This is a genomic window from Halobacterium rubrum, assembly GCF_021729015.1.
Classification (GTDB): domain Archaea; phylum Halobacteriota; class Halobacteria; order Halobacteriales; family Halobacteriaceae; genus Halobacterium; species Halobacterium rubrum.
This window is the reverse complement of record NZ_JAJQQZ010000002.1, coordinates 556558-665779: the sequence shown is the minus strand read 5'-3', so window position 1 is coordinate 665779 and position 109222 is coordinate 556558. Positions and strand designations below refer to the sequence as shown.

Below are 109222 nucleotides of genomic sequence, written 5' to 3'. Positions count from 1 at the left end.
TCCTCGAGGCCGTCCCGGGCGTGCTTGGTGAGGTCCCGGAAGCAGGGCTTGCAGAGGTACTCGAAGTCCTTGCCGTCCCGCGTCCAGCGGTCGCCGTGTTTGTCGTACTCGCGGGCGTCGCTGCGGGGGACCTCCTCGCCGCAGGCGATACAGGAGACGGGGCCGTCGTTCTCACCCCACATCACTCGATAGTTCTGCGCGCCGCCACTTAGCGGTTGGGCCGACAGCGGTCGTTTTATGCCCGGAGCCGTCCCGAAGACACGTATGGACGTCTCCTCGCGTCACCACCTGCGAAGCGACGAAATCGACGAGATCGCCGACGCCCTCCGTGAGGGGCTGGGCGTCGAGCTGGACGGCGACTCCTACGAGCTCGTGGAGTTCGCCGACGAGGACTTCGAGGTCGTGCTCGTGGACGGCGACCCGCTGGTGTGGTATCCGGGCGGCGAGCCGTTCGTCACGGTCGCCGGGGCGAACCGCACCGACCCCTCGACCGGCGTCGTCACCGTCGACGCGGGCGCCGTCTCCTTCGTGAGCGACGGCGCGGACGTGATGCGGCCGGGCATCACCGAGGCCTCCGAGGGCATCTCCGAGGGCGACCTCGTCGTGATTCAGGAAGAAGCACACGGGAAGGCGCTGGCCGTCGGGCGCGCGCTCGTCGACGGCGACGACATGGCCGGCGACTCCGGGAAGGTCGTGGAGTCCCTGCACCACGTCGGCGACGAGCTGTTCGAGTTCTCGGTCTGAGCGTCAGGCGTCCCCGGTCCCGTCGGTCGCTCCCTGCTCAGGCTCGCGCTCTCCGTCGTCGCTGTCACCGTCCTCGCTGTCCGCCTCGGCTTCCGCGTCCTCGTCGTCGGGGTCGCCGTACAGGTCGAGGGCGTCCTCGTAGCCCGCCTTCGCCAGCCGGTAGGTCTCCCGGAGGTCGACGACCGGGTCCTCGCTGGCGTCGACCCGGAGGTCGTTCCAGTACGGCGCCTCCTCGGCGCCGGTATCGGTGACCTTGACGGCCGCGCTCTGGACGGTGAGCTCCTCTCGCTTGTCGCCGCCGGCGGCCTGTCCGGCGCCGAGCGCGTCGACGAGGCGCTTCGCCAGCGGGTCGGCGTCCTCGTCGGTTCCGGCGCCGTCGACCCGCAGGTCCTCGTACTTCTCGGCGGTGCGGTCGACGACGGCCTCGCCGGTGAGGAGGTTGCCGGCGACGGTGTAGTTCTCGCCCTCGCGTTCGCCGTACCAGCCGTTGCAGCCGTCGCCGGAGAAGGCGAACGACCCCTCGCGGCCGACGCCGTGGAGCTGTCGGTCCTCGCTGCCGTCGTCGGCGTTCAAAAGCGCCTGCAGGGCGTCCTCGACGTCGAGCCCGTCGGCGAGGTACTCGACGCCCTTCGACCCCAGCCGGGGGTTCGTCAGGCTCTGGGTGGCCACTGCGCCGTGTTCGTTGACGTGCGGGCAGGGGACGCCGACGCCCGGCAGCCGGGTCGTCACCGCTACCCCAAACCGGTACTGCTGGTCGCCGTCGTCGTCCTCGTAGGACTCGCGGACGCAGATGCTGAAGGTCACGCTCGATGCGAGCGGTCGGAGCGGCATAGGCGTGGCCGAACCGGCAGCCCGCGAGAACGCGACCGTGGGTTTTTGCTCCCGCGAGAGAATCCGGATGTATGACACGACGGGTCGCCGCTCTGGCCTGCGCCCTCCTGCTGGTGACCGCCGGCTGCGCGGGAATCGGCGGCTCGGACGACCAGCCGACGACTGCACCGACGCAGACGACAGCCGAGACGACAGAGGCGACGACAACCGAGACGGCCGAACAGCTCGCGCCCGGCGTGACAGCCGACGGCGTCGAGGACCCGCGAGCGCTCGCCGACGCGCACCGCGACGCACTCGAAGGAGACGCGTTCGTCCGACGCGCCGGGACCCGGCTGACGAACGAGTCGACGACGAGGACGCGGAACACGACCCAGCAGTTTACGACTGACTCACTGTGGCGGTCGACAGTGAGCGGTGAGGGGGTCCCGGTCGCCTTCAGCGTCACGAACGGCAGCTACGACCTGTACGCCGACGGCGAGCGAGTGCTCTGGCAGCGCGAGAACGACACCGCCGGGAACACGTCCTACGGCGTGATTTCGGTCACGATACGTGGCGACGAACAACCGGTCCCGCCGAATCAGGTGTTCGAGAACAACAACTTCCAGCGGTTCTACGGCCACAGCCTCGTCTACTCACTGGTGGCGAACGCCGACAGCGTCGAGGCAGTCGACGACAAAGCAGCCGCCGTCGGACTCTCTGGCACTGCCTCCGAGCTACCGACGCTGTTCGACCGGACCGGTGACGTGGAGTTCACGATGACCGTGACAGCCGAGGGCCGTGCGACGGCCATCGACCTGCTGTATCGGTCAGGAGACGCCACCGTCGAGCGCACCATCACCTTCGATACCGACGTCGTCAACCCCGTCGAGGAGCCGGACTGGTACGAGACGGCGCTGAACGAGACGGTGGCGAACGAGTCGGCCGAGTAGGGCAGCCGGCCGCCTCGCCGCGTCTGACGCAAGAACTATGCACGCGGCGGGCCGGTGTCTTGGGTATGGGCTTCATGGACAAGATCCTCGGCGGGAGCGGGAGTTCCACCGAGGACTACGTGGAACTGGACGTCGAGGACTTCGACACGGACGCCGGCGAGGCGAACGTCAACGTCCACATCGCCGAAATCGACGGACAGGAAGACGTCATCGCCATCAAGGACGCCGTCTACGACGGCGACCTCGTCGTCGCGGACATCACCCGGCTCCGCACCGAGGACAGCACGGTCGAACACGTCATCGACGAGCTCCGGCAGGTCGCCACCGAGGTCGGCGGCGACATCGTCCAGAAGGGCGACGACCAGCTCATCGTGACGCCGAACGGCATCGCCGTCAGCCGGTCGAAACTCAACCGTCCCTGACCGGCCACCTCAGGGCAGGTAGGTCGCGAGGAAGTTCACCAGCCGGTCGAGCCGCTCGTTCTTCTGGACATCGTCTTCGTCTTCCCTGCCGTCGGGTTCTCGAGGCGGCACGCTCGGGCCTGCGGTCCCAGCACACTTGACTCTGGGTGCAAGCCGGGCCGAGCAGGAGCAAGCGGTCAACGACGACGACGACGACGCCGGTAGCACCGACAATCCAGCGTCGGCTATCGCAGGCGACGAACAGCGACAGCAAAGCGGCTGCAGAACAGACTGGGTCTCGGTGGCGTGCTTACGAGACGTTGTCGGGCTTGTCGGCGTCGTCCTCGACGGCGCGCTTCATGGAGTCGCGGCGGGATTTCGCGTCGCGGCCCGTCGCCTCCAGCAGGAAGTCGTTTTTCGCGTCGACGGCGTCGGCGGCCGCGTCGGCGTTCCCCTCGGCGATGACCTCCTCGGCGGGTCGCTCCTCGAACTCGACGCCGAGCTTGTCCTTCTTCCCGGAGTACGAGACGGTGCCGGCGACGATGCGCTCGAAGACGGGGTTCTTGGGGTCTTCGACGACGAACAGGTCGCTCCCCTTGAACTCCTCGGTGCCCGTGATCTCACCGAAGTATTCCTCGACGGTGTCTGCCATCTCTGGCACTCGCTCTTCGAGGTACTCCCCTCTCCGCATCTTGTACTCCTTCATGACCGCGAGAACGGCAGCGAGGGTTTTAGTCCCTTCGTGTGGCGTCAGCGGTCCTCGCCGAGGTAGCCGCGCTTGCACTCCGGACAGATGTCACCGGCGCGCAGACTCGACCCGGCGGCGTACCGCTCGAACCCGCACTCGGGACAGAACAGGGTGAAGTCGAGGTCGTCGGAGCCGGCCTGGTCGACGGGACCCGCACTCGTGAACCCGGTCTCTTCGGCGGGGTCTGGCTCCGAGGACTCCCCGAACTCGAAGGTGCCCGTGTCGTCGTCGGCGCCAGCACCACCGCTTGCGGCGTCAGCCGCGGCGACGTCGGCGTCGCCGGCGGGGTCGTCGCCGCCGGGCGTGGCGTCGAAGCCCTCGTCTTCGCCCTCGGGCTCCGGCCACTCGCCGCGACCGCGGTCGTCCGGCTCGGCGTCGAACGCCCCGCTACCGGCGTCTGGTTCGGTCGACGCGTCGCCGGCAGCCGGCTCCACCGGGTCGCCCCCAGTCGGGTCGGCGGCGTCCGGCCCGGACTCGACGAACTCGACGTCCTCCTCGTCGGGGTCCGGCGTCGGCGTCCCCGGGTCGTCCGGGTCGACCTCGGGGTCGGCCGGCTCGTCCCACTGGTCGCTGCCGGGCGTCTCGTCGTCCGCGTCGTCGTCGATGATGACCGCGTCGTCGCCGCCCGCGTCCGGTTCGGCGCCTGCTCCGGCGCCGTCCGAGTCACTCGCACCGGCGGCGTCAGTCGAACCGGTCTCGGCCTGCTCGATGACCTCGGTCGCGGACGTGAACGCACCGCTGGCGTCACTGCCGTCGTCCGTCGACGGCGTTCCCTGGTCGGCCGCCGGCGCGTCGGCCGCGTCGGCGTCGACGCTCGCCTCGACGTCCGGCTCGGGCTCGGGCTCGGGCTCGGGCTCGATCGGGCGGACTTCGGTGTTCTCACTGGTGACGTGCTCGGCGCCACACCGGTCACACTCCCGCAGTTCGCGCTCGGTCACGACCACCTCGTTCCCGCGTTCTTCGCGGTCCCGCTCGACGAACGACTCGCCGTAGTCGTGCCCGAGCAGGGAACACCTGATAGCCATTGGCAGGGTCGTATCCGGCCCACGGGCAAAAGACTACCGTTCAGGGACACGGCTAAGACGCCGGCGCGCGTCGGTTCACGTATGCCAGCGAAGCGCGAGTTTCGAGACCGCCCCGGGACCGAGGTGGCGGTCCTCGACGCGCTCGTCGAACGCTCGAACGGCGGCATGACCGTCTTCGAGCTGCGGGCGAGCGTGGACGCCGACATCGACGCCATCGAGGACGCGCTCGAGTCGCTGACGACGGCGGACCTCGTCCACGCCGAGGAGGAAGACGGCCGGACGAAGTTCACCGTCGACGAACGCGTCGTCCCCAGCCCCGAGGACGACGTGCCCGAGGACTCGCTGCTCGACGCCATCCGGCGCCGTATCGGCCTGTGACCCGGCGGCGACCCCGCCCGCCGCGACCGCCGATGCGGTGGGTTTACGCCTCGCGGGCGGCGACAGTCCGGACATGACTGTCGTCAGGGAAGCCCACGAGGCCCACGGCGCGACGTTCCGCGAGGTGGCGGATCGGTCGTTCCCCGCCGAGTACGGCCGACCGGAGCGCACGCACGGCGCCGTCCGGAACGGCGTCGGCGTGACCGAGCACGCCTTCGACGTGGTCGTGGCGACCGGCGGCGACCGCCACGGGTTCGTCGACGACGCCGCCACCGGCAGCGTGCCGACCGAGGACGGCGAGGCGAGCTACGCCGTCGTCCTCGACGGCGACGGTGCCGTGCGCGCCGACTGCTACGTGTTCGCGACCGGCGACCGCCTCCTCGTGTTCCTGCCGGCCGGCGAGGGCGACGCCGTCGCCAGCGAGTGGCGCGAGGCCGCCGGCGACCGGGACGCCGAGTTCGCCGTGGCGACCGACGACTTCGGGACGTTCGGCGTCCACGGCCCGAACGCCACCGAGAAGATCGCCAGCGTCCTCCACCACGCCAGCCCGCCCGAGGAGCGCCTGCGGTTCGTGCGCGGCGAGATGGAGGGCGGTGTCACCGTCGTCCGCGACGACGACCTCGCGGGCGATGAGGGCTACCTCGTCGTCTGCGCCGCCGAGGACGCCGACGAGGTCTTCCAGACGCTGCTCGTGCGCGGGCTGAACGCCGTGCCGTTCGGCCGCGAGACGTGGGAGACGCTCACGCTGGAGGCCGGCACGCCGCTGTTCGAGGCCGAACTCCGCGGGCGGACGGTCGCCGACGCCGGCCTCTCCGGGCTCCTCGCGGACGGCGGCGACGCGCAGGCAGCCGGCGAGGGGGCACGGCTCGTCGGCCTCGAACCCGAGGAACTCCCGGAGCAGGGTGCAGCCGTCACGGTCGACGGCGAAGACGTCGGCGCCGTGACGCGCGCTGCCGTCAGCCCGACCCGGGACGTGCCGCTGGCGTTCGCCGCTGTCTCGGGCGTCGAACCGGACACGGAGCGCGTCACCGTCGGCGACGGCGTGGCTGCCGACGTGGTCGACCTGCCGTTCGTCGACACGGGGCAGCGCTCGCGGCGCATCCCCGAGTACTGATTCGGCTCCTCGGTCGGGTCGCTACCGGAGCAGCGCCCGCACCTGGTCCAGCGAGAACAGACTCGTCGGCTGGTCCATGTGGACCGCGATTTCGCCGGAGAACAGCTTCATCCCCGCCTTCTGGACGGGTTCGGGCATCGAGTAGCCCTTGCGGACGAGGTGGCCCAGCGCGATGTCGCGGCCGAGTTCGTCGCGCCACGCGCGCTCGTAGCCCGCCAGCGTCCCGGGCCGGTCGGGGTCGAGTTCGCGAGCGGCGGCGTCGGCGGCGGTCATCCCGTAGCGGATGCCGCCCCCCGTGAACGGCTTCGTCTGGCCGGCGGCGTCGCCGAGCAGGAACCCCCGGTGGCTGGTGACGGTGTCCGGTGGCCCGATGGGGATGACGCCAGAGCACCGGTGTTCGACGTCGACGCCGTAGTCAGCGACGAGGTCGTCGAAGCGGCCGGGAACGTCTTCGCCCGGCGCGGCCGCCAGTCCGTACTCGACGCCGCCCTCGCCGCGGGGGATGCGCCACGCGAAGAACTCGGGGACGGTGAGGTGGACGTCGACGAAGTCCTCGTGGTCGGGCTCGGGGTCGAACGCGAGCGCGCCGTGCAGGAACTCGTCGGGTTCGGGCAGCCCCAGTGCCTCCCGGACCCGGGACTGCGGGCCGTCGCTGCCGGCGACCAGCTTCGCCGACACGTCGAACGTCTCCTCGGGCCCCCTGACCGTGAGGTCCACACGGTCCCGGTGCTCGGTGACCTCGGTGACCGTGTGTTGCTCGCGGACGTCGGCGCCGGCGTCGCGGGCGGCGTCGGCAAGCACTCTGTCCAGTTGCACGCGGTCGACGGCGTTCGAGATGGCGTCGTGCTTGTAGAACGGGTGTGCCGGCGAGTCCGCCCCGCCGAGGTGGAAGCGCGCGCCGCGGATCTCGTTCTGGAACAGCGCCTCGCGGTGCTCGTCGGGGACGAACTCCCAGACGTCGAGGCTGACGTGCCCCGAGCACGCAAGTGGCTTCCCGAGCTCCCCGGACTCGAAGGCGACCACGTCGTAGCCCTGCTCGGCGGCGCGGCGGGCGAACCGCGCGCCGGCCGGTCCCACGCCGACGACCGCAAAGTCGTACATCGACGCCTCCTACGACGCGCGGAAGAAAGAGCCTTCGCCTAGTAGCCGAACGTCTCCTCGACGAGCACGATCGTCGTGCGCCCCTCGGTGCCCTCCTGGCGGTAGATGAGTTCCTTCGCCGCCGCGCTCTCGACGCCGTAGGCCTCCTGTGCGCGCTCGTTCTCGAACGCCCACGCGTACTCGTGGAGGCGCTCGCGGGCCGTCTCGACGTCCTCGACGACCTTGTTCACGCCGGCGACGAGCAGGAGGTTCCCTGCGGCGAACGGGTACGCGCCGACGCGGCTCCCCGAGAGGTCCGCAGCGACGAGCGTCCCCTCCTCGCGGGCGATGCCGTTCACGCTCCCGAGGAAGTAGTCTGCCGTCTGGGACGCGCGGCGCGCAGCGTCGCGCTCCTCGTCGTCGTCGATGCTCCAGATGTCGGCCGCGAGGTTCTCCCAGTCGTGGTCGCCCTCGTCGAGGTGCTCCGCGAACCCGATCTCTTCGAGAGTCGTGGAGTGACCGTTCATCACGGACGCCCCGGCGGGAATCGCGTCGGTGACGTACTCCAGGGCGGCGTCCGCGTCCGCGACGACCTCGACGTCGAACCCGCTCGCTTCGAGGCTCTCGACGGTCGCCTCGAGTTCCTCGTCGCTCGGGTGCTCGTCCCAGTTGTCGTCTACGTCCACGTCGTCTGCGTAGTCCGCCTTCGTCTGCTGGCTCATACTCCCGTCCAGTCGCTGCCCGGGAAAGAACGTGTGTTCACCGGCGAGTCGCGCCCGAACGAGTAACCCCCGCGTCACCGGGTTGACCCCGGGCCACTCCGGGGTGTCGGCGTCACCACCAGTCGAGTGACTGGTTGCGTTCGTCGAGGTAGGCGGGGTCGAGGGCGCCGTTCGGGACGGCGACGCGCTCGCCGGCCCGCTCGACGAGCGTCCGCCGGAGCAGGTCGCTGTCGGTCTCGAAGTCGGGGGAGACGTGGAGCCGGAAGTCGGCGTCGAGCGTGTAGAGCCCGGCGTCGAAGGCGGCGTGGTGGGTCCTGTCCAGCGCGACGACGTTCCCCGGGGCCGTCCGGAGGGACTCGTGGTCACTCCACGACAGCACGTGTGCGACGTCGAGCAGCCGGGGGTGGTCGACGCCGGAGACCGGGCACTCGGTGTCGTAGCGCGCCAGCACTGCGTCCCGGAACGCCGCTGGGAGCGAGCGAGCGCCGACTGTCATCTCGTACTCGCTGGCCTCGTACTGCCAGTCACCGTCGTCGTCCCCAGCGGTCCCGCCGCCCCCGCGCGGTCCGGCCGTCTCGCCCAGTTCACCGACGCGGTAGGTGCCGTCGCCGTCGACGAACGCGAGTTCGTCGCGTTCCGCGAGCTGCTGGAGAATCTGGCGGAGCTTCGCCTCCCGGTTGTTGTTCTCGGGGAACTCCTCGCGGAGCACCGGCCCCAGCTGGTCGTACAGCTCCTGTAACTCGACGACCCGCCACCCGGTGTCCTCGCGGTACCGGGCGAGCTCCCTGCGGACGACGCGACGCCAGCGAGACATGTCGCCGGCTTCGAATCGCCCGATCTAAAACCTTCGGCGACGCGTGGCGGGGCAGCCGGTAGGCTGCGGCGTCAGTCGTCGTCGTCGGCCGTCGGCGCCGCCGTCTCCTCCGCTCTGGCGGGCTTCTCGCGGTCGCTGCGTGGGCCTTCGAGGTCGACGGCGGGGAGCTTGTCCCGGAGGTAGCGACCCGTGTGGCTGTCGTCGTTGCGCGCGACCGCCTCGGGGGTGCCGGTGGCGACGACGTCGCCGCCGGCCTCGCCGCCCTCGGGCCCGAGGTCGACGATGTGGTCGGCGTTCTTCACGAGGTCGAGTTCGTGCTCGATGACGACGACGGTGTTGCCGCGGTCGGTGAGCCGCTGGAGCACCTCGATGAGCTTGCGCTCGTCGTGGCTGTGGAGGCCCGTCGTCGGCTCGTCCAGCAGGTAGAGGGTGTCGCCGGAGTCCTTCTTCCCGAGTTCCTCGGCGAGTTTGACGCGCTGGGCCTCGCCGCCGCTGAGCGTGGTGGAGGGCTGCCCGAGGCGCATGTAGTCGAGGCCGACGTCCTCCAGCAGCTGGAGGCGGCGGCCGAGCCGGCTGTCCGCCTCGAAGAAGTCGTAGGCCTCCTCGACGCTCATCTGGAGGACGTCCGCGATGGTCTTGCCCTTGAACTCGACCTGCAGCGTCTCGTCGTTGTAGCGGTCGCCGCCGCACTCCTCGCAGGGGACGTGGACGTCCGACAGGAAGTTCATCTCGATCTTCTGGGTGCCCTGCCCGCCGCAGGCCTCACACCGCCCGCCCTTGACGTTGAACGAGAACCGGCCCTTCTCGTAGCCGCGCTGCTTGGAGAGTTTCGTCTGCGCGAACTTCTCCCGGATGTAGTCGAAGATGCCCGTGTACGTCGCCGGATTACTGCGGGGCGTGCGGCCGATGGGGCTCTGGTCGATGAGCCGCACCGTCTCGACGTGTTCGACGCCCTCGATGGCGTCGTGTTCGCCGGGGTCGACGCTCGTGTTGTCGTTCATCTCGCGGGCGAGGCCCTTGTAGAGGATGTCGTGCATCAGCGTCGACTTCCCCGAGCCCGAGACACCCGTAATGGCCGTGAACGCGCCGATTGGGAGGTCGACGTCGACGTCCCGGAGGTTGTGCTGGCGGGCGCCCTCGATGGTGAGCGTCTCGTCGTGGTCTCGTCGCTGTTCGGGGACGGGAATCTGCTCGCGGCCCGCGAGGTAGTCGCCGGTAACGGAGTCCTCGGCAGCCATCAGGTCTTCGACGCTGCCGTTGGCGACGACCTCGCCGCCGTGGCGGCCCGGCCCCGGCCCCATGTCGACGACGTTGTCGGCCCGGCGCATCGTCTCCTCGTCGTGCTCGACGACGACCAGCGTGTTCCCGAGGTCCCGGAGCTCCTCGAGGGTGTTCAGCAGCCGGTCGTTGTCGCGCTGGTGGAGGCCGATGGAGGGCTCGTCGAGGACGTACAGCACGCCCACCAGCCCGGAGCCGATCTGGGTGGCGAGGCGGATGCGCTGGGACTCGCCGCCGGAGAGCGTCGACGCCTCGCGGTCCAGCGTGAGGTACTCCAGCCCCACCTCCTCCATGAAGCCCAGCCGGGCGCGGATCTCCTTGAGAATCTCCTCGGCGATTTTGGTGTCGCGGGCGTCCATCCCGGCCTCCATGCCCTCGAAGTGCTCGAGGGCGTCGCCGATACTCATCCGGTTGACCTCGGTGATGGGGGTGTCGTCGACGAGCACGGCCCGCGAGGACGGCTTCAGGCGCGTGCCGTCGCAGGCCGGGCACGTCGTCACGGACATGTACTTCTCGATGTGGTCCCGGGTGCTCTCGGAGTCCGTCTCGACGTACCGGCGCTCGAGGTTCGGGATGACGCCCTCGAAGCGCTTCTCTTTCCGGCGGGTGCCGTTCTTCGTGGAGCGCTCGAAGACGACCTCCCCGCTGGTGCCGTAGAGGAACGCCTGCTGGACGTCCTCGTCGAGGTCGTCGAACGGCGTGTCGACGCTCACGCCGAAGTGCGCGGCGACGGCGTCCAGCCGGGTGCGGTAGTACGACCGGTTGTAGCTCCAGGCCTCGAAGACGTCCTTGATGGGCTTCGAGGTGTCGACGACGACGAGGTCCTCGCTGACCTCCTTCGTGTTCCCGATGCCCTCGCACTCGGGACAGGCGCCGTGCGGGCTGTTGAACGAGAAGCTCCGGGTCTCGATCTCGCTGATGTCGATGCCGCAGTGCGTGCACGCGAGGTCCTCGCTGAACTCCACGACGAAGCGGTCGTCGCTGTCCGCCTCAGCCAGGTCGCCGGTCGAGCGCGCCGTCGCGCCGCCGAGTTCGAGGTCGTCGTCGGCGTCAGGGACGACGACCTTCAGCACGCCGTCGGCCTCCTCGAGGGCGGTCTCGACGCTGTCGGTGATTCGCGAGCGGGCGTCCTCCGTGACGGTCACCCGGTCGACCACGACGTCGACGGTGTGGTCGTAGTTCTCGTCGAGGTCCGGGTCGTCGTACGCGAGGTCGTAGGCCTCGCCGTCGACTTCCACCCGCGAGTACCCCTCGCTGACGAGGTCTTCGAACAGCTCCTCGAACGCGCCCTTCTGGTCGCGCACCACGGGCGCCGCAATCTTCGCCTTCGTCCCCTCCGGCAGTTCGAGGATGCGTCGCACCATCTGCTGGGCGGACTGCTCGCCGACCTCGCGGCCGCACTCCGGACAGTGCGGCGTGCCGACGCGAGCGTACAGCAGCCGCAGGTAGTCGTGGAGCTCGGTGACGGTGCCGACCGTCGACCGGGGGTTGTTGGCGGCGTTCTTCTGGTCGATGCTGATGGCCGGACTCAGCCCCTCCACGGACTCCACCTGGGGTTTGTCCATCTGCCCGAGGAAGTTCCGCGCGTACGCCGAGAGGCTCTCGATGTAGCGGCGCTGGCCCTCGGCGTAGATGGTCTCGAAGGCCAGCGACGACTTCCCGGAGCCCGACAGCCCCGTGACGACGTTCAGCGACTCGCGGGGAAGCTCCACGTCGAGGTCCTTGAGGTTGTGCTCCTCCGCCCCGCGGACCTCGATGTACTCCTCACTCATTGGACGGTTGCAGGGGACGAATCAGTGAAGGTCTATCGGTCCCGGAAACTGCAGAGAAGGCTTTTCAGACAGGACGAGACAGGTCCCACCATGGCCGACTACGACTTCGCTGCCCTCGACCTCGACGGCGACACCTACGAGGTCAAGCAAGCCCTCGTCCGGAACAAGTACGCCGTCCGCGACTCCACCGGGGAGGTGGTCCTGCGCGCGAAGCAGAAGCTGTTCAAGATGAAAGAGCAGTTCCCGTTCGTCACCGGCGACGACGAACCGGCGTTCACCGTGAAGGCCGGCGGCATCCTCGATGTGGGCGGCAACTACGCGCTCGTCGACGACGTGACCGGCGAAGAGGTCGTCGTGCTCGACGAGGACTACTCGCTGTTCGTGGAGAACTGGACCGTCCGCGACCCGGAGACCGGCGAGGCGCTGGCCACCATCGAGTCTCGGAGCAAGGTGCTGTCGGCGCTCCGCCACCTCGTGAGTGCCGCGAACCTCTTCCCGAACAAGTACGACATCTACGACCCCGACGGGCGCGAGGTCGGCAGCATCGAGGGCCAGTTCTCGCTGAAGGACACGTACACGGTCAGCATCGACGACGCGGGCACCGTCCCGAAAGAAGCCGTCGTCGCCGCCGCGTGCGTCATCGACGCACTGGAAAACGAGTGATGGTCAGCTGAGCGCCGCCTCGAGGGTGGACGCGACGTCGGCGACGGCGTCGTGGGCGCGCGCCAGTTCGGGCGACCCGAGCATCGTCGCGAACCCGTGGATGACGTCCTCGTACTCGACGTACTCGACGTCGACGCCGTCGGCGGCGAGCCGGTCGGCGTACCGCCGGCCGCCGTCCCGCAGCGGGTCGAACCCCGCCGTGAGCACGGTCGCAGGCGCCACCCCGGAGAGGTCGCGGGCGTTCGTCGGGTCCGCGCAGGGGTTGTGTTCGTCGATGGGGCTCTCGTAGTAGCACTCCCGGAACCACTCGAGGTCCGCCTCCGAGAGCACGTTCCCGGCGTGCTCGCGGACCGACTCCTGACCTTCCTCGACGCCCACGCCCGGGTACAGCAGGTACTGGTAGTCGAGGTCGGGGCCGTCGCATTCGGCCGCCAGCAGCGCGACGACGGCCGCGAGCGCGCCACCCGCCGAGTCGCCGACGACGGCGAGGTCTCCGGTACCGCGCAGCGTCTCCGTGTTGTCGGCGGCCCACCGGAGCGCCGCGTCGGCGTCCTCGACGGCCGCCGGAAACGGGTGCTCGGGCGCCAGCCGGTAGTCCACGGCGAACACGACACACCCGCTCTCACGGACCAGGTGCCGGCAGAACAGGTCGTGGCTGTCCAGTCCGCCGAAGACGAACCCGCCCCCGTGGTAGAAGACGACCGTCGGGTACGGGCCGTCGGCATCGGGCCGGTACGCCCGCACCGGGATGCGGCCCGCTGGCCCGGGAATCGTCCCGTCGGTCACGCCGCCGACCGCCGGCGGGTCGCGAGTCTCCCACCACGCCACCGCCCGCATCAGCAGCCGCAGCCGCCGTCGGCCGATCGACTCCAGCGAGCCGTCCAGTCCGAGGTGTTCGCGCTGCCGGAGCGCCGCCGCCGCTTCGGGGTGCAGTTCGGCATTGTCGCCGCCTCCGCCGTCGCCGTCCATAGCGGCTCGTGGGCCGCCGGCAGCAAAAAGCCGCCCGCCGGCTCGCCGGCCTACTCCGCGACGGCTGCCGGCTCCGCGCCCGAAATCTCGCGCAGTCGCTCGGGGTCGATGGGCCAGACGGCCGTCGGCGTGCCGGCCGCCGCCCACACCTCGTCGTGGTCGAGCAGGGTCTCGTCCATCAACACGGGGACGTCGGTGGTGTGGCAGAACGGCGGCACGCCGCCGATGCTCCACCCGGTCGCCTCCGTGACCTCGTCGGCCTCGGCCATCCGGGCGTCGACGCCGTCCCGGTAGACCGCGACCGCGTCGAGGTCCACGCGGTTCGCGCCGCTGGTCACCACGACCACGGGGTCGTCGCCGTCCACCACCACGACGATGCTGGACGCGATCTGGGCGACGTCGCAGCCGATGGCGTCGGCCGCGTCCTGCGCGGTCTTCGTGCCCTCGTCGAACTCGTGGACGTCCACGTCCACGCCGTACTCCTCGCTGGCTCGCCGGGCGAACTCCGCCGCTCGCTCGTGCATGCGCCACAGTGACACGGCCGGGGGAGATAGGCGTGTCGCTCGGCGCAACCACGCGGGCGCGCCGGAGGCGTAGATTCTTCCGTCCGAGCGCGGTAGTCGACACGTGTCTCCGGAGCCGTCACCGTCGCTGATCGCGCGCTCGCTGCCCGTCGTCGGCGTGGCGTACCTCGGCTACCTCGCCACGCAGCCGCCGCCCGCGCGCTGGGTCGGCCTCGGCTGTCTGGCCGTCGTCGCGCCGTTCGCCGCCGGCTGGGTAGCTGGCACCGTCTTCGGCGTCGGCCCGTGGAGCGAGAGCGAGGCGTAGCTGCTCGTCCCGCCGGCCACATGCTTATGCCGTTCGCGAGCCACGGCGAGGACATGACACTCGACCGGGTGCTGGTCGCCGTCGGGCCGACCGACGACGACCGCGTGGAGCCGCTGGCGGAGACGACGACGGACATCGCGGGTGCGGTGGGAGCGTCGGTGACGCTGGCGCACGTCTTCACCGAGGGCGAGTACGAGACGGCGCGCGACCGGCTCGGCGGCGAGCCCGGCGACGAGGTGACGGCGGACTCGGTGGCGCGCCGGCACGCGACGATCCGCGCGCTCGGCGACGCGCTCGACGACGCCGGTGTCGACTACGAGGTGGCGGGACGGGTCGGCGAACACGGCGAGAGTATCGTCGCGCTGGCCGACGAGGTGGACGCGGACCTCGCCGTCGTCGGCGGCCGCCAGCGCTCGCCGACCGGGAAGGCCGTCTTCGGAAGCACCGCACAGACGGTGTTGCTGTCGGCGCCCTGCCCGGTGACGTTCGTCCGGAGCGACCACTGACATGGACGCGACCGTCGAGGACGGGCTCGCCGGCGTGCTCGCCGTCGAGCTCGACGCTGGGGAGTCAGTACTGGCAGCGTCTGGCGCGATCGTCGACCACACGGGCGGCGTGCGCGTCGAACGGGCCCGCGAGGGGGCGCTGCGGTCGGTCGCGAACGCCGCCCGGCAGCGCGAGGTGACGCCGGTGAAGGTGACCGCGACCGAGGCGGCGACCGCCCGGTTCGCGCCTCGGCACCACGGCGAGGTCGCGGCCTGCGGGCTCGACGAGGGAACGGTGTCGGTCGCCCGGGACGCGTTCCTCGCGGCGCCGGCCGGCGTCCGCGTTGGCGCCGGGAGCATCGGCAACGCGCCGACGCGCGGCATGGGGCTGTTCCTGACGCAGCTCACCGGCGACGGTGGGGCGGCCTACGTCGCCGGGCGCGGCCGGGTCGAACGCGTCGCTCTCGCCGAGGGCGAGAGCCGAGTGGTCGCAGCTGCGAACGTCGTGGCGTTCGAGGACCGCGTCGGCGTCACCGTCGAGCGCGTCTCGGCGATGGAGGACGCGGCGTCGGTCGGTCGGTTCCACGGCCCCGGCGCGGTGTGGCTGTCCACCCGGCGCCGCGAGTAAGCGACTAACACGGCTGCGAGTGAAAACTGTGTAGTTAAGTGCTCGGGGGCACCCCCTACGGGTGAATGCACTACGCGGGCGTCGACCTCGGGGCGACGAACGTGCGGGCCGCGGTCGCCGACGAATCCGGCACTATCGTCGGCATCGACCGCCGAGAGACCCCCCGCGGCCCGACGGGCATCGACGTCACCGAGGCCGTCCTCGAGACGCTCCGGGCGGCCTGTGCCGACGCCGGCGTCGCCCCGGGCGACGTGCGGGCCGCCGGCATCGCCAGCATCGGCCCCCTCGACCTCGCCGACGGCACTGTCGAGGGTCCGGCGAACTTCCCGGACTCCGTCAACACGATTCCGCTCGTCGGCCCCGTCTCGAACCTCCTGGACTCCGAGTCGGTGTACCTCCACAACGACACCGTCGCGGGCGTCATCGGGGAGCGGTTCCACGCCGACAGCACGCCCGACGACATGGCGTACGTCACCATCTCCTCGGGCATCGGCGCGGGCGTCGCCGTCGACGGCGAAGTGCTGGAGGGCTGGGACGGCAACGCCGGCGAGCTCGGGCACATGGTCGTCGACCCGCAGGGCCGGCGGACGTGTGGCTGCGGCCGCGACGGCCACTGGGAGGCGTACTGCTCGGGCAACAACATCCCCGAGTACGCCCGGATGCTCGCCGACGACGACCCCGGCGTCGACACCGCACTGCCGCTGTCCGAGGCCGATTTCACCGCGAAGGACGTGTTCGCGTGCGCCGAGAACGGCGACGAGTTCGCGTCCTACGTCGTCGACCAGGTCGGCTTCTGGAACGCCGTCGGGATGACGAACCTCGTGCAGGCGTACGCGCCGCTGGTCGTGTACGTCGGCGGCGCGGTCGCGCTGAACAACCCCGAGCAGGTCCTCGAACCCATCCGCGAGCACCTCGAGGAGGGCGTGTTCAACAACGTCCCACAGGTGCGACTGACGACACTCGGAGACGACGTGGTCCTGAAAGGCGCCATCGCGTCGGCACTCACGGGTGGAACCGGCGACCGTTCTCGCGGCCCGTAGTCGGACGCAGCACTTTTGCGCGGTGACTCCCGAGTACGTCGCATGCGACGACGTGACGTGCTGCGCGGCGCCGCCGCCGGCGCAGTCGCCCTCCCACTCTCGAGTCGAGTCGCCGCAGCGACGACCACCGCCACTCACGAGCCCTACGCGCCGCTGGGGAACGTCGAACTGCAGGGCGCGAAGGAGGCGGTCGTCGGCGACGGCGGCGAGACCGCCTACGTCGCCACGACCGACGGCTTCGCGGCCGTCGACGTCAGCGACACGACCGCCCCGTCCGTGCTCGCCGAGCGTTCGGACCTGCTCGCTGACACCGAGACCGGGCCGATGGGGCAGATCTTCGACGTGAAAGTCGACGGCGACACGCTGGTGGCCGTCGGGCCGGCCAACCCCACGCAGACCGAGGTCTTCGAGGGCGTCGCCGTCTTCGACGTCTCCGACCCGAGCGACCCCCAGCTGGAGGGGAGCCACGAGACCGGCCACCCCATCCACAACGCCTACCTCGACGGCGACACGCTCTATCTCACCGCCACCGGCGTGGAGCACAGCCCCGTGGTCGTCGTCGACCTCGCCGGTGACGAGCCCACGGAGATCGGCCGCTGGTCGCGGGTCGACTACGACGAGGGGTGGGCGGACGTCCGGAACTCCAACCACGACCTCTACGTCCACGACGACACGCTCTACATCGCACACTGGGACGCGGGCACGTGGCTGCTGGACGTCTCCGACCCCGCGAACCCCGAGTACGTGAACCACTTCGGGCACTACAGCCTCGAGGAGCTCCGGGAGCTCGACGACCGGAGCGCCGGCTTCGAGCTCCCGGGGAACGCCCACTACGTCGCCGTGAACGACGATGCCTCCCTGCTCGCGTGCGGCGCGGAGGCGTGGGACGTAACCCCCGACGACGACAGCCGGGGCGGCCCCGGCGGCGTCGCGCTCTGGGACGTCTCCGACCCGAAGAACGCCGAGAAGCTGACGACCATCGAGGCGCCGGCGACGCCGAATGCCGGCTACGACGGGACGTGGACGACCAGCCACAACTTCGACTTCCGCGGCGACCGGCTGTACACCTCGTGGTACCAGGGCGGCGTGAAGATTCACGACGTCTCCGACCCACAGAATCCGGAGGAGGTGGCGTGGTGGCGCCACCCCGAGTCGACGATGTTCTGGACGGCCCAGTCGCTGGGCGACGGGAAGGCGTTCGTCGCCTCCAGCATGCAGGGCGGCGACGAGTACGGCCCGGGCCTGTTCACCTTCCCGGACCGCCACGGCGAGCAGGTCGACGCCCCGGCGATCGTCCCCGACGAGAACGAGACGGCGACGACGACGGCGACGACTGCGACGACCACGACGACTGAGGCCACGACCGCTGCCCCGACGACCACCGACGAACCGGCGACGACGACCGAGGACGGGGCTGACACGACTGCCGGCGACGACGATGGCGACGCCTCGGGCGGCAGCGCCCCCGGGTTCGGCGTGCTCGCCGCGCTCTCGGGCGCGTCGGCGGCGGCGCTCGCGGCGTGGCGGCGCCACGGCGGCGGCCGCGACTAACCGAAGGTATACCACGGCTCGGACGCGTACCCCTCGGGTATGAGCGAGACCGCGGCTGCGGGGGACCTCCACGAGCGCGTCGAGACGTGGCTCGTCGCCCAGATGCCCATCATCAGGAGCCACGGCGGCACGAGCGCCGTCCGGAAGGCCGACCCCGACGACGGCGAGGTCGTCGTCGAACTGGGCGGCGCGTGCTCGGGGTGTGGCATCAGCCCCCGGACCGCCCAGCGAATCAAGACGGACCTCGCAACGGAGTTCGACGAGGTCGACGACGTCGTCGTGCGGTTCACGGACGGCGACGGCGGCGGCTGGGGCGGCGACCAGGCGGAGAGCTTCATGGGCGTCGACCGAAACGAGGGCGGCCGTGGCGGCCGCGGGGAGGGCAGCCCGAACTCGGACGCGCACTTCTGACGCGGAGGAGAAGTCAGTTCTCGACAGCGGACTGCACGCGGTGGGCGACCGACAGCGCCTGCTCCGCGAGCGGTTCTGAGACCAGGCCCTCGTCGACGCAGTCCTGCAGTTCGTCCTCGTCGACGACGTCGACGGTGCCGTTCGCGTGTTTGATGACGTCGACGTGGAGGTCGACGTACCGGACGGCGTCGGGGAACACCTCGACGGGCGTGCAGACGTTCAGGTAGGTGCCCTTGCGCTCGCCGTCCTCGCTGCGGTAGACGGTCGGGTACCACCAGTTCCCCTCGGTGAATCGGGTGGTGGCAGTGTCGCCGGCCTCGCGGTCGACGCCGAGGGCGTCGTAGGTGCCGCCGCCGGTCATCTCGCGCTCGACGCTCAGCCGGCCCTTCTCGACGTTCCGGTCAGTGACCTCGCCTCGGCCGAGCGTGATGAGCGAGCCGTCGGGCTTCCCGTGGCGGAGGACGACGGAGTCGCCCGCCGTGGGGCCGAACTGGTCCGTGACGGCCTCGAAGGGGAACTCGTCGACGCTGGCGCCCAGCGACTCGGCGAAGTCGACCGCGCCGCTGGCGGTCTCGCTGCCGGCCTTCGTACGGTGGTGGCCGGGCATCGTCGCGGTGACGTCCCGGCGGTGCTCGTCGAGTGCAGTCCGGCTCTCGCGGCCGAACCACGCCCAGAGCGTCGACTCGGGGGACGCGACCAGACCGGGGTCGTCGTCGTCGCCGTCGGCCTCCCCGAGCTCGTCCTCGACTCGGTGGGCGCGGTCGGCGAGCGCGTCGAGGGCGTCCCCCAGCGCGTCCATGTCCGCGTCCGTCGCTTCGTACTGCCAGTAGACGCCCCAGTTGTCGGGGACGTCCGGGTCGAGCAGTTCGGTGGTGCGCGCCAGCTCCTCGCGGTCTGCGGCCGCCCCCTTCACGAGCGCGTCGACGCCCCGGTCGAGGCTGGCGAGCGCGCCCGAGACGGTCACGTCGTCGGCGGCGACGGCCCTGTCGTCGCTCCACGGCGCCGCCGGCTCGCGGATGCCGACCCGGAGGCGGTCGCCAACTTCGACGTGCTCGTCGGCGTTCCCGAACGGGAGGTAGGCCTCGTGGCCGTCGGCGTCGAGGGCGAGAACCGCGCCGCCGCCGACGGTCCGGTCGACGACGGCGTCGAAGACGGCGCCCCGCGGCACGGGGTCGTCCCAGACGAAGGCGTCGCGGCCGAGGCCGGCGAGCACGTCCCGGACCGCCGCGGCGTGGCTGTCGTCGCGGGCGGCGACGCCGACGCCCTGTCGGTCCTCGGTCATCCAGACGTCGACGTCGGGTTCGGCGGCGGCGAGGTCGGCGTCCGTGAAGCGCTCCCGGATGGGCGGCGACGCGGCGACGACGTCGAGGCCGGCCTGCCGGAACGCCCGCGTGAGCGCCGTGGCGTAGATGCCGCGGACGCGGACGCTCGTCGTCGACTCGCTCATTCGAGGTGCGCCCGCTCCCGGGCGAACCGCACGCGGTCGTTCACGGTCGGCCCGAGGGTGAGCTCGACCAGTTCGTCGGAGAGGACGCGGGCGTCCTCGACGTACGCCCCCCAGGTGTCGAAGCGCACGAACCCGCGGACGTCGTCGCTGTGCGTGAAGAGGTCGACGTAGTCGAGGTCGTGTTCGGGGTAGTCCGCGCTGGCGTGTGTCTGGTCCATGTCCGAGAAGACGGTGTCGACACCGTCGAAGAAGGCCTCGACGTCGGCGGCGGTATCGCTGGCGGCGTCCGCCAGGTCCTGTTCGGCGCGCTGGATGGCGTCCGGCGAGACGCCGGCGTCCCGGAGCGCCTGCCGGGCGCGCTGGTCGAATCGCATACCCCCGCTTGGCCCCGTGGGGGTATCAGCGTTTCAGTCGTCGGCGGGCGCCGCGTCGGCGTCTCCTCGGTCTCCGTCCCCGTTCAGTGAACTGTACATGAGTCCTCGGCTGGCACTGTATGGCATACCACACTCGTCGCCGGTACCGAGTGATAAGTTCCCCCCTTTAGGCCCTTAATGGCATATGAGGGCAGCGGGCGGGAACGGTCAAGGACGTGCAGACTGAACCCGACGACCATGACAGCCGACAGGGACCCAGTGCAGCGGGCCACAGGGGACGACGACAGGGACCTCTACGACGTCGCCACCTGGGAACCACGCAGCCGCCTCGACCGCGCGTCGGCGTGGCTGTACGGCGCGCTCGGCACCGGTGCCCGGGCTGGCGTCGTCGCGCTCGCGACGCTCATCGTCGTCGCCCAGTTCGCGGCGGCGACCGGACTCGTCCTCGTCGACCGCCCCGTCGTCGGGATTTACGTCCTGCTGTCGGTCGTTCCCGCGCTCGCCGTGGCGGGCTACATCTGGCGGGCCGACGCCTCGCCACAGGAGCCACTGGAGTTGCTGGTGGCGACGTTCGCGCTCGGCTTCCTGTTCGCAGGGTTCGCCGCCGTCCTGAACTCGGTGTTCTCCGGGGCGTTCTTCGGCGTCGCCGAGGCCAGCACCGGCTGGGTCGCCGTCGTCGTGCCCGCGCTGTTCTACTTCCTCGTCGTCGGGCCCGTCGAGGAGACGGTGAAGTGGCTCGCGGTGCGGCTGTACGCCTTCCGGGACGACCGCTTCGGCGCGGTCGTCGACGGCGCCGTCTACGGCGCGATGGCCGGCCTCGGGTTCGCCACCATCGAGAACGCCGTCTACGTGCTCCGGGAGGTCGTGTCGGTCACGCAGACGGCGGGCGGCCAGCCGGCCGCCGAAGTGGCGTTCCAGGTGGCCGCCGTCCGGACGTTCGCCGGTCCCGGCCACGTCATCTACTCGGCGTTCGCGGGGTACTACCTCGGGCTCGCGAAGTTCAACCCCGACGACGCCGGCCCCATCGTCGTGAAGGGGCTGGTGGTCGCGTCGCTCATCCACGCGACGTACAACACGGCGGTGACGAGTCTCGGCCCGGTCGCGGAATTCGTCGGGCTCGCGCAGGGCGTCGTGTTCCTCGCGTTCGTCGTGGTCTACGACGGCGTCTTCCTCTACGTCCTCTACCGGAAACTGACTGCCTACCGGGAGGCGTACGTCGCCTCCGGCGCCAGCGAGTTCGACGGCGACGACGACGGCGGCCGCTACGGCGACGACGACGACGACACCGCTGGCCGCCACGACGACACCGAACGTCTGGAGCCGGCGGTCCGACGCGTCGAGCCGGAGCGCGCCGGCTACTCGGCGGACTCGGAGGCGAGCGCGTCGACGGAGACCTCGGAGGAGTCGTAGGTCGCCATCCGCTCGACGTACTTCGCGAGCACGTCGACCTCGACGTTGACGCGGTCGCCGGGCTGGCGCTCCGACAGCGACGTCAGGTCGTACGTCGTCGGGATGACGGCGACGGAGAAGGTGCCGGCGTGCTGGTCAGACGAGCCCCGACTGCCTCCGGACTCGTCGTCCGGAGTGTCGTCGACTTCGGCGACGGTGAGGCTGATGCCGTCGAGGGCGATCGAGCCCTTCGGAGCGACGTACTGGCCGTGGTCGGCAGGGAGCGCGAACGTGAACGTCCAGTCCTCGCCGACCCGTTCGACGTCGACGACCTCGGTGGTGGTGTCGACGTGGCCCTGCACGACGTGGCCGTCCAGCCGGCCGTCGGCCGGGAGCGCGCGCTCGAGGTTCACGAGGTCGCCCTCGGAGACGGCGCTCAGCGTCGTCTTCGCCAGCGTCTCCTCGGCGGTGAACACGGAGAACCACTGGTCGCCCCAGTCTTCGACGGTGAGACAGACGCCGCCGACGCTGATGCTCTCGCCGTGGCTGAACTCGCCGAAGTCCTCGACTGCGATGCGGAGGCGGCGGCCGCCGTCGTCGTCGACGACGCGCTCGACGGTGCCCGTCTCCTCGATGATGCCGGTGAACACGCTTCCAGATTCGGGACGCGTCACGAAAACGTACCGGTTCGCGGCCGAAAGCACTTGCTCCCCCAGCGAGACCGGGCGGTATGGACCCCGCCCCTCTCACCGCTGCCGACGAACGCCTCGTCGAGCGGGCCGTCGACGCCGCCGAAGCCGCATTCTCGCCCGGCGGCGAGGGCAGATTCGACGGCGCGGCCCACATCGTGTCGGCTGCCGTCGAGGCGAGCGACGGCGACGTCTACACCGCCGCCAGCCTCCCCGCGAGCGTCGGCCGCGCCTCCACCTGCGCCGAACCCGGCGCGCTCGGCGCCGCCGTCGCCGACGGCGCCAGCGACTTCGAGCGAATCGTCGCCGTCGAACACCCCGGCGAGGACGGCGACTCGTTCGCCGTGATTCCGCCCTGTGGCGTCTGCCGGGAGCTGCTGGCGGACTACGGCGACGACGTCCGCGTCGTCGTCCGGACCGCGAACGACGAAGTCGGGGTCGTCACGACCGCCGACCTCCTGCCGGCCCGGACCTGGTAGCGGGACTTTTCCGTCCCGAGCGCCCACCCTCTGGCGTGAAACTCCTCGACGCGATCAGTCTCGGCGTGGCGGTGGCGTTCGCGGCGCCAGCCGCGCTGCTCGGCGTCGAGACGCTGCTGGCCGGCGACCGCACCGGCTGGGTGTTCCTCGGGTTCGCCGCCGGCATCCTCGCCTTCGAGCGCTACGTGGTCACGCCCGACGACCTGCCCGCGATGCTCGCGCAGAAGACCGTCGGCGCGGTCGTCGAAGACCCCGACGAGAGCCGCAGTGACGACGACTCGAGCACTCAGTAGTCCGCCTTCGGCACGACCGACCGCGGGAAGGAGCCGACGCGCTCGGCGCCGTTCTCGCCGACGACCGCGACGTCCGAGACACCTACGGACCCCGGGTCGTCGGCCGCCTCCTCGCCACCGCCGTTCGCCTCGTCGGGCCTGGCCGTCGCCGTCACGGAGACGACTGCGCCCGCCACGAGCGCGTCCTCACCGGTCGGCGCCTCCCGTCGCTGTAGCCCGACACCGTGGACGTCCACGTCGGTCGTCTCCGGCGGGAAGCCGAGCGAGGCGAGTTCGGCGGTCGCCTCCTCGCCGGCGCGCTCCGCCGTCGTCTCGCCCGGCTCGACGATTTCGAGCGCGGCCTCGACGCCGTACTCGCAGCCGAGGGTCGCGCGGCGGTCCCAGCCGCCGTCGCTGTCCGGCACGAACGTCCGGAAGACGGGGGCGCGGTAGCCGTCGACGGCCCCCGCGACAGTGACGCGCAGCGGCTCCCCCGGGTCGACGACGCCGGCCGGCTGGACGGCCGTCTCCGGCGTCGCGCCCGCCTCTGCGACCGCGCCGTTCGCCGCGCGGCGCACGCGCTCGGCGGTCACGTCCTCGCCGTCGGCACCGAGCCGGTTCGCGTCGGCGTCCGAGTCGGCGAGCAGGCCGGCGGCCGCTTCGAGTCCGACTTCGGCGGCCTCGGTGGCGTCCCGCAGCGCCTCGAGTTCGCCGTCCGTCTTCCGGCGGCGGGCGCGCTCGTGGGCGGCCGTCGACGAGATGTCGACGCCGTCCCCCTCGAGGTAGAGCGCGGCGTCGTGAGGGATGGCTCTCGGTGCGACGACCTCGTCCGCGACGAGGCCCGGAAGCCGCTCGGCGGGCACCGGATGCGGGTCGAGCACGGTCACGTCCTCGCGGACGGCGACGTGCTCGGGGAGGGGGCGGCCAGGCACGACGGCGACCCGGCCGCCGTAGACGACGGCCGCCCGGCACGGCAGCTGGGCGCCCGTCAAGTAGGAGACCACGGGGTCGCCGGGCGGCCCGGCGTGGACGAACGCGTCGGCGCCCGCGTCGGCGAGCGCGCTATCGAAGACGCCCGGCCGCATTCACGGGAGCTGGATCGGCGTGTCGGCGTCCAGCGCGTCCTCCAGCGTCTGGCCGGTCTGCTCGCCGTACAGCAACACGTCGATGGGTAGCGTCGGCGCGCCGCCGACGAGGTTCTGGAGCATCACCAGGCGCTCGCGGGCACGACTCATACCGACGTAGAACACGCGGCGCTCGTTGTCCGTCAGAATCGGGACCGGACTGGTCTTGCTCGTGAACTCGATGTCGTCCGGGACGTCCTCGGGGTCGGCGGTCGCCGCCATCTGCTCGACGACCTTCTCGGTGAGGTCCGTCGCGAGGAACACGTGGTCGGCCTCGCGGCCCTTCGCCGAGTGGATGGTGCCGACGCGGACCCGGTCGGGGTCCATGCCGCGGTAGTCGCCCTGGAAGTACGCGTCGATACTGCGGCGCTGGTAGCGCGTGACCTTCCGCAGCATGTCGGCGGCCGCCGACGGCCCGGGCACGAACGGCACGTAGTCGCGGATGAAGTCCGCGGCGAACGTGAGTTCGGTGAGGTCGGTGTCTTCGCCCTGCGCCTCGTCGATGGCCTCCCGGAGGTCGTTGCGCTCGCGGGTGCCGAACGCCGAGTCCTGGAGCATGTCCATCAGCCGGCGGGCTTCGAGACCGTTCACGTCGTCGTCGTTCTCCAGCGCCTCGACGGCGTTGATGTACTGCTGGAGTCGGTCCGTCCACATCCGCTGGTCGGTGAGCGCGCGGAACGGGATGCCCTCGCCGATGAACTCGTCGACGAAGTCGAACAGCTGGTAGCGCGCCCGGAACAGGATCATCACCGTGTCGTCCTCGGTGGACTCGACGGTCCGCCGGACGTTCCGCACGAGGTCCAGCATCGACGGGCTGTCGATTGCCTCGACGCTACCGCCCTCCTTGCGGGGCTTCAGGTCTTTCTCCTGGCGGGTGTCGATGTGGCTGATCTCCTGTTGAACGATCTCCAGCACTTGGGAGGGCAGCCGGTAGGAGTTCGGCAGCACCTGGTCGTCGGTGACCTTCGTGTCCAGCAGCAGCCGCGGGTCGGCGCCCTGCCAAGCGTACACGACCTGGTCGTCGTCGCCCGCGATGAGCACGCGCTCCATGTGCGGCCGCCACTCCTCGTAGACGTCGTACTGCAGACTCGTGATGTCCTGGAACTCGTCGATGACGAGGTAGTCGACGTTCGGGAGCAGCGACCGCTGCTGGACGCGCTCGAGCATGTCCGCGAAGCCGACGAGGTCGTTCTCGCCCTTGTACGTCCGCCACGCCCGGATGGCTTCCGGGATGTCGTAGCGTTCGTCGCTGGACGGCCACGTCGGCGTGTACTTGTTCCCGACCTGCGCGTTCTCGTCGATCTCCGGCGGCAGGCGTACCTCTTCGTCGTTCCAGCGGAACGGCACGTCGTACCAGTCGGCGACGTCGCGTCGCGTTCGCTGGAGCCACTGGCTGGTCGCGATGACCTTGTTCCCCAGCGTCGTCGAGCGTGCCGTCCGGCGCGAGCCGGAGGCGTACTCGTCTTCGAAGGGAATCCCGTACTCCTCGGCGAAGTCCTCCTTGTCGTCCTCGCCCACGACGTCTCCGCGGGAGAGCCCGAGGAGTTCGTAGGCTTTCGCGTGCATCGTGGCGACGTTCCCCCGCAGCGACCGGGGGTTCATGTCGAGCCGCTCGGCGAGCCGTTCCCGGACCTCGGCGGCTGCTGCGCGCGTGTACGACACGACGAGGATGTCCCGAACGGAGACGTCGTCGTCCTCTTCGAGGATTTCCTCGACGTGGTCGAGGAGCGCGGTCGTCTTCCCGCTCCCCGGACCACCGAACAGCCGCGTGACTTCCGGCTCCGAGTCCGTCATTGGAGAACTAGAGGAGCCGATAGTGTATAAACCGCTTGAAATTCTGCCACTCCAGTTGGACCGTCAGTTCCCCCTGGTCGAGCGGGCCTCGCGGACGTCCGCCCCGTCCCGGATCTTGTCCTCGCAGTTCGGGCAGACGCGGGGCTGGCTGTGTTCGTTCGGTGTGAACACCCGGACGTAGTCCTCGGTCACGAACGACCCGCAGTTCTGGCACTCCGGCATCGTGTCAACGGACGGCGTACACCGTCTTAGGCGTGCTGGCCACACACCCAGGTATCCGGTACTCGCAGGGGCCGTGGCGGCGGGTAGTGGCTACCCGGGGAGGCGGGGGACAGCGTGGACGGTGGCGTGGCGTCGGCTGGCGGGTCGCAGCGACGCCACAGAAGAGTGGTCGTGGTTCGGTACGCCGTGACGCGGCGGGGCCGTCAGTTCGGTCCCCAGCCGCAGACCTCGCAGGTTCGTGCGTCTACGTCGTGGAGCCCACCGCACTCCGGACACTGCTTCTTGTTATAGCTCTCCTCCCACGTCTGGGTCTCGTGGCCGCGGTCTTCGAGGAACTCGTCCAGCAGGGAGTCGTCCGGAGTCTGTGCGCTCGACATACACGTTATGGTATACCACACCACTACTTCAAACTACCGGGGTTGTCAAAGATTGTCACACCAGCGGCCGGGAGCGGTCGAGAACCGCGAAAACGCTCGAATCCGACGGCTTACAGCCCGTAGAGTTCGCCGAACTTCTCCTCGGCGTACGCCACGAAGTAGTCCGCCGTCAGCGGCTCGCCGGTCGCCTCCTCGACCAGCTCGTCGGTCGTGTAGCGCTGGCCGTGGCTGTGCACGTGCTCCGTGAGCCACTCGCGGATGGGGCCGAACTCGCCCTCGCGCACGAGGCCGTCGACGTCGAGGTCGTCGCGCATCGTCGCGTCCAGCTGCGCCGCGAGCACGCTCCCCACCGTGTAGTTCTGGAAGGACGCGAAGCCGCCCGTCCAGTGGATGTCCTGCAGGCAGCCCTCGGCGTCGTTCTCCGGCCGCACGCCCAGGTACTCCTCCATCAGGTCGTTCCAGCGCCCCGGAATCTCGTCGACGTCGATGTCGCCGCCGACGAACGCCTGCTCGACGTCCGACCGGAGGATGATGTGCATGTGGTACGTGAGCTCGTCGGCCTCCACGCGAATCTTGTTCTCGGGGTAGATGCGGTTGACCGCCTCGTACACCTCCCGCGGGTCGGCGTCGCCGTCGAGGTGCTCGTTCACGATGGGGGTCGCGTACTCCCAGAACGCCTCCGTGCGGCCGACGTGGTTCTCCCAGAACCGCGACTGTGACTCGTGGACGCCAGAGGACCGGGACTGCCCGAGCGGGTGGCCGTACTGGTCGTCCCGCAGTCCGTGCTGGTACGAGGCGTGCCCGAACTCGTGGACGGTGCTCATCACGGCGCCGAGCGGGTCGTCGGCCGCGAAGCGGGTCGTGATGCGGGCGTCGAACTGCGGCCCCACCATGAACGGGTGGGGCGCGGTGTCGAGGCGCCCGCGGTCCCAGTCGTAGCCGAGGTGGTCGACGACCTCACGGCAGAGCGCCATCTGCGTGTCGTCGTCGTACTCGCCGTCGTACGGCGACGTGAACTCCGTGTCGCTGGCCTTGAGGTCCGCGATGAGCGGCACGAGGTGCTCGCGCAGCGTGTCGAAGATCTCCTCGACGCGCTCCAGCGGGAGGTAGGGTTCGCCGTCCTCGAACATCACCTCGTAGGGGTCGGCGGTGTCGTCGATGTGGCCGGCGCGCTCCAGGTGGAGGTCCCGGAGGTCGTCGAGCACGGGCGCGAACGAGTCGAAGTCGCTGTCGGCTTTCGCGTTCTCCCAGACCTGCTGGGCGTCGCTCTGCGTCTCGGTGAGCTCCCCGACGAGGTCGGCGGGCACGCGGTCGGCGCGGTCGTACTGCCGGCGGAGCTCGCGGTACAGCACCTGCTGGTCGTCCTCGAGGTCGCGGTCCGCGAGCTCGTCGAGCCACGTTCCCACTTCCTCGTCGGTGAGCAGGTCGTGGGTCACCGTGGAGAGCGCCGATAGCTGCTTGCCGCGGGCGGGCGCGCCGCCCTCCGGCATCATCACTCGCTGGTCCCACGCGAGCGTGCCGCTGGCGTCACTGAGGTACGCCAGCTGCTCGGCTCGGTCTTCGAGGGCGTCGACTGCGTCGGTCTCGGGAGGTTCTGTCGCCATGCGTTCACGTGCGAGCGAGCCCACATCAAGGCTCGCCCGCCGGCAGTCCGGCACAGTCCGGTCGACCCAGCCGGCACAGCTCGGCCGGCCGTCCCCGTCTCGGCCCTCGTCTCAGACCTTCACCATGACCTTGATTGCCTCCCGGTCGTCCATGGCCGCGTAGCCCTCCGGCACCCCCTCCATGTCGACGGTCTTCGTGAAGATGGGCGACGGGTCCAGCGTGCCCTGCAGGACGTCGTCCATCAGCTCCTCGGCGTACTTCCGGACGGGCGCGACGCCGCCCCGGACGGTGATGTTGTCGGAGAACATCGTGAACACGTCCAGCCCCTCCTCGTCGACGCCGTACGGCACGCCGACGTAGCCGACGGTGCCGCCGGGCCGCGCGATGGCGATGGCGGTGTCCATCGCGGACGCCGCGCCGACGCACTCCATGACGTGGTTCGCGCCGCCGTGCGTGAGCTCTCGCGCTCGCTCGATTGCTTCCTCCCCCCGCGCGGAGATGGTCTCGGTGGCGCCGAACTCCTCGGCGAGTTCGAGGCGGTCCTCGTGGTGACCCATCGCGACGATGCGTTCGGCGCCGAGGCGCTGGGCGGCCAGCACGCCACACAGCCCGACGGCGCCGTCGCCGACGACCACGACCGTATCGCCCTCGCCGACGCCCGCGCTCACGGCGGCGTGGTGGCCGGTCCCCATCACGTCGGTCAGCGGCAGCAGCGCTTCGAGCGTCTCCTCGTCGTCGGCGTAACGGTCCGGCACCCGGACCAGCGTGCCGTCAGCGAACGGGCACTTGACGTACTCGCCCTGCCCGCCGCCGTTGGCCTCGCTGCCCCAGGACTCGTCCTCCACGCAGGACGTGTACAGGCCCTTCCGGCAGAACTCGCACTCCCCACAGGAGATGGCGAACGGCGCGATGACCCGGTCACCCGGCTCGACCGACGTCACGTCGTCGCCGACCTCCTCGACGATGCCCATCGGCTCGTGGCCGACCCGCGACCCCTCCTCGCGGTCGCTGTCCCCGCGGTAGAACCAGAGGTCGGAGCCACAGACCGCCGTGTGCGTCACGCGAATCACGGCGTCGTCGGGCGACTCGATTTCGGGCTTCGGTACGTCCTCGACGGCAATCTCGCCGGGTCCCCGGTAGACGGCTGCGCGCATACTCGTGGCGTCGGCGGGCAGCCGCATAAGCGACCCGGCACCCCCGGCTGGTCGCCGGAACTCGCCGGCCTATCGGCCGTCCCACTCCTCGCGCAGCAGCCCGTACGTGACCATGTCGTAGTAGTCGCCCCGGTAGTAGGCGGCGTCGCGGCGCGCGCCCTCCCGCTGGAAGCCGAGCGATTCCAGCAAGCCCTGCGAGGCGTCGTTGAAGGCGCCGGCCTCCGCCTCGATGCGGTTGAGGTTCAGGTCCGCGAAGCCGTACTCGACGACCAGTTCGGCGGCCTCGGAGCCGTAGCCCTCGCCGTGAAAGTCGGGGTCGAGGTGGTACGCGAGCTCCATGCTGCGCGCGCGGTCGGTCGCCGTCGGCCCGTACTGGCTGGCCGTCAGCGACACCAGCCCGATTGGTTCGTCGGCGTCGTCGACACAGACAACGAGTTTCACGTCGTCCTCGGTGGTGAGCGTCGTCTCGAAGAACTCCTCGGCGAGGTCGCCGTTCATCGGGAACGCGTCGAGTGCGGGTCGCCAGAGTTGTGGGTCGTTCATCCAGCGCTGGATGGCGTCGAGGTCCTCGCGTTCGGGCGGTCGGAGAGTGAGGCTGTCGCCGGGGAGGAAGACGGGACCGGGCATGGAGGAGTCTGGTCGTGGGCTCGGGCATAAGTTTTCGGTGAGGCAACGGGTTTTCACGCGCTGCAGCCGTGGTCACGGTATGGCACCGGACCGGACCGCGTGGGAGTACGAGACCCTGAAGCCGCCGAGAGGGGTGGCCAAGAAGGAGGCGTCCGACCCGAAAGGCAGGTTGAACGAACTCGGCGCGGACGGCTGGGAGCTCGTGGACACCGTTGAGTACGCCGGGGGCGGCACGAAGTTCCTCGTTCTGAAGCGGCCCGCCGACCGCGGGAACGACACGAGTGACGACACCCCGAGCGACGACACGGGGACCGACAGCGGGGAACGGGCCGACGGGAGCGGCGAGCGCGACGGGACGAGCGACACGACCACTGCGGGGGAATCGAGATGAGCGCCGAACCGGGTGCGGACGTGGACTCCGACGTCGACAGCGACATCGAGACCGGCGACGGCCCCGACATCAGCACCGCGAACACCATGCGAGAGCGAGCCGACGAGAGCCGGCTCAAGCTCTGGGTGGTGTTGCGCGCGAACCGTCTGGTTGTCACCGGAGTGCTCGCACTCGCCGTCTTCGGGTCGTTCGTCGCGCTCGGCGCGTTCATCGTCCCGGACTTCGCCGGGACCCTCGAATCCGGAGACACGAAAACGAGCATGTTCGCGACGCTACTGGGCGCCATCGTCACTGGTACCACGCTCGTGGTCACCATCAGCCAGCTCGTCATCTCGCAGGAGAACGGTCCACTCGGCGACCAGCACGAGCGCATGTCCAACACGATGGACTTTCGGGCGTTTGTCGGCGACCACTACGACGAACCGGCGCCCGTCGACCCGTCGGCGTTCCTGCGGAAACTCGTGACCGAGACCGAGGACCGCGCGAAGGCACTCAGGGACGCCGTCTCGGACAACGACGACGACGAACTCCGCGAGGAGGTCGCCGAGTTCACGGACAGCGTCACCGGGAACGCCGACGAGGTCGGCGACCAGCTAACGGGCGCGACGTTCGGCACGTTCGACGTGGTGTTCGCGGCGTTGAACTTCAACTACGGCTGGAAGATCTTCCAGGTGGAGCGGCTGGCCCACGAGCACGCCGACAGCATCGACGACGAGACCGACGCGGTGCTCTCCGAGCTCCGTTCGACGCTCACCATGTTCGGGCCGGCTCGCGAACACATCAAGACGCTGTACTTCCAGTGGGCGCTCATCGACCTCTCGCAGCTCATCCTCTACGCGGCGCTGCCGGCGCTCGTGGTCGCTGGCGGGATGCTCGCGTTCTTCGGGACCGGCCCGATTCCCGGAACGACACTGGGCGTGGAGAACGTCCTCTGGGTGGTCAGTGCGGCGTTCACGGTCTCCCTCCTGCCGTTCCTGCTGGTGGTGGCGTACATCCTGCGCATCGCCACCGTCGCCAAGCGCACGCTCGCCATCGGCCCCATCATCCTGCGGAGGTCACAGCGGTAGACGGCTGGCGGCGGGCTCGCGGCCCTACAGGTCGTACAGCTCGCCGTACTTCTCGTGGGCGTAGTCGAGGAAGTAGTCGGCGGTGAACTCCTCGCCCGTGGCTTCACGCACCAGTTCGGGCGTGGTGTAGCGGGCGCCGTGCTGGTGGACGTTCGACTCGAGCCAGTCGGCGACGACGTCGAAGTCGCCCTCGCGGACCTTCTCGTCGACGGGGCCGACGTCGTCCTCGAGCGCGTCGTGGATCTGGGCGGCGAGCACGCTGCCCAGCGAGTACGTCGGGAAGTAGCCGAAGGAGCCGTGGCTCCAGTGGATGTCCTGCAGACAGCCCTCGGCGTCGGTCTCGGGGCGGATGCCGAGGTACTCCTCGTACTTGTCGTTCCAGGCCTCGGGGACGTCCTCGACGTCGAGGTCGCCCTCGATGAGCTCGCGCTCGATCTCGAAGCGCACCACGATGTGCATGTGGTACGTGAGTTCGTCCGCTTCGACCCGGATGAGGTTGTCCTCGAAGATCTCGTTGGCGGCCTCGAAGGCCTCCTCGGGGGTGACGTCCTCGACCTGCGGGAAGCGCTCTTTGACCTCGGGGAGGAACGTCTCCCAGAAGGCGCGGGAGCGGCCGACGTGGTTCTCCCAGAGCCGGCTCTGGGACTCGTGGACCGTCAGGTCGCGTGACTCGCCGAGGGGGTTGCCGTACTCTTCCCGGGGCAGGCCGAGGGTGTAGCGGGCGTGCCCGAACTCGTGGATGGTGGACATGAACGCGTCCACGGGCTTCTCGGGGTCGAAGCGGGTGGTGACGCGGGCGTCGAACTGGGTGCCCGACGAGAACGGGTGCGGGGCCGTGTCGACGCGGCCGTGTTCCCAGTCGTAGCCGAGGGTGTCGAGGACGTCGCGGGCGAGGTCCTCCTGGGTGTCGACGTCGAACTCGTCGTCGAAGGGGTCCGCGAGCTCGACGTCGCTGTCGCGGATGTCCTCGACCAGCGGGACGAGTTCGTCGCGGAGGCGTTCGAGCACGCGCTCGGCGACGTCGAGGTCGAGGTAGGGCTCGTAGTCCGCGAACAGGACCTCGTAGGCGTCGGCGTCGGGGTCGATGTGCTCGGCGTACTCCTTCTTCAGCTCGATGAGGTCCTCGAGGACCGGCGCGAAGATTGAGAAGTCGTTCTCCTCGCGGGCCTGCTTCCACTTCGGGTGGGCCTCGGAGGTCTTCTCCGAGATCTCGGCGACGAGGTCGCTGGGCACGCGAGCGGCGCGCTCGTGCTCGCGTCGAATCTCGCGGACGACCGACTCCTGTTCGTCCGTGAGGTCGGCGTCGTCGAGTTCGTCCAGCCAGTCCGCGACTTTCTCGTCCGTGAGGAGGTCGTGGCGGACGGTCGACACCGCCGACTTCTGCTTCGAGCGGGCGGGCGTGCCGCCTTCGGGCATCATCACTTCCTGGTCCCAGTTGAGCACGCCGGCAGCGTCGCCGAGGCCGGAGATGGTCTCGTAGTGCTCGAGGAGGGCCTCGTACGCGTCGGGGGCCTGTTTGGCCTCTGCCATGGGCGTCACTCGATGCCGGGGCACTATGAGAGTTGTTGTCTCGGCGCGGGTCACGCCGCGAGCCGGCGATAGACGTCCCGGCAGCGCGCCAGCACCGACAGGGACACGCTCTCCGTCTCCGTGTGGGCTTCGCCGGGTTCGGCGGGCCCGCAGACGACGCAGGCGACGCCGGCGTCCGCGAGCCAGCCGGCGTCGGTCGCGTGCGGTTTCACGACGTGCTCGCCGTCGCCGTCCTGGACCGTCCGGACGCCCGACAGCGCGCGGTCGGCGAGCGCGTCGCTGCTGCACGCCATCGGCGGGAGGTCCTGGTCGACGGTCCACGAGACGCGCGACACGTCCGCGGCCCGGGCGAGGTCGGCGCGCTCGCCGGGCACGGTGCGCTCGTCGACCGTGATTGTGCACTCGTCGGGAATCACGTTCCACGCCGTCCCGCCGTCGATTTCGGTGACGGCGACGCTCCCGGCGAGCCGTTCGCCCCGTACCTCGGCGGTCGGCGCGTCGAGGTCGCGGACGACGTCCACGGCGTCGGCCGCGCGGTAGACGGCGTTCTCGCCGGCGTCGGGTTCGCTGGCGTGCGCGCTCGCGCCGCTGGCGGTGAGCGTACTCGCGCGCCGGCCCTTGTGCGCCACGGCGACGTCGAGGACGCCGTCGGCGGAGTACCCCGTCGACCCCTCGCCGACGACCGCCCAGTCGGGGTCGAAGCCGTCCTCGATGGCGTGGCGGGCGCCCCGGCCGCCGGTCTCCTCGCCGACGAACGACGCGAAGCCGAGCGGGCGACCGGGGTCGGCGTCCCGGAACGCGAGCAGCATCGCCGCGACGGCGCCCTTCATGTCGGCGGCGCCGCGGCCGTAGAGCCGGCCGTCGCGCCGTTCGACGACGAACTGGCCGGCTTCCTCGACCTGCGATTCGTCCGGGGGGACGACGTCGTGGTGGCCGACGAACGCCAGCGACTCGCCGGACTCGTCGCGGGCGCGCCACGCCCGGACGTTCCCGGCGTCGTCCCGCCGGACGGCGGCGTCGGTGTGGTCGCGCAGCCAGTCCTCGATGGCGTCGCCGGCGGCGGTCTCGTCGTCGTGGCTCGGAATCGAGACGAGGCGTTCGGTGAGGTCGCCTAGTTCGGACACGGGCGTGGTGTCGGGCCGCCGGACCTTAGCCGTTGGCGGGGGCGTGTCCGAGCGCCGACTAAAATATAATTTAGATTATGCTTTTCCGTCCGGGTGCCCTCGCTCCAGTCGTGACCCCGACACAGCAGACGGATGCGAGCACAGCAGGCTCCGACCGCCACGGCCGCCGGCCGCTCCACGAGCGCGACCCCGACCTCGTCGACGACACCGGGGACGCCGGGAACGCCGCGGAGACCGGGACGACCGTGGTCGGCGTCACCACCGAGGACGCCGCCGTGCTCGCCGCCGACCAGCGCGCCAGCGTCGGCGGCGGCCGGTTCGTCACGAACAAGGACACCCGCAAGGTCGAACAGATTCACCCGACGGCCGCCGCCGCACTCTCGGGGACCGTCGGCCACCTCCAGCAGTTCGTGCGCGTGCTGCGCTCGGAGAGCCGGCTGTACGCGGACAGACGGGGCGATCCGCCGAGTCTCACCGCACTGTCCACGCTCGCCGGCAGCATCCTGCGGTCGTCGCCGCTGGCCGTCTCCCCGCTGCTCGGCGGCGTGGACGACGAGCAGGGGCCGGCCGTGTTCACGCTCGATGGCGGTGGTGGCGTGTTAGTCGACGACTACGCCGCCGGCGGCAGCGGGATGCAGCTCGCGTACGGCGTCCTCGAACAGGACTACGAGCCAGGGCTGTCGCCGGTCGACGCGCGCCGGATCGCCGCCCGGGCCGTCGAGAGCGCAAGCGAGCGCGACACCGCCAGCGGGAACGGCGTCACCGTCGCCACCGTCACGCGAGAGGGCGTCGACACCGCCGAGTACGACGCCGCCGGGGAGGTGGCCTGACGATGCAGGGTTCCTCGGACCAGCAGGCCTACGACCGCGGGACGACCATCTTCTCGCCGGACGGCCGGCTCTACCAGGTGGAGTACGCTCGCGAAGCCGTCGGGCAGGGCGCGCCGGTCGTCGGCGTGCGCGGCGAGGACAGCGTCGTACTGGCGGCGCACGCACCGGAGCGGTCGCCGCTCGCGGCCGACGGCGACACCGAGAAGGTCTCGGCCGTCGACGACCACGTCGCCGTCGCGGGCGCCGGGCACGCGGCCGACACCCGCCAGCTCGTGGACCTCGCGCGGCGCCGCGCCCAGCGGGAGCGCGTCCGGTACGGCGAACGCGCCCCGGTCGACGAGCTCGCGACGGTCGTCGCCGACCACCTCCAGGAGTACACCCAGACTGGGGGTGCACGACCCTACGGGACCGCGCTGCTCGTCGCCGGCCACGACGACGACCCCGGGCTGGTCGAAATCGACCCGTCGGGCGCGACGCGGTCGTGGCGCGCAGACGCCGTCGGCCGGGGAGCGAGCGACGCCGTCGAGACGTTCGAGGCCGGCTACGGGCCGGCGCTGGGCGCCGACGACGCGCTGGCGCTGGCGGTCGACGGGCTCTCGGCCGCCGTCGACGAGGTGACCGTCGGCGCGATCGACGCGACACTGGTGACTGCCGACGGGACACAGCGGGTCGGCGAGGACCGGCTGCGGGCCGCCGGCGCCGGCGCGAGCTGAACGCGATAGCTACCCCGAAAAGTACGCCTTGGTACACCATACCAATCTGCTTTCAGGTAGGCTGTGGTACACTATGATGGCTTCCGGGAACCAACGTACTCCCTGGCACCCACCTGGAAGCCGTCGCGTGGCAGCCCATCGCAGTGGAACTCGCTCCCTTCCACTTTTTGGCGCGAGGCACGTCCCACCCTGCTCGACGCAAGCCGGGCGGTCAGCTCGCCCGGCGGCTGTCCGTGTTCGTGAACGTTCCGGCGAGCACCGCCTCCGCGGCCCGCCGGCCGGCCTGCGTCAGCTCGTAGCCGGAGTCGGTCTTCCGGACGAAGCGGCCGTCGAGCTGCCGGAGGTGGTACGCGAACCCCGCCGAGCTGTCGCTGCCCGCGGCCGACTGGAGGGCGGAGAACGACGGTCGACGGCCCTCGCGGTCGGCCCGCAGGAGGTGGACGAGCACCGCCAGCCGGACGTCGCTGGCGAGCGCCTGGAAGGCGTCCTCGCTGGCCGCGAGCCGGTCGCCGACCGCCGCGCCGTCGTCGCCGCCAGCGGCGGACTGTTCGTCGGTCAGCCAGCTGCCGGCGTCGACCGACCCGACGGCCGTGGCGTCGAGCGTGCCGTCGCCCCCGACGCCGGAGTGATTCGACTCAGTCATCGACTCGTGGCTCGGGCGTCGAACCGATAAGCCGCCGGGTCGCGGCAAGCAGTCACACGCCGGCGGCTGGTCGGGCCGAACCGGGGACACACGCCTTATCAACCCGGCGGAGCCTACGTCCAGCCAACAATGAACGTCGTTCCGGACACGAGCGTCGTCGTCGACGGCCGCATCTCGCGGGGCGTCGATGACGGCACCTACGAGGGCGCGACCGTCTACGTGCCCGAGGCTGTCGTGGGCGAGGTAGAGGCGCAGGCAAACGGCGGCCGACAGACCGGCTGGGACGCCCTCGAGGAGCTCCAGCGGCTCGTCGAGCTCGCCGACGAGGGAGAGATCACCGTCGAGTACGTCGGCGAGCGCGCCGACGAGGACGACATCAAGCGCGCGTCGGCGGGCGCCATCGACGCCATCATCCGTGACGTGGCGGCCGCCCACGACGCGACGTTCGTCACCAGCGACATCGTGCAGGCCGAGGTGGCGAAGGGGAAGGGCATCGACGTGGAGTTCCTCGAACCGCTGGAGCCGGACTTCGAGGCGCTGGCCATCGAGGACTACCTCGACGAGGGGACGATGAGCCTCCACCTGAAGGCGGGGATGGTGCCGAAGGCCAAGCGCGGCGACGTCGGCGAGATCGAGTACCAGGCAATCGGCGACGAGCTCCTCGACGAGGAGACCGTCCGCGAGTACGCGACCGAGATCATCTCGACGGCGAAGCGCGCCGACGACGCGTTCGTGGAGCTCTCGGAGGACGGCATGACCATCGCGCAGGTGCGGGACCTCCGCATCGCCATCTCGGAGCCGCCGTTCAGCGAGCGCGTCGAGATCACAGCCGTGCGGCCCATCGTGAAGACGACGATGGACGACTACTCGCAGGCCGACGACCTCCGCGAGCGCCTGCTGGAGCGCGACCGCGGCGTGCTCATCGCCGGCGCGCCGGGCGCCGGGAAGTCGACGTTCGCGCAGGCCGTCGCCGAGTTCCTCTCGGACGCCGGCAACGTCGTGAAGACGATGGAGAAGCCCCGGGACCTCCAGCTCGACGAGGACGTCACGCAGTACACCGAGCTCGGCGGGTCGATGGAGAAGACCGCCGACTCTCTGCTGATGGTGCGGCCGGACTACACCATCTACGACGAGGTGCGGAAGACCGACGACTTCGAGGTGTTCGCCGACATGCGGCTGGCGGGCGTCGGGATGGTCGGCGTGGTGCACGCCACTCGCCCCATCGACGCGCTCCAGCGGCTCGTCGGCCGCGTCGAACTCGGCATGATTCCCCAGATCGTGGACACCGTCGTCTACATCGAGGAGGGCAACGTCGAGACCGTCTACGACGTGACGACCGAGGTGAAGGTGCCCGAGGGCCTGATGGAGGAGGACCTCGCGCGGCCCGTCATTCAGGTGCGGGACTTCGAGACGAGCGTCCCCGCCTACGAGATCTACACCTTCAACCGCCAGGTCGTCACCGTCCCGCTTGACGGTGACGAGGGCAGCGGCGGCGAGTCTGGCGTGGACAAGCTCGCGAAACAGGAGGTCGAACGGGAGATTCAGGCCGCGACGCGGGACCGGGTGGAGGTCGACATCCGGGGACCGAACGACGCCGTCGTTTACGTCTCCGACGACGACATCAGCCACGTCATCGGGAAGGGCGGCGGCCGCATCGCGGACATCGAGAACCGCCTCGGCATCGACATCGACGTGCGCACGCTCGACGAGCGCCCGAGCGAGACAGCCGGCGGAAGCGCCGGGAGCGACGAGGGGAACGGCAGCGACCCGTCCGGCGACATCGTGACGCCCGAGATCACGAGCCGGCACATCATCGTGCCGCTGGACGGCGACCGCGCGGGCGAGACCGTCGAGGTGCAGGCCGACGGCGAGTACCTGTTCACCGCGACGGTCGGCCGCGGCGGCGACATCAAGGTCTCCCGCGGGTCGGCCATCGCGGAGGAGCTGGAGCGCGCCATCGACGCCGAGCGCATGGTCACCGTCGTCCCCAACGAGTAACACTACCGGCAGTTTTCACCGCCGACGTTCCGGCAGGCAGATATTTAGGGTGCGAGCGGAGAGTCGCCGGGTATGAGCGACGCTGCCACGGAGCAGTCGTCGGCGACCGATCGCCTGCTCCCGGAGGAGCTGACTGGACCGACCGACGACCGGGAGACACTGCGGGCCCAGCGCGACTACTACCGGGCGCTGTTCGAGTCGGTCGTCGAGTCGTTCCCTCACCCGGTCGGCGTCGTCGACGACGGCGGCGTGGTGACACACTGGAACGGCGAGCTCGGCGACCTCGTGGGCGTCGGCGCCGGTGCGGCGGTCGGCGAGCAGGCGTACGACGTCGTCGGCACCGAGGGCGAGGACGAAGTGCTCTCCGAGCAGGTCGCCCGCACGGGCGAGTCGGTCGTCGAGGACGACATCCGGTCCGGCGAGTCTGCCGACGGCGACGCCTGGCACGTCCGGGGCGCGGCGTTCCCACTTCGCGGCCCGGACGGCGGGGTTGCAGGTGCGTTCCAGGTGAACACTGACGTGACCGAGGTCGTGGAGAAGAACCGGGCGCTGTCTCGGCTCCAGGACCGCGTCACCGACGAGGTGGCGACCGCGACCGAGGCGCTCCGGGAGGCCCTGTCGGAGACCGCCGACAACGCCGCCGCCATCGAGGCGACCGCCGACGAGCAGGCCGCCGAGGTGGCGGCGCTCCGCGAGGAGTTCGGGGACGTCTGCGAGCGCAGCGAGCGCGCCGCCGAGCAGGCGCGGGACGCCGACGAGCACGCCGACGCCGTCGAGTCCGCCGTCGGGGACGCCGAAGAGTCGGTGGGAACGGTCGTCGACACCGTCGAATCGGCGGCTGGGCTTGCGGGCGACGTCGAGACCCGCGCGGCGGAACTGGAGGAGCGCGCCGCCGCCATCACGCAGGTCACGGAGACCATCGAGGAGGTGGCGACCCAGACGAACATGCTGGCGCTGAACGCGAACATCGAGGCGGCGCGCGCGAGCGGCGGCGGCGACGACGGCTTCGAGGTGGTCGCCGACGAGGTGAAGGAGCTCGCCGAGCGCTCCCGGTCGGAGGCCGAGAAGGTCGCCGAGGAGGTCGCCGCCACCCGGGACACCATCGACGAGACGGTGGCGGACGTCGACGAACTCGGCGCCGAACTGGACGCCGCCGTCGACGAGGCCCGCGAGCTGGCGGCCGCCCACGACGCCATCGCCGGCGACGTCCGCGCGATGACCGAGGACGTGACGACGGTCCGCGAGGCGGTCACCGAGCAGGCCGTCCGCGCCGGCGAGATGGAGAGCGACGTCGAGGAGGTCGCCGACCGGACGACGGCCGTCGCCGACCGCGTCGGCGACATCGCTGCGGCGACGACCGACCAGACGGAGACGGTCGCGGACCTCGACGAGACCGTACAGGCGGTCGCCAGCGAGTTCCAGCGCTACGAGCTCGGCGCGGAGTAGCGCTGCAGAGAACAGACTGGATAGGGCCGCTGGCGGGACGCTGTGGCGGAGACGGGTCGTTCGCGGTCAGTCGGCGGCTTCGGCGTCGGCCTCGGTGTTGCTGCCGCCGTCTTCGGGCTCACAGGTGAGCTTGTAGAGACTCTGGCGGGCGTCGGCGAAGTAGATGTCCTCGTCGACGACGCCGCGGTCCTCGAGGCGTTCGAGCGCGTACCGGACGGTGCGCGCCGACAGCATGGTCTCCTCGACGATTCGTTTCTGGGTGAGTGGGCCGTCGTACTCGAGTACCTTGAAGACGAGCTTGGCGCTCGGCGGGAGGTCCTCCAGCACACTGTCGTCTGCAGCCATCATTACGAATCGAAACACTCCACGCGCTTAAAACTGCGGGAGAGGCTCACACGGTGAGACCCCGCGCGGGGAACCAGGTAACGGACGCGTCCCCCGACGTCACACAAGCGAACGCCTTTTGAGCGCGGCCGCCGGACACCTCCGTATGGCAGAGAATCTGGACCCGACGGCCGCCCACAGGCGGAGCCTGAAGGTCACGACCATCGCCACCCTCGGCGGGGTGGCGGCGGCGTTCGCGTCGGAGGCCACGATCTCCGACCCGGCGAGCCGCATGGGGCTGCTCGTGATGTTCGGGCTGGTCGCAGTCGAGCTCGGACTGATGCGACTGCTCGGCGTCGACGTCGAGAACTTCTCCGCGAAAGACCACTTCTACGTCGCGTTCATGACCTTCGCGCTCTGGTTCGTCACCTGGGGCGTGCTGTTGACCGCTGGCGTCAGCCTGTAACGATGGCGGACGACAGTATCGCAGTCGTCGACCTCGAGCGGTGCCAACCCGACCGGTGCAACTACGAGTGTTCGAACTACTGTCCACCCAACCGCACCGGCAAGGAGTGCATCACGCTCCGCGGTGAGGACGCCGAGGACGGCGACCCCGATCAGGTACGCATCAGCGAGGAGATCTGCCTCGGGGAGACCTGTGGCATCTGCGTCGAGAAGTGCCCCTTCGACGCCATCGAGATCATCAACCTCCCGCAGGAGCTGGACGACGAGCCGACCCACCGCTACGGCGAGAACTCGTTCTCGCTGTACGGCCTGCCGGTCCCCGAGTCCGGGAAGGTCACGGGCCTGCTGGGGCCCAACGGCATCGGGAAGTCGACGGCCGTCGACCTGCTCGCGGGCGAGATGACGCCGAACCTCGGCCGGCACGACGACCCGCCGGACTGGGACGAGGTCGTCGAGGAGTACCGCGGCACCGAACTCCAGGACTACCTCGAGGCCGTGCAGGCCGGCGACGTCGACGTCGCGAAGAAGCCCCAGTACGTCGACGAGATTCCCGCGCAGTTCGACGGGAAGACCCGCCAGCTGCTGGAGGCGACCGACGAGCGCGGCGTGCTCGACGAGCTCGTCGACCGGCTCTCGATCCGCCCGGTGATGGACCAGGACATCGACTCGCTGTCCGGCGGCGAGCTCCAGCGAGTCGCGCTCGCCGCGACGCTCGCGCGGGACGCGGACTTCTACTTCGTGGACGAGCTGACGCCGTACCTCGACATCGGCCAGCGCGTCACCGCAGCGCGCATCGTCCGCGAACTCGCCGAGGAGGAGGACAAGGCCGTCCTCGTCGTCGAGCACGACCTCGCGGTCCTCGACATGCTCGCGGACTCCATCCACGTCGCGTACGGTGAACCGTCGGTGTACGGCGTCGTGACGGCGCCCAAGAGCGTCCGGAACGGCATCAACGAGTACCTCCGGGGGTACCTCGAGAACGAGAACATGCGCGTGCGCCCCGAAGCCATCCAGTTCGAGGAGCACGCGCCCCGGCCCGCCAGCCGCGAGGAGACGCTGGTCTCCTACCCGGACGTGACGAAGTCCTACGGCGAGGGCGAGTTCTCGCTGACCGTCGACGGGGGCGACATCAACCGCAACGAAGTGCTGGGCGTCGTCGGCCCGAACGGCATCGGGAAGTCGACGTTCGCGCAGCTGCTGGCCGGCGGCCTCGAGCCCACGAGCGTCGACGGCGAGGCGGGCGCCGACCTCGACGTCGGCCTCGACATCGCGTACAAGCCCCAGTACGTCGAGGCAGACCAGCACATGCGCGTCGACGCGTTCCTCTCCTCCATCACGGACGACGTCGGCACGAGCTACTGGCAGACCGAAATCGGGGACCCGCTCCAGCTCGACCCCATCATGGAGCAGAACCTCCCCGACCTCTCCGGCGGGGAGCGCCAGCGCGTCGCCATCGCCGCGACGCTGTCGCGGGACGCCGACCTCTACCTGCTGGACGAGCCGAGCGCGCACCTCGACGTCGAGCAGCGCGTGCTCGCGACCCGCGCCATCCGGCGGTACGCCGAGAACAACGAGAGCACCGTGATGGTCATCGACCACGACATCTACATGATCGACCTCGTGAGCGACCGCCTGATGGTGTTCGACGGCGAGCCCGCCGACCACGGCCATGCGTCGACTCCCCAGGAGATGCGGTCGGGGATGAACGAGTTCCTCGCGAACCTCGACGTGACGTTCCGGCGCGACGAGCGGCTCGGCCGGCCGCGCATCAACAAGCCGGACAGCCAGCTCGACAAACAGCAGAAGCGCGACGGCGAGTACTACTACACGACCTGACTGTTCTCGCGGTACCACAGGAACTCCCGGACGGCGCGGGTCGCCGGTCGCGTTTAATCGGCGTTAATCCGGGCGAATCCGCGCGCACGGTCGTTCCGGTTTAAGTGAACAGAGTGGGTAGGCCCAGACAGGATGAGACACATCGTACTGCTGGTCGCGGCCCTCGTGGTCGTCGGCGCCGGCGCCCCGACCGTCGTGGCGTCGCCGGCGGCGCCTGCCGACGCGGTCGGCGGGAGCGACGACACCGGGCAGGTCGCCCAGACGGCCGACGACGACGACGGGAACGAGACCGCGAACGGCACGGCACCCGGCGCTCGGCTCGCCGGCGTCGTGAACGTGCAGGGCGCCGAGGTCGAGGGCGAAGTCGCCGAGCGGTCGTTCGGCCTCCAGCTCGCTGCGGCGACGTCCAACGCCTCGAAGGCGTCGGTGCTGGCGAACCAGACCGGCGACCTCTCCGAGCGCGTCGCCGAGCTCCGGGACCGCAAGCAGGCGCTGCGGGACGCCCGGGCCAACGGCACCATCTCGGAGGGGCGGTATCGCGCCGAGATGGCGCGGGTCGCGGCCGAGCTGTCGACCGCGAACCGGCTGCTGAACCGGACGTCGAGTGAGGCGACGAAGCTGCCGGCGGCAGCGCTACAGAACGCCGGGGTGAACGCGACCGACCTCCAGCGGCTCCGTGAGGCCGCCGGGAACGTCTCCGGCCCCGAGATGGCGGCGATCGCCCGCGACATCGGTGGACCGCCGGTGAACCGCTCTGTGGGGCCGCCGGGGAACCGGACCACTGGCGCGCCGGGAAACTCGAATATCGGTCCGCCCGGTAACGACACGCAGGGCCCACCGGCGAACCGGACACAGGGACCGTCCCAGAACGAGACGCGGGGGCCGCCCGGGAACAGCACGCAGGGCCCGCCCGGAAACACTACGCAGGGACCGCCCGCGGACGGCACGGACGGACCGACCCAGAACGGGACGGAAGGGCCGCCCAGCGACACGCCGGGAACCCCGGGGTCGCCGAACGGGACCGGCGCGAACGTGACGACCAGCCTGCTCGACTCGCTGTTCTTTCTAGTCACTTCCTAGCACACCACCAGTAGCGTTTTGTCGTTCGCAGCCGCCGTTGTTCTCGATGACCGTTCTCGACCTGTAACCGGGCGTCCGCCGACCCGGTTCGCCGCCGCCAACGACTGCCGGCTGGCGGCGGCTGCCGCGTGCGGGCGTCACGACGGGCACCGGTTTCTGACCCAGCGAGACACCCACGCGAACATGACAGGACGACGCGGTTCGACAGCAGTCGTAGCGAAACGGCAAACAGACACACCCATCGAGACCGACGAGATTCGCGGCCTCTGCGAGGCGGCGGGCGTCGAGGTGGTCGGCGAGCGCACGCAGGCCCGGCCTCGCGACCCGACGTACGACCTCGGTGACGGCGCCGTCGCGGACGTCGCGGAACTGGTCGAGCGCCGGGACGCCGACCTGGTGGTCGTCGACGACCACCTCGACCCCGGGCGGGCGTACAACCTCGAGGCGGCGGTCGGCGCCGAGGTGGTCGACCGCGCGCGCCTCGTGCTGGACATCTTCGGGGAGCGCGCGGAGACCCGCCGCGCCCGCCTCGAAGTCGAGCTCGCCGAACTCCGGTACGAGCTCCCGCGGGCGCAGGCTCGCGTCGAGCGCGGCGAGAGCCAGGGCCGGCAGGGGTTCAGGAGCGGCGGCGAGCGGCCGGCCGCCCAGCTGAAGGCGGACTACCGCCAGCGAATCAAGGACCTCGAAGCCGAACTCGATGGCCTCGACGACGCCGACGACGGGCTCCGGGCGGCGCGCCGGGAGTCCGGGTTCGACCTGGTGGCGCTGGCGGGCTACACGAACGCGGGGAAGTCGACGCTGCTGCGGCGGCTCGCAGACGACCTCGCCGTCGACGAGAACGAGGGCCACGGCGACCGCACCGAGACTGCGGCGTCCCGCGACCGGCTGTTCGAGACGCTGAACACGACGACGCGCCGGGCGACGGTCGGCGAGCGCCGCGTGCTCCTCACCGACACCGTGGGGTTCGTCAGCGACCTCCCGGACTGGCTCGTGTCCTCGTTCCGGACGACGCTTGCGGCCGCCCGGGAGGCCGACGCCGTCCTCCTCGTCGTCGACGCGACGGACAGCGAGGACGAGATTCGTGAGAAGGTCGAGACGAGCCTCGACGAGCTAGCGGACGCCGAGGGAACGCTCGTCCCCGTGCTGAACAAGCAGGACGCCGCCGGCGACGACCTCGACGCGAAGCGTCGGCTGCTCGCAGACCGCACCGAGGACTCGCCCGTGGTCACGAGCGCGACCGAGAACGACGGCCTCGACGACCTCCGGGACCGACTCACCGAGGCGCTGCCGGACCGCGAGCGCGTCTCGCTGTCGGTGCCGAACACCGACGACGGCAACGGCTTCCTGTCGTGGTGCCACGACCACGGCACGGTCCACGACCCGAGCTACGGCGAGCGCATCGCGTTCGACTTCGAAGCACGCCCGGAGGTTGCTGCGAAAGCCGAGGGGCGAGCCGACCAGTTAGGCGGCGACTGACAAACAGACCTCAGTCGTCGCCGGGACCGACCAGCTGACGACGAGCATCCGCAAGCGAGCGGCTTGAAAAGCCCGAGCGACGCGGTTCACTGCGCGAGTGAGCGACGCGAACGAGTGCAGGCCGACAAGCGACTAAGCGCCGAAGGCGCGCTGGAGCGAGGAGTGCTTTTAGCGTAGCTTTTGCCAGCCGAGCGGGACCAGAGGTCCCGCTGGCCGTGCGAACGGGCGCTATGCACCCGTGAGCAGACGAAGGAGCGAAGCGACCGAGCGCAGCAAAAGGTACCTCAGAAGACGCTACGCTGGCAGCTGCCACACAGATTCTCTTCTTTGCGGTCGACCTCCCGCACAGTGGGGGAGAAGTTCATGGCACAGCGGTTGTTGTCGCAGTGTTCGAGGCCGAGGGTGTGCCCGAGTTCGTGGACGACTTCCTTCCGCACTCTGTCGTCGAAGACGTCGCTTGCGGGGCGGTCGGAGAAGCCGCCGTCGCTTGAGGTCTGGAGTCGGTAGGTGGAGACGACGCAGCCGCGGCCGTCGAGGTAGGCGAGGCCGAAGACGTAGTTGCGGCGGCGGTAGAAGAGGTCGTGGGGAGTGATGGCGATGGTCTTGTCGCCGCTGGTGGCGCGGGTGGCGGTGTCGATGAACTCGGCGGCGCGGTACTGGCTCCGGGCGTCGTCGTACGCCTCCGTCGGCACGTCCTGTTCGGCGGCGACGACCACCTCGCAGTCGTAGACGGACCGCAGGCTCGAGGAGGCCTCGCGTTTGACGTGCGCGGGCACGTCACCGACGGGGACGATGTCTACCCGCATGAACCATCATTAAACGTGGGACGGCATAAACATCCCGCCGTGGTGAATCCGCCCGATGTCGTGGAGGTGTTGGCGGGCGAACAGCAGGAGCAACACCGGCGGCGGCTGGTGGAGGTAGGCGTGGGCCGCCGGACGGACGTGGCGGCGGCGCTCGCCGAGCGGGGCTGCGTCGTGACGGCGACCGACGTCGTGGAGCGCGAGGTACCCGGGGGAGTCGAATTCGTGGTGGACGACGTGACCGACCCCGACCGGTCGGTGTACGAGGGCGCGGACGCGGTGTACGCACTGCGGTGTCCGCCGGAGCTCCAGCGCCCCCTCCTGGAGGTCGCCGAGGCGGTCGACGCAGCGTGTTTCTTCACGACACTGGGAGGGGACCCGACGGCGGTGCCGGTGGCGGAGCGCCGGACGGTGGCGTCGGGGACGCTGTTCGTGGCGCGGGACGCGTAACGCACTTCTCGGGGGCGCCCGACAGCCGACGTATGGACGTTGACGCGGTCGTGCTGGACGTGGACGGCGTGCTCGTGGACGTGGCCGACTCCTACCGGCGGGCCATCGTGGAGGCCGTCGAGCACGTGTACGGGAACACCATCGTGAAGGCCGACGTCCAGCAGTTCAAGGACGCCGGCGGGTTCAACAACGACTGGACGCTGACGGACGCCGCGGCACTGTGGGTGCTGGCGTCCCGGGAGAACGGGACGGTCGGGAGCGTCGCGGCGTTCACGGATGCGATCGCCGAGCACGGCGGCGGGCTGGCGGGCGCCGAAGCGGTCGTGGACGCGAGCCTCGACCCAGAGGCCGTCCAGCGGGTGCGGGAGGACTGGCAGCCAGAGCGGCTGCGGGACGTGTTCCAGCAGCTGTACCTCGGCACCGAGTACTACGAGCGCTTCGAGGGCGGCGAGCCGGAGCTCGACGTCGAGGGGTTCATCCACGACGAGGACCGCCTGATTGCGCCCGAGACGGTCGAGGCGCTGACCGCCGACTGGCCGGTGTGCGTGCTGACGGGCCGGCCGAGCGACGAGGCCGACGTGGCGCTGGACCGCGTCGGGCTCGACGTGCCCGGGGAGCGCCGGTTCACGATGGACGACTGGGCGGAGGGGAAGCCGAACCCGCGGGCGCTGGTCGCGCTCGCCGAGCGCACCGGCGCCGACTCGGTGGTGTTCGTCGGTGACACGCTAGACGACGTCGAGACGGCGCTGAACGCCCGCGAGGCCGACTCCGACCGGGAGTACCACGCGGTGGGTGTGCTGACCGGCGGGCTGACCGGCGAGGCCGGCCGCCAGAAGTACCACGAGGCCGGCGCCGACCACGTGCTGGACTCGGTGAACGACCTCCCCGCCCTCCTCGAGGGCTGACCGTGGCCCGGAGCGAGCAGCGGGCCGCCGGTCGCAGCGCGGTCGTGGCCGGGTCGCTCGTTCTGGCGGTCGTCGGCGCCGGCGGAGCGGCACCGCCGGACGTGTTCGCGCTGGTGCTGTCGCTGCCAGTGCTCGCGGTGCTGGCGCTGCCCGCGAGCCGGCACGCCGCGGCCGCCGGCTCTCGGCCGTTCCTCGTTTACCTCGTGCTCGCTGCGGTGCTCGGCCTCACCAGCGCGTCGGTCGCCACCGCGCTCTCGCTGGGCGGGCTCGTGCCGGCGGTGGGCTTCCTCGTCGGCGTCTACGCGGCGGCGTCGGCGACCCGGAAGTGGGCCGTCGGCCAGCGGACGGCGGTGCCCTGAGCCGGGCGGCGGCTGCGGCGAGTGCTGGCGGCCACGCAATTCTTATTCGGGTGCCGGCCGTCCGTCGGCGTATGCGAATCGCGTTACTCGGCGGGACCGGCGACATCGGCGCGGGGCTGGCGCTGCGGTGGGCGTACGACAGCAACCACGAACTCGTGTTGGGCTCCCGGGACCCCGAGAAGGCGCGGGCGAAGGCCGAAGAGTACGAGACCGAACTGGACAGCCGCGGCGTCGACCGCAAGATCACGGGGTTCGCCAACGAGATGGCGGCCGACCGCGCAGACGTCGTGGTGCTGGCGGTGCCGCCGTACCACGTCGCGGACGTCGTCGCGGATGTCGCCGAGAAGCTCGACGAGAACGCCCTCGTCATCTCGCCGGCGGTCGGCATCTCGAGCGACGAGGACGGCATGCACTACAATCCGCCGTCGGCGGGCAGCGTCACCGAGCTCGTCGCCGACGCGGCGCCCGACCACGCGCGGGTCGTCGGGGCGTTCCACAACCTCGCGGCCGACCGGCTGGCGAACCTCGACGTCGACCTGGACCTCGACACGCTCGTGGTCGGCGACGACCCGGACGCCCGGGAGCTCGCCTCGGACCTCGCCGGCGACATCGAGGGGCTGCGCGCGCTGGACGCCGGGCCGGTCGGGAACGCGGCGGAGGTGGAGTCGCTGACGCCGCTGCTCATCAACCTCGCGCGGTACAACGACGGCCTACACGACGTCGGCGTCACGTTCGAGTGACGCCGCGGTGCGGAGCTTCTCGGTGAGCGCGTCCGCGTCGGCAGCGAGCACGCGCACCATCGCTTCTTTGCCGACGGCACCGGGGTCGAGGACGGCGTCCGGTGCGCTGTCCCGGCCTGCCATCGCCCGTGCTGCGGTCCAGTCCATCGTGCCGTCTGCTTCGGCGGGCTCGTTCGTTCGGTCGACGGTCACGGCGTCCCAGCGGTCGGCGAGGGCGTCCGCTCGGTCCTCGGCCCAGCGGACGTTAGCGGCGGCTGCGACCGCGGGGTCGTGGGCGCGCACGCCGAGGAGGAACCGGGCGACGTGGCTGGACGCGCCGGGTTCGGCGCCGCCGGCGGCGCGCACGCCCCGGGTCGTTGCGTGCAGGCGGCCGTCGACGGCGACGACGTCAGCGGGGTCGGTGGCGTCAGCGGGGGCGACGGCGACGTTCGTGCCGACCTCGGGGACGAGCGTGGGCGGCCACTCGGTCTCGAGGGTGGCGACGACGTCGCGGACGGCGGCGACGGCGTCACCGGTGTCGGCGTAGGTGGCGTCGGGGCCCCGGGCGACGCCGGCGACCCGGCGGTGGTCGACGGGGCCGGCACCCGCACCGAGTGAGAGGTCCGAGTCGATGGCGGCGGCGACCGCGTCGACCCCGCGCTCGACGGCGGCCGCGAGGTCGTCACCGTGGGCGAGCCGGGCGGCGATAGCGGCCGAGAGCGTGCAGCCGGAGCCGTGCGTGTCGGCGGTGTCGACGCGCTCGTGGGTGAACGCGCCCGTGGTCTCGCCGGCGAACACGTCCACGGGGTCGCCGTCGAGGTGGCCGCCGGTGAGGAGGACGGCGTCGGGGCCGAGGTCGCGGACGGCTTCGGCGGCCGTCCGGAGGTCGGCCTCGGTCTCGACGTCGACGCCGGCGAGCAGTTCGGCTTCGGGGACGTTCGGCGTCGCGAGCGTGGCCTCCGGGAGGAGGTCGTCGCGGACGGCGTCGAGGCCGTCGGCCGTGAGCAGGCGGTCGCCGGACTCCGCGACGACCACGGGGTCGACGACCACCGGGAAGGCGGCGTCGGCGAGGGCGTCGGCGACGGCGTCGACGACGGCCGCGTCGCCGAGCATCCCGGTCTTGGCGGCGGCGACGTCGAAGTCACCGGTGACGGCGTCGACCTGCGCGCACACTGTTTGCGGGTCGAGGACGTCGCTGGCCGTGACGCCGCGCGTGTTCTGGGCGGTGACGGCCGTGACCGCCGACGTGCCGAACGCACCGCAGGCCTCGAAGGTCTTGAGGTCGGCCTGCACGCCGGCGCCGCCACCGCTGTCCGAACCCGCGACCGTGAGCGCGACGGGACGCATCAGTCGTCGTCGGCGGCGGGCGCGGCCTGGCCGGGGAGGTCGACGCGCGGCTCGTCGACGCCGAGCTCGTCCATGACGGCGTTGGCAGCGGCTTTCCCGGAGAGCAGCATCGCCCCGAACGTCGGCCCCATCCGGGTGAGGCCGTGGACGGTCGCCGTGGAGAGGCCGGCGGTCACGAGGCCGTCGTGGACTTTGCCGGTCTGTTCGACGACCTTGTCCTCGCTGTCGGCGACCCACATGGAGTCGTGGCCGGGGGAGTCGTGGCCGGGCGCGCCGTACTCGCCGTCGGCGGTCTGGTCCATGCCGGTGGCGTGCTCTTCGACGTGCTCGATGCCGTCGGCCTCGAGGACGCCGCGCTCGTGGAGCTTGGAGACGACGACGGCCTCGTGGCCGGTGGCGTCGACGACCACGTCGGCCTCGATGGCGATGGGGTCGACGCAGGTGAGTTCGCGGGGCAGCGAGTGGACGGGCGTCCAGTTGACGACGGCGCCGGCGACCTCGTGGTCGTCGCGCACGACGATGTCGGTGAACTCGGTCATGTTCTGGACGCGGGCGCCGGCGTCGCAGGCGGCCGCGATCATCGACGAGCAGGCGTGGGGAGCGTCGGCGACGGCGAGGCCGTCGTTCTCTTCGTCGTACTCGTAGGGGACGCCGAGGTCGTCGAGGACGTCTTCGGCGGGCGAGCGGACGGTGAGCTTGTTCATGAGGAAGCCGCCGAGCCAGAAGCCGCCGCCGAGATAGTTGTTCTTCTCGATGATGGTGACGTCCACGTCCCGGTCGGCCAGTTCCTTCGCGGCCATCAACCCGGAGGGACCGCCACCGACGATGATGACCTCGGTCTCGGTGTCGTCGAGGAACTCGTCGGTCCACTGGCGGGTGATTGCACGCGTTACTTCGGCTTCGCTTGCGTCGGCGAACGAGTCGAACGACATACCACTAGGTGATACAACTGACTAATTAAGCGTTGGGTTCCGGGAACGACCCCAAAACGCTAAGCACGGGCGGGCCGCCACTCCGAGCATGGAACCGGTGTGGGACGACGACGGCATCTCGGCTGCGTTCGCGTCCGCGTTCGAGGACTGGGCCACCGGGGCGGGCGGCGAGGTCGTCGAGGACAGCGACGGCCGCCTCCGGGCGGAGTTCGGCGCGAGAGACGAACAGATGATGACCGGCGTCGGCGTCTACGAGGCCAACGGCCGCCACATGCTGCGCTTCGAGACCGTCCGCGAGGAGCTCGAGCTGAAGATGCTCACGCGCTTCGAGGTCGCGGACGACCAGCTCATCGTGCAGTCGGACAAGGGCTCGCGGACGTTCAGCTTCGACGTCGGTGACGGCGAGTGGCGCGTCGAAAAGTACCCGCCCTAGACGCCCCAGAAGACGGCGATGCCGCCGACCGTCACCACCGACAGCAGTAACTGCAGCGGCAGCCCGACGCGGAAGAAGTCCCCGAACGTGTAGCCGCCCGGCCCGTACACGAAGAGGTTCGTCTGGTAGCCGACCGGCGTCATGAACGCCGTCGACGCCGCGAACGTCACCGCGAGCACGAACGCGAACGGGTTCGCGCCGACCTCGACGGCGGCCTCGACGGCGACCGGAATCAGCAACACGACGCTTGCGTTGTTCGAGATGACGCTCGTGATGACGCCCGTGAACAGGTAGAACACCCACAGCACGCCCAGCGCCGGGAGCACCGTCGCCGTGGCGGCCATCGCCTCGCCCAGCAGCTGGGCGGCCCCGGTCTGTTCGAGCGCGATGCCCAGCGGGATGACGCCCGCCAGCAGGAAGATGACGTCCCAGTCGACGGACTCGTACACCTCCGAGGGGTGGAGGACGCCCGTACCCACCATCGCCACGACGCCGCCGAGCGCGGTCGTGACGATGTGCAGCGGCGTCACCGTCGCCGCCAGCACGACCCCGAGCACGATGCCGACCGCGTGGGGAATCTTCTCCGTTCGGTAGTCGGGCTCGTCGGGCTCGTGGGCGACGATGAAATCCGAGTTCGCCGACAGTCGGTCGATGCCCGCCCGCGGCGCCTGCACCAGCAGCGTGTCGCCGACGCGGAGCCGCCGGTGGTCCATGCGCTCCTGGACCGTCTCCCCCCGGGACCGGAACGCCAGCACGCTCGCGTCGTAGCGGTCCCGGAACGACGACGACGCCAGCGTCTGGCCGGCGAGCGACGACCCCGAGTGGATGACGACCTCCACGAGCGCCTGCTCGTCCTGGGTCGTCGGCTCGAGCTCCTGGTCGTCGTCGGGCGCCCCCGACAGCGAGAGGTCGTCGACGGTCGCGATATCGGCCAGCGTCCCCCGGTCGGTGCGGATAGTGAGCGTGTCACCTGCCTGCACGACTTTCTGGTCGAGCGACGCGATGAACCGCTCGCCGTCCCGGACGAGCCCCACCACGTCCGCGTCGAACCGGTCGAAGTCGATGGCCTCCTGGACGGTCTTCCCGACGATGGGCGAGGACTCGCGGACGACGACCTCCGAGAGGTAGTCGCCGAGGTCGTACTCCGTGAGGTAGCCGTCATCGACGGGCACGCGGTCGGAGAGCAGCCGGGGCGCCACGACGAACAGGTACAGCGACCCGACGGCGAGCACGACGACGCCGAGGTGCGTGAACTCGAACATCGAGAACGCGTGCAGGCTCTCGACGCCCTGCTCGTCGCCGAGCCGGGCGGCAGTCTCGCTCGCCAGGAGGTTCGTCGACGTCCCGATGAGGGTCAGCATGCCGCCGAGCATCGACGCGAACGACAGCGGCATCAGCAGCTTCGACGGACTGGTCTTGCCCTTGTGCGCGAGATCCGAGATGACCGGGACGAGAATCGCGACCACGGGCGTGTTGTTCACGAACCCCGAGACCGGGCCGCCTGCGGCGATTGTGGCCCCGAGCTGCCGGGACTGGCTCTCCCCCGCGAACGCCGACAGCTTCCGACCGACAATCTGGACGAGGCCGGTCTGGCTGACGCCCGTCGACAGAATGAGCATCGCGAGCACGGCGATGGTCGCCTTGTTCGAGAACCCCGAGAGGCTCTCGGCCGTCGACACCTGCGTCCACGGCTCCAGCACCACCAGCACCACCATGATGAGGATGGCGGTGACGTCGATGGGCAGCCACTCCGTCACGAACAACACGAGCGCGCCCAGCACCACCCCGAAGACGACGAGGACGTCCGTGGAGACGCCTGCGGCGAGCGCTGCGGGCGCGAATCCGGCAGCCGACGACACCGCTGACATGGCTCGACGGACAGACGGGACCAACGAAAACCTGCCGGAAGGGACGCAGGCCGCTCACTACCGAACGCGCCACCGAACGGAGCAGCCGCTACCCGAACAGAGCCTGCGGAAGAACGACGCTCCCTCGCAGCCGTCGTCGCTAGGCGCCCGCGGACTCGAGGGCGTCCTCGAGCTGTTCTCGCTGCGTCACGCCGACGAATCGCTCGACGACGCCGTCGTCGTTCTCCACGACGATGGTCGGAATCGAACGTACCTGGTACTCGTTGGCGACGTCCTCGGCCTCGTCGACATCGATCTTCTCGAACGTGACGGCGTCCCCGTAGTCCTCCTCGAGCTCCTCGAGAATCGGGTCCTGCGTCTTGCACGGGCCACACCAGTCCGCGTAGAAGTCTTTGAGGGTGACAGTCATCTGTATACTCGGCGTTGACGACCGCACTGGTTAAGAGTTTCTCACGGCACGGCGATTGCCGGAGTCACGGCGACTCGAAAGGTTTAGGCGGCCGCGTGGACAGTACTCGGGTATGAGCAGTGGTCAGAACTCCGGCGGACTGATGTCCAGCGCGGGCCTCGTCCGCTACTTCGACTCCGAGGACTCCAACGCGCTCCAGATCGACCCGCGGTCCGTCGTCGCCATCGGCGCGTTCTTCGGTCTCGTCGTCCTGCTGGCGCAGTTCTTCGCGTAGCGAGAGGCTTTTTCCCGGCAGTCGCCTACCGAGGGGTATGACAGTGACAGCCGGCGTCGTCGCCGTCCAGGGCGACGTCTCCGAGCACGCCGACGCCGTCCGCCGGGCGGCCGAGGCCCACGGCGAGACCGCCGACGTGCGAGAGATCCGGACGTCGGGCGTCGTCCCCGACTGCGACGTCCTCCTGTTGCCGGGCGGCGAGTCGACGGCCATCTCGCGGCTGCTGGCCCGCGAGGGCATCGACGACGAGATCCGCAGCCACGTCGCCGACGGGGAGCCGCTTCTGGCGACGTGTGCGGGCCTCATCGTGTCGTCGACGGACGCCAACGACGAGCGCGTCGACACGCTGGACGTGCTGGACGTGACTGTCGACCGGAACGCGTTCGGCCGGCAGGTCGACTCCTTCGAGGCGCCGCTGGACGTCGGCGGGTTCGACGAGCCGTTCCCGGCGGTGTTCATCCGGGCGCCAGTCATCGACGAGGTGGGCGACGACGTCGACGTGCTCGCGTCGTGGGACGGCCGGCCCGTTGCGGTCCGGGACGGCCCGGTGGTCGGCACGTCGTTCCACCCCGAGCTCACCGACGACTTCCGCGTCCACGACCTGGCGTTCTTCGACGCGCCGGAGGCGCTGCGGTGACGACAGCGACCGGAGACGGAGGCAGTCTTTTGTCCGCGCAGCCGGAGGTAGTGGTATGAAGGCGCACATCGACGCCGTCCGGGTGGCCGACACGCCCGACGGCACGGTCGCGGTGGTCGTCCTCGGCGCCGACGACCGCGAGAACGTCCTCCCCATCTTCGTCGGGTTCGAGGAGGCCGCGAGCATCGCGCGCGGTCTGGACGCGACGGACATCGGCCGGCCGCTCACCCACGACCTCACGCTGGACGTGATGGAGGAGCTGGGCGGTCGCGTCGACCGCGTCGTCGTCTCGGACGTCGAGGAGGGCACGTACATCGCGGACCTCCACGTCGAGACGCCGCGCGGGAGCACCGTCCTCGACGCCCGGCCGAGCGACTCGCTGGCGCTCGCGGCGCGCACGAACGCCCCCGTGGAAGTCGACGAGGACGTCTTCGAGGAGGGCGCTCGTGCCCCGAGCGGGTTCGACGACCTCCGGGACGTCCGCGAGGTGATGGGCGTATGAACGATGGCAGCGACGCCGTCCTCCGGGAGCTGTTCGACGTCATCGAGGACCGCAAGGAACGGATGCCCGAGGACTCGTACACGGCGCAGCTGCTGGTCGAGGACGACGAGAAGGGGGAGAACGAAGCGCTCGAGAAGCTCGGCGAGGAGGCCACGGAGTTCCTGCTCGCCGCGAAGGACGGCGACACCGACGAGCTCGCACACGAGGGCGCGGACATCGTCTACCACATGCTCGTCGTGCTCGCCCAGCACGACATGGACGTCGACGACCTGCTGGACGAACTCGACGCCCGGCGGTAGGCGTCGGGTCAGTCCGCGAGCAGGCCGCCGACGGCGCCGGCGACGGCGCTGTCGACGGCGAGCGCGAAGAACACGACCAGCGAGAGCGCCGCGACGCCGAACCCGAGCGCGCCGGCCGGCGCGAACGCGAGCCCCGCCACGAGGCTCGCCAGCACGAGCACCGATACAACGACGACGCCGCCGAGCGCGCCCGCGAGCAGGCCGTGGACGGCGCCGCTCCAGACGCCCTCGGCGGCCATCCAGCCGGCGACGAACCCGCCGACGAGCCCCGCCGCCGCGTGCCCGATGCCGGGGAGCGCGAACGCGAACAGTCCCAGTACCAGTTCCACGCCGAACCCGACGAGGACCGCACGCCAGTTGACCATACGTCCCTCAGGTCGCGGCGGCTGAAAAGCCTCGCGCGGGGATACGTGGCCTTTTACGTCTCGGTCGCGAATCCTGTGCTATGATTTTCGAGAGCCTGCCGACGACGCCCACGTCGGAGGAACTCCTCGACAAGGCGTTCTCGCGGGCGGCCCGGGCCGGGCGCGCGAAGCAGGGCGTGGAAGCACAGCAGTCGATGCTCCAGACGGCGTCGAACATCCTCGGCGACAACCTCCACAACGTCGTCACGGAGTGGCCGGACTTCGACCACGTGGACCCGTTCTACGGCGAGCTCGCGGACGCCATCCTCCGCGAGGAGTTCGCCAGCGAGGACGGCGTCGACGAGCTCCGCCAGCACCTCTCGGAGCTGTCGTGGGCGTCCTCGAAGACCCACGACCTCGGCCGCGAGTACATCGGCCGGCTCCCGAACGACGCCGAGGAAGCCCGCAAGCTCCGCAAGCAGGGGTTCGCGCGCATGGGGTCGGTGATGAACCAGGTCGAAGACGACCTCGCGGCCGTCGGCGCGGCCCGTGACGCCCTCAAGACCATCCCGGACATCCGGCCGGACGTGCCGACCGTCGTGGTCGCGGGCTACCCGAACGTCGGGAAGTCGTCGTTCGTGAACGCCGTGACGAACGCGAACATCGAGACCGCCGAGTACCCGTTCACGACGAAGTCCGTCGACATCGGGCACTTCGAGCACGAGCGCGTCACCTGGCAGCTCGTCGACACGCCGGGGCTGCTCGACCGGCCCGCGGACGAACGCAACGAGATCGAGGACCAGGCGGTGTCGGCGCTCTCCCACGTCGGAGACGTCATCCTGTTCTTCGTCGACGCCAGCGCCACCTGCGGCTACCCCCTCGACGACCAGCGCGCGCTCCGCGCGGAGGTCGCCGACCGGTTCGACGACGCGCCGCTGGTCACGGTCTGCAGCAAGTCCGACCTCTCGACGGACGTGGAGGCGGACTGTTACATGAGCGTCGAGGACGACGAGGGCGTCGAGGAGACGCTCGCGGCCGCCGTCGAGGCTGCCGGCCACGAGCCGGAACTGCCGTTCGAGGAGTAGCGAGGTTCGGAACGACCGCAGGGAGTGAGAACCTCGAAACGCGAGCGCGGAGCGTAGCGATGCGCGAGCAGTAGTAGCGTGGGTCGGAGGGAGTGCGCGGTTCGGAACGACCGCAGGGAGTGCGCGGTTCGGAACGACCGCAGGGAGTGCGCGGTTCGGAACGACCGCAGGGAGTGCGCGGTTCGGAACGACCGCAGGGAGTGCGCGGTTCGGAACGACCGCAGGGAGTGCGCGGTTCGGAACGACCGCAGGGAGTGCGCGGTTCGGAACGACCGCAGGGAGTGCGCGGTTCGGAACGACCGCAGGGAGTGAGAACCGCAGTGTGTGAACGGCGAGCGCGCTAGAACGGTGCTTTGGGGCCGGTTTCGTCCGTGCTATGGTCCGTGGACCCACAGCCACAGCCCGATTCGGTCGTGATGCCGGTGACGACGTCGAGTTCCGTGACGAGCGTGTTCTCGATTGCGCGCTCGGTGTCCGCCGAGACGCCGTCCGAGCACCCGCAGCTGAACGACAACGTGACGACGCCGGTGTCCGCGTTCACGCGTCGAACCACTCGCTTCCCGCCGCCGAGGTCGGGGAACTCGCTGTCGAGTGTGGCCGCGACTCGGCTCCGGAGCGCCGCGGCCGTCGGTTCCCGAGAGTCGCTGGCGTCCGTGCTCATGGGTCGCGGTACTCGTTCTCGCCACTTACCCGTTGGGACGGGACGCCGCCAAGTCGGAGGTGTCGGAGAACGCCGCCACTGGACCGTCTGAGAGGGGAATTCGCAGCGGGTGGCGTCGTGCCGGATTGCGCGAGCGTCGACGTCACCGAGTCCGAACTGGGTCGTTTCGACGAGCGGCGGGCGGAGACGGCGCTGCGGCGCTGCCGTCCGGTGTGGCTACGCGGCTCGTTCGACCTGCACGTACCGGACTTCGACGGTGAGGTCCTGACCGGTGCGGACTTCGATTCGGGTGGCGAGTTTCCCGGCGAGGTCGGGGTACTCGTCGCCGGGTGGGACGCCGAGCGTGACGACGACGGACTGTGGCTGGCGGGAGACGAGGCCGCGCTCGTACTGGAACTGGACGTCGATGAGCGAGACTCTGGCGTACTCGGCTTGCGCGGTCACGTCGTCGATGGCGCGGTCGACGGCCTGTTCGGTTTCGGCGGCCTCGAAGGAGGCGAAGGTGACGCCGCCGAGGAACGCCGAGAGGACGGCGATGGCGACGGCGAGCGTGGCGACGCGCTTGACGAGCGCGGCGCGGGCCTCGCCGACGTCGAAGAACTTCTGCGGGCGGTAGCCGGAGTACCAGAGCACGACGAGTGCGGCGAGGTTGATGGAGAGGACGTTCACGGCGACGAGAATCCCGGACCCGACCGCGAGCGTCGGCACGCCCCACGCGAGTCCGATGCCGACGGTGGCGGCCGGCGGGATGAGCGCCACGGCGATGGCGACGCCGACGAGCGCCGACGAGACGCCGGTCATCAGGCTGTAGACGCCGGCGACGCCCGCACCGAGCGCGACGACCAGCGAGAGGAAGTCCGGACGGAGGCGCTCGCGGACTTCCGACAGCGACAGCACGTCGAGGCCGGGCGGGACGACGTGTGTGTACTTGACGAGGAACGCGAACGCGGCGGCGCCGACGACGGCGAGGGCGATGCCGACGAACTGGAGCTGGACACCGCGCAGAAATAGGTCGTCGTCGTCGACGACGGTGCCGACGCTCGCCGACATCGCCGGCCCCAGCAGGGGCGCGATGACCATCGACCCGACGACGGTCGCCGGCGAGTCCAGCAGGAGGCCGGCGGTCGCGATGACCGTGCTGACGACCGTCAGGACGGCGTACGTCCCGCGGCTCGGCGCGAGGTCTTCGGCGCGCGCCACCAGCTCCTCGCGGGCGATGCGGTCGCCGTCGGAGTCCTCGTCGCGTGCGTACCGCTCTTCGAGTTCGTCGAACTGCCGGGAGACGACCGTTTCGGCGTTCAGGACGACCGTGTAGGCGTCCTCTGAGAGGCCGACCGACCGCAGGGAGTCGAGGACGTCACCGACCGCCTCCGTCGGCAGCGGGAAGTGCACGACGGCGGTGTACTCGCGGCTGCCGGTCTCGTCGGTCACGACGTAGTCGATGCCCTCGTCCTCGAGCGCGGCGAGCACCGCGTCGCGTTTTCCGGCGGGGACGGTCACCTGGACGAGTCGCACGACTCCCGCTTGCAGAGGGGCGAAGAAAAGCGTTCGGCGGTGGGAGGACGAGGTCGCGGCGGCCGCAGGCGTGACCCGATTACGCCGAGGTGGCGTTGTAGGTGACGCGTACGTCGGCCGTGACCGTCACGGGCCCAGACTGGACGGCGGTACCGCCGGCGGCGTCACCGGCAGCGGAGACGTAGGCTGTCTCCATGCGGTACGGCCGGTAGCCGGTGTCGGCAGAGTGGATGGAGTGGACTCCGGTCACCGCGAGGTCCCCCGAGGACGCGAGCGTGTCGGCGCGCGTCTCGGCGTTGCCCATTGCGGCCTCGAGCGCATCGTTGTGGAGCTGTTCGCGCTTCTCCTCGGAGAGCGTGAACGACACGCCGTCGATCTGGTCGGCGCCGTTGTCGACCGCGAGGTCGATCAGTTCGCCGGCCGCTTCGGTGTCGTCGGTGGTGATTTCGAGCGCGTGGACGCCGCGGTAGTCGCCGTACTCGGTGCCGCTGCGGGTGCGTTCGCGCTCCTGGCGGATGTCGAAGTACGCGGTGCGAATCCCGTCGCTGGGGACGCCGTACTCCTCGAGAGCGTCACGGACCGACTGGACGTCCGTGGCGAGCTCCTCGCGGACCGTGGTGGAGTCGTTGCCCGTCGCCGTCACGGCCACGCGGACGACCGCCTGGTCGGGCGTGGCCTCGACGTCGCCGGACGCGGAGACGGTGATGGACTTCGACGAGTCGGCTGGCTGGTTCGCGGAGGCCGGCCCCGCGCCGAGCGTCACCGCGCCGGCGACGCCGGCAGCGACGAGCAGCCCGGCCACGAGGACCGCACTCAGGGCAGTCTTGGATTCCATTGCGTGCTGGTCTACGACACGATGGGGCTTGAAGCTCCCTCGGGCTCAAACGGCGGTTTGACCGTCGTCCCGGGACGCACGACTTAACCGGGTTCGCGGGCTACCGTGGGTATGTTCGAGAATCGGCCCGACCGGACCGACGAGGTGGTGCTCGTCGGCCGGTCGAACGTCGGGAAGTCGACGCTGATGCGGGAGCTCACCGGCCACCAGGTGCCGACCGGCCAGAAGCCCGGCGTCACCCGGCAGCCGAACCACTTCGACTGGGCGAGCGAGGACTTCATGCTCACCGACCTGCCCGGGTTCGGGTACATGCAGGGCGTCGAGGACGGCCACGAGGAGGCGATCAAGACGGAGGTCGTCCAGTACGTCGAAGAGTACGCCGACAACGTCATGGTCGGCATCCTCGTCCTCGACGGGAAGGCCGCCGTCGACATCATCGACCGCCACAGTGGCGAGGACGAGATTCCGCACGTCGTGGAGCTGTACTACCTCCTCGAGGACCTCGGCATCCAGCCGGTGGTCGCCGTCAACAAGATGGACAAGGTCGACGACCGCGACGAGCGCCTGAACGACATCGCGGACCGCCTGGGCCTGTACCCGCCGTGGGAGCAGTGGCAGGACGTCATCGCGCCCATCACGGCCAAGAAGGGGAAGATCACCGCGCTGGAGGACGCGGTCAACAGCCACTTCGAGACCGCGAAGCGCGACGACCTCAAGCAGTTCTTCAGCTAGCCGGCGTTCCCGCCGTCCACACGACACGACGGTTCAAGTACGAGAGCGGGACCAGCCCGTGGCGTGCACTGAGTCCCGCGGCGGGGTGCCTGGGCGGGAGCGCGGCGACCACTCCGTCGACGACGAAGCCGAGCCGCCTGTTCGCTACGGTCGACGGCGGGGCCTCACGCACGGCCACAGCTCCGGCTCGCCGCAGCCGCCGCTCGCGAGTTCCGAGAGCGGGCGACTCGGGAGAGAGGCCTCGTCACAAGGGGCTCGGAGGGGGTAACTCCTCGTCACCGTCGCCCACGGCCACCTTCGGCAGCCCCGGACAAGACCCTTTCACTCCCAGTCGGCCCACGTCCGTCGCTCGTCGGCAGCCGTCGCCACGTCGTCCCCAGAAAGCGGGCCGTCCTCGGTGACGACGGCATCGAGGAGGCGGCCGGGCACGGCCTCGAAAATCGGGTTCTCGACTGCGAGGTCGGCGTCACCGTCGTAGAGTGCCAGCGGGTCGCCGTCCGCCTCGACCGCCCGTTCCTCGGACGCGATCTTGTCGGCGGCACACGCCACAAACACCGGAACGCCGGCGTCTCGCCCGGCCAGCGCCGCTGCCCGCGTCCCGACCTTGTTGACGACGGTGCCGTCCGGGAGCACCGCGTCAGCACCGACGAGGACGGCGTCGCAGTCGGCGACGACGGCCGGGACGTTCGCGTCGCTCGTCAGCGTCACGTCGATGCCGGTCGTCGCGAACGACTCGGCGACGGCGACACCCTCGCCGCCGGGGCGTGACGCCGCGACGACCACCCGGTCCGGGTCAACCGTGCGCAGCGCTGCGTCGACGGTCCCCGACCGGGAGAGCGTGAACACCGCCGACGCGCCGGCCAGCTCGTCGGCGGCTCGTTCCGCAGCGTGCTCGTCGGCGTCGACCGCATCCCGGGCGACGGCGTGAGCGCTGGCTTCGACGGCGGCCGGCGTCCGGTCGGCTTCGTGCATCGCCCGGTTCACGCGGTTCCGGACCACCGCCATCCCCGGCTTCGCGTCGCACAGCTCGCGGGCGACTGCTGCGACGGCCGTATACTCGTCCGCCAGCGCGGCCTCGTCGCGGAGCACGTCGAGTGCGCGCAGCGAGACGTACGCCGACCCGTGCTCGTCGTCGGCAGCGACCGTTTCGACCGTCGGCCGGACGGCGTCGTAGGACTGCCAGAGCTCGGGGACGGTGTCGCGGCGCCGGATCTCGGTCGGTACCACCCACTCGTGGCTGGCGGTCTCCCAGTTCGTCGCGACGTCGCGGTCGGCGGCGTCGAAGAGGAACGGGTGGACGCGCCACGTGTCGTGTTCGGGGTCGTCGACCTCGAAGGGGTCGCCGCGGCGGACGAGCGCAGCGTCGTCGACGCCGGCTTCCTCGCAGAGTTCGCGGCGTGCCGCAGCCGCCGGGTCGCCTTCGGCGTGGCCGGCGACGGCGCCCCACTGGCCGGGGTAGGAGCCGACATCGGCGCTGCGTTCCAGCAGCAGGACATCCGGGCCGTGTCGGAGGAACACGGTCACGACGTTCGTTGCCATGGTGGAACCGTCGGCGCGCGGTTGCTTGAACGGTTCCCCGGCGGGAGCGACCGGGGTGGCTGGCGTCGCCGGTACCGCCGGGGCTTTTGTCCGGCGACCCCGAACGAGTGGTATGCACGCGTTCGCGGTCGGTGGGCTGCCGGAGGTCGAGCCCGGCGCCGACCTCGCCGCCCTCGTCTCGGAGCGCGCGGACCTCGTCGACGGCGACGTGGTCTGCGTGGCGAGCACAGTCGTCTCGAAGGCCGAGGGTCGAACGGCGTCCCTCGAGGACTTCCCCGCTGGTCCTCGCGCGCGAGAGATCGCCAGTCGGCTCGAGGACGCGACCGGCGACGAGAAGGACCCCCGGTTCGCGCAGGCGGTCCTCGAGGAGTCCACCGAGGTCGTGATGGAGGCGCCGTTCCTGTTGACGGAGGCGACCTGTGGGCACGTCGGCGTCAACGCCGGCATCGACCGGTCGAACACGGGCGGCGCGGACCTCCTGTTGCTGCCGGAGCACCCCAGCGAGAGTGCCGAGCGAATCCGGTCACGGCTGGACGCCGACGTCGGGGTCGTGGTGACGGACACGTCCGGGCGGCCGTTCCGGCACGGGCAGCGCGGCGTGGCGCTGGGCTGGGCGGGGCTGCCGGCGTCCCGTGACTGGCGGGGGGAGACCGACCGCGACGGCCACGAGCTCGAGGTGACCGTGGAGGCCGTCGTGGACGAGCTGGCGGCGGCGGCGAACCTCGTCTCCGGGGAGGGCGACGGCGGGACCCCGGTGGTGGTCGTCCGGGAGTTCGAGTTCGGTGACCACGACGGCAGCGAGGCCCTCTTCCGGGACGTCTCGGGGGACTTCGTGCGGCAGTCGCTACGGGGGTGGGAGTTCGATGCGGGGCGTTGAGCTGACGCCGGAGCTCCCCGTCCGCGAGGTCGCGGCGCTCGGCGAGCGGGCGGAGGCGGCGGGCTTCGACGCGGTGTTCGCGTCGTGTCACTACAACAACCGCGACCCGTTCCAGGCGCTGGACCGCATCGCGGCGGCGACCGAGGACGTGCTCGTCGGGCCGGGCGTCGCGAACCCCTACGACACGCATCCGGTGAAGCTGGCGTCGCAGGTTGCGACGCTGGACGAGGTCAGCGACGGCCGGGCGGTGTTCGGCGTCGGGCCGGGGGACGCGTCGACGGTCGCGAACCTCGGTGCGGACCGCGACCGGCCGCTGCGCCGGGTGCTGGAGACGTTCAAGGTCGCCCAGGACCTCTGGGGCGGCGAGCGCGTCGACCACGACGGGACGTTCGTCGCGCAGGACGCCGGCCTGAACTACGAGCCGCCGTCGGGGGCGGATGTTCCCGTCTACGTCGGCGCGCAGGGCCCACACATGCTGCGGATGGCGGGGAAGCACGCCGACGGCGTGCTGGTGAACGCGAGCCACCCCCGGGACCTGTCGTGGTCGGCGGACCGAATCGCGGAGGGCGCGGAGGACCGAGTCGTGGACGGTGACGTCGACGTGGGGGCGTACGCGTCAGTGTCTGTGGCCGAGGACGAAGCAGCGGCGCTCTCGGCGGCGCGGCCGCCGGTTGCGTTCATCGCTGCGGGGGCGGCGCCGCCGGTGCTGGAGCGGCACGGACTCGACGAGGAACGAGCGAGCGACATCGGGGAGGCCATCGAGGCCGGCGACTTCGAGGCGGCGTTCGGACTGGTGAGCGACGCGATGCTGGAGGCGTTCTGTCTGGCGGGCACGCCCGGGCAGGTCGCCGACCAGCTGTCGGCGGTCGGCGGGCACGTCGACAGCGTGGTCGCGGGGTCGCCGCTGGGTCCCGACCGGGCGGCGGCCGTCGACCTGCTCGCCGACGCGTTCGCGGACGCCGACGTCTAGGGGCGCTGGCGGCGTTCTCGGGTGACGGCGCTGTCGGGGAGCAGCGGCTTGACGAGGCCGCCGACAGCCATGCCGCCGAACGCGGCCGACGCCGCGCCGACGAACAGCGCGCCGAAGAGCACGCCGAGCGCCGACAGCGGGTCGGTTGTGGCGGCCGTCGTGAAGTGTTCGACCATCGTGACGACGTCGTCGATGACCCAGACCATACCCGAGCGTGGGTGGGCCGGCGTCTTGAGTGCTCCGGGAGCGTTATGCCGGGGGCGGCCCAACCACGGGGTGTGTCAGACGAACCCACGCTCGAGGCGTTCGCGGGCGACGGCGACGACGAGAAGAGCGGGGAGGGTGCGAGCGACGACAGCGGCACGGGCGGCGACCGTGCAGACGTCGCGGAGGCAGCGGAGACCGGTGCGAGAAGCGCGCTTGCGGTGACGAGCGCGTATCAGCCCGACGGCGAGTGTGCGTCCTGTGGCGCGTCGTCGACCCGGCTGTGGGCCGACGGCGACGGCGGGCGCGTGTGTTCGAACTGTACCGTCTGGACGACTACCGGCGGGCGTGCAGCGGACCAGTAGACATACAAGCGTCTCAAACCCTACAGGACCGTATCCACCCGCCCCGCTACCACTACCCATGACAGACGCACCCGATACACACGCCGTGGCGGACCCACGAACCCACACCGACGCGCCGGCGCCGATGCCCGTCTCGGAGGCCAGCGAGCTGGCTGCCGACGTCGTCGAGAACATCGAGACCGTCATCGTGGACAAACACGACGCCATCGAGCACGTCCTGACGGCCGTGCTCGGCGGCGGCCACGTCCTGCTGGAGGACGTGCCGGGCGTCGGGAAGACGATGCTCGCGCGGTCGGTCGCGCGGTCGTTCGACGGCGACTTCCGCCGCGTCCAGTTCACGCCCGACCTGCTGCCGACCGACGTGACGGGCGTGAACGTCTTCAACGAGAAGGCCCGCGAGTTCGAGTTCCAGGCGGGGCCGGTGTTCGCGAACGTCCTGCTCGCCGACGAGATCAACCGCGCGCCGCCGAAGACCCAGTCCGCGCTGCTGGAGGCGATGGAGGAAGACCAGGTGACGGCGGACGGCGAGACCCGCCAGCTCCCGGACCCCTTCCTCGTCATCGCGACCCAGAACTCCGTGGAGCGCGACCGGACCTACGAGCTGCCGGTCGCGGAGCTCGACCGCTTCATGAAGAAGCTCCAGCTGGGGTATCCGGGCCGCGAGGAGGAGGTCGACGTGCTGGACCGCGTCGTCGGCGGCCACCCCATCGACGACATCGCCGCGGTGGCGAGCGTCGAGGACCTGCGGCGGGCGCGCTCAGCGACCGCGGCCGTCGAGGTCGCCCGCCCCGTGAAGGCGTACGTCACCGAGCTCGCGCGGTACACCCGGGACCACGCCGCGCTCGGCGTCAGCCCGCGTGGCTCCATCTCCCTGCTGCAGGCCGCGCAGGGCCGCGCGGTCCTCGACGGCCGCGACTACGTCGTGCCGGACGACGTGCAGGTGGAGGCGCCGGCCGTGCTCGCCCACCGCATCCGGCCGGATGCGGGCGGGACACTCGGCGGCGAGGCCGCTCGCACGCTCGTCGGGCGCGCGCTGAACACCGTGAACCCGGAGTGAGTCGATGCCGGCCAGCCTCACCCGCCGCGGGCGCGTGGTCGCGGGCGTCGCCGTCCTCGGCGTGCTGCTCGGGTACGGGTTCGGCGGCCGCAGCCTGAACGCCGTCGTGGTGCCGGCGGCGGTGCTGTTCGCGGCGACCCGGCTGTACGTCGCGTACGCCCCGGAGCCGTACGTCGAACGCATCACGCCCCGGGAGGGCCACCAGGGCGAACATCGCACCGTCGAACTGGTGGTGGACGCCGACCGGTCGTACCCGGTGACGCTGCGCGAGCAGCTCGGCGACGGGCTGCGCGGCGACACCGTCCACCACGTCGAGACGGACGGCCGCACGGTGTCCTACGACGTCGAACTGGCACACCGTGGCGTGCACGCCATCGGGCCGTGTCGCGCCACGGCGACCGACCCGTTCGGGCTGTGGACGGCGTCGTTCCTCGTCGCGGACCCGAAGTCGGTCCGGGTGTTCCCGCGCGTGCACTCGCTGGGTGACACTGCGGCGCTCCTCCGGGGGTACGTCGGCATCACCGACGAGCGCGAGCAGTTCGCGGGCGTCCGCGAGTACGAGCGCGGCGATCCGGTCCGGGACGTCAACTGGAAGGCGTCCGCGAAGCGGCCGAGCGGCGACCTCGCCGTCACCGAGTTCGTCGGCGAGGGCGCCTCCAACCGCGTCACCATCGCCGCCGAGGCCCGCGGCCCGCGCGCCGACTCCGTCGCCGAGGCGGCCGCGAGCGTCGCCACACACCTCCTCGACGCCGGCATCGCCGTCGGGATGGCGACAGCGGACGGCCGCCTCGACCCGGCGCACGGCGACCCCCACCGCCGGCGCATCCTCGGGCTGCTGGCCGGCTTCGAGCAGGGCCACCTCCGGCGGCGCTACCGCGACGAGGCCGACATCTACGTGCACGCTCCCGAGAGCGGCGAGCACGTCTCGGTGACCGTCGACGGCGAGGACCACCGCTACGAGGAGTTCGTCGGCGGCAGGACCGGTGCCGGAGGCCGCACGGAGGAGGTGGCGGCGTGAGCGCTGCGACCCTGAGAGCGCGACTCGCTGGCGCGTGGACGGACTCTCCGCGGGACGCCGTCGCCACGGCGTGCGTCGCCGTGGTGGTCGCGGCGTACCTCTCCGTGCTGTACGACGTGACGAGCGTCGTCGGGGAGAGCGCGACGCTCGTCGGCGTGGTCACGGGAGCGCTCGCGCTCGCTGCCGTGCTGCGCGCGCTCCCGTCGAAGTACGCCTTCGGGCTCGCCGTCGCGCTGCTGGCCGGCGGGCTGGTGGCGTACCTGCTGTCGGTGCCCCGGGCGTACTACGCCGCGCTGTCGCCGGGGCGCGTCCTCAAAGACACCGTGGCGCTGCTCACGGGCTACTCGGTGCTGCGGATGCCGGCGGCCGGCACGTGGGCGGTGGCGGTCGCGCCGGCGCCGACGTTCCTCGCGGCGTACTTCACCGCCCGGCGTGAGTACGCGCGGGCCGCCGGGCTGGCGGGCGCGACGCTGGCGTTCTTCGTGCTCACCGGCGACGCGTCGACGACGGTGACGCTGGTCGGCGTGCTCGCGGCCGCCGGTGCCGTGGCGTTCGGGACGCTGGCCGTCCACGACGCCGGCAGCCGGCAGGTACAGGTGGTCGCCGCCGTGCTCGCGGTGATGGTGGTGGCGTCGGCGACGGTCACTGCGGTGCCGGGCGGCCGGTCGCCGCTCGTCCCGGCCGAGGCGACGACGACTGCCAGCAGCCTCGTGAACGCCGACAGCTACGTCGGCGTCGGCGGCGAACTCCGGCTGGACCCCCAGGTGCACTTCGTCGCGGAGTCCGAGCAGCCGACGTACTACCGGGGCGCGGTCTACGACCGGTTCACGGGCAACGGCTGGACGCAGACCGCCGACGTCGGCACCGAGCAGGGGACGCCACCCCCGACGGGCGACCGCATCCGGCAGACCATCACCGTCGAGCGCCGCCTCGGCCTCGCGCCCGCAGCGCCCGTCCCGCAGACCATCAGCGGGCTCGACGCCGAACTCACCGAGGGCGGGCTGCTCCGGCAGACGCCGACGCTGTACCCCGGCGACAGCTACGAGGTCGTCAGCCGCGCGCCGCCCGACGACCCCGAGACCCTCGCGGGCGAGACCGGCGACGTCCCCGCAGAGATCCGCGACCGGTACCTCCAGACGCCCGAGAGCACCAGCGAGGACGTCGTCGCGCTGGCCGACGAGATCACGCGGGACGCCGACTCGCCGTACCGGCAGGCCGAAGCCATCGAGACGTGGCTGGAGGCGAACAAGGAGTACTCGCTGAACGCGCCGAACACCGACGGCGACCTCGTCAACGAGTTCGTGCTGCGCGGACAGGTCGGCTACTGCACGTACTACGCGTCGGCGATGGCCGTGATGCTGCGCTCGCAGGGCGTGCCCGCGCGGTTCGTCGTCGGCTTCACCGAAGGGCAGCGCGTCAGCGAGGACGAGTACGTCGTCCGCGGCGTCGACTCCCACGCGTGGGTGGAAGTGTACATCCCGGACCGCGGCTGGGTGACGTTCGACCCGACGCCCAGCGGCGAGCGCACGAGCGCCGAGCAGAGCCGCGTCGAGGAAGCCCGCAGCGAGGGCGTCGACGGCGTCGACGCGGCCGGCAGCGAGGACGGCACGTGGACGCCGCCGACGAACACCACGTCGACCAGCGACGGCGGCGACGAGGACGGCGTGAACGGCACCGTGAACCCGAACCGGACGGCGCCACAGGACCGCGAGGACTACCTCGGGACGCCACAGGGAGGCGACTCACCGGCGAACGTCACCGTCCCGTCGAACCTCGAGGGCGCCGGCGGCGACGCCGGCGCGGCCGGCGGCGACGGGCCCGACCTGCCGCCGCTGTCGACGCTCGCCGTCTGGGGCGTGCTCGTCGCCGGCGCGGCCGCCGCGCTCCGGTACACCGGCATCGCGGACCGCGCGTACCGCGCGCTCTGGCTGCGGTGGCTGCCGGACGCAGACGACCCCCGGGAGGAGGTCGAGGCGGCCTACGAGCGCGTCGAGTACGTGCTCGGGCAGCGCTACCGCAGCCGGCACAGCGGCGAGACCGTCCGGGAGTACGTCGCGGACGTCAGCCCGGGCGACGCCGCCGAACGCGTCGCCAGCCTCAGAGAGCGCGCGAGGTACGCAGGCACGGCCTCCGAGGCGGAAGCCAGCGAAGCCAAACGCCTCGCGCGGTCGCTGGCAGGCGAATACAGCCGCCTGCCGTCGCTTCGGCGATAGTGTTTAATACGCGGATTTCGTACGCATTCGTGTAATGTCGGAAGTCTGCTCGACGTGCGGGTTGCCCGAGGAACTCTGCGTCTGCGAGGACGTCGCCAAAGAGTCCCAGCAAATCGAAATCCGCATCGACGAGCGCCGCTACGGGAAAGAGGTTACCGTCATCGAAGGATTCGATCCGAAGGACGTCGACCTCGACAGCCTCTCCTCGGACCTCAAATCGAAGTTCGCGTGTGGAGGCACCGTCGAGGACGGCGAGATCGAACTCCAGGGCAACCACTCTGGCCGCGTGGAGGAGTTCCTCCGCGACAAGGGCTTCAACGTCGCCTGAGACCCCACGTCGAGGACCAACACCCTGTTTCTCCCGTCGCTGTGAACACCACGACAGCGACCGGGCCGTCCGGCCGTCGGCAGTCGTTTCCTCAGAAGGGCGCGTCCGTCTCGGGACCTTCGTCGCGGCCGTCGTCGTCGTCGGGTGACTGTTCGAGGTCGCCCGGCCACCCCTCGATGCCGCAGGCGAGGCTCTCGACGCGCGCGTCCTCGTCGATGCCCTCGTAGGACTGCACGAGCCGGGCGGCCTGCTGGCTGGCCTGACCGTGCGGGCAGACGGTGACGACGCGGTCGGCGCCGTCGAGGACCTCGACCTTCTGGGGGAGCTGCTGGAAGGGGATGTTCTCGCTGCCCGGGATGTGCCCGCGGTCGAACGCCGACGGGTTCCGGATGTCGACGATTCGGAGGCCGTCGTCGCCGAGGAGTGCTTCGAGTTCGTCCGCGGAGAGCTCGCCGTCCATGCCCGCAGGGTGGTCGCTGCGCGGAGGTATGGCTTCCGGTCGCTGCAGGGAGGGCTCCCATTTCCCGGCGGTGAGTCGGCGGCCGCGTGGCTGCGGGAGGGACGGCTCGCAGGAAAGAACTGGTGGCTCGGGAGCGCTCAGACCTGGGGCGTGTAGCCCGCGTCCTCGACGGCCGCCGCGACGGCGTCGCGGTCGGCGTCGCCCTCGTAGCTGACCTCGCCGGACTCGTTGTCGGCGGTCGCACTGGTCACGCCGTCCACGTCGGCCAGCGCGTCCTCGACGGTCTCCTCGCAGTGCCCGCAGGACATCCCCTCGACGTCGATCGATGGCATATCTCTGTCTACGGCCCCCTCACTTTTCGTGGTTTCCCCTCGCGTTCCCGGGCCGACAGCGCCCGTCGAGTTCGGAATCCGAAGTCGACTCGGCAGTTCGTCGAACGACGTTCAGAGGAAGCCGTCGGTCTCTGCGAGCAGCAGGCCCTCGATGGTGGCGTCGTTGGCGGGCGGCGCCCGGGCCACGCCCAGCGCGTCCTCGACGGGCACGCGCTCGACGGAGAGGAACTCGTTGTCGTCCAGCTCCCGGTCGGTCGCCGTGAGGTCCTCGGCGAACACGATGCCGCGCTTGTGCCGGAGGACCCCCGTCGCCGTCCAGAACTCCTCGAGGAAGTGCACCGAGCCGGCCTCGAAGCCCGTCTCCTCGCGGAGCTCGCGGCGGCCCGCGGCGACGTACGACTCGCGGTCCGGGTGGGGTCGCACGGCATCGCCGCGGCTCACGGCTCCGCCGACTTCTCGCGGGCTTCGCCCGCTCGAATGGCCCGAGGGACTCCGTCCCTCGCTACTCGCTCCGTCCGAGGACGCCCGCTGGTCGTCCTCGCGCTCTTCGACGATGCCCGCCACGAGCTCCATGCACTGCTCGCGGATGGTCGGCCGGTACTGGTCGACGAACACGACGTCGCCGTCGTCGACCGCGACGACGACCACGGCCGGCGGCAGGTCCGCCCAGTAGTAGTCCTTCTCGCTGCCGTCCGGCTGCTCGACGCGGTCGTAGCCGCCGTCGTACCACGTCGTCTCGTACTCGGTGCGGGACTCGACGACCCGCCAGTCGTGGCTCATACGTGGGGGTTCGACGCCACCCACTAAGCACCACCCGAAGCTCACCGGGGTCACGCTTTTCACGCTCAACGGAGGACACCTAGGTATGGCGACAGAGGTCTCCCCCGCCGACGGCCGCTACCTCGTGGCGGTGTTCGCCGTCGGTGCAGTCGACGACCGCCCCGCGGAGACCGGCGAGCTCGCGACCGAGCTCGACGTCAGCCCCGGAACCGTCACCGAGCGCCTCCGCGACCTCGCCGCCCGGGAGCTGATCGACTACGAGCGCTACCACGGCGCCGAACTCACCGAGGACGGCGAACGCGTGGCGCGCCAGCTTGCGTGGCGGCGGTGTCTCGCCGAGAACTTCACCGCCGGCGAACTCGAACTCGCCGAAGCCGACGTGGACGGCATCGGCCGTGTGCTCTCCGAGGACGCCGCCGCGGCGCTCCGCGAGCACGTCGACCACCCGTGTTCGGGGGAGTGCCGGGCGCCCGACGTCCGATTCCCCGAGTGTACGGTCTACTCCTCGAACGCCTCCCGGTAGTACTCGCCGAACGCGATGCGACGCAGCGTCGCGACGGCGGCCTCGGGCTCGTCCTGGAACGTCGCCGCGACCAGCGCGTCCGCGAACGGCACGTAGTGCCAGACGGCGCCGTCGACGTCCTGGCTGCCGTGCTGGACGACCTCGGCGTCGGGGTGGTCGGTGCGGGCGGCCGCGAACTCCGTGTAGTCGCCGACCTCGACCGCCAGCAGCGACGCGAACAGGGCGTCCCGCGCGGTCTCGACCACGTCGCTGGTGACGCGCTCGTCGTACTCCTCCTTCGAGAACGCCATCTCGCGGGCCAGCTCCTTCGTGACAGTCTGGGCGGCCGGCCCCACCGACTCGAAGCACTCGCGGGCCTCCGCGGTCGTCTCGGGCGCGAACACGCCACGCGTCTCGCTCATACCCACCACCCCGGCGGCCACCCCCTACTCGTTTTCGGAGTCGGCGCCAGACGCCCCGTCACTATCATCGCCGTCGTCGCGCTGGGCGTCGTCGTACATCGCCTCGGTGAGCTCGCGGGCCTCTTCGAGGACGTCGCCGGCCGCCCCGGAGAGGTCGGCGCCGCCGGCACTCCCGCCCGCGCGCTCGAACGACGGCACGTCGTGGTCGTGTGGCTCGGTCGCCGGCTCGCTGTCCGTCTCCGTCGCGTGCTCGGTGACCTCGGGCGCCAGCGAGTCCGGGTCGCGCTCGGCCCAGTCCGGCACGTGCTCGTCGAGCCACGCCTCGTGGTCGCCGCCCCGCACCAGCGCCGTGAACGCCACGTGGTTCGCGAGGTGCTCGCCGTCGGCCTCCTCGACGCCACAGACCGGACACTCGTAGCCCATACGTCCCCCCTGGGGCTACCCGCTAAAACCCGTCACGGTCCTCGAGGCTCGCAACCAGCACGTAGGCGTCCTCGCCGTCCGCGTAGTACTGCGGCAGCGTCTGCAAGTACTCGAAGCCGAAGGCGTCGTAGAGCCCGCGAGCCGCCTCGTTGCCCTCCCTGACCTCGAGTTTGACGCTTCGCGCGCCCTGGCCCGCCAGCGTCGCCAGCCCCCGGGACAGCAGCGCCTTCGCGACGCCCTCGCCGCGGCGCTCGGGCCGCACGGCGAGGTTCTTCACGTGCCCGAGCGGCCGGCCGTGCCCGGGGATCTCGTCAGCGACCACGTACCCCGCGATGCCGCCGGGGCCGTCGCCCTCGGCCGCCACCAGGAACCCCGGCGTGCCGAGCTGGCGTTCGAACGCCGAGTACGGCCACGGCTGCGGGAACACCGACTCCTCGATGCGGAACACGTCTAAGAGGTCCGCCCGGGTCGCCTGCCGCACCCGGACGTCCTCGGCGTCGACGGGCTGAACGGCCGTCACACTGCCCGCTTGGGGTGACGCCGATTTAGTCGCTACGGCCGTCGAACCCGAACCGGCCCGAGGCGCTCACTCCACACAGCGACCCGGGACCGCTGCCGTCCGGTGGTGGCGCGGTGGCTGTCGCTGTCTGCCGCTGCGTCGAAAGAAAGAACGGAGAATCCAGCTAGTCGTCGGCGGGCGTGGCGCCCGAGTCGGAGTCCTCCTCGCTGTGGCGCTGCTTCGTCAGCGACAGCTTGCCACCGGCGGCGAGCGTGCGGCGCTCGCGCTCCGAGGCGTCGAGGGTGGCGGTCGCCTCCCAGTCGTCGTTCACCCGGATGGTGAACTCCTCCTGGCCGGACGCGACGGCGTCCGCGACCTCGTCGACGACCTCCACGTCGTCGCCCTGCTCGATGCGGGCGTACGTGTCGTCGTCGATGTTCAGCGGCAGGATGCCGAAGTTGAAGAGGTTCGCCTTGTGGATGCGGGCGAAGCTCTGTGCGAGGACGGCCTCCACGCCGAGGAACATCGGGCACATCGCCGCGTGCTCGCGGGAGGAACCCTGACCGTAGTTCTCGCCCGCGACGAGCACGCCGCTGTCGGCGGCCTTCGCGCGCTCGGCGAACGTGTCGTCGATGCGCGAGAGCGTGAACTCGGAGAGCCGCTCGATGTTCGAGCGGAACTTCAGGATGTCCGAGGTCGCCGGGATGATGTGGTCGGTCGTGATGTTGTCCTCCATCTTCAGGAGGGTCTCACCGCTCACGTCCGCGTCCAGCGGGTCCTTGACGGGCACGCTGGAGATGTTCGGACCCTTGATGAGGTCGTCGTCGATGGACTCCTCGGGCGTGATGATGTCGGCGTCGCCCTCACCGTAGCCGCTGGTGTACGTCTCGCCCATCTGGAAGCCGGGGTCCTCGAGGTCGCCGAGCTCGTCGGCGAGGTCTCGGGGGTCGACGATTTCGCCCTTGATGGCGGAGGCGGCCGCGACCTCCGGCGAGCAGAGGAACACGGAGTCGTCCTCGATGCCGGAGCGGCCCTCGAAGTTCCGGTTGAACGTCCGCAGGGAGACGGAGTCGGAGGCGGGCACGTGGCCGATGCCGATGCAGGCACCACACGTCGCCTCACTGAAGTTCACGCCGGCGGCCATCATCTCGGCCGTCCAGCCCTCGCGGGCGAGCATCTCGGAGGCCTGCTTGGAGCCGGGCGCGACGATCATCTCGGTGTGCTTGGCTATCTCGCGGTCCTCCAGCATCTTCGCTGCCGGGAGGATGTCCTCGTAGGCGCCGTTCGTACAGGAGCCGACGATGACCTGCTCGACGTCCTGGCCCGCGACCTCGCGGACCGGGACGACGTTGTCCGGCATCGACGGTTCGGCGATGAGCGGCTCGAGGTCGGAGAGGTCGACGACGATCTCGTCGGCGTACTCGGCGTCCTCGTCGGGACTGAGGTCGACGAACTCGTCCTCGCGGTCGAACCGGGCCATCCAGTCTTTCGTGCGCTCGTCGGTCGGGAAGATAGAAGACGTCGCACCGAGCTCGGTGCCCATGTTCGTGATGGTCGTCCGCTCGGGGACGGAGAGCGACTCCACGCCGGGGCCCGTGTACTCCAGCACCTTGCCGACGCCGCCTTTCACGGAGAGGCGTCGCAGGAGCTCGAGGATGACGTCTTTCGCGGTGGCCCACTCGGGGAGCTCGCCCTCGAGTCGGACGTTGACGACCTCGGGCATCTCGACGTAGTAGGCGCCACCGCCCATCGCGACGGCGATGTCGATGCCGCCCGCGCCGATGGCGAGCTGGCCGAGACCGCCGGGGGTCGGCGTGTGGCTGTCGGACCCGAGGAGGGTCTTGCCGGGCGCGGCGAAGTTCTCCTTGTGGACGTTGTGGCAGATGCCGTTGCCCGGGCGGGAGAAGTACGCGCCGTAGGTGCCGGCGGCCGACCGCAGGAAGCGGTGGTCGTCGGTGTTCTTGAAGTCGAACTGGTAGGTCTGGTGGTCGCAGTACTGCGCGGCGAGCTCGGTCTGGACTTCGTCCATCTCGAGTGCCTCGAACTGCAGCCAGACCATGGTCCCAGTGGTGTCCTGAGAGAGTGTCTGGTCGATCTCGATGCCGATCTCTTCGCCGGGCGTCAGGTCGCCCTCGACGAGGTGGTCATCGAGAATTTTTTCCGTGAGCGTCTGTCCCATAGCGTCCCGAGATGGAGCTTCTACAATTATAAATCCCGCGTGTTTCAGGAGCCCCGGCTGTCCCTTATACAGCCCGTATTCCCTTATTTGACGCGTGTGGACGAACCGCAAGAAGTGGCGGCAGAACGGGGCCGCCGCCGGCCCCGTCAACTGCTGTTCCGGCGCGTGCTGCGTCGCTGCTGGGGGTGCGTTACTGGTACTCCGTGATTGTCAGCGTGTAGTCGCCGCTGCCGCTGTAGGAGTCCACGAGCGCGTGCAGGTCCGCGGACGTGTCCGGGCTGTCGATGGTGATGGACTCCTGGGAGTCGGTCGTCCACGACCGGTAGTCGTAGTCCGACGTGGTCGGGCAGGCGTCGACGCCCGTGTTCGCGTACAGGTCGAAGTCGGCGTCCGACGGCCCGTCCAGCTCGAGGACGAGCTGGCTCGGGCTGGTGTACTCGTAGGCGTACGACCAGCAGTCGTCGTCCCAGTAACCCGACAGCGAGTCGGAGACGGTCGTCGACGTGGAACCGTCGCCACCGTCGTCGCCGCCACCGCCACCCGAGCCGGGCTCGGTGGTGATTGCGTTCCCGGCATCGACACGACCGGACCCCTGCTCGTCACTGGACAGGCCGACGTCGACAGCCGTGTTCTTCAGGTGGGATCGGAGCTCGGTGTTCGTGAGGTCCCACTGTGCGAGCGCGAGCCCCGCGACGCCCGCGACCACCGGAGTCGCCATCGACGTCCCCGAGATAGAGTCGTAGTCGTCGGCCGTCCACGTCGAGAGGACGTTCGTCCCCGGCGCGGCCAGCTCGATGTCGCTGCCGTAGTTCGAGTACGACGCCAGCGTCTCGTCGGGGTCGAGCGCGCTCACGGCGAGACACTCGCTGTACGCCGCCGGGTAGGAGACAGAGCCCTGGCCGTCGTTGCCGGCCGCCGCGACGACCAGCGAGCCGTTGTCCGTCGCGTACGAGACGGCATTCTTCATCGTGTCCGTGTAGCCGCCCCCACCGAGCGAGAGGTTGATGACCTCGGCGCCCTGGTCGGCCGCCCACGTGACGGCGTCGGCGATGTCCGACGTGGAACCCGAGCCCTCCTCGGAGAGCGCGCGGCCGGACAGCAGGCTGGAGTTACCGATGCCGGTGACGCCCTCGCCGTTGTCGATCTCGGCGGCGGCGATGCCGGCGACGTGCGTGCCGTGGTACTCGTCGCTGAGTACGTCCGGATACGGGTCGCTGTCGTCGTCGACGAAGTCCCGCCCGTAGTTGGACACGGACCCGTCCATGTTGCCGTCGAGGTCCGGGTGGTCGTACTTGACGCCCTGGTCGACGACGGCGACAGTGACGTTGGAGTCGCCGAACGTCGTGTCCCACGCCTCGGGGGCGTTGACCTGCTGGTCGGCGTACTGGTCGTCGTAGCGCGGGTCGTTGGGCATGAGCTGCGCCCGGAACTCGACGTTCTCCTCGACGTACTTGACGGAGTCGGCGGACTCGAGCCGTTCGACGAAGTTCTCGTGGGCGGGCTCGGCGGCGTTCTCCGGCAGGCCGACGACGGTCGTGTTCAGCGTCTCGTTCGTGCCGAGGGCTTCTTCCTCGCCCGTGAGGTGCTGCTTGACGTACCCCTCGGGGTCGTCCTCGACGCCGGAGACGCCGACGATGTACTCGCGGCGGTCGGAGCCCTTCCCGTCGCCCGACTTGCCGGCACCGGCGCCGACGAAGGCGACGGACCCGGCGGCCGCACCGGCTGCTGTCAGGAAGCTGCGCCTCGTGAAGTTGGTATCGTCTGCCATCCCACACGACAGACCCCCGCACACCCACTTATTATTTTTTAGTGTTTTTCGTAAATTAGTTCTTTGAGAACTGTAATAAACCGGGTTGGGGTTGGAACCGAAAGCGCTACCCGGTCCCCAGCGAACCCACAGCCATGTACGAGAGCGGTGCGTTCGTCGCCGACCACGTCGACCCCGTCGCGGCCGAACAGGTCCAGCCCAACGGCGTCGACCTCACCGTCGAGGCGGTGCTCGAACAGGTCGAAGCCGGCCGCATCGGGACGGACGGCAAGACCATCGGGGCACGCGACCCGGTCGAACCAGACGCCGGCGAAGACGGCGACGTCTTCGTCCTCCAGCCGGGCGGCTACGTCCTCCAGTACGCAGAGACCATCTCCATCCCCGAAGCCCACGTCGGCTTCGTCTACCCCCGGTCGTCGCTGATGCGGAACTCCTGTATGCTGAACTCCGCCGTCTGGGACGCCGGCTACACCGGCAAGGGCGAGGGACTCCTCGAGGTCCACCACGAGGTCGAACTCGAGCGCGGCGCGCGCGTCGCCCAGCTCGTGCTCGCCGACGCCGACCACGCCGCCACCTACGACGGCAGCTACCAGGGCGAGCGGACCCCCGGCGAGTAGGGACCGGGCTTTTTGCCGGTCGGGAGCGAGCCGCAACCATGAACCGGACGCGCAGTGCCGGCGTCGCGCTCACCGCCGCGGGCGTCGCCGGCTACCTCGCCGGCGTCGCGACGCCCTATCCGGGCCGGGCGTTCACCGTCACGGCCGTCATCGTGGGCATCACACTCGCCAGCATCGGCGGCGACGGCCGCGACGAGGGCGACCGCGAGCAGACGACCGGACGACAGGACGACGAGGAGGAAGCGGACGGCGGCGGCCGGGGGGTGGCGGGGTCGTGACCGTCGACACCGTCGTCTTCGACACCGACGGCCACGATTCGCGCGACGACCCGGTGGACGCCCGCGACGACCCCGGCACCACCTGGGTGCGGGTCGTCGACCCGGACGAGGACGAACTCGACGAACTCGCAGCCGGCTACGACCTCCACGCACTCGAAGTCGAGGACGTTCGCGGGGACGTCCGCCCGAAGGTCGAGGAGTTCGACGACCACACGTTCGCGCTCGTGAAAGCCGCCTCGCTGCGGCACGGCGACGTCGCGTTCGCCGACGAACTCCGCGCGCTCACGGTCGGGTTCTTCTTCGGCGACGACTGGCTGCTCACCGTCGAACCCGAGCGCGTCGACGCCATCGACGCCGTCCGGGCGCGCGTGACCCGAGAGGACCCCCGGCTGCTCGCCAACGGCCCGGACTTCACCGCCTACCGCGGCATCGACCGCATCGTCGACGACTACTACGGCATCCTCGACGACATCGAGGACGACATCGAGGCCGTCGAGAACGAGGTCACGGCGGCCGCCGGCGACGAGAACCTGCTCGAACGCATCAACGACCTGCGCCGGGACCTGCTGTCGGTCCGCCGGCTCCTCTGGCCGACGCGGGACGCCGTGGGCGTGCTCGCGCGCGGCGACCCGGCGCACGTCCAGCCGTCGACCGAGAAGTACTACCGGGACGTCTACGACCACCTCGTCCAGCTCGTCGACCTCACGGAGACCTACCGCGACCTCGCCAGCGGCGCGCGCGACATCTACCTGAACGCGCTCTCGATGTCCACCAACGACGTGATGAAGACGCTGACCGTGGTCGCGACCATCATCCTCCCGCTGACGTTCGTCGCCGGCGTCTACGGGATGAACTTCTCGGGCAGTCCCCTGAGCATGCCGGAACTGGGGTGGGCGTACGGCTACCCCGCCGTGATGGTGGGCATGGCGGCGACGGCGGGGATTCTGCTGGTGTACTTTCGCCGCGAGAGCTGGCTCTGAGCGACAGGCCGGGGGTGGCGACAGCGGGCGCGAACTGTCGCCCGTGCTGTCGGGTCAGTCGTCGGCGGGCGCGGGGGCAGCGCCGCCGACGGCGGCGGTCGCGGCGTCCGGCGCGTGCGCCGCCCAGAGCGCGAGCAGGCTCGGGAGCAGGTAGACGGAGACGACCAGCGACGACGTGAGCGCGAGCGTCACGAGCACGCCGAAGTCCTGGAGTAGCGGGATGGGCGTCAACAGCAGCGCCAGGAACGCGCCGACAGACGTGAGCGTGCTCCCGAGGAGTGCGCCGCCGGTGCCCGTGGTGGCCTCGACGAGCGCCTCGTCGACCGACAGCCCGGCCGCGTACTCCTCGGCGAACCGGTCGCTGACGTGGATGTTGTAGTCGATGCCGAGCCCGATGATGAGGCTCAACAGCAGCGCCGTGTTCACCGTCAGCGGGACGTTCAGGACCCACATGCCGGCGACGACGAGCGCCGTGACCATCCCGATGGGGATACTGGTCACCAGCCCGAGCGTCGCGCTCCCGACCAGCAGCCGGTAGACGGCGGTCAGCAGGACGGTGACGCCGGCGAGCGCCAGCAGCATCGTCTCGAGGATGTTCGCCGAGAGGATGTCGCCGACGACGACGCTCAGCGTGCCGCCGCCGACGCCGACCACGGAGACGTCGCCGCGTTCGACGGCGTCCGAGAGCGCGAGTACGGCGTTGCCCTGTTCGACGGTGCTGGCGTCCGGCCGAATCGGCACGACGACGCGCACGGACTGGTAGCCACCGTCGGGCGTCCGGTCGACGACGCGGCTGGCGCGGTCGGGCGCCGCCTCGTAGAGCGCGTCGTAGACCCCGGCCACGTTCCGGTCCGGGACGCCGTCGCCGTCAGTGTCGGCGTCGGCGAGCGTCTCGGCGACCGCCTCGTCCTCGGCCGCGACCGACGACAGCACCGTCAGCGGGGAGACGACCGGGACGCTGCCGCCGCGCTCGAGCACGGGGTCGTAGTCGCCGGCCGCGTTGGTCACGCGGTCGACGGTCGCCAGCACAGCGGGGTCGGCAGCCCCGTCGGGATGTTCTATCAGTATCGTCGACCGCGTACGGTCGGCCTCGTCGGCCGCCCGGTACGTGTCGTCGACGTAGTGGCGGTTCTCGCTGTACGCGGAGACCTCCCAGCCGACCGGGTCCGGGAGGTTTTGCTTCCACTCGGCGACCTCGACGTCGGGCTCCTGGAAGGACTTCCGTTCGAGGTCGCCCCAGGCAGCGCCGGCAGCGGCACCCGACACGACGGCGACGACGAGCACGACCGGTGCAGCGCGGCGCGCGAGCGCCGCACCGCCCGCCAGCAGGGGTTCGAGCCGCGGCGTCTTCCCGAGCGCTCGCTTCCGGCGGTCGAACCCGAACCGCTCCAGCAGCGAGTCCAGCGTCACCTTCAGCGCGGGGACGAGCGTGACCGACACGACGAACGTCGACAGTACGCCGAGCGTCACGCCGTACGCGAGGTCCTTGACCGTGCCGAGATCGCTCGTGGCGTTGGCCATGAAGCCGACGGCGGCAGTCAGCGTCACTAGCGTCAGCGCGACGGCGACCGACGACAGCCCGCGCGCCATCGGCGGCCGGATCGCTTCGTCGCTGCCGCGTTCCTCGCGATGCCGCATGAACACGTGCAGCCCGTAGTCGACGCTCAGCCCGACGATGAGCACCGGCCCGACGACGATGGTGAGGCTGGCAGGAATGTCCAGCCAGCCGAGGATGCCGAACATCCAGACGACCGACACCACGACGCCCGTGAACCCGACGAGGACGTCGACGAGGTCACGGTACGCGAACGCCAGCACCACGAGGATGACGAGCAGCGAGATGGGGACGACGAACTCGACGAGTTCGGGCAGCAGACTCACGGCGTTCGCCGACGCCTGCTCGCCCACGGTGAACACCTCGGCGCTGCCGTACTCGCCGGTGGCGTCGTAGAGCGCCGCGGTGGCCGCGGACCGCTCTGCGTCGCCGTCGGCGGCGAGCTGGAACACCACCCGGTGGCTCTCGGCGCTCGCCGTGCCCGGCTCGTAGTCAGCCGGGAGCAACGCCAGCGCCGGCGAATCAGGCGAGAGGACGGACTCGACGAGCGACTCGACCTCGCGCTCGGACGCCGCGGCCAGTGCGGCCTGCTGGTCGGCCAGCGACGCCGACTGGTCGCCGGCCGCGCGCTTCGCGACGAGGTTCGCCACGCCCTGCACCGGCCGGTCGCCGAGCGCCGCGGCCAGCGACTCGTTGTCCAGCGCCGCACGCTGGTACTCGAGGGACGCCACGAGTGCCTCCTTCGACAGGGCGTTCCCGTCGTCGCCACCGTCGACGCGCACGTACGCCGACGCGGGGCTCGGCCCGTCGCTGCGGTCGCTGGTCTCGTTGACGTACGCGGACTGGATGTAGCCCTGCTTCTGGACGACTTCTGTGTCCTCGCCGATGCTCGACCCGCTGGCACTTCTGTCGAGGTTCAACTGCGTCGCGCCCGCACCGATGCCCGCCGTCAACACCAGCATCGCGACCACGACGGCGACGCTGTGCTCGGTGACGACGCCGAACGCACGCTCGAGGAACCGACTCATCGCCGACCACCTCGCCGCCTGTCGCCGGCGACAGTGGCTGGGGTGTGTGTCTGAGGGGGGACCATACCTGTGACGGCGGCCCGCCACGCTATTAAACGCGACTCGCTGTCGCAGCCCCGGCGACACCGACCGGTCAGCCACCGCCAGCGTCACTCACGGGGGCGGGCGCCGGCAGGCGTCAGGCGCGTTCGTCGAACAGCGGCGAGAACGTCTCGGTGACGTGCTGTGGCACGGCGTCGGTGTCCAGTGAGACGACGACTCGCCCGCCGGCCTCGTCGGCGCGCGCCACGAGTACGTGCAGGAACCGGAACGCCACCTCTGCGTCTGTCGCGTCCACGATACTCTCGAGGCCGTCGACGTACACTGTCGGCTCGCGGCCCGTCCACTCGTGGAGGTACTCGTGGACGATCGCACCGACTTCGCCGACGTCACGCTCCGAAGCCACCGTCTCGACGACCGCTGTGTCCACCTGCGTCGGTACTCCAGCGTGGCTGTCGCCCGCGTCGCCGGGTGTCGACTCGGTCCTCGTCGCTACCGCGGCGCTGCGCGTCTTCTCGCCGGCGCTCACGGCGACGGCGCACTCCCGGTCTATCCCCCACCGTTCGAGCCACGTCTCCGCGTCGAACGAGTACGTCACCCCCACGACGGTCGACGGGTCCCGAGGGTCGCCGTCCGCCGCAGTGACGTCCGGCGACGTCACGAGGACGGCACTGGCTCCCCCCGGCGTGTCTACTCCCCCCATGCTGGTCTCTATCTCGGACTTCTTAACCATCCAAGATAAATCTTGTCAAATACTACCCCAGGCAGACCCACACCAATCGGCACGCCCGACAGACGAACATTCAAGCCAGTCGCGTGGCAGTACACCAACGATGGCACGAGCAGCGGCCACCGAGGTGCGTTCCTGATGGCGTCCGTCTCCTCTGCCCACCTCGTGTTGTTCATCGCGGCCATCCTGTTCTCCGCCGCCCTCGCCGGCACCCTCACCGAGAGCGCGAACAGCCTCGGCGCGAGCATCGAGGACGCCGCCGACGCCGATGCCACCCGGACCGCCACCGCCTTCCAGATCGTCAGCGACGACGACGCTCCGAGCGCCGTCTACGACGCCGACACCGAGACGCTCACCGTCCTCGTCAAGAACACCGGCGACACCACCATCCCCAGCCAGCCCGACGACGTCACCCTCCTCGTCGACGGCGCCTACCAGACCGACACCCAGACCACCGCCCTCGACGACGACCGCTGGCGCCCCGGCACCGTCCTCCGCGTCCGGACGAACGTCACGCTCGCCCCGGACACAGAGACCCGGGTCGTCGTCGACGCCAGCGGCCACCGCGACTACTTCGTCTTCACCACCCCGGCCTGACGAGGCGGCCAATCCCGACTGGTCGAACCGTACTCGCAACGACGGACGAGCGACACGCTGGTCGCTCGTCGCGTCGGCTCTCGAGAAGCATAGACTCGCTGGGATCCCCGTGAGCGCTGCGAGGCGCTTCGCGCCTCGAAATGTGCGAACGGCACAGCCGTGAGCACAGCGAACGGGGAGCCTGCGAGGGAATGACTGAGCGAACGAAGTGGGCGAAAGAATGGACTCGCTGGGACTGAGCGAACGCTGTGCGTTCGCGAGGGTCGCCAGACCTCCGGTCTGGCGGGATTTGAACCCGAAGGAAGACGGACCGCTCGCTTCGCTCGCGGTTGCGACTTCCAGGGCTTCAAATCCCGACTCGCCGCGCCGCACTCGCAACGACGGACGAGCGACACGCTGGTCGCTCGTCGCGTCGGTTCTCGAGAAGTATGGACTCGCTGGGATTTGAACCCAGGGCCTCTTCCTTGCGAAGGAAGCGATCTACCCCTGATCTACGAGCCCGAACGAGAGCGGGCGAGTGGTGTAAACAGCGAGGTCGATTGTCGAAGACCACACGTCCTGAGGAGGCGGACGGCGGCCCGCCGGGTGTGTGGTTCCGAGCGGAAACCGCGCCGCCTGGCCGTCGCCGCTACCGGGGGCGACAGCTCAGTCTTCGAGGACGATCTCGATGTTGACGTCGTTGGGAACCTGAATCCGCATCAGCTGGCGGAGCGCGCGCTCGTCCGCGTCGATGTCGATGAGACGCTTGTGGACGCGCATCTCCCAGTGCTCCCAGGTTGCGGTCCCCTCACCGTCGGGGGACTTCCGGGACGGCACTTCGAGGGTCTTCGTCGGGAGCGGAACCGGACCGGACACCTTCACGCCGGTCTTGTCCGCGATCTCCTGGACTTCGCCACAGATGTCGTCGAGGTCGTCGGGATCGACGCCGGCGAGACGAACGCGTGCCTGCTGCATGGATTAGGCTTCGTCGACGCTCAGGACCTTGCCGGCGGCGATGGTCTGACCCATGTCGCGCACGGCGAAGGAGCCGAGTTCCGGAATCTCGGAGGACGGCTCGAGGCTGAGCGGCTTCTGCGGGCGCACGGTGACGACCGCAGCGTCGCCGGACTGGATGAAGTCGGGGTTCTCCTCCTGAGTCTCGCCGGAGGACGGGTCCATCTTCTTGTCGATGGACTCGATCGTACACGCGACCTGCGCGGTGTGCGCGTGGAAGACCGGCGTGTAGCCAGCCGTGATGACTGACGGGTGCTGCATGACGACGACCTGCGCCTGGAACGTCTCGGCGACCGACGGCGGGTCGTCGGCCGGGCCACAGACGTCGCCACGGCGGATGTCGTCCTTGCCGATGCCGCGGACGTTGAACCCGACGTTGTCACCGGGCTCGGCCTTCGGCACTTCCTCGTGGTGCATCTCGATGGTCTTGACCTCGCCACCGACGTCGCTCGGCTGGAAGCTGACGTTGTCGCCGATGTTCATGACACCGGTCTCGAGCCGTCCGACGGGGACGGTACCGATGCCGGAGATGGTGTAGACGTCCTGGATCGGGAGGCGCAGCGGCGCGTCCGTCGGCGGCTGCGGCTCCGGCAGGTCGTTGAGGGCCTCGAGCAGGGTCGGGCCGTCGTACCAGGGAGTGTTGTCGGAGTGGTCGGAGACGTTGTCGCCCTCGAACGCGGAGGTCGCGATGAACTTCGCGTCGTCGGGGTTGAAGCCGACCTGACCGAAGAGATCCTTGACGCCGGACACAACTTCGTTGTACTTGGACTCGTCGTAGTCGACGATGTCCATCTTGTTGACGGCGACGATGAGTTCGTCGATACCGAGCGTCCGCGAGAGGAAGACGTGCTCTCGTGTCTGGGGCGCGACGCCGTCGTCGGCTGCGACGACGAGGACGGCGTTGTCGGCCTGGGACGCACCGGTAATCATGTTCTTCACGAAGTCGCGGTGGCCAGGACAGTCGACGATAGTGAACTCGTACTCGTCGGTGCTGAACTCCTGGTGGGCGATGTCGATGGTGACGCCTCGCTCACGCTCTTCGGCGAGGTTGTCCATGACGTAGGCGAACTCGAAGCCACCCTTGCCCTTCTCCTCCGCTTCTTCTTTGTGCTGTTCGATGACGTGCTCGGGTACGCTCCCCGTTTCGTAGAGGAGGCGCCCGACCATCGTGCTCTTGCCGTGGTCGACGTGGCCGATGACGGCCAGGTTCTGGTGTCGTTCGTCGCTCATTGTCTAGTATCGCGCGAAAGGCGCGCTCTGTGGGAATCATTCGGCAGTTCGCACTAAAACCATTTCGGTACGTGCTCAGCAGTTCCTCGCCGCCGTCTGGGGGTTAGTGAGAACACCTAGCACGAATCGGGGGTGGGGGTCGTCATCCGGTTAGTACGTGACTACCACCGGCTGTCACGGCAGCCGGTCGACGTCGGCCAGCACCGCCGACGCCGTCGCTGCACCGCCGGCGCCCTGCCCGGAGAGGTTCAGGCGGCCGGCGTGCTCGGTCTCCAGCTGGACGATGTTCGTCGTCCCGGTCACCGCCAGCGTGCCGTGTTCGGGGACGAGCCGTGGCCCGACCCGGACGCCGTCAGCGGTGACTTCGCCGACCAGCCGGACTGTCCGGCCCTCCTCGGCGGCGAGGTCGAGCGCCGACGGCGGAATCGACGTGATGCCGTCCACGTCGACGTCCGCGAGGCTGTACCCGCCGTCGTGGAGCACGTTCGCGAGAATCGCACACTTCAGTGCGGCGTCGGTCCCGTCGACGTCGAACGTCGGGTCGGCCTCCGCCACCCCGAGGTCCTGGGCTTCCGCGAGCACGTGCTCGTACTCGAGGCCCTCGGCGGCCATCCGCGAGAGCACGAAGTTCGCCGTACCGTTCAGGACGCCGCGGGCGGCGTTCACGCGGCTCGGGCCGACGCCCTCGACGGTCGCCAGCACGGGAATCGCGCCGCCGACCGTCGCCTCGAACCGCAGGCTGCCCGCGCTCTCGTCTGCGAGCGCGCGCACGTCGTCGTAGCGCTCCGCCACCGGCCCCTTGTTCGCGAGGACGACGTGTCGGTCGGTCTCGAGTGCGCCACGGACGTGCCCGAAGCCGGGTTCGGCGTCCCCGAGCGTGGTCGGTGTCGCCTCGACGAGCACGTCGTAGTCGGCCGACAGCGCGTGCGCCGGGTCGCCGTCCCCGACCACGCCCTCGTCGCGCTTGCGTGCGAGCACCGCTTCGGAGTCGACGCCGTCGCCATCGACGACTGCGCTCCCGGAGTCCGCCACCGCCGTCACGGTGTGGCCGTACTCGGCGGCGAGGTCGACGACCGCGCGGCCGACCGCACCGGCGCCCAGCACTGCGAGCTTCATGCGTCCCCCACGAGCGGCTCGACCACGTGCAGGTCTTTCTCGGCCGCCACGTCGCGGACGGTCGCCAGCGCGTCGCCGGCGCCGCCAGCCTCGACGGCGAGCCGAAGCCGGGCGCTGGCTTCGTCGTCCACGCCGGGCTCGTCGGTCAGCGTGAAGTCCACGACCGACGCCGCCCCGCACTCCTCGACGGACGCCAGCACGCCGGAGAGGTCCGACGCGACGAGGTCACCGACCAGCAACACGGTCACCGCCTCCCCGTAGTGTTCGGCGTCCGCCGCGATGACGGTGACGCCGGCGTCCCGGAGCGCCCCGACCACGTCCTCGAACTGTTTCGGCGGACACTCCAGGTCGACCTCCACGGGGATGCGGCCGCGCGGCGTCAGCGACCCGCGCTCGTGGAATATCGACAGGAGGTTCCCGCCGTTCTCGGCGATGGGGGCGAGCGCGCGCAACAGCTCCCCGGGCTCGTCGACGAGCTCCAGCCGGAGCGTGTGCGTGCGGTTCGCGGGCTCGCTCACCGCGACGCCACCCCCGAGGCGGGCGCGCGCGCTCCGACAATAATTGTTGTCGGCCGCGAGCGAGACTGCGGTCGCTCCGTGCCGACTCCGCGACTCGTGGCGCGCCTGCCTGCGAGCATACCCCTCTCTCCGGCGGCCGTCCGGTATAAGCCTTCGGCCGGGTCAACTCCTGCCGGCGTTCACAGAGCAAGTAGCTGGCCAGTACGAAAACGATGCAGCGAACGGAGAGCGCCGCAGAGAACCGTGGAGACGGGAACGGTCTAGAAGTGGTCGATGCTCCCGGGCAGTTCCGTCTTCATGCCCTTGCGCTCGCGGATCTCCGTGATGATCTCGCGCTGGAGGTTGTCGGCCATGACGCGGAAGCCGGCGTTCTCCGTGTTCCAGGACGCCCGACCCTCGGTGGCCGAGCGGATGTCACTGGAGAAGCCGATCATCTCGTCGACGGGCGCGATGCCCTCCACGACCATGAGGTCGCCCTCCTGGTACATGTCGTCGACGCGGCCACGGCGACCCTGAATCTCGCCGGACGCGGCGCCCATGTGCTCGGACGGGACGTCGATGCGGACGTCCTGAATCGGCTCGAGCAGGCGGATGTCGGCGTCGATGAGCGCTCGGTGGACCGCGTCTCGAGTCGCCGGGATGACCTGTGCCGGACCGCGGTGGATGGCGTCCTCGTGGAGGCGCGCGTCGTGCAGGCGGATGAGCGCACCCTCGACCGGCTCGGCGGCAAGCGGGCCGTCCTCGAGCGAGTCGGTGAGGCCGTCGACGACCAGCTCCATCGTCTCGTTCAGGTGCTGGATACCTTTCGTGTCGTCGATGAAGATGTTGCGGCCGATGATGTTCTCGACGTCCTGGGAGGTCTCCTTGTCCATGCCGGCCTCCTGCAGGACCTCGCGGCGCTCCTGCTCGGGCATGTCCATCGACACCTCGCCGAGGCGGAGCTGCTCGAGCACCTCGTCGCCGAGCTGCTCGATGGTGATGTAGAACTTGTTGTGGCGGTTCGGGGAGACACCCTCGACCTCCTGGGAGTCGCTGGTCGGCGTCTCGCGGTAGACGACGATCGGCTCACCGGTCGTGACCGGGATGCCCTGGTTGCGCTCGATGCGCTGGGTCTGGACTTCCAGGTGGAGTTCGCCCTGCCCCGAGATCAGGTGCTCGCCAGTGTCCTCGTTGATCTCGATGGAGATCGTGGGGTCCTCCTTGGAGACCTGTCGCAGCGTCTCGATGAGCTTCGGCAGGTCGTCCATGTTCTGTGCCTCGATGGACTTCGTGATGACCGGCTCGGAGATGTGGTCGATGGACTCGAACGGCGTCATCTCCACGCTGGAGACGGTGGAGCCGGCGATGGCGTCCTTGAGGCCGGTGACGGCGGCGATGTTCCCGGCGGGGACTTCGTCGACCTCCTCGCGCTCGCCACCCATGTAGATGCCCACGCTCTGCACGCGGTTCTTCCCGGCGGTGCCGGAGACGTACAGCTCCTGGCCCTTCTCGAGGGTCCCGGAGAACACGCGCCCAGCGGCGATCTCGCCGGCGTGCGGGTCCACACCGATGTCGGTGACCATCAGGACGACTTCGCCGTCCTCGTCGACCAGGCGCATCGACTCCGCGATCTCGGAGTCGGCGTCGCCACGCCAGACGGTGGGGATACGGCGGGGCTGCGCGTCGATGGGGTTCGGGAAGTGCTCGGCGACCATGTCGAGCACGACGTCCGACAGCGGCGTCTTCTCGTGGAGCTCCTGGCGCTTGTCGGCGCGCTCGAGGTCGATGATTTCGCCGAAGTCCATGCCGGTGCGCTGCATCGACGGCATCGAGACGCCCCACTTGTAGAGCGCGGAACCGAACGCGACGGTGCCCTCCTCGACGGAGACCGTCCAGTCCTCGATGTCGTCTTTCTCCTCGGTCATCCCGCGGATGAGCTCGTTGACGTCGCCGATGACCGAGAGCAGGCGCTCCTGCATCTCCTCGGGGCCCTCCTGGAGCTCCGAGATGAGGCGGTCGACCTTGTTGATGAACAGCGTCGGCTTGACGCCCTCGCGGAGCGCCTGCCGGACGACCGTCTCCGTCTGGGGCATCGCGCCCTCGACGGCGTCCACGACGACGAGAGCGCCGTCGACGGCGCGCATCGCACGGGTCACGTCACCGCCGAAGTCGACGTGGCCCGGCGTGTCGATGAGGTTGATGAGGTGGTCTTTGCCCTCGTACTCGTGGGTCATGGAGACGTTCGCGGCGTCGATGGTGATGCCGCGCTCCTGTTCGTCCTCCTCGGTGTCCATCGCCAGCTGTTCGCCGGCGGTGTCCTCCGAGATCATCCCTGCCCCAGCGAGCAGGTTGTCCGTCAGGGTGGTCTTGCCGTGGTCGACGTGCGCGGCGATAGCGATGTTCCGGATCTGTTCCGGGTTGTCCATCAGCCGTTCGCACTGTTCGACAATCTTCTTTCGTCGGCCCATTGGACATTCATACTGCCAGCGGGTTCAAAAGGATAGTGCTTTGCCGGTACTACGGCACCCCGAGACACGCAGTGTCACTCCGGAACACGACCGGTTCGGGGCGTGGGCCGGTTCGGTGCGTCCCGGCGTGTGGTGTGACCGGGTCAGTCGTCGTCGGCCGCGGTGGTGTCCCGACCGACAGCCGCCGTCGTGGCGGCATCGGTGACAGTGCCCAGCGCGTCGACGTTCGCGAACAGGAATCCGACGAATCCGATGCGAATCAGCACCGAGATGTACTGGTCTATGACGAGTGTCCCGAAGTCGTCGAACGCACCTGCGACCGAGAGGAACGCGAACGCGATGAGCATCCCGATGAGGAACAGCAGGAGGTTCCGAGCCTTCCAGTGGAGCAGCCGGCGTTCCTCGGCGACGCTGCTGCTCGCCGCCCAGATGCGGCCGCGGAACACCACGGCCAGCAGAACGTGGCTACCGACGACCACCGCGACACTGGCGAGCGCCACCAGCCCACCGTAGACCGGTGATGCCCAGAACGCCAGCACTTGCACGAACGGAACCACGGCGGCGAACGCGAGCAGCCGGTCGTCGACGTCGGCCAGCATCGCGGTGACGACCCACAGCACCGGGTACGCTACGGAGTCACTGAGGATCGCCGGAAGCGTGAGCTCGTAGCCGTTGACGACGGCGAACCCCACTCCGAGCGCCAGGAGGGCGCTCGAGACGGCACCGACGACGATCGGCAACGTTGCGAGCCGGAGGTACTGCTGGTGTGCTTCGTCCGCCCGCCGGAGGTACCGGAGACAGCCCACGGTAGCGACGACGTACACTGCTGCTGTCGCCGCGTGGACGACGGTCTCACTAATCATCGTCGTCACCCACGGGTGCGTCGACGGCCGTTCTGCTCGCCATGTCCATCCCCTCGGTGCCGGTGTCGTCGGCCACGTCTCGCGTCTCGAACGACGACAGCGCCGCCTGCAGTTCGGCCGTCCGGCCGACGAGCCCGTCCGCCCGTTCGCGGACGTCGGCCATCGTGTCGGCGGTGTCGTCGGCCGTCGCCGCGAGCCGGTCGGCCTGCTCTGCCACCTCGACGGCGCGCTCGCTGACGTCCGAGACCGACGCCGCGACCTCCTCGGTGGCCGCCGCGCCGTCGTCGGCGGCGTCGGCGATGTCCCCCATCGCAGTGTCGACCTCGTCGACAGTGTCGGTGAGGTTCTGGATGGTGTCGCCGGTCTCGTTCACCGTCGACACGCTCGTGTATATCTGTCCGCTGGCGGTCTCCATCTTCTCCGTGACCTCGTCGACGTCGCTGCGAGCGTCCGCGACGGTCCCCGAGATCTCGTCGATGGCGTCCTGGGTCTCCGCCGCGAGCGCCCGCACCTCGTCGGCGACGACGGCGAAGCCGTCGCCGTCCTGGTCGGCGCGCGCCGCTTCGATGTTCGCGTTCAGCGCGAGCATGTTCGTCTGCTCGGCGATGTCGTCGATGATGTCCGTCGTCGCCGCGACGTCGTCCATCCGCTCGTCGAGGGTGCCGACGAGCACGGCGAGTTCGCCGACGACGTCCTCGATCTCCTCGATTGCGTCGACGGCGTCGGTCGCCCGCTGTGCGCCCGTGTCGCCCGCCGCCGACGCCTCGCTGGCGCGCTCGGCCACCTCGTCGGTCGTCGCCGCTACCTCCTCGATGGTCGCCGCGAGGCTGTCCGCCTCCGACACGACCCGGTCGAGCTGGTCGGCCTGCGACTCGATGTCGTCGGCGAGCTCGCGGATGTCGGCTGCCAGCGACGCGTGCTGTCGTTCGACGTCGGCAGCGTCCTCGGCGACGGCCTCGCTGGCCGACTCGACGGCCGAAGCGAAGTCAAGCACCTCCTCGACGGTGCCGGACAGCCCGACGGCCATCTCCTCGTAGGCCGCCGCGATGCGCTCGATGGCGTCGACGTCGCGGTCGCCGTCCAGTCGGTGCGTGAAGTCGCCGTCGGCGGCCGCCGTCATCGCCGCACCGATCTCGTCGGCGCTCTCCAGCAACACCTCGTTGCGGCGTTCTGCGTCCGCTCGCGCGGACTCGGCGTCCTCGCGGGCCTGTTCGGCCCGTTCGCGGGCGTCCTCCGCCTCTGCCTGTGCCTGCTCGGCGTCGGCGAACGCCTCCCGGAGCGACACCCGCATCGCGTCGAAGCCGTCGGCCAGCCGCCCGAACTCGTCGTTCCGGGCGACCGCCGGGCTGGCGTCGAAGTCTCCCGACTCGATCGCGTCCGCCGCCTCGGTGAGCCGGCGGAGTTCGACGCTGGCGTTCCCCGCGAGCACGATGCCCAGCAGCCCGAGGTGGAGCGTGACCACGAAGGTGGTCGCCGACAGCGCTGTCAGCCCGGTCCCCTCCCCCCACGCTGCGTTCGCGCCGAACACGCCAGCGAACGCCAGCGTCGCACCGAGCGTCGCCGCCAGCGCCGCCCCGATTCGGCGGCTGTACTTCCGCCCGACCCAGTCCCCCAGTGTGTCCCCGACCATTGCTCCGCGGTTGTCGGCTCCTCTCGGATATAGGTTAGTAACCAGCTATCAACGCTGGAACTGTTGTTTTCGCTGCTCGGCTCGCGCGGCTACAGCGGGGGCTGCTGCGGTCGCAAGAGTCTTTGCCGCCACTCCCCTGTCAAGAAGTATCATGGAGTTGCGCGTGACCGGCGCCGGCCCGGCTGCCCCCTTTCTCGGCGCCCGCGACGTCTTCGAGACGAGCCACGACCTCGACCGCCCCGTCGAGGTCCGCGTCCGCGAGAACCCGGACGAGCGCACGTGGGCCGGCCACCACGACGACCACCACGTTCTCAACATCTCCCGGCAGGCCGCCACGTCCGCGATGGCGCGCGAACTCGCGCTCCACGAGTTCGCCCACATGCACCGCCACGAGCGCGACCACCCCAGCCACACGCTCTCGATGGACGAAGTGCTGTTCCTCGCGCTCACGGGCCGCGAGGTCGAACGCCGCGTCCTCACGCACTGCTACCAGATCGCCAACCACGTCAAGGACATCTACGCCGACGACATCACGCTCTCGGTCGGGCCGACGGACAAACTCCGGTCGTTCCTCGAGTCCGAGCTCGCGGCCGCCGTCGCCGACCAGCCGGTCGGCCGACAGCAGGCCGGCCAGCGCCTCACGGCCGGCGCCGACCCGTCGATGACCGCCGTCAACGCCGCGTTCGCCATCGCGTTGCTCGAACGCCACGACGCCCTCCCGGCCGACCACCGGCTGTACGACCTCGCGCACGCCGCCGGTCAGGACGCCCCCGGCGTCGACGTCGAGGCGTTCCGTCAGCGGTTCGTCGGCCTCGGCAGCGACCCCGACGAGAGCGAGTGCCGCCGCGGGCTCGTCGACGTCATCCGCGAGTACGTCGACACCCACGACACCACCACGGGCCCCGCTGCCGACTGACGGCTGGTCCGCCGGTCGCGGCGCTCAGGCCGGCGTGATGCGCACCAGCCGGTCGTCGCCGTCGACGGGGAACTCGTCGGAGCGCCCGTCCCGGTTCGACGTCAGCGCGTACAGCGCGCCGTCGGGCCCCTGCTCGACGTGCCGGATGCGTCCCAGTTCGTCCTCGAGGACGGTGTGGTGGACGGCGCTGTACTCGTCGTGCAGCCAGTCCGCGTCGAAGCGCTGGCCGCCGTTCGCCGTCGACGGCACCTCGCCGTCCGCCGGGTAGAGCGTGACGACGTTGATGCGCTGGGAGATGAGCCCGCTCACGATCAGGCGGTTCTGCCACGACGGCACCGCGTCGCCCGTGTAGAACACCGACCCTGACGGCGCCCACGTCTCGTCGGTCGTGTTCACGACCGGGCGCACGAAGTCCGTGCCCGCGTACGTGTCCGCCGTGCGCGCCCGCTCGCCCTCGACGTCCCAGCCGTAGTTCCCGCCCGCCGTCAGGACGTTCACCTCGTCGTGCCTGCTCGGGCCGTGCTCGTTCTCCACTGGCGTCGCGTCCGGCGTGAACGTGATTCCCTGCGGGTTCCGGTGGCCGTACGTGTACACTCGCGGGTCCCCGCCGAGGTCGGGGTTGTCGTCGGGCGCGGTCCCGTCCGGGTTCAGTCGCAGAATCTTCCCCGCCAGCGACGACGGGTCCTGTGCCAGCCCCGGCTTCCCGGCGTCACCGGTCGTCACCCAGAGGTGGTTCGCCGGCCCGAACGCGATGCGAGAGCCGTTGTGCCACTTCCGGCCGGGAATCTCGTCGACGAGCGTCGTCGGCGATGGCTCCCCGGTGCTCACGTCGTAGTAGACGAGCTTGTTCAGTCGGTTGTCGCTGTCTGACGGGTCCGTGTACGTGTAGAACGCGTACACCAGCGGCACGTCCGGATAATCCGGGTGGACGGCGATGCCCATCAGACCGCCCTCGCCACCAGTCGACCACCAGTCGCCGTCCTCGTCGTCGTCGATGGCGCTCTTCTCGACGATGTCGTCGGGCGACGCCACGGCCTCGACGGTCCCCGACTCGTACCGGAGTATCTGGCCGGGTCGCTCACTGATGAACAGGTCGCCGTTCGGTGCGAACGCCAGATCCCAGGGCACGGCGAGCCCGTCCACCACAGTCTCCACCTCGACGTCGCGGTTCGGTGCGTCCACGGGATGCGACCAGTCGGGGTCGTAGGCCGCCCAGTTCTCGACGTCGTGCGTGACCGAGAGGTCGTACTGTTCGTCGTCGACTGGCTCCACTGGCGTCTGCGGCGGCTCCGTCTCGGAGGGCGTCGCCTCGTCGGAGTCCCCCTGAGACAGGCAGCCGGCGACGCCTGCCAGCCCGGCCAGCCCAACGGACGCGAGGAACGAACGGCGGTCACTGCGCATACACGACCAGTACGTCAGGCCACCGTTAACTGTTTTCAGGTACGATAGCGTCGTCGCCACCGGCACCACTACTGGACCACCGCTGGCGCCACCTCGACGCCTACTCGCGGACGCAGTGCTGGTCGGTCGAGAGCGCGCCAAGCGGAATCACGCGAAGGCGAACCCGGCTCGGCGAGAAACGAGAACTGCCTGCGTCAGCGTGCCGCGGCAGCGACGCGTTCCTTCTCTTCTTTCTGCCCGATTGCGTACGTCTGGACGTTGTAGTCGGCCGCGCCGACGAGCTGGTTCGCCAGCGCCTCGGCAGCGTCCGTCGGCGTCTTGAACGACGACGAGTGTGCGCCGTCCGCGAGGAACTTCAGGGCCTGGTCGATGCGGCGCTGGGGCGCCGTGTCGACGGCCTGCGGGACGGAGATGCCACCGTACTTCAGGCGGACGGTCTCCTCCCGGGGCGCGGCGTTCTCCACCGCGCTCACGAGCACCTGAATCGGGTTCTCGTCCGTGCGCTCGTGCACGATGTCGAACGCGTCCTGAACGATGTTCAGGGCCTGCTGTTTCTTCCCTGCGTTCGCGCCCGTCTTCATCAGACGGTTCGCGAGCCGCTCCACGATGGACAGCTCGCTCTTCTTGAACTGCTTCTGGGCGTGGCGACCCATCGTGTGTGCGACGGGCGTCACGGCGAGGTAGCGTCGCGTGCTCGGGTCCTCGTAGTGGATGTCGGTGACGTCCCACTTGCCGAACAGCTTCGCGTTCGCGGCCATCTCCTTGTCGTCGGTCCCGGCCGGGGCGTCCGGCTCGGGGGCTTCGTCCTCACTCATGTGTTATCGCACCGGCTTCTCAGCGTTCCCGCGAACCAGTTCGATGAGGCTCACGCCGTTGACCTTCTCGACCTTGTAGTTCACACCGGAGAGGTCGCCCATCGCACGACCCTTCGCCCCACCGATACCGGCGATGGTGACCTCGTCGTGCTCGTCGATGAACGAGATGGCGCCGTCACCGGGACAGAACGCGGTGACCTGCTTCCCGTTCTTGATGAGCTGCACCCGAACGCACTTCCGGATCGCGGAGTTCGGCTGCTTCGCTTCGATGCCGACCTTCTCTAGTACGATGCCACGCCCCTGCGGGGCTCCCTCGAGGGGGTCGGACTTCTTGCCCAGCCCCCGCTCTCGCCGCGCGTACTCCGAATCGGACCACCGGCGCTTCTGGCGGTCCTTCTTGAGTTTGCGAGCGGCGTACTTGCCGTTCGTCATACAGCCGAATATCCCACGGAGGCACTTAAGCCCGACCTTTTGCACTTCGCGAGCGGCTGACGCCGCCCGCTCGGCAAAAGCTCGGTCAAAAGCGCCGTCGAACCTCGCTTCAGGGGTTCTCGTCGCCCGCGCCTGTGGCGCGGTGAACCGGCGACCGTCCGGGTCCTTCGGACCACTCGGTCGCCGGATGCTTGCCACACGGATCGACCAACCGGCTGCTGAGCATCGGCGAGCGAGCGGTTCGACAGAACCCGAGCGAAGCCGTTCACCGCGCGACCGGCGCGAGGTGCGAAGCGCCTCGGTCTGCGCGAACGGCGAAGCCGTGAGCCAGGGAGCGCGGGCTGACGAGCGACCAACGGGAGCGAGGAAGCTTTTAGCGTAGCTTTTGCCGAGCGAGGGAGTGTAGCGACCGAGCGCAGCGCAAAAGGTACGAGGTGAACGGTACTAGGTAAGCTGGATGTCGTCGATGCCGTAGTGGCGGTCGGCCAGCTCTTTGGCGGTCTCGATGTTCTTGCCGCCGGTGCCGATGGCGACGCCCTTGTCGTCGTGGGCGACCTCGGCGTACGCGACCGTGGTGTCGTTCTCGCTGATGGTGACGTTGTACACCGCAGCCGGGGAGAGGGCGTTCGCGACGAAGCCCTCGGGGGTGGGCGCGTCCTCGACGAGGACGACGCTGCGGCCGAGCGTGGCTTCGAGCTCTTCGACGCGGCTGCCGCCCTCGCCGATTGCCGACCCCATCTCGCCCGCGGAGACGACGTAGACGACGCGGTCGTGGTCGTCGTCGACGAGGCAGTCGACGGCGGTCGCGTCGGTCTCGTCCTCGAAGGCGGCGATGAGGCGGCGCGCCTCGTCGGAGAGCCGGACTGTCATCGCTAGTCGGACTCGGTGACGCCCATCCGGAGGTCGACGTCGCCGGTGCCGAGGCGCACGGGCTTCCCGACGATGACGTTCTCGATGACGCCGTCGAGGTCGTCGCTCTCGCCGTGGACGGCGGCGTCGAGCAGGTGGTTGACGGTGACCTCGAACGCGGCACGCGCGAGCACGGAGTCCTTGTTGCCGGAGATACCGTGCCGGCCGATGGACTGGATGGTGCCGTCGTTGGTCATGATGTCCGCGACCAGCATCAGGTGGCGGATGTTCACGTCGTCCAGCCCCTGCTCTTCGAGCGTGGTCATCGTCTCCTCGATGATGGCTTCGCGGGCGGCCTCGATGCCGAGGGTCTTGTGGACCTCGTGGATGTTGTTACACGAGGTCCGGGTGGCGTCGACGCCCTCGATCTTGAGGGCCTTCTTGAACGCCGACCCTTCGGTGTAGAGGACGAACTCCTCGCCCTCGTCGGTCTCCTCGCGGCGGATGACGACGCGGGTGACGTCCTCGATGCCCTTGAAGACGATGTCGCGGAGCTGCTCGACGAGCTGCAGGAGCTCGCGGTAGGAGGGCTCGCTCGGACCGAACTCGAGGACGGTGCCGTCCTGCGTGACAGTCACGCCGAGACTGCCCTCGATGGTTTCGGCGACCTCGCCGGCGATCTCGTTCGTGGAGTCGACGCGCGGCCACCGCTCCTGGAGCGTGTCCTCGTTGAGGTCGACGCGGACGACCATGTCCGCGACGTTCGTGGAGATGTCCCCGAGGGCGAGGATCTTCGTCGCCTCGATATCCCAGACGACCTCGTGGGCTTTCTCGCGTTCCTCGCCGAACTCGTCCTCGAGGAATACGGTCATGATCGGCGTGTCCGGGGTCTTCCGGGCGTCCACGAGCTCGATGAGCCGCGGCAGCCCCTGGGTGACGTCCATCTCCGCGACGCCCGCGTAGTGGAACGTGTTCATCGTCATCTGCGTCCCCGGCTCCCCGATGGACTGGGCGCTCACGGTCCCGACCGGGTCGAGGGGGTCGACGCGCGTGTCGAGGTACTGCGCCTCGACGGCGGTCGCGATTTCCCGGGCCTGGCCCTTCGTCACGTCGCGCTCCTCGGCGGTCGCGAGCACTTCGTCTTTCAGGCGGCGCGGGAGCTCGGTGTCCTCGATGACCTCGAGGACGCCGTCCGTGACGTCGAAGTTAGTCATCGGACTCCACCTCCCAGGCGGCGCCGTGCTCGGAGAGATTCGTCGGCGGCTCCTGCACGCCGAGGAACTCGGCTTTCTCGTCGTCGCTGTCGAACTCGGAGTTCAGGATGCGGTCGGCGACGTGGTCGACGTCGATGTCGACCTCGTCGTCGGAGGACACCTGCACGGGGCTGGTGCCGTCCTCGCCGAACTCGAACTGGACGATGGTGTCGCTGGTGTCCCGAACGGTGCCGTCGTACTGGGTCTCCAGCTCGGAGAGCGCGTTGATGAGCCGGCGCTGCAGGTAGCCGGACTTCGAGGTCCGGACTGCCGTGTCCACGAGGCCCTCGCGGCCACCCATCGCGTGGAAGAAGAACTCCTTGGGCGTCAGGCCGCTCGTGTAGGAGTTCTCCACGAAGCCGTGCGCCTCACTGGAGAGGTCGTTCGGCTCGAAGTGCGAGAGGGTTCGGTCCTCGTAGCCGCGGTTGATGCGCTCGCCACGCACTGCCTGCTGGCCGACACAGCCGGCCATCTGCGTGAGGTTCAGCATCGACCCACGCGCACCGGAGTTCGCCATGACGACCGCGGGGTTGTCCTCGGCGAAGTTCTCCTCGGCGACGTCACCCGCGGAGTCGCGGGCCTTGCCGAGCGTCTGCATGATCTTCATCTCGAGCGTCTCGTCGACCGTGCGGCCCGGGAGGCTCTCGAGGTCGCCGTTCTCGTAGGTCTCGATGAGCTCCTGGACGCGGTCGTACGCGGACTGGATGGCCTCGTCGATGCGCTCGCGGGCCTCCACCGAGACGGTCTCGTCGTCGATACCGATGGAGAACCCGAAGTGCATGATCGAGCGCATCGCGAGCGCCGCGACCTCGTTGATGAAGATGCGGGCGCGCGTGTTCCCGTGGACCTTCGTGATGGTGTCCACGATCTCGCCGCCGAAGCCGCCGACCTCGTCCTCGGCGATGGTGCCCTCGACGAGCTGGCCGTCCTCGATGACGACCGGCTCGCCGGTGGTCCCGGTGAACTCGAGGTTGAGGTCGTCGGGAAGCAGCTCGCTGAACAGCTGGCGCCCCTCCCAGTAGGGTTCGCCGGTGTCCTCGCTGATGCCGGCTGGGTCGGGGAGTTCGTCGATGCGGGTCTGGCGCAGCAGGTCGGAGGCCTGCGTCTCGTTGAACTGCGGGTTGTCGTGCGTGAGCAGGTACGTCCCCGAGATGTGGTCCTGAATCGCGCCGATGATGTTCTCGCCGAACCGCGGCGAGAGGATCTGCTCCTGGACGCGCATCAGCACGCGCGCCTCGGCCCGCGCCTCCTCGTTCTGGAGGGCGTGCATGTTCATCTCGTCGCCGTCGAAGTCGGCGTTGTACGGCGGACAGACGACGGTGTTCAGGCGGAAGGTCTTGTACGGCATCACCACGACCTCGTGGGCCATGATGGACATCCGGTGCAGCGACGGCTGCCGGTTGAAGATGATGATGTCGCCGTCGATGAGGTGGCGCTGGACCTCCCAGCCGGGCTCGACGCGCTCGGCGAGCTCCTCACAGACCTTCTCGGTGACGCGCACGCGCCGGCCGTCCGGTCGCGTGACGTAGTTGGCGCCCGGGTGACCCTCGGGGCCGTTGCGGACGTAGCGTCGCGCCCGCTCGAGGTTCTTCTCGTTGACGACCATCGTCTGGGTCATCTCGGTCGCCACACGGTCCGGCACCCCGACCTCGTTCAGCGAGAGGGTGGGGTCCGGGGAGATGACGGTCCGCGCGGAGAAGTTCACGCGCTTCCCGGAGAGGCTGCCACGGAACCGCCCCTCCTTGCCCTTGAGGCGCTGGGAGAGCGTCTTCAGCGGACGTCCGGAGCGGTGTCGCGCCGGCGGCGTCCCGCTGATCTCGTTGTCCATGAACGTCGTGACGTGGTACTGCAGCAGCTCCCAGAGGTCTTCGATGATGAGCTGTGGCGCACCCGCCTCGCGGTTCTCCATGAACCGCTGGTTGATGCGGATGATGTCCACGAGCTTGTGTGTGAGGTCGTCCTCGCTGCGCTGGCCGTTGTCCAGTGTGATGGAGGGTCGCGCCGTCACCGGCGGGACCGGGAGGACGGTCAGAATCATCCACTCGGGTCGGCTGCGTTCGGCGTCGACGCCGAGCGCTTCGAGGTCCTCGCCGGGGATGTCCTCGAACCAGTCCCGGATGTCCGACGGCATCAGCTTGTTCATGTCCTCGGTCGTGAGGTCCGCGCCGATGGCCGCCTCGATGGCCTCGCGGTCCTCGCGCCGCGGTCGGAACTCGCCGGAGAGGATTTCGTTGATCCGGCTGATGTCGATGTCGGTCTGCTCGGCGAGCTCCTGGGGGCTGATGCCCGCGTCGTCCTCGTCCTCGTCGGGCTGCATCGACGCTGCGATGCGCTCGCTGTAGTCCGAGGCCAGCACCTGCTGGACCTCGTAGTACGTCGTCGGCTTCTCGTGTTTGACGTCGTACTGGACCTCCCCGCAGTGCGGGCAGTGGTCCTTCTTCCGGGCCTCCCGGATGGCCGCCGTCATCACGTCGGAGACGTCCTGGCGCAGACTCTTGGTGCGTTCGAGGTCGTCGCGGTACTCGTCTTTCTCCTCCTCGGTGAGCAGGAGGTTCGCGCACTCCCGGCACGTCCCGCGCAGGAGGCGGCGGATGAGCTTCGAGAACCCGACGTGGATGACGGGCGCCGCCAGCTCGATGTGGCCGAAGTGGCCGTTACAGCTCCCCGAGCGCTGGCCACAGGTCTTGCACTCCAGACCGGGGTCGATGACGCCCAGCCGGGGGTCCATCAGGCCCATGTCGATGGGGAAGCCGTCGTCGTCGTACGTGTCCGCCGTGATGACCTTCGTGGCGGACATGTCGCGGTACTCCTCTGGGTCCATCAGCCCGAAGCTGATTTCGCCGATCTCCTTGGGGGCTTGTCCTGCACTCATGTCAGACTGCGTCCTCCAGTTCGAGGCGCGGCGCGATGCCCAGCGCCTTCATCTCGTCGAGCAGGAGCTTGAACGCGTAGCTCATCTCGATGTTGTGTACGTCTGTCTCCTCCTCGCAGTTCGGACAGTACACGCGCCGTTGCTCGTAGTTCTCCACGGCCGTCATGCCGCAGTTCCCACAGACGTGGACGTCCTCGCGGTCCGAGGAGTCCAGCAGGCGCTCTTTGAGCACCATCGCGGCGCCGTGTCCGATGACGGTGTCGCGCTCCATCTCGCCGACTCGCAGCCCACCCTCGCGGGCGCGGCCCTCGGTCGGCTGGCGCGTGAGCACCTGCACCGGCCCCTTCGAGCGGGCGTGGAGCTTGTTCGACACCATGTGGTAGAGCTTGTGGTAGAAGATGGTGCCGACGAAGATCTCGGCCTCGATCTTCTCCCCGGAGACGCCGGAGTACATGACCTCCTTCCCGGAGGATTTGAAGCCGCGGTCCTCCAGCGTGCCCCGGATCTCGTCCTCGTTCTCGCCGGTGAACGGCGTACCGTCGACGGACCGCCCGTCGAGGGAGCCCGCCTTCCCGCCGAGCATCTCCAGCACGTGACCGACCGTCATCCGGGACGGCAGCGCGTGCGGGTTCAGGACGAGGTCCGGCACCACGCCCTCCTGCGTGAACGGCATGTCCTCCTGGGGCGCGAGGTGGCCGACGACGCCCTTCTGGCCGTGCCGGCTCGCGAACTTGTCACCGAGCTCCGGGATGCGTTCGTCCCGGACGGAGACTTTCGCGAGCTTCGAGCCGTCCTCGCCCTCCATCAGCGTGACCGTGTCGACGATGCCGTCCTCGCCCGAGCGCATCGTCACCGAGGTCTCGCGGCGCTTCTGCGGGCTGAGGCCACCCATGTCCTCGGGCTCCTCGAGGAACCGCGGCGGGCTCGTCTTCCCCAGCAGGACGGTAGAGTCGTCGACTTTCGTCTCGGGGTTCACGAGACCGTCGTCGTCGAGGTGCGTGTAGGCGTCCTCGCCGCGAGCGCCCCGCACGTCGTCGCCCGGAATCTCGAAGCGGTCCTCCTGACCGCCGGGGTAGCGGCGCTCCTCGCCCTCGTACGTGCGGAAGAAGTGCGAGCGGGAGAGCGCGCGCTCCACGGAGCCCTTGTTCATGACGAGGGCGTCCTCGATGTTGAAGCCCTCGTAGGACATCACGGCGACGACGAAGTTCTGGCCGGCCGGCCGGTCGTCGTAGCCGATCTGTTTGGTCGTCTGGGTGTTCACCATCGCCTTCTGCGGGTAGTGCAGGAGGTGCTGGCGGGTGTCCGGCCGGATGCGGTAGTTCGCCGCCGGCAGGCCCAGACTCTGCTTCATCATCCCCGCCCCCATCGTAATGCGGGGGCTGGCGTTGTGCTCGGGGTACGGAATCATCCCGGCGCCGATGCCGAAGATGAGCTGCGGGTCGATCTCGAGGTGGGTGTGGTTCTCGGTGAGCTCCTCCTCGTCGACGCCGACGAGGATGTCTTCTTCCTCTTCGGCGTCGATGAACTCGACCTTCCCGGCCTCGACGAGGTCCTCGAAGTCGATGTCGCCGTTCTCCACGGCCTCGACCTCCTCCTGGGTGACGGCGGGCTCGCCGTTCTCCACGACGAGCAGCGGCCGGCGCGCCCGGCCCGCGTCCGCGTTCACGATGACCTCGCCCGTGCGGTCTTTCACGGAGACGTTCACCATCTCGGAGACCTCTCCGCGGCGACGCGCCTCCCGGATCTGTTCGGCGAGCTGTTCGGGATTCTCGTGGGTCCCCACGAGACTTCCGTTGACGTAGACTTTGGCTTCGCGTTCCGTGCTCATGTTAGTCGTCCGCGGACGTCTGTGTCGCTTCCGTGCTGATGCCCGGAATGCCCTCGACGCCCATCGAGGACAGCTCTCGTTTGAGTTCCCGCTCGTCGTCGACGTTCTGTGAGAGCTCCATCGCCTGCGCGAAGTTCTTCACCAGCCCACAGTTCGGGCCCTCCGGCGTCTCGGAGGGACAGATGCGGCCCCACTGGGTCGCGTGCAGGTCACGCGCCTCGAAGTGGGGCTGGCTGCGCGACAGCGGACTCCGCAGGCGACGCAGGTGACTGAGGACGCCCATGAAGTCGGTGCGGTCGACGAGCTGGCTCACGCCGGAGCGCCCGCCGACCCAGTTCCCGGTCGCGATCGGGTGTTCGAGCCGCTCGGTCAGCACGTCGGAGCGAACCACCGTGTTCACGGTGAGCTCGCGGTTCCGCATGTTCGCGCGCTCCAGCTGGTACTTCACGTCGCGCGCGAGCTTGTTCAGCGCCGTCCGGAACAGGTCCTTCATGAGGTCGCCGGACACCTTCAGGCGCTTGTTGGCGTAGTGGTCCTTGTCGTCGGCCTCGCGGCGGTCGAGTGCGAGCTCGAAGCACGCCTCGGCCATCCGGCAGAGGTAGTACGACTTGTTGATGCGGGTCTCCTCGTCCTCGACGCCGTCCTCGTGGAGGTGCGGCAGGAGGTAGCGGTCGATGACGTAGTTCGCGCGCTTCAGCTGGTAGTTCTTCCCCTGGCCGGAGGCGACGCGCTGCCCGAGCTCCTCGATGGCCTCCTCCTGGGTCTGGACGTCGGCCTCCTCCAGGTTCTCCAGCATGAACTTCACGATCTCCGGGTCCTCGCTGACCCGGTGGACGATCTCCTCGTCGGACTCGAGTCCGAGTGCGCGCACGAGCGTGACGAAGCTGATCGAGCCCGAGACCGAGGGGAACGACACCTCGAGCAGGCCCTCGCGGTTGCGTTCGACGAGCACCAGCGCGCGGTAGCCGCGGCGCTGACTGAACGTCTTCGCCACCTGGATCTCGTCGCCGTACTTCGAGTCGTACTCGGCGAGAATCTTGTTCGGCGCGAGGTCCTCGCTGGTCATCAGCACGCGCTCGCTGCCGTTGATGATGAAGTACCCCCCGGGGTCCGCTGGGTCCTCGCCGATCTCCACGAGCTCGTCGTCGCTGAAGCCCGCGATGTTGCACTTCTCGGAGCCCACCATGATGGGCATCCGGCCGACCTTCGTCTCGGTCGTGTCGAGGACGCGCTCCTCCTCCTCCTCGCCGCCCTTGACGATGCTCATCTCCATGAACACGGGCGCCGAGTACGTGATGTTCCGCAGCCGCGCCTCCTGGGGGTACAGCAGCTCCTCACTGCCGTCGGCCTCCCGGACGCGGGGCGTGACGGTGCGGACGTCGCCGAGTTCGACCCACACCGGCTCTTCGTCTTCCTTGTCGCCGATGTCCGTCTCGATCTTCTCCTTCTCGGTGACGACATCCTGCATGCCGCGCTCGAGGAAGGAGTTGTACGAGCGGAAGTGGTGTTCGGCGAGGCGTTCCTTCGAGAAGTACGATTCGGACAGTTCGCGTTTGTCTTCCTGTTGCATCTATTCGATCACCAGTCGGTACACGATGGCTTCGTCTGTAGTTCGCGAGTCCCGGACGATCTTCACGACGTCCCCGACCTCGGCGTCGTCGGGCAGCGCCGGGTCCTTGCGCTTGATCTTCGGGAGCTCCGTACGGTCGATTTCGTAGTCCTCGAGCACCTCTTCGAGGGTGTCCTCGTCGAGAACCGTGTGCTCGGGCACGAGTTCGTGTTGGCTTACGTCTACCATGGGTGCACCTGCATGGGGGGAGAACTGACTCTCACGAGATACTACAGGCCAGTTGACGCCCGCAGCGCTTAAGTCTTGCCAACTGTAACGGGTCTGGTCCGGTGCCACGGCACCGTGGCCCACACAACCCACCGATTGGAAAGCCTTAAGAATGCAAGCCGGTTACGAATGAGTGCAGCCAGCCCGGATGGTGTAGTGGCCCATCATACAACCCTGTCACGGTTGTGACGCGGGTTCAAATCCCGCTCCGGGCGCTTTCTCTTCGACGCCTCGTTCGAGTAGCTCTGTTGCTGTTCTCTGCGTTCGGTTCCACTCCCCGTAGCGACTGCTTCGAAAGCCCCCGTCCGCTCGCGCCGCCTGCCTCGCTGTGGTCCTCGCTCGCGGTGCTCGCTGCGGTCCTTACGTCGGCACGCGGCGCGACCGGCCGGCCCCTTTCGGATTCCCACCCTGTCGGGTGGCCGATAGCCGCTACTCTTCGGCTGGTCAGCACCGCTCGAGGACTGCCGCCGTTTCGGTGTCGAAACGACCGGGAGAACGAGTCTGCTGCGCGCCGCCTCAGCTCCGCTGCGCGAACCGCTCGGTGATGTCGTACTCGTTGCCGGTGGCGACGTACGCGACGTCCTCGATGACGCCGCCGAGCTCCGGGACGATGCGCAGCAACGCCAGCGTCAGCACCACCAGCACCACCACCGAGGCGGACTGCGCGAGCACGCGGTCCGCGAACAGGTACGACACCATGTTCGGGTTCTCGCTCGGGAACAGCGCGTACACGACGTCCTGTATCGTCGGATGCCGGAACCACTGTTCGCCGTGCGCGATCGCGATGAACACCACGCGCACGAGGTTCATCCCGTAGATGAGCGGGAGCGCGAGCCCGAGCGCCTGCATCCGGCGGCGCGTCGGCGCCTCGACGGCCAGCACCAGCCCGCCGACGATGCTCATGCTCCCGATGCCCGTGCACGCCAGCAGCACGGTCGTCGGGAACCCCCAGTCCTCGCCCGTGACGGCGTGCTGACCGGAGAAGACGAACTGCGCCTCGTACCCGTGGTACTCCGGCGCCGCCTCGATGGGCGGGTGGTAGCCGAACTGCCCCATCAGCCACGCCGCGTGGTCAGTCGTCGTCAGAATCGCCCACTGACGGAGCGCCTCGATGGTCTGGAACGGGATGTAGATGAGGCCCATGATGGCGACCGCGCGCGTCAGCGTCGCGAGCTCCTTCCGGCCGCTCCCGACGAGATAGCCCGTGTAGAGACACGCCGGCACCGCCGCCGCCGCCAGCACGCCCTCGATGGGCGACTGCTGGACGAACAGGAAGTGCTCGACGAGCAGCCCCCAGAACAGCGCGAACACCGCCCACGCAGCTGTCGCGGTGTACCGTCGCAGCGCCTCGCGGCCCCCGGTCGTGTCGAAGACGGCGCTCGTGCCGAACGCCGCTATCACGACCCACGCGAGCGCGTCAGTCACGGCTGTCGTCATCGTTACTGGTCGAAGCCAGGCGCGGCCCGAGTATATGCGTGTTGGTGTGGGTGCTCGCGGCCGGCAGCGACGTCGACGACGCCGCCGACGCTAGCGCTGTCGCTGTCGAGTTTGGCGCGCGAAAGAAAATCGGGAAGTCAGGGATTGCGGTTGTGGAATCGCTCTGAGAGCGAATCCGTCGGAGTCGCGTTACTCGCGCAGGGCGAGCAGCGCGGCGCCGAGGATCGCGACCAGCGCGATGCCGACACCGAAGCCGGGGATCGAGCCACCGGAGGAACCGTCGTCACCTTCCGTGGTGTCAGCGGCTTCCGTGGTGTCCGGAGCTTCGGTCGTCTGGGGAGCCTCGGTCGTGTCCGGGGCTTCCGTCGTGTCAGGAGCCTCGGTCGTGTCCGGGGCTTCCGTCGTGTCAGGAGCCTCGGTCGTGTCCGGGGCTTCCGTGGTCGTCTCGCCGTCGTCGGCGGACTCGACGACGTTACCCGTGGCGGAGTCGTCCTCTTCGAGACCCTCGAGGGTCACGGAGAACTCGTCGCCAACGGCTGCGTCAGTGAAGTCGACCTCGAAGGTCAGCTCGCCGTCCTCGACGGTGGCGAGATTCTCCGGCTCGATGAAGCCGTCGCCTTCGGTATCGGTCGACTCGACCAGCACGTTGTACTGAGTCCCATCAGCGGCGTTCGACTCGGCCGTGATGGTCTGGTTTTCGGCGTTGGTCACGTTGTAGACGTCCTGGGTGAGGCTTTCCTCGAGTTCGGCGGTCGAGTACTCGGCGGACACCGAGGAGTCGTCGTCAGCGAGGTCCGTCGTCGTCGCGTTCAGCGTGACAGACGCGTTGAAGGCGTCGTCACCGAAGCTGAGCGCGGGGTCGTCCTCGCCGGTGTTGACCTGGTCAAGCGCGGCAGCGACGTAGATGGTGCCGTTCTCTGCGTCAGCAACGACACCAGCGTTGCCGTTCTGGAGCGCTTCCGTGTAGTTCAGCGTCTTGGGGTCAGCGTTCGGGCCAACGGAGGCCTCGGTCTGCTCGACCGTGAGGCTGAGCTCCGAGTAGTTGGCCGCGTTCAGCAGCGCCTGCGTGTCGCTGACATCGCCATTGTTGCTAGCGTTCGCGAGAACGCCGAAGACACCGTCACCGCTGATCTCGTGGACCACCCAGTCGCCCTGGGTGATCGAGTCGTCCTGAGTCAGGGTGGCGTCGGTCGGGAAGTCACTGAGCGAGTCGCTGCGGGGTGCCGTCCAGATGTTCTGGCTAGTGAAGCCGTCCGTTTCGGTGATGCTGAGACGGCTGACGTCGTCAGCGTTCTCGGTACCGGACGCCTTCACGGACGTACGGTACGTACCGTCAGCGATCGGGCTCGAGAGCGAGGAACCGTCCGTGAGCTCGATGGAAGTCACGGAGTCGTCGGAGTCACCGGGGACGTAGAAGGCGCTCTGGACGTCCTCGGTCTGGTTACCCATCGTGTAGGTGTTGACGTTGAACTCCACGTAGCCGTCCCCGTTACCGTCTTCGACGGTGAGGTTGGCCTGGTAGTTGGAGCTCGAGTACTCGCCGATGGTGATGTTGGCCTCGGTGGTCTCCGTCAGGGAGACGTTGATCGAGGCGACGTCACCACGGGCGGCAGGCTCGATGTTGACGAACTCGGTGTTGGTATCGGCAGCCTCAACGGCCGAGAATACGTCGGTCTCGGCAGTAACACCGGAGTCAACGTCGGTGACCTGAGCGGTGTAGTTGCCAACGTCCTCGGCGACAACCGCACCGAAGTTGAGGGTCACGTCACCGTCAGAGCTAATCGTGCCCTCTGCGGTGTAGTCAGTGGCGTCACCGTTGGAGTCGAGCAGGACTGCTTCGACGTCACGGTTGATGTCGTCAGCGGTCGCAGTGACCGTAACGTCCGTGTTAGTGTCGAAGGAGTCTGCATCGGCACTAGCTTCCAGACCGAGGCTCTCCAGCGTCAGCGTGGAGATATCGCTCTGGGTGTTAGTGGTGATGTTGTAGTCGCCGGTCTCCAGGTCGTCCGTGTTGAAGACGTAGACCTGGCTACCCGTGCCGGCACCACGCGTGGTGCCGACATCGGGGCCCGAGATGTCGAAGCTGTCCGAGAGGTTGCCCTTGAGGGCGACGTTGGTGCCCGCGTAGGCCTCAACGTCTTCCGGGGCAGTCGTGTTGATCGTCTGCGGCGCGATTGTCACACCAACCGTGTCGTCGGAGATATCCTCACCGGCGAGGTTGGTGAAGTTGTTCACTTCAACCTCGGCGACATCGTTGTCGATGGAGGTGCCCGCGTCAATGGTGACTCGAGCGTCGCCATCATCGTCGTTGAGGTTGCCCTGAGTGACCGTGCTCCCGATGGTATCTCCGTCCGCGTCAAGGAGAGTGACCTCGGAGTTAGTCGTGGAGCTGACGTCCCCGTCGAATGCGATTTCGAGGATGGAGTCGTCAGTTCCATTCAGGTAGTGAGTCGCCTTCCGGATGCTCGGCGTGTCCGAGTCGATGGTCAGCGATTCGCTGTCATCGAAGCTGGAGTCACCGGCGTTCAGGGACTCGTTCTCGTAGGCGTAAACCGTGTAGTCGCCGTCCGAGAGGCCCGATGTATCGACCGTGTCGATGGCAAGATCAGTCGTTTGCGTTGTCTGATCGTAAGTCGAGGAGTTGGTTGCCATCGGTTCGCCGGAATCGTATTCACCGTCGTCGTCGGTGTCTACGAAGACGAACGTGCTGTTTCCAGCCAGAGCGTTACCATCCGTGTCGACCTGTACGTCAGTCAGATTGTCGCTGGGCGCAATCGCGACGGCATTGTCGTCACCGTCGCCAAGGTCCAGCGAGTTTGAACTCGCCGCCGCAGCGGCTCCACCTGTGAACGCGACGCCGGCAGCGAAGACGCTACCGATCATCAGCGCCGTCAGGAAGACCGCGCGGAGTTTGTCTGTTTTGCTTGTCATGTTTGGTTGAGTTTCGCGGTTTCGGCACCTGCATCGGTCTCGCCCACGGAGGGCGGTACTGGACGCTGGCACCAGTGGGTAGGGGTGTTCGAGTGGTGTACCGTCGGTGGTAAATACTTTGTGTTATTTTCACTTCTCCGGGTCACGAAAGCGTGGGACTGTCTCACACGCTCGTGGGGGCGACAGCGTCGCTACGACGGGAATCCGAACTGGCTGTGAAATGGTGCCACACCAAACGTTTAAGTAATGTTTCGGTGCCTCGGCGGGGATTCTGGACGCCGCGAGGGCCGCATCGAAGCGACGCGCCCGGGCGGGTCCAACGACGAACCGGACCCGCCGTCGAGCCGCCGGCCACACGCTCGGCGCCGACTGGGCGAACCTTAACACGCCCGCGGGCCAACGGACGCCCATGAAGGCACTCGCGGTCGTCGGCTCCGGGCGGGCAGCGCGCCAGTCGGCCGTCGCTGCCGTGGTCGGGGCGCTCGCCGAGCGCGGCAGCGTCGCGACGGTGCAGCGCAGCCAGCGCCCGGCCGACTACGACGGCAACGCCGACGACGACGACCACGCAGGCGCTCCCAGCGCGCCCACCGACCGGGCGCCGGACACCGAGGCCACGCGCTCCGTCACGCTCGCCGCGGACGGCTCGTGGTGGACTGCGAGCGGCGAGGACCGCACGCTCGACGAGGTGCTCGACGACCTCGCGCCCGAGTTCGACTACGTCGTCGCCGAGGGGTTCCCGGACGCCGACCTCCCGACCGTCGCAGTCGGCGACCACGCCGCCGCCGACCCCGACGTGACCGCGCCGGACGCCGACGCGCTGGACGTCGACGCCGTCGTCGACGCCGTCGAGGCCACCGACCCCCGCGAGACGCTGGACTCGCTGGTCGCGCGAGCGCTGACCCACGCCGACAGCGAGTTCGCCGGCGCCGTCGCGACGTTCACCGGGCGCGTCCGCCGCCGGGACGGCCCCGACGACACGCCGACCGAACACCTCGAGTTCGAGCGCTACGACGCCGTCGCCGAGCAGCGCCTGGCCACCATCCGCGAGGAGCTCTGCGCCCGCGACGGCGTCTTCGACGTCCGCATGCACCACCGCACGGGCGTCGTGCCCGCGGGCGCGGACGTCGTCTACGTGGTGGTGCTCGCCGGCCACCGCGAGGAGGCCTTCGACACCGTCTCCGACGGCATTGACCGCCTCAAGGACGAGGTCCCGCTGTTCAAGAAGGAGGTCACCGTCGACGAGGCGTTCTGGCGCCACGACCAGCCCCAGTAACCGGCTCAGTCCTGCGTGACTTCAGCGTCGTCGTCCCCGTCCCCAGTCCCGACAGCCCCTGCGTTCTCCCCGTCGTCGTCGCCGCCGCCGCCAATGGCACAGGAGTCGACGTACTCGACGTCGTGGACGGACTCGACGGCGGGGTCGTCGCCACACACCGGGCAGTCCGGCCGCTTCGCCACCTCGAAGGTGTCGAACTCCATGTTGGCGGCGTCGTAGAACAGCATCCGGCCGTCCAGCAGCTCGCCCTCGTCGAGCACCCACTTCACGGCCTCCGTCGCCTGAATCGACCCGACCGTCCCCGGCAGCACCCCGAGCACGCCGGCGGTCGAGCAGTCCGGCACCGTCCCCTCCGGCGGCGCTTCGGGGAACAGACACCGGTAGCAGGGCGCGTCCTCGCCGCCCGGGAACGTCGTCACCTGTCCCTCGAACCGGAAGATGGCGCCGTGGGAGAATGGGACGCCCGCGAGCGTGCACGCGTCGTTCACAAGAAACCGCGTCTGGAAGTTGTCCGAGGCGTCCACGACGAAGTCGTAGTCCGCGATGAGCGCCTCGACGTTCTCCGGCGACACCCGGAGGTCGTGGGTCCGGACGTCGACGTCCGGGTTCCGACTCTCGACGAACTCGGCCGCGCTCCGGGCTTTCTTCCGGCCGACGTCGTCGTTCCCGTGGATGGTCTGGCGCTGGAGGTTCGACAGCTCGACGACGTCGTCGTCGGCGACGCCGAGCGTCCCGACGCCCGCCGCCGCGAGGTACTGGAGGACGGGCGACCCGAGGCCGCCGGCGCCCACCACGAGTATCGACGCGTCCAGGAGGGCCTGCTGG

At 69.7% G+C, this 109222-nt stretch carries 115 protein-coding genes, 2 tRNA genes and 1 pseudogene (2 of these 118 running past the window's edge); 53 read left to right on the top strand and 65 right to left on the bottom strand.

The window, feature by feature from the left end; all coding sequences use genetic code 11:
- On the bottom strand, positions 1-182 hold the 5' portion of the coding sequence (locus LT971_RS10945) for a DUF7562 family protein (RefSeq protein WP_237006961.1). Its footprint begins 97 nt before the window's first position; 182 of the gene's 279 nt are visible here — the first part of the coding sequence; the start codon lies at positions 180-182; its stop codon lies off the left edge, out of view.
- Between the two features lie 82 nt (positions 183-264).
- Here LT971_RS10945 and LT971_RS10940 point away from each other — a divergent pair, with 82 nt between their 5' ends.
- On the top strand, positions 265-744 hold the full coding sequence (locus LT971_RS10940) for an RNA-binding protein (protein WP_237006960.1): 480 nt from the start codon (positions 265-267) through the stop codon (positions 742-744).
- Between the two features lie 3 nt (positions 745-747).
- Here the strand turns inward: LT971_RS10940 and LT971_RS10935 are convergent, their stop codons facing one another.
- Positions 748-1548, bottom strand: a complete 801-nt coding sequence (locus LT971_RS10935) for a DUF1028 domain-containing protein (RefSeq protein WP_237006959.1) — start codon at positions 1546-1548, stop codon at positions 748-750.
- Positions 1549-1646: 98 nt separating this feature from the next.
- Here LT971_RS10935 and LT971_RS10930 point away from each other — a divergent pair, with 98 nt between their 5' ends.
- The gene (locus LT971_RS10930; protein WP_237006958.1) at positions 1647-2504 is read left to right on the top strand and encodes a hypothetical protein; all 858 of its coding nucleotides are present in this window, start codon (positions 1647-1649) and stop codon (positions 2502-2504) included.
- 65 nt (positions 2505-2569) lie between these two features.
- Positions 2570-2926 carry a cell division protein SepF gene (locus tag LT971_RS10925; RefSeq protein ID WP_237006957.1) on the top strand — a complete coding sequence of 119 codons (357 nt, stop codon included), beginning with the start codon at positions 2570-2572 and terminating at the stop codon, positions 2924-2926.
- Between the two features lie 289 nt (positions 2927-3215).
- On the opposite strand, the gene LT971_RS10920 is transcribed toward LT971_RS10925, so the two are convergent.
- Positions 3216-3611, bottom strand: coding sequence for a DUF5611 family protein (locus tag LT971_RS10920; protein WP_237006956.1), 396 nt, complete (start codon positions 3609-3611; stop codon positions 3216-3218).
- Between the two features lie 44 nt (positions 3612-3655).
- Positions 3656-4678 (bottom strand): DUF7093 family protein, encoded by a 1023-nt coding sequence (locus LT971_RS10915; RefSeq protein ID WP_237006955.1) that lies wholly within the window; start codon positions 4676-4678, stop codon positions 3656-3658.
- Between the two features lie 81 nt (positions 4679-4759).
- Between LT971_RS10915 and LT971_RS10910 the strand changes: the two genes are divergently transcribed.
- The gene (locus tag LT971_RS10910) at positions 4760-5056 is read left to right on the top strand and encodes a DUF6432 family protein (protein ID WP_237006954.1); all 297 of its coding nucleotides are present in this window, start codon (positions 4760-4762) and stop codon (positions 5054-5056) included.
- 73 nt (positions 5057-5129) lie between these two features.
- A complete protein-coding gene (locus LT971_RS10905; protein ID WP_237006953.1) occupies positions 5130-6170 on the top strand; it encodes a glycine cleavage T C-terminal barrel domain-containing protein in 1041 nt (346 codons plus the stop codon).
- A 21-nt stretch (positions 6171-6191) separates the two neighbouring features.
- On the opposite strand, the gene LT971_RS10900 is transcribed toward LT971_RS10905, so the two are convergent.
- From LT971_RS10900 to uvrA, 4 genes are all read right to left on the bottom strand, one after another.
- Positions 6192-7271 (bottom strand): geranylgeranyl reductase family protein, encoded by a 1080-nt coding sequence (locus LT971_RS10900; protein ID WP_237006952.1) that lies wholly within the window; start codon positions 7269-7271, stop codon positions 6192-6194.
- A gap of 38 nt (positions 7272-7309) precedes the next feature.
- A complete protein-coding gene (locus tag LT971_RS10895; RefSeq protein ID WP_237006951.1) occupies positions 7310-7972 on the bottom strand; it encodes a lactate utilization protein in 663 nt (220 codons plus the stop codon).
- Positions 7973-8084: 112 nt separating this feature from the next.
- Positions 8085-8786: an HNH endonuclease gene (locus LT971_RS10890; protein WP_237006950.1), complete on the bottom strand. Its 702-nt coding sequence runs from the start codon at positions 8784-8786 to the stop codon at positions 8085-8087.
- Positions 8787-8857: 71 nt separating this feature from the next.
- Positions 8858-11836: an excinuclease ABC subunit UvrA gene (uvrA, locus tag LT971_RS10885; protein WP_237006949.1), complete on the bottom strand. Its 2979-nt coding sequence runs from the start codon at positions 11834-11836 to the stop codon at positions 8858-8860.
- Positions 11837-11926: 90 nt separating this feature from the next.
- Between uvrA and LT971_RS10880 the strand changes: the two genes are divergently transcribed.
- Complete coding sequence (locus tag LT971_RS10880; RefSeq protein ID WP_237006948.1) at positions 11927-12499, top strand: LURP-one-related family protein; 573 nt, start codon at positions 11927-11929, stop codon at positions 12497-12499.
- 3 nt (positions 12500-12502) lie between these two features.
- On the opposite strand, the gene lipP1 is transcribed toward LT971_RS10880, so the two are convergent.
- The gene (gene lipP1 / locus LT971_RS10875; protein ID WP_237006947.1) at positions 12503-13468 is read right to left on the bottom strand and encodes a LipP1 family hormone-sensitive lipase; all 966 of its coding nucleotides are present in this window, start codon (positions 13466-13468) and stop codon (positions 12503-12505) included.
- 50 nt (positions 13469-13518) lie between these two features.
- Positions 13519-13992, bottom strand: a complete 474-nt coding sequence (locus LT971_RS10870) for a YbaK/EbsC family protein (protein WP_237006946.1) — start codon at positions 13990-13992, stop codon at positions 13519-13521.
- Positions 13993-14095: 103 nt separating this feature from the next.
- Here LT971_RS10870 and LT971_RS10865 point away from each other — a divergent pair, with 103 nt between their 5' ends.
- The 6 genes from LT971_RS10865 to LT971_RS10840 all read left to right on the top strand — a co-directional run bounded on the left by LT971_RS10865 (position 14096) and on the right by LT971_RS10840 (position 18411).
- Positions 14096-14296 carry a hypothetical protein gene (locus LT971_RS10865; RefSeq protein WP_237006945.1) on the top strand — a complete coding sequence of 67 codons (201 nt, stop codon included), beginning with the start codon at positions 14096-14098 and terminating at the stop codon, positions 14294-14296.
- Between the two features lie 53 nt (positions 14297-14349).
- On the top strand, positions 14350-14802 hold the full coding sequence (locus LT971_RS10860; RefSeq protein ID WP_237006944.1) for a universal stress protein: 453 nt from the start codon (positions 14350-14352) through the stop codon (positions 14800-14802).
- A 1-nt stretch (position 14803) separates the two neighbouring features.
- Positions 14804-15409 (top strand): AIM24 family protein, encoded by a 606-nt coding sequence (locus LT971_RS10855; protein ID WP_237006943.1) that lies wholly within the window; start codon positions 14804-14806, stop codon positions 15407-15409.
- Positions 15410-15474: 65 nt separating this feature from the next.
- A complete protein-coding gene (locus LT971_RS10850; RefSeq protein ID WP_237006942.1) occupies positions 15475-16449 on the top strand; it encodes an ROK family protein in 975 nt (324 codons plus the stop codon).
- Positions 16450-16491: 42 nt separating this feature from the next.
- Positions 16492-18000, top strand: coding sequence for an LVIVD repeat-containing protein (locus LT971_RS10845; RefSeq protein ID WP_237006941.1), 1509 nt, complete (start codon positions 16492-16494; stop codon positions 17998-18000).
- 39 nt (positions 18001-18039) lie between these two features.
- Positions 18040-18411 carry a NifU family protein gene (locus LT971_RS10840; protein ID WP_237006940.1) on the top strand — a complete coding sequence of 124 codons (372 nt, stop codon included), beginning with the start codon at positions 18040-18042 and terminating at the stop codon, positions 18409-18411.
- 13 nt (positions 18412-18424) lie between these two features.
- Here LT971_RS10840 and LT971_RS10835 read toward each other — a convergent pair whose 3' ends face one another.
- Both LT971_RS10835 and LT971_RS10830 read right to left on the bottom strand, forming a co-directional pair.
- Complete coding sequence (locus LT971_RS10835) at positions 18425-19858, bottom strand: ribonuclease FAU-1 family protein (protein WP_237006939.1); 1434 nt, start codon at positions 19856-19858, stop codon at positions 18425-18427.
- Entirely contained in the window at positions 19855-20232 is a 378-nt protein-coding gene (locus LT971_RS10830; protein WP_237006938.1) for a DUF7532 family protein, read from the bottom strand. The genes LT971_RS10835 and LT971_RS10830 overlap by 4 nt, the downstream gene beginning before the upstream one ends.
- Positions 20233-20469: 237 nt before the next feature.
- Here LT971_RS10830 and LT971_RS10825 point away from each other — a divergent pair, with 237 nt between their 5' ends.
- A complete protein-coding gene (locus LT971_RS10825; RefSeq protein ID WP_237006937.1) occupies positions 20470-21642 on the top strand; it encodes a PrsW family intramembrane metalloprotease in 1173 nt (390 codons plus the stop codon).
- Here the strand turns inward: LT971_RS10825 and LT971_RS10820 are convergent.
- Positions 21588-22271 (bottom strand): riboflavin synthase, encoded by a 684-nt coding sequence (locus LT971_RS10820; protein WP_237006936.1) that lies wholly within the window; start codon positions 22269-22271, stop codon positions 21588-21590. The genes LT971_RS10825 and LT971_RS10820 overlap by 55 nt on opposite strands.
- A gap of 80 nt (positions 22272-22351) precedes the next feature.
- Here LT971_RS10820 and LT971_RS10815 point away from each other — a divergent pair, with 80 nt between their 5' ends.
- Complete coding sequence (locus tag LT971_RS10815) at positions 22352-22789, top strand: cytidine/deoxycytidylate deaminase family protein (RefSeq protein ID WP_237006935.1); 438 nt, start codon at positions 22352-22354, stop codon at positions 22787-22789.
- 35 nt (positions 22790-22824) lie between these two features.
- Positions 22825-23082 carry a DUF7533 family protein gene (locus tag LT971_RS10810; protein ID WP_237006934.1) on the top strand — a complete coding sequence of 86 codons (258 nt, stop codon included), beginning with the start codon at positions 22825-22827 and terminating at the stop codon, positions 23080-23082.
- Here LT971_RS10810 and LT971_RS10805 read toward each other — a convergent pair.
- From LT971_RS10805 to LT971_RS10775, 7 genes are all read right to left on the bottom strand, one after another.
- On the bottom strand, positions 23076-24146 hold the full coding sequence (locus LT971_RS10805; RefSeq protein WP_237006933.1) for a M24 family metallopeptidase: 1071 nt from the start codon (positions 24144-24146) through the stop codon (positions 23076-23078). The genes LT971_RS10810 and LT971_RS10805 overlap by 7 nt on opposite strands.
- On the bottom strand, positions 24147-25979 hold the full coding sequence (locus tag LT971_RS10800; RefSeq protein WP_237006932.1) for a UvrD-helicase domain-containing protein: 1833 nt from the start codon (positions 25977-25979) through the stop codon (positions 24147-24149). It abuts the gene before it with no gap.
- Positions 25980-26042: 63 nt separating this feature from the next.
- Positions 26043-26201: a DUF7563 family protein gene (locus LT971_RS10795; protein ID WP_237006931.1), complete on the bottom strand. Its 159-nt coding sequence runs from the start codon at positions 26199-26201 to the stop codon at positions 26043-26045.
- Between the two features lie 203 nt (positions 26202-26404).
- The gene (locus LT971_RS10790) at positions 26405-26578 is read right to left on the bottom strand and encodes an HVO_0416 family zinc finger protein (RefSeq protein WP_237006930.1); all 174 of its coding nucleotides are present in this window, start codon (positions 26576-26578) and stop codon (positions 26405-26407) included.
- A 110-nt stretch (positions 26579-26688) separates the two neighbouring features.
- Positions 26689-28182, bottom strand: a complete 1494-nt coding sequence (locus LT971_RS10785) for a carboxypeptidase M32 (protein ID WP_237006929.1) — start codon at positions 28180-28182, stop codon at positions 26689-26691.
- Positions 28183-28293: 111 nt separating this feature from the next.
- Positions 28294-29337 (bottom strand): zinc-dependent alcohol dehydrogenase family protein, encoded by a 1044-nt coding sequence (locus LT971_RS10780; RefSeq protein ID WP_237006928.1) that lies wholly within the window; start codon positions 29335-29337, stop codon positions 28294-28296.
- A gap of 69 nt (positions 29338-29406) precedes the next feature.
- Positions 29407-29964 carry a GNAT family N-acetyltransferase gene (locus LT971_RS10775; RefSeq protein WP_237006927.1) on the bottom strand — a complete coding sequence of 186 codons (558 nt, stop codon included), beginning with the start codon at positions 29962-29964 and terminating at the stop codon, positions 29407-29409.
- A 79-nt stretch (positions 29965-30043) separates the two neighbouring features.
- Here LT971_RS10775 and sp36 point away from each other — a divergent pair.
- Both sp36 and LT971_RS10765 read left to right on the top strand, forming a co-directional pair.
- A pseudogene (gene sp36, locus LT971_RS10770) lies at positions 30044-30241 on the top strand (Sp36 family protein); the annotation flags it as partial.
- Positions 30242-30351: 110 nt separating this feature from the next.
- Positions 30352-31422 (top strand): DUF7972 family membrane protein, encoded by a 1071-nt coding sequence (locus tag LT971_RS10765; protein WP_237006926.1) that lies wholly within the window; start codon positions 30352-30354, stop codon positions 31420-31422.
- Positions 31423-31446: 24 nt separating this feature from the next.
- On the opposite strand, the gene LT971_RS10760 is transcribed toward LT971_RS10765, so the two are convergent.
- Together LT971_RS10760 and LT971_RS10755 are read right to left on the bottom strand one after the other, a co-directional pair.
- Positions 31447-32952, bottom strand: a complete 1506-nt coding sequence (locus LT971_RS10760) for a carboxypeptidase M32 (RefSeq protein WP_237006925.1) — start codon at positions 32950-32952, stop codon at positions 31447-31449.
- A 50-nt stretch (positions 32953-33002) separates the two neighbouring features.
- Complete coding sequence (locus LT971_RS10755; RefSeq protein WP_237006924.1) at positions 33003-34076, bottom strand: M20 family metallopeptidase; 1074 nt, start codon at positions 34074-34076, stop codon at positions 33003-33005.
- Positions 34077-34186: 110 nt separating this feature from the next.
- Between LT971_RS10755 and LT971_RS10750 the strand changes: the two genes are divergently transcribed.
- Positions 34187-34906 carry an Ntn hydrolase family protein gene (locus tag LT971_RS10750; protein WP_237006923.1) on the top strand — a complete coding sequence of 240 codons (720 nt, stop codon included), beginning with the start codon at positions 34187-34189 and terminating at the stop codon, positions 34904-34906.
- A gap of 2 nt (positions 34907-34908) precedes the next feature.
- Entirely contained in the window at positions 34909-35619 is a 711-nt protein-coding gene (locus tag LT971_RS10745) for an archaeal proteasome endopeptidase complex subunit alpha (RefSeq protein WP_237006922.1), read from the top strand.
- A gap of 211 nt (positions 35620-35830) precedes the next feature.
- Here LT971_RS10745 and LT971_RS10740 read toward each other — a convergent pair whose 3' ends face one another.
- Positions 35831-36262 (bottom strand): DUF7347 domain-containing protein, encoded by a 432-nt coding sequence (locus LT971_RS10740; protein ID WP_237006921.1) that lies wholly within the window; start codon positions 36260-36262, stop codon positions 35831-35833.
- A 129-nt stretch (positions 36263-36391) separates the two neighbouring features.
- Here LT971_RS10740 and LT971_RS10735 point away from each other — a divergent pair, with 129 nt between their 5' ends.
- Entirely contained in the window at positions 36392-38260 is a 1869-nt protein-coding gene (locus LT971_RS10735) for a PINc/VapC family ATPase (RefSeq protein ID WP_237006920.1), read from the top strand.
- Between the two features lie 72 nt (positions 38261-38332).
- The gene (locus LT971_RS10730; protein ID WP_237006919.1) at positions 38333-39706 is read left to right on the top strand and encodes a methyl-accepting chemotaxis protein; all 1374 of its coding nucleotides are present in this window, start codon (positions 38333-38335) and stop codon (positions 39704-39706) included.
- A 66-nt stretch (positions 39707-39772) separates the two neighbouring features.
- Here LT971_RS10730 and LT971_RS10725 read toward each other — a convergent pair whose 3' ends face one another.
- Entirely contained in the window at positions 39773-40054 is a 282-nt protein-coding gene (locus LT971_RS10725) for a helix-turn-helix transcriptional regulator (RefSeq protein ID WP_237006918.1), read from the bottom strand.
- Between the two features lie 142 nt (positions 40055-40196).
- On the opposite strand from LT971_RS10725, the gene LT971_RS10720 reads away from it, so the two are divergent.
- From LT971_RS10720 to hflX, 4 genes are all read left to right on the top strand, one after another.
- Complete coding sequence (locus tag LT971_RS10720) at positions 40197-40496, top strand: EMC6-like membrane protein (protein WP_237006917.1); 300 nt, start codon at positions 40197-40199, stop codon at positions 40494-40496.
- A 2-nt stretch (positions 40497-40498) separates the two neighbouring features.
- On the top strand, positions 40499-42331 hold the full coding sequence (locus tag LT971_RS10715) for a ribosome biogenesis/translation initiation ATPase RLI (RefSeq protein WP_237006916.1): 1833 nt from the start codon (positions 40499-40501) through the stop codon (positions 42329-42331).
- A gap of 132 nt (positions 42332-42463) precedes the next feature.
- On the top strand, positions 42464-43411 hold the full coding sequence (locus tag LT971_RS10710; RefSeq protein ID WP_237006915.1) for a hypothetical protein: 948 nt from the start codon (positions 42464-42466) through the stop codon (positions 43409-43411).
- Between the two features lie 183 nt (positions 43412-43594).
- A complete protein-coding gene (gene hflX, locus LT971_RS10705; protein WP_237006914.1) occupies positions 43595-44887 on the top strand; it encodes a GTPase HflX in 1293 nt (430 codons plus the stop codon).
- Between the two features lie 284 nt (positions 44888-45171).
- On the opposite strand, the gene LT971_RS10700 is transcribed toward hflX, so the two are convergent.
- Complete coding sequence (locus LT971_RS10700; RefSeq protein ID WP_237006913.1) at positions 45172-45693, bottom strand: archaemetzincin family Zn-dependent metalloprotease; 522 nt, start codon at positions 45691-45693, stop codon at positions 45172-45174.
- 39 nt (positions 45694-45732) lie between these two features.
- On the opposite strand from LT971_RS10700, the gene LT971_RS10695 reads away from it, so the two are divergent.
- From LT971_RS10695 to npdG, 4 genes are all read left to right on the top strand, one after another.
- On the top strand, positions 45733-46140 hold the full coding sequence (locus LT971_RS10695) for a UPF0146 family protein (RefSeq protein ID WP_425293275.1): 408 nt from the start codon (positions 45733-45735) through the stop codon (positions 46138-46140).
- Positions 46141-46172: 32 nt separating this feature from the next.
- Positions 46173-47045, top strand: coding sequence for a TIGR01548 family HAD-type hydrolase (locus LT971_RS10690; protein WP_237006912.1), 873 nt, complete (start codon positions 46173-46175; stop codon positions 47043-47045).
- A gap of 2 nt (positions 47046-47047) precedes the next feature.
- Positions 47048-47404 carry a hypothetical protein gene (locus tag LT971_RS10685; protein ID WP_237006911.1) on the top strand — a complete coding sequence of 119 codons (357 nt, stop codon included), beginning with the start codon at positions 47048-47050 and terminating at the stop codon, positions 47402-47404.
- Positions 47405-47475: 71 nt separating this feature from the next.
- Positions 47476-48144, top strand: coding sequence for an NADPH-dependent F420 reductase (gene npdG / locus LT971_RS10680; RefSeq protein WP_237006910.1), 669 nt, complete (start codon positions 47476-47478; stop codon positions 48142-48144).
- Here the strand turns inward: npdG and thiD are convergent.
- On the bottom strand, positions 48115-49470 hold the full coding sequence (gene thiD / locus LT971_RS10675; protein WP_237006909.1) for a bifunctional hydroxymethylpyrimidine kinase/phosphomethylpyrimidine kinase: 1356 nt from the start codon (positions 49468-49470) through the stop codon (positions 48115-48117). The genes npdG and thiD overlap by 30 nt on opposite strands.
- A complete protein-coding gene (locus LT971_RS10670) occupies positions 49470-50402 on the bottom strand; it encodes a sulfide-dependent adenosine diphosphate thiazole synthase (RefSeq protein WP_237006908.1) in 933 nt (310 codons plus the stop codon). The genes thiD and LT971_RS10670 overlap by 1 nt, the downstream gene beginning before the upstream one ends.
- A gap of 88 nt (positions 50403-50490) precedes the next feature.
- On the opposite strand from LT971_RS10670, the gene LT971_RS10665 reads away from it, so the two are divergent.
- Positions 50491-50835 (top strand): hypothetical protein, encoded by a 345-nt coding sequence (locus tag LT971_RS10665; RefSeq protein ID WP_237006907.1) that lies wholly within the window; start codon positions 50491-50493, stop codon positions 50833-50835.
- Here LT971_RS10665 and LT971_RS10660 read toward each other — a convergent pair.
- Positions 50832-52703 carry an SLC13 family permease gene (locus tag LT971_RS10660; protein ID WP_237006906.1) on the bottom strand — a complete coding sequence of 624 codons (1872 nt, stop codon included), beginning with the start codon at positions 52701-52703 and terminating at the stop codon, positions 50832-50834. The two genes, LT971_RS10665 and LT971_RS10660, sit on opposite strands and share 4 nt — an antisense overlap.
- Positions 52704-52842: 139 nt before the next feature.
- Positions 52843-53112 carry a thioredoxin gene (trxA, locus tag LT971_RS10655; RefSeq protein WP_237006905.1) on the bottom strand — a complete coding sequence of 90 codons (270 nt, stop codon included), beginning with the start codon at positions 53110-53112 and terminating at the stop codon, positions 52843-52845.
- A 112-nt stretch (positions 53113-53224) separates the two neighbouring features.
- On the opposite strand from trxA, the gene LT971_RS10650 reads away from it, so the two are divergent.
- Genes LT971_RS10650 through hisE form a run of 4 tightly spaced genes read left to right on the top strand, consistent with a single transcriptional unit; the run spans position 53225 to position 54824 of the window.
- Entirely contained in the window at positions 53225-53386 is a 162-nt protein-coding gene (locus LT971_RS10650; protein ID WP_237006904.1) for a preprotein translocase subunit Sec61beta, read from the top strand.
- Between the two features lie 37 nt (positions 53387-53423).
- Positions 53424-54023 carry a pyridoxal 5'-phosphate synthase glutaminase subunit PdxT gene (pdxT, locus tag LT971_RS10645; protein ID WP_237006903.1) on the top strand — a complete coding sequence of 200 codons (600 nt, stop codon included), beginning with the start codon at positions 53424-53426 and terminating at the stop codon, positions 54021-54023.
- A gap of 55 nt (positions 54024-54078) precedes the next feature.
- A complete protein-coding gene (locus LT971_RS10640) occupies positions 54079-54525 on the top strand; it encodes a bifunctional nuclease family protein (RefSeq protein WP_237006902.1) in 447 nt (148 codons plus the stop codon).
- Positions 54522-54824 carry a phosphoribosyl-ATP diphosphatase gene (gene hisE / locus LT971_RS10635; RefSeq protein WP_237006901.1) on the top strand — a complete coding sequence of 101 codons (303 nt, stop codon included), beginning with the start codon at positions 54522-54524 and terminating at the stop codon, positions 54822-54824. The genes LT971_RS10640 and hisE overlap by 4 nt, the downstream gene beginning before the upstream one ends.
- An 8-nt stretch (positions 54825-54832) precedes the next feature.
- Here the strand turns inward: hisE and LT971_RS10630 are convergent, their stop codons facing one another.
- Positions 54833-55189, bottom strand: a complete 357-nt coding sequence (locus LT971_RS10630; RefSeq protein ID WP_237006900.1) for a DUF5518 domain-containing protein — start codon at positions 55187-55189, stop codon at positions 54833-54835.
- 80 nt (positions 55190-55269) lie between these two features.
- Here LT971_RS10630 and LT971_RS10625 point away from each other — a divergent pair, with 80 nt between their 5' ends.
- Entirely contained in the window at positions 55270-56253 is a 984-nt protein-coding gene (locus LT971_RS10625; protein ID WP_237006899.1) for an NOG1 family protein, read from the top strand.
- A 92-nt stretch (positions 56254-56345) separates the two neighbouring features.
- Positions 56346-56597 carry a hypothetical protein gene (locus LT971_RS16595; protein ID WP_503488458.1) on the top strand — a complete coding sequence of 84 codons (252 nt, stop codon included), beginning with the start codon at positions 56346-56348 and terminating at the stop codon, positions 56595-56597.
- On the opposite strand, the gene LT971_RS10620 is transcribed toward LT971_RS16595, so the two are convergent.
- The 3 genes from LT971_RS10620 to LT971_RS10610 form a co-directional block, all read right to left on the bottom strand.
- Positions 56594-56914 (bottom strand): hypothetical protein, encoded by a 321-nt coding sequence (locus LT971_RS10620; RefSeq protein ID WP_237006898.1) that lies wholly within the window; start codon positions 56912-56914, stop codon positions 56594-56596. The genes LT971_RS16595 and LT971_RS10620 overlap by 4 nt on opposite strands.
- A gap of 216 nt (positions 56915-57130) precedes the next feature.
- Positions 57131-58429, bottom strand: coding sequence for a TIGR00341 family protein (locus tag LT971_RS10615; protein WP_237006897.1), 1299 nt, complete (start codon positions 58427-58429; stop codon positions 57131-57133).
- 79 nt (positions 58430-58508) lie between these two features.
- Entirely contained in the window at positions 58509-59264 is a 756-nt protein-coding gene (locus LT971_RS10610) for an SIMPL domain-containing protein (protein ID WP_237006896.1), read from the bottom strand.
- 111 nt (positions 59265-59375) lie between these two features.
- On the opposite strand from LT971_RS10610, the gene engB reads away from it, so the two are divergent.
- A complete protein-coding gene (gene engB / locus LT971_RS10605) occupies positions 59376-59996 on the top strand; it encodes a GTP-binding protein EngB (protein ID WP_237006895.1) in 621 nt (206 codons plus the stop codon).
- A gap of 321 nt (positions 59997-60317) precedes the next feature.
- On the opposite strand, the gene LT971_RS10600 is transcribed toward engB, so the two are convergent.
- The gene (locus tag LT971_RS10600) at positions 60318-61535 is read right to left on the bottom strand and encodes an eIF2B alpha/beta/delta subunit family protein (RefSeq protein WP_237006894.1); all 1218 of its coding nucleotides are present in this window, start codon (positions 61533-61535) and stop codon (positions 60318-60320) included.
- Positions 61536-61647: 112 nt separating this feature from the next.
- Here LT971_RS10600 and LT971_RS10595 point away from each other — a divergent pair, with 112 nt between their 5' ends.
- Together LT971_RS10595 and LT971_RS10590 are read left to right on the top strand one after the other, a co-directional pair.
- Entirely contained in the window at positions 61648-62412 is a 765-nt protein-coding gene (locus LT971_RS10595; protein WP_237006893.1) for a coenzyme F420-0:L-glutamate ligase, read from the top strand.
- Positions 62399-63382: a 5,10-methylenetetrahydromethanopterin reductase gene (locus LT971_RS10590; RefSeq protein WP_237006892.1), complete on the top strand. Its 984-nt coding sequence runs from the start codon at positions 62399-62401 to the stop codon at positions 63380-63382. Before LT971_RS10595 ends, LT971_RS10590 begins: the two co-directional genes overlap by 14 nt.
- On the opposite strand, the gene LT971_RS10585 is transcribed toward LT971_RS10590, so the two are convergent.
- The gene (locus LT971_RS10585) at positions 63379-63588 is read right to left on the bottom strand and encodes a DUF8024 family protein (protein ID WP_237006891.1); all 210 of its coding nucleotides are present in this window, start codon (positions 63586-63588) and stop codon (positions 63379-63381) included. The genes LT971_RS10590 and LT971_RS10585 overlap by 4 nt on opposite strands.
- A 72-nt stretch (positions 63589-63660) precedes the next feature.
- On the opposite strand from LT971_RS10585, the gene LT971_RS10580 reads away from it, so the two are divergent.
- Genes LT971_RS10580 through yciH form a run of 5 tightly spaced genes read left to right on the top strand, consistent with a single transcriptional unit; the run spans position 63661 to position 68567 of the window.
- Positions 63661-63951 carry a DUF7573 domain-containing protein gene (locus LT971_RS10580; protein WP_237006890.1) on the top strand — a complete coding sequence of 97 codons (291 nt, stop codon included), beginning with the start codon at positions 63661-63663 and terminating at the stop codon, positions 63949-63951.
- A 58-nt stretch (positions 63952-64009) separates the two neighbouring features.
- The gene (locus LT971_RS10575) at positions 64010-65008 is read left to right on the top strand and encodes an AAA family ATPase (RefSeq protein WP_425293274.1); all 999 of its coding nucleotides are present in this window, start codon (positions 64010-64012) and stop codon (positions 65006-65008) included.
- 4 nt (positions 65009-65012) lie between these two features.
- Positions 65013-66026, top strand: coding sequence for a DUF58 domain-containing protein (locus LT971_RS10570; RefSeq protein WP_237006889.1), 1014 nt, complete (start codon positions 65013-65015; stop codon positions 66024-66026).
- Positions 66023-68239: a transglutaminase TgpA family protein gene (locus tag LT971_RS10565; RefSeq protein ID WP_237006888.1), complete on the top strand. Its 2217-nt coding sequence runs from the start codon at positions 66023-66025 to the stop codon at positions 68237-68239. The genes LT971_RS10570 and LT971_RS10565 overlap by 4 nt, the downstream gene beginning before the upstream one ends.
- A gap of 34 nt (positions 68240-68273) precedes the next feature.
- Positions 68274-68567, top strand: a complete 294-nt coding sequence (yciH, locus tag LT971_RS10560) for a stress response translation initiation inhibitor YciH (RefSeq protein ID WP_237006887.1) — start codon at positions 68274-68276, stop codon at positions 68565-68567.
- Positions 68568-68658: 91 nt separating this feature from the next.
- Here the strand turns inward: yciH and LT971_RS10555 are convergent, their stop codons facing one another.
- From LT971_RS10555 to LT971_RS10545, 3 genes are all read right to left on the bottom strand, one after another.
- Positions 68659-69027 carry a rhodanese-like domain-containing protein gene (locus LT971_RS10555; protein WP_237006886.1) on the bottom strand — a complete coding sequence of 123 codons (369 nt, stop codon included), beginning with the start codon at positions 69025-69027 and terminating at the stop codon, positions 68659-68661.
- A 137-nt stretch (positions 69028-69164) separates the two neighbouring features.
- Positions 69165-69359: a heavy-metal-associated domain-containing protein gene (locus LT971_RS10550; protein ID WP_237006885.1), complete on the bottom strand. Its 195-nt coding sequence runs from the start codon at positions 69357-69359 to the stop codon at positions 69165-69167.
- A gap of 111 nt (positions 69360-69470) precedes the next feature.
- Entirely contained in the window at positions 69471-70139 is a 669-nt protein-coding gene (locus tag LT971_RS10545; RefSeq protein WP_237006884.1) for an NUDIX hydrolase, read from the bottom strand.
- 85 nt (positions 70140-70224) lie between these two features.
- Between LT971_RS10545 and LT971_RS10540 the strand changes: the two genes are divergently transcribed.
- The gene (locus LT971_RS10540; protein ID WP_237006883.1) at positions 70225-70662 is read left to right on the top strand and encodes a metal-dependent transcriptional regulator; all 438 of its coding nucleotides are present in this window, start codon (positions 70225-70227) and stop codon (positions 70660-70662) included.
- On the opposite strand, the gene LT971_RS10535 is transcribed toward LT971_RS10540, so the two are convergent.
- The 5 genes from LT971_RS10535 to LT971_RS10515 form a co-directional block, all read right to left on the bottom strand.
- Positions 70638-71063: a DUF5809 family protein gene (locus LT971_RS10535; protein ID WP_237006882.1), complete on the bottom strand. Its 426-nt coding sequence runs from the start codon at positions 71061-71063 to the stop codon at positions 70638-70640. The two genes, LT971_RS10540 and LT971_RS10535, sit on opposite strands and share 25 nt — an antisense overlap.
- A 24-nt stretch (positions 71064-71087) precedes the next feature.
- Positions 71088-71486 carry a DUF5810 domain-containing protein gene (locus LT971_RS10530; RefSeq protein ID WP_237006881.1) on the bottom strand — a complete coding sequence of 133 codons (399 nt, stop codon included), beginning with the start codon at positions 71484-71486 and terminating at the stop codon, positions 71088-71090.
- A 22-nt stretch (positions 71487-71508) separates the two neighbouring features.
- Positions 71509-72006: a GNAT family N-acetyltransferase gene (locus tag LT971_RS10525; protein ID WP_237006880.1), complete on the bottom strand. Its 498-nt coding sequence runs from the start codon at positions 72004-72006 to the stop codon at positions 71509-71511.
- Positions 72007-72169: 163 nt separating this feature from the next.
- Positions 72170-74164, bottom strand: a complete 1995-nt coding sequence (locus tag LT971_RS10520; protein ID WP_237006879.1) for an aconitate hydratase — start codon at positions 74162-74164, stop codon at positions 72170-72172.
- 190 nt (positions 74165-74354) lie between these two features.
- Positions 74355-75932: a S8 family peptidase gene (locus tag LT971_RS10515; protein ID WP_237006878.1), complete on the bottom strand. Its 1578-nt coding sequence runs from the start codon at positions 75930-75932 to the stop codon at positions 74355-74357.
- A gap of 134 nt (positions 75933-76066) precedes the next feature.
- Between LT971_RS10515 and LT971_RS10510 the strand changes: the two genes are divergently transcribed.
- From LT971_RS10510 to corA, 3 genes are read left to right on the top strand one after another with little or no spacing between them, the layout of a single operon-like run.
- A complete protein-coding gene (locus LT971_RS10510; protein WP_237006877.1) occupies positions 76067-76549 on the top strand; it encodes a deoxyuridine 5'-triphosphate nucleotidohydrolase in 483 nt (160 codons plus the stop codon).
- Between the two features lie 38 nt (positions 76550-76587).
- Positions 76588-76827 carry a hypothetical protein gene (locus tag LT971_RS10505; RefSeq protein ID WP_237007046.1) on the top strand — a complete coding sequence of 80 codons (240 nt, stop codon included), beginning with the start codon at positions 76588-76590 and terminating at the stop codon, positions 76825-76827.
- Positions 76824-77807: a magnesium/cobalt transporter CorA gene (corA, locus tag LT971_RS10500; RefSeq protein ID WP_237006876.1), complete on the top strand. Its 984-nt coding sequence runs from the start codon at positions 76824-76826 to the stop codon at positions 77805-77807. The genes LT971_RS10505 and corA overlap by 4 nt, the downstream gene beginning before the upstream one ends.
- 54 nt (positions 77808-77861) lie before the next feature.
- Here the strand turns inward: corA and LT971_RS10495 are convergent, their stop codons facing one another.
- The gene (locus tag LT971_RS10495; RefSeq protein WP_237006875.1) at positions 77862-80390 is read right to left on the bottom strand and encodes an efflux RND transporter permease subunit; all 2529 of its coding nucleotides are present in this window, start codon (positions 80388-80390) and stop codon (positions 77862-77864) included.
- Between the two features lie 178 nt (positions 80391-80568).
- Positions 80569-81162 (bottom strand): DUF7504 family protein, encoded by a 594-nt coding sequence (locus LT971_RS10490; RefSeq protein WP_237006874.1) that lies wholly within the window; start codon positions 81160-81162, stop codon positions 80569-80571.
- Positions 81163-81297: 135 nt separating this feature from the next.
- Between LT971_RS10490 and arlG the strand changes: the two genes are divergently transcribed.
- A complete protein-coding gene (gene arlG / locus LT971_RS10485; RefSeq protein ID WP_237006873.1) occupies positions 81298-81756 on the top strand; it encodes an archaellum stator protein ArlG in 459 nt (152 codons plus the stop codon).
- A 429-nt stretch (positions 81757-82185) separates the two neighbouring features.
- Here arlG and LT971_RS10480 read toward each other — a convergent pair.
- The 8 genes from LT971_RS10480 to LT971_RS10445 form a co-directional block, all read right to left on the bottom strand.
- Positions 82186-82257: transfer RNA gene (locus LT971_RS10480), tRNA-Ala, on the bottom strand.
- A 144-nt stretch (positions 82258-82401) separates the two neighbouring features.
- Positions 82402-82710 carry a 30S ribosomal protein S10 gene (gene rpsJ, locus LT971_RS10475; protein ID WP_237006872.1) on the bottom strand — a complete coding sequence of 103 codons (309 nt, stop codon included), beginning with the start codon at positions 82708-82710 and terminating at the stop codon, positions 82402-82404.
- A 3-nt stretch (positions 82711-82713) separates the two neighbouring features.
- Positions 82714-83979 (bottom strand): translation elongation factor EF-1 subunit alpha, encoded by a 1266-nt coding sequence (gene tuf, locus LT971_RS10470; RefSeq protein WP_237006871.1) that lies wholly within the window; start codon positions 83977-83979, stop codon positions 82714-82716.
- Positions 83980-84153: 174 nt separating this feature from the next.
- The gene (locus LT971_RS10465; protein ID WP_237006870.1) at positions 84154-85095 is read right to left on the bottom strand and encodes a homoserine dehydrogenase; all 942 of its coding nucleotides are present in this window, start codon (positions 85093-85095) and stop codon (positions 84154-84156) included.
- A complete protein-coding gene (locus LT971_RS10460) occupies positions 85092-85613 on the bottom strand; it encodes an amino acid-binding protein (RefSeq protein WP_237006869.1) in 522 nt (173 codons plus the stop codon). The genes LT971_RS10465 and LT971_RS10460 overlap by 4 nt, the downstream gene beginning before the upstream one ends.
- Before the next feature lie 260 nt (positions 85614-85873).
- Positions 85874-88060 (bottom strand): elongation factor EF-2, encoded by a 2187-nt coding sequence (locus LT971_RS10455; RefSeq protein ID WP_237006868.1) that lies wholly within the window; start codon positions 88058-88060, stop codon positions 85874-85876.
- Positions 88061-88203: 143 nt separating this feature from the next.
- Complete coding sequence (locus LT971_RS10450; protein ID WP_237006867.1) at positions 88204-88923, bottom strand: bacteriorhodopsin; 720 nt, start codon at positions 88921-88923, stop codon at positions 88204-88206.
- Positions 88916-90553, bottom strand: coding sequence for a methyl-accepting chemotaxis protein (locus LT971_RS10445; protein WP_237006866.1), 1638 nt, complete (start codon positions 90551-90553; stop codon positions 88916-88918). The genes LT971_RS10450 and LT971_RS10445 overlap by 8 nt, the downstream gene beginning before the upstream one ends.
- Before the next feature lie 151 nt (positions 90554-90704).
- Between LT971_RS10445 and LT971_RS10440 the strand changes: the two genes are divergently transcribed.
- Complete coding sequence (locus tag LT971_RS10440) at positions 90705-91469, top strand: DUF5781 family protein (RefSeq protein WP_237006865.1); 765 nt, start codon at positions 90705-90707, stop codon at positions 91467-91469.
- Positions 91470-91493: 24 nt separating this feature from the next.
- On the opposite strand, the gene LT971_RS10435 is transcribed toward LT971_RS10440, so the two are convergent.
- The 9 genes from LT971_RS10435 to LT971_RS10395 form a co-directional block, all read right to left on the bottom strand.
- Positions 91494-92870: a PQQ-dependent sugar dehydrogenase gene (locus LT971_RS10435; protein WP_237006864.1), complete on the bottom strand. Its 1377-nt coding sequence runs from the start codon at positions 92868-92870 to the stop codon at positions 91494-91496.
- A 194-nt stretch (positions 92871-93064) separates the two neighbouring features.
- Positions 93065-93685, bottom strand: a complete 621-nt coding sequence (locus LT971_RS10430) for a 30S ribosomal protein S7 (protein ID WP_237006863.1) — start codon at positions 93683-93685, stop codon at positions 93065-93067.
- 3 nt (positions 93686-93688) lie between these two features.
- Positions 93689-94117, bottom strand: coding sequence for a 30S ribosomal protein S12 (locus LT971_RS10425; protein WP_089668734.1), 429 nt, complete (start codon positions 94115-94117; stop codon positions 93689-93691).
- 444 nt (positions 94118-94561) lie between these two features.
- A complete protein-coding gene (locus LT971_RS10420) occupies positions 94562-94987 on the bottom strand; it encodes a NusA-like transcription termination signal-binding factor (protein WP_237006862.1) in 426 nt (141 codons plus the stop codon).
- 2 nt (positions 94988-94989) lie between these two features.
- Positions 94990-96180 carry a DNA-directed RNA polymerase subunit A'' gene (rpoA2, locus tag LT971_RS10415; protein WP_237006861.1) on the bottom strand — a complete coding sequence of 397 codons (1191 nt, stop codon included), beginning with the start codon at positions 96178-96180 and terminating at the stop codon, positions 94990-94992.
- Positions 96173-99091 carry a DNA-directed RNA polymerase subunit A' gene (locus tag LT971_RS10410; RefSeq protein WP_237006860.1) on the bottom strand — a complete coding sequence of 973 codons (2919 nt, stop codon included), beginning with the start codon at positions 99089-99091 and terminating at the stop codon, positions 96173-96175. Before LT971_RS10410 ends, rpoA2 begins: the two co-directional genes overlap by 8 nt.
- A gap of 1 nt (position 99092) precedes the next feature.
- Positions 99093-100919 (bottom strand): DNA-directed RNA polymerase subunit B, encoded by a 1827-nt coding sequence (gene rpoB / locus LT971_RS10405; RefSeq protein ID WP_237006859.1) that lies wholly within the window; start codon positions 100917-100919, stop codon positions 99093-99095.
- A 1-nt stretch (position 100920) separates the two neighbouring features.
- Positions 100921-102489, bottom strand: a complete 1569-nt coding sequence (locus tag LT971_RS10400; protein ID WP_237006858.1) for a DNA-directed RNA polymerase subunit B'' — start codon at positions 102487-102489, stop codon at positions 100921-100923.
- Positions 102490-102717: a DNA-directed RNA polymerase subunit H gene (locus LT971_RS10395; RefSeq protein ID WP_237006857.1), complete on the bottom strand. Its 228-nt coding sequence runs from the start codon at positions 102715-102717 to the stop codon at positions 102490-102492. It lies immediately after the preceding gene.
- Positions 102718-102898: 181 nt separating this feature from the next.
- Between LT971_RS10395 and LT971_RS10390 the strand changes: the two genes are divergently transcribed.
- Positions 102899-102971, top strand: a tRNA-Asp gene (locus tag LT971_RS10390).
- Between the two features lie 301 nt (positions 102972-103272).
- Here LT971_RS10390 and artA read toward each other — a convergent pair.
- Positions 103273-104193, bottom strand: a complete 921-nt coding sequence (gene artA / locus LT971_RS10385) for an archaeosortase A (protein WP_237006856.1) — start codon at positions 104191-104193, stop codon at positions 103273-103275.
- A 38-nt stretch (positions 104194-104231) separates the two neighbouring features.
- Here artA and LT971_RS16450 point away from each other — a divergent pair, with 38 nt between their 5' ends.
- The gene (locus LT971_RS16450; protein ID WP_272904771.1) at positions 104232-104360 is read left to right on the top strand and encodes a hypothetical protein; all 129 of its coding nucleotides are present in this window, start codon (positions 104232-104234) and stop codon (positions 104358-104360) included.
- A 22-nt stretch (positions 104361-104382) separates the two neighbouring features.
- Here the strand turns inward: LT971_RS16450 and LT971_RS10380 are convergent, their stop codons facing one another.
- Entirely contained in the window at positions 104383-107124 is a 2742-nt protein-coding gene (locus tag LT971_RS10380) for a beta strand repeat-containing protein (RefSeq protein WP_237006855.1), read from the bottom strand.
- A 409-nt stretch (positions 107125-107533) separates the two neighbouring features.
- On the opposite strand from LT971_RS10380, the gene LT971_RS10375 reads away from it, so the two are divergent.
- Positions 107534-108397: a molybdopterin synthase gene (locus tag LT971_RS10375; protein WP_237006854.1), complete on the top strand. Its 864-nt coding sequence runs from the start codon at positions 107534-107536 to the stop codon at positions 108395-108397.
- Between the two features lie 5 nt (positions 108398-108402).
- Here the strand turns inward: LT971_RS10375 and ubaA are convergent, their stop codons facing one another.
- Positions 108403-109222, bottom strand: the 3' portion of a protein-coding gene (ubaA, locus tag LT971_RS10370; RefSeq protein ID WP_237006853.1) for an SAMP-activating enzyme E1. Its footprint extends 80 nt past the window's final position; 820 of the gene's 900 nt are visible here — the last part of the coding sequence; its start codon lies beyond the right edge, outside the window; its stop codon occupies positions 108403-108405.

What these genes read in the sequence shown, in the direction of transcription:
- LT971_RS10940 (WP_237006960.1), top strand. Translation starts at nt 265, where the DNA reads ATGGACGTCTCCTCGCGTCACCACCTGCGAAGCGACGAAATCGACGAG.
- LT971_RS10930 (WP_237006958.1), top strand. Translation starts at nt 1,647, where the DNA reads ATGACACGACGGGTCGCCGCTCTGGCCTGCGCCCTCCTGCTGGTGACC.
- LT971_RS10925 (WP_237006957.1), top strand. Translation starts at nt 2,570, where the DNA reads ATGGGCTTCATGGACAAGATCCTCGGCGGGAGCGGGAGTTCCACCGAG.
- LT971_RS10920 (WP_237006956.1), bottom strand. Translation starts at nt 3,611, where the DNA reads ATGAAGGAGTACAAGATGCGGAGAGGGGAGTACCTCGAAGAGCGAGTG.
- LT971_RS10915 (WP_237006955.1), bottom strand. Translation starts at nt 4,678, where the DNA reads ATGGCTATCAGGTGTTCCCTGCTCGGGCACGACTACGGCGAGTCGTTC.
- LT971_RS10910 (WP_237006954.1), top strand. Translation starts at nt 4,760, where the DNA reads ATGCCAGCGAAGCGCGAGTTTCGAGACCGCCCCGGGACCGAGGTGGCG.
- LT971_RS10905 (WP_237006953.1), top strand. Translation starts at nt 5,130, where the DNA reads ATGACTGTCGTCAGGGAAGCCCACGAGGCCCACGGCGCGACGTTCCGC.
- LT971_RS10900 (WP_237006952.1), bottom strand. Translation starts at nt 7,271, where the DNA reads ATGTACGACTTTGCGGTCGTCGGCGTGGGACCGGCCGGCGCGCGGTTC.
- LT971_RS10895 (WP_237006951.1), bottom strand. Translation starts at nt 7,972, where the DNA reads ATGAGCCAGCAGACGAAGGCGGACTACGCAGACGACGTGGACGTAGAC.
- LT971_RS10890 (WP_237006950.1), bottom strand. Translation starts at nt 8,786, where the DNA reads ATGTCTCGCTGGCGTCGCGTCGTCCGCAGGGAGCTCGCCCGGTACCGC.
- uvrA (WP_237006949.1), bottom strand. Translation starts at nt 11,836, where the DNA reads ATGAGTGAGGAGTACATCGAGGTCCGCGGGGCGGAGGAGCACAACCTC.
- LT971_RS10880 (WP_237006948.1), top strand. Translation starts at nt 11,927, where the DNA reads ATGGCCGACTACGACTTCGCTGCCCTCGACCTCGACGGCGACACCTAC.
- lipP1 (WP_237006947.1), bottom strand. Translation starts at nt 13,468, where the DNA reads ATGGACGGCGACGGCGGAGGCGGCGACAATGCCGAACTGCACCCCGAA.
- LT971_RS10870 (WP_237006946.1), bottom strand. Translation starts at nt 13,992, where the DNA reads ATGCACGAGCGAGCGGCGGAGTTCGCCCGGCGAGCCAGCGAGGAGTAC.
- LT971_RS10860 (WP_237006944.1), top strand. Translation starts at nt 14,350, where the DNA reads ATGACACTCGACCGGGTGCTGGTCGCCGTCGGGCCGACCGACGACGAC.
- LT971_RS10855 (WP_237006943.1), top strand. Translation starts at nt 14,804, where the DNA reads ATGGACGCGACCGTCGAGGACGGGCTCGCCGGCGTGCTCGCCGTCGAG.
- LT971_RS10850 (WP_237006942.1), top strand. Translation starts at nt 15,475, where the DNA reads ATGCACTACGCGGGCGTCGACCTCGGGGCGACGAACGTGCGGGCCGCG.
- LT971_RS10845 (WP_237006941.1), top strand. Translation starts at nt 16,492, where the DNA reads ATGCGACGACGTGACGTGCTGCGCGGCGCCGCCGCCGGCGCAGTCGCC.
- LT971_RS10840 (WP_237006940.1), top strand. Translation starts at nt 18,040, where the DNA reads ATGAGCGAGACCGCGGCTGCGGGGGACCTCCACGAGCGCGTCGAGACG.
- LT971_RS10835 (WP_237006939.1), bottom strand. Translation starts at nt 19,858, where the DNA reads ATGAGCGAGTCGACGACGAGCGTCCGCGTCCGCGGCATCTACGCCACG.
- LT971_RS10830 (WP_237006938.1), bottom strand. Translation starts at nt 20,232, where the DNA reads ATGCGATTCGACCAGCGCGCCCGGCAGGCGCTCCGGGACGCCGGCGTC.
- LT971_RS10825 (WP_237006937.1), top strand. Translation starts at nt 20,470, where the DNA reads ATGACAGCCGACAGGGACCCAGTGCAGCGGGCCACAGGGGACGACGAC.
- LT971_RS10815 (WP_237006935.1), top strand. Translation starts at nt 22,352, where the DNA reads ATGGACCCCGCCCCTCTCACCGCTGCCGACGAACGCCTCGTCGAGCGG.
- LT971_RS10805 (WP_237006933.1), bottom strand. Translation starts at nt 24,146, where the DNA reads ATGCGGCCGGGCGTCTTCGATAGCGCGCTCGCCGACGCGGGCGCCGAC.
- LT971_RS10800 (WP_237006932.1), bottom strand. Translation starts at nt 25,979, where the DNA reads ATGACGGACTCGGAGCCGGAAGTCACGCGGCTGTTCGGTGGTCCGGGG.
- LT971_RS10795 (WP_237006931.1), bottom strand. Translation starts at nt 26,201, where the DNA reads ATGCCGGAGTGCCAGAACTGCGGGTCGTTCGTGACCGAGGACTACGTC.
- LT971_RS10790 (WP_237006930.1), bottom strand. Translation starts at nt 26,578, where the DNA reads ATGTCGAGCGCACAGACTCCGGACGACTCCCTGCTGGACGAGTTCCTC.
- LT971_RS10785 (WP_237006929.1), bottom strand. Translation starts at nt 28,182, where the DNA reads ATGGCGACAGAACCTCCCGAGACCGACGCAGTCGACGCCCTCGAAGAC.
- LT971_RS10780 (WP_237006928.1), bottom strand. Translation starts at nt 29,337, where the DNA reads ATGCGCGCAGCCGTCTACCGGGGACCCGGCGAGATTGCCGTCGAGGAC.
- LT971_RS10775 (WP_237006927.1), bottom strand. Translation starts at nt 29,964, where the DNA reads ATGCCCGGTCCCGTCTTCCTCCCCGGCGACAGCCTCACTCTCCGACCG.
- LT971_RS10765 (WP_237006926.1), top strand. Translation starts at nt 30,352, where the DNA reads ATGAGCGCCGAACCGGGTGCGGACGTGGACTCCGACGTCGACAGCGAC.
- LT971_RS10760 (WP_237006925.1), bottom strand. Translation starts at nt 32,952, where the DNA reads ATGGCAGAGGCCAAACAGGCCCCCGACGCGTACGAGGCCCTCCTCGAG.
- LT971_RS10745 (WP_237006922.1), top strand. Translation starts at nt 34,909, where the DNA reads ATGCAGGGTTCCTCGGACCAGCAGGCCTACGACCGCGGGACGACCATC.
- LT971_RS10740 (WP_237006921.1), bottom strand. Translation starts at nt 36,262, where the DNA reads ATGACTGAGTCGAATCACTCCGGCGTCGGGGGCGACGGCACGCTCGAC.
- LT971_RS10735 (WP_237006920.1), top strand. Translation starts at nt 36,392, where the DNA reads ATGAACGTCGTTCCGGACACGAGCGTCGTCGTCGACGGCCGCATCTCG.
- LT971_RS10730 (WP_237006919.1), top strand. Translation starts at nt 38,333, where the DNA reads ATGAGCGACGCTGCCACGGAGCAGTCGTCGGCGACCGATCGCCTGCTC.
- LT971_RS10725 (WP_237006918.1), bottom strand. Translation starts at nt 40,054, where the DNA reads ATGATGGCTGCAGACGACAGTGTGCTGGAGGACCTCCCGCCGAGCGCC.
- LT971_RS10720 (WP_237006917.1), top strand. Translation starts at nt 40,197, where the DNA reads ATGGCAGAGAATCTGGACCCGACGGCCGCCCACAGGCGGAGCCTGAAG.
- LT971_RS10715 (WP_237006916.1), top strand. Translation starts at nt 40,499, where the DNA reads ATGGCGGACGACAGTATCGCAGTCGTCGACCTCGAGCGGTGCCAACCC.
- LT971_RS10710 (WP_237006915.1), top strand. Translation starts at nt 42,464, where the DNA reads ATGAGACACATCGTACTGCTGGTCGCGGCCCTCGTGGTCGTCGGCGCC.
- hflX (WP_237006914.1), top strand. Translation starts at nt 43,595, where the DNA reads ATGACAGGACGACGCGGTTCGACAGCAGTCGTAGCGAAACGGCAAACA.
- LT971_RS10700 (WP_237006913.1), bottom strand. Translation starts at nt 45,693, where the DNA reads ATGCGGGTAGACATCGTCCCCGTCGGTGACGTGCCCGCGCACGTCAAA.
- LT971_RS10690 (WP_237006912.1), top strand. Translation starts at nt 46,173, where the DNA reads ATGGACGTTGACGCGGTCGTGCTGGACGTGGACGGCGTGCTCGTGGAC.
- npdG (WP_237006910.1), top strand. Translation starts at nt 47,476, where the DNA reads ATGCGAATCGCGTTACTCGGCGGGACCGGCGACATCGGCGCGGGGCTG.
- thiD (WP_237006909.1), bottom strand. Translation starts at nt 49,470, where the DNA reads ATGCGTCCCGTCGCGCTCACGGTCGCGGGTTCGGACAGCGGTGGCGGC.
- LT971_RS10670 (WP_237006908.1), bottom strand. Translation starts at nt 50,402, where the DNA reads ATGTCGTTCGACTCGTTCGCCGACGCAAGCGAAGCCGAAGTAACGCGT.
- LT971_RS10665 (WP_237006907.1), top strand. Translation starts at nt 50,491, where the DNA reads ATGGAACCGGTGTGGGACGACGACGGCATCTCGGCTGCGTTCGCGTCC.
- LT971_RS10660 (WP_237006906.1), bottom strand. Translation starts at nt 52,703, where the DNA reads ATGTCAGCGGTGTCGTCGGCTGCCGGATTCGCGCCCGCAGCGCTCGCC.
- trxA (WP_237006905.1), bottom strand. Translation starts at nt 53,112, where the DNA reads ATGACTGTCACCCTCAAAGACTTCTACGCGGACTGGTGTGGCCCGTGC.
- LT971_RS10650 (WP_237006904.1), top strand. Translation starts at nt 53,225, where the DNA reads ATGAGCAGTGGTCAGAACTCCGGCGGACTGATGTCCAGCGCGGGCCTC.
- pdxT (WP_237006903.1), top strand. Translation starts at nt 53,424, where the DNA reads ATGACAGTGACAGCCGGCGTCGTCGCCGTCCAGGGCGACGTCTCCGAG.
- LT971_RS10640 (WP_237006902.1), top strand. Translation starts at nt 54,079, where the DNA reads ATGAAGGCGCACATCGACGCCGTCCGGGTGGCCGACACGCCCGACGGC.
- hisE (WP_237006901.1), top strand. Translation starts at nt 54,522, where the DNA reads ATGAACGATGGCAGCGACGCCGTCCTCCGGGAGCTGTTCGACGTCATC.
- LT971_RS10630 (WP_237006900.1), bottom strand. Translation starts at nt 55,189, where the DNA reads ATGGTCAACTGGCGTGCGGTCCTCGTCGGGTTCGGCGTGGAACTGGTA.
- LT971_RS10625 (WP_237006899.1), top strand. Translation starts at nt 55,270, where the DNA reads ATGATTTTCGAGAGCCTGCCGACGACGCCCACGTCGGAGGAACTCCTC.
- LT971_RS10620 (WP_237006898.1), bottom strand. Translation starts at nt 56,914, where the DNA reads ATGAGCACGGACGCCAGCGACTCTCGGGAACCGACGGCCGCGGCGCTC.
- LT971_RS10610 (WP_237006896.1), bottom strand. Translation starts at nt 59,264, where the DNA reads ATGGAATCCAAGACTGCCCTGAGTGCGGTCCTCGTGGCCGGGCTGCTC.
- engB (WP_237006895.1), top strand. Translation starts at nt 59,376, where the DNA reads ATGTTCGAGAATCGGCCCGACCGGACCGACGAGGTGGTGCTCGTCGGC.
- LT971_RS10600 (WP_237006894.1), bottom strand. Translation starts at nt 61,535, where the DNA reads ATGGCAACGAACGTCGTGACCGTGTTCCTCCGACACGGCCCGGATGTC.
- LT971_RS10595 (WP_237006893.1), top strand. Translation starts at nt 61,648, where the DNA reads ATGCACGCGTTCGCGGTCGGTGGGCTGCCGGAGGTCGAGCCCGGCGCC.
- LT971_RS10590 (WP_237006892.1), top strand. Translation starts at nt 62,399, where the DNA reads ATGCGGGGCGTTGAGCTGACGCCGGAGCTCCCCGTCCGCGAGGTCGCG.
- LT971_RS10585 (WP_237006891.1), bottom strand. Translation starts at nt 63,588, where the DNA reads ATGGTCTGGGTCATCGACGACGTCGTCACGATGGTCGAACACTTCACG.
- LT971_RS10575 (WP_425293274.1), top strand. Translation starts at nt 64,010, where the DNA reads ATGACAGACGCACCCGATACACACGCCGTGGCGGACCCACGAACCCAC.
- LT971_RS10570 (WP_237006889.1), top strand. Translation starts at nt 65,013, where the DNA reads ATGCCGGCCAGCCTCACCCGCCGCGGGCGCGTGGTCGCGGGCGTCGCC.
- yciH (WP_237006887.1), top strand. Translation starts at nt 68,274, where the DNA reads ATGTCGGAAGTCTGCTCGACGTGCGGGTTGCCCGAGGAACTCTGCGTC.
- LT971_RS10555 (WP_237006886.1), bottom strand. Translation starts at nt 69,027, where the DNA reads ATGGACGGCGAGCTCTCCGCGGACGAACTCGAAGCACTCCTCGGCGAC.
- LT971_RS10550 (WP_237006885.1), bottom strand. Translation starts at nt 69,359, where the DNA reads ATGCCATCGATCGACGTCGAGGGGATGTCCTGCGGGCACTGCGAGGAG.
- LT971_RS10545 (WP_237006884.1), bottom strand. Translation starts at nt 70,139, where the DNA reads ATGAGCCACGACTGGCGGGTCGTCGAGTCCCGCACCGAGTACGAGACG.
- LT971_RS10540 (WP_237006883.1), top strand. Translation starts at nt 70,225, where the DNA reads ATGGCGACAGAGGTCTCCCCCGCCGACGGCCGCTACCTCGTGGCGGTG.
- LT971_RS10535 (WP_237006882.1), bottom strand. Translation starts at nt 71,063, where the DNA reads ATGAGCGAGACGCGTGGCGTGTTCGCGCCCGAGACGACCGCGGAGGCC.
- LT971_RS10530 (WP_237006881.1), bottom strand. Translation starts at nt 71,486, where the DNA reads ATGGGCTACGAGTGTCCGGTCTGTGGCGTCGAGGAGGCCGACGGCGAG.
- LT971_RS10520 (WP_237006879.1), bottom strand. Translation starts at nt 74,164, where the DNA reads ATGGGACAGACGCTCACGGAAAAAATTCTCGATGACCACCTCGTCGAG.
- LT971_RS10515 (WP_237006878.1), bottom strand. Translation starts at nt 75,932, where the DNA reads ATGGCAGACGATACCAACTTCACGAGGCGCAGCTTCCTGACAGCAGCC.
- LT971_RS10510 (WP_237006877.1), top strand. Translation starts at nt 76,067, where the DNA reads ATGTACGAGAGCGGTGCGTTCGTCGCCGACCACGTCGACCCCGTCGCG.
- LT971_RS10505 (WP_237007046.1), top strand. Translation starts at nt 76,588, where the DNA reads ATGAACCGGACGCGCAGTGCCGGCGTCGCGCTCACCGCCGCGGGCGTC.
- LT971_RS10495 (WP_237006875.1), bottom strand. Translation starts at nt 80,390, where the DNA reads ATGAGTCGGTTCCTCGAGCGTGCGTTCGGCGTCGTCACCGAGCACAGC.
- LT971_RS10490 (WP_237006874.1), bottom strand. Translation starts at nt 81,162, where the DNA reads ATGGTTAAGAAGTCCGAGATAGAGACCAGCATGGGGGGAGTAGACACG.
- arlG (WP_237006873.1), top strand. Translation starts at nt 81,298, where the DNA reads ATGGCGTCCGTCTCCTCTGCCCACCTCGTGTTGTTCATCGCGGCCATC.
- rpsJ (WP_237006872.1), bottom strand. Translation starts at nt 82,710, where the DNA reads ATGCAGCAGGCACGCGTTCGTCTCGCCGGCGTCGATCCCGACGACCTC.
- tuf (WP_237006871.1), bottom strand. Translation starts at nt 83,979, where the DNA reads ATGAGCGACGAACGACACCAGAACCTGGCCGTCATCGGCCACGTCGAC.
- LT971_RS10465 (WP_237006870.1), bottom strand. Translation starts at nt 85,095, where the DNA reads ATGAAGCTCGCAGTGCTGGGCGCCGGTGCGGTCGGCCGCGCGGTCGTC.
- LT971_RS10455 (WP_237006868.1), bottom strand. Translation starts at nt 88,060, where the DNA reads ATGGGCCGACGAAAGAAGATTGTCGAACAGTGCGAACGGCTGATGGAC.
- LT971_RS10450 (WP_237006867.1), bottom strand. Translation starts at nt 88,923, where the DNA reads ATGATTAGTGAGACCGTCGTCCACGCGGCGACAGCAGCAGTGTACGTC.
- LT971_RS10445 (WP_237006866.1), bottom strand. Translation starts at nt 90,553, where the DNA reads ATGGTCGGGGACACACTGGGGGACTGGGTCGGGCGGAAGTACAGCCGC.
- LT971_RS10440 (WP_237006865.1), top strand. Translation starts at nt 90,705, where the DNA reads ATGGAGTTGCGCGTGACCGGCGCCGGCCCGGCTGCCCCCTTTCTCGGC.
- LT971_RS10435 (WP_237006864.1), bottom strand. Translation starts at nt 92,870, where the DNA reads ATGCGCAGTGACCGCCGTTCGTTCCTCGCGTCCGTTGGGCTGGCCGGG.
- LT971_RS10430 (WP_237006863.1), bottom strand. Translation starts at nt 93,685, where the DNA reads ATGAGTGAGGACGAAGCCCCCGAGCCGGACGCCCCGGCCGGGACCGAC.
- LT971_RS10425 (WP_089668734.1), bottom strand. Translation starts at nt 94,117, where the DNA reads ATGACGAACGGCAAGTACGCCGCTCGCAAACTCAAGAAGGACCGCCAG.
- LT971_RS10420 (WP_237006862.1), bottom strand. Translation starts at nt 94,987, where the DNA reads ATGACAGTCCGGCTCTCCGACGAGGCGCGCCGCCTCATCGCCGCCTTC.
- rpoA2 (WP_237006861.1), bottom strand. Translation starts at nt 96,180, where the DNA reads ATGACTAACTTCGACGTCACGGACGGCGTCCTCGAGGTCATCGAGGAC.
- LT971_RS10410 (WP_237006860.1), bottom strand. Translation starts at nt 99,091, where the DNA reads ATGAGTGCAGGACAAGCCCCCAAGGAGATCGGCGAAATCAGCTTCGGG.
- rpoB (WP_237006859.1), bottom strand. Translation starts at nt 100,919, where the DNA reads ATGAGCACGGAACGCGAAGCCAAAGTCTACGTCAACGGAAGTCTCGTG.
- LT971_RS10400 (WP_237006858.1), bottom strand. Translation starts at nt 102,489, where the DNA reads ATGCAACAGGAAGACAAACGCGAACTGTCCGAATCGTACTTCTCGAAG.
- LT971_RS10395 (WP_237006857.1), bottom strand. Translation starts at nt 102,717, where the DNA reads ATGGTAGACGTAAGCCAACACGAACTCGTGCCCGAGCACACGGTTCTC.
- artA (WP_237006856.1), bottom strand. Translation starts at nt 104,193, where the DNA reads ATGACGACAGCCGTGACTGACGCGCTCGCGTGGGTCGTGATAGCGGCG.
- LT971_RS10380 (WP_237006855.1), bottom strand. Translation starts at nt 107,124, where the DNA reads ATGACAAGCAAAACAGACAAACTCCGCGCGGTCTTCCTGACGGCGCTG.
- LT971_RS10375 (WP_237006854.1), top strand. Translation starts at nt 107,534, where the DNA reads ATGAAGGCACTCGCGGTCGTCGGCTCCGGGCGGGCAGCGCGCCAGTCG.